The sequence below is a fragment of the Pseudomonas sp. Pseusp18 genome, assembly GCF_059506005.1.
In genome coordinates, this window is record NZ_CP169240.1 from 3,894,655 (window position 1) to 4,009,997 (window position 115,343).

The 115,343-nt window shown below is 59.3% G+C and carries 99 protein-coding genes and 1 pseudogene (1 of these 100 running past the window's edge); 52 read left to right on the plus strand and 48 right to left on the minus strand.

The genetic code is table 11. From position 1 onward, the window contains the following. Nucleotides 1-21: 21 nt before the first annotated feature. The 3 genes from ACEN9A_RS17430 to ACEN9A_RS17440 all read right to left on the minus strand — a co-directional run bounded on the left by ACEN9A_RS17430 (nt 22) and on the right by ACEN9A_RS17440 (nt 2,097). On the minus strand, nt 22-258 hold the full coding sequence (locus tag ACEN9A_RS17430; RefSeq protein ID WP_019648658.1) for a hypothetical protein: 237 nt from the start codon (nt 256-258) through the stop codon (nt 22-24). A gap of 61 nt (nt 259-319) precedes the next feature. Then, nucleotides 320-1,108, minus strand: coding sequence for a DeoR/GlpR family DNA-binding transcription regulator (locus tag ACEN9A_RS17435; protein ID WP_258668875.1), 789 nt, complete (start codon nt 1,106-1,108; stop codon nt 320-322). Nucleotides 1,109-1,203: 95 nt separating this feature from the next. Further along, complete coding sequence (locus ACEN9A_RS17440) at nt 1,204-2,097, minus strand: LysR family transcriptional regulator (RefSeq protein WP_258668878.1); 894 nt, start codon at nt 2,095-2,097, stop codon at nt 1,204-1,206. 85 nt (nt 2,098-2,182) lie between these two features. On the opposite strand from ACEN9A_RS17440, the gene ACEN9A_RS17445 reads away from it, so the two are divergent. From ACEN9A_RS17445 to argE, 5 genes are all read left to right on the plus strand, one after another. Continuing rightward, the gene (locus ACEN9A_RS17445) at nt 2,183-2,977 is read left to right on the plus strand and encodes an NAD(P)H-dependent oxidoreductase (RefSeq protein WP_258668880.1); all 795 of its coding nucleotides are present in this window, start codon (nt 2,183-2,185) and stop codon (nt 2,975-2,977) included. A gap of 686 nt (nt 2,978-3,663) precedes the next feature. Continuing rightward, a complete protein-coding gene (locus ACEN9A_RS17450) occupies nt 3,664-4,974 on the plus strand; it encodes a flavin-containing monooxygenase (RefSeq protein WP_258668881.1) in 1,311 nt (436 codons plus the stop codon). Nucleotides 4,975-4,998: 24 nt separating this feature from the next. Next, nucleotides 4,999-5,415 (plus strand): RidA family protein, encoded by a 417-nt coding sequence (locus ACEN9A_RS17455; protein WP_018930235.1) that lies wholly within the window; start codon nt 4,999-5,001, stop codon nt 5,413-5,415. A 93-nt stretch (nt 5,416-5,508) separates the two neighbouring features. Beyond that, nucleotides 5,509-6,186, plus strand: a complete 678-nt coding sequence (locus ACEN9A_RS17460) for a DUF1028 domain-containing protein (RefSeq protein WP_258668882.1) — start codon at nt 5,509-5,511, stop codon at nt 6,184-6,186. Then, the gene (argE, locus tag ACEN9A_RS17465) at nt 6,183-7,334 is read left to right on the plus strand and encodes an acetylornithine deacetylase (RefSeq protein ID WP_258668883.1); all 1,152 of its coding nucleotides are present in this window, start codon (nt 6,183-6,185) and stop codon (nt 7,332-7,334) included. The genes ACEN9A_RS17460 and argE overlap by 4 nt, the downstream gene beginning before the upstream one ends. A 15-nt stretch (nt 7,335-7,349) precedes the next feature. On the opposite strand, the gene ACEN9A_RS17470 is transcribed toward argE, so the two are convergent. Further along, entirely contained in the window at nt 7,350-8,261 is a 912-nt protein-coding gene (locus tag ACEN9A_RS17470; protein ID WP_019648652.1) for a LysR family transcriptional regulator, read from the minus strand. A gap of 460 nt (nt 8,262-8,721) precedes the next feature. Here ACEN9A_RS17470 and ACEN9A_RS17475 point away from each other — a divergent pair, with 460 nt between their 5' ends. Further along, complete coding sequence (locus tag ACEN9A_RS17475) at nt 8,722-10,137, plus strand: purine-cytosine permease family protein (protein ID WP_258668884.1); 1,416 nt, start codon at nt 8,722-8,724, stop codon at nt 10,135-10,137. A 100-nt stretch (nt 10,138-10,237) separates the two neighbouring features. Here the strand turns inward: ACEN9A_RS17475 and ACEN9A_RS17480 are convergent, their stop codons facing one another. Further along, complete coding sequence (locus ACEN9A_RS17480) at nt 10,238-10,660, minus strand: HD domain-containing protein (protein WP_258668885.1); 423 nt, start codon at nt 10,658-10,660, stop codon at nt 10,238-10,240. A 367-nt stretch (nt 10,661-11,027) separates the two neighbouring features. Here ACEN9A_RS17480 and ACEN9A_RS17485 point away from each other — a divergent pair. Both ACEN9A_RS17485 and ACEN9A_RS17490 read left to right on the plus strand, forming a co-directional pair. Next, nucleotides 11,028-12,113, plus strand: a pseudogene (locus tag ACEN9A_RS17485) (cache domain-containing protein); the annotation flags it as partial. 87 nt (nt 12,114-12,200) lie between these two features. Next, nucleotides 12,201-12,968, plus strand: coding sequence for a methyl-accepting chemotaxis protein (locus tag ACEN9A_RS17490; protein WP_408981127.1), 768 nt, complete (start codon nt 12,201-12,203; stop codon nt 12,966-12,968). Between the two features lie 114 nt (nt 12,969-13,082). Here the strand turns inward: ACEN9A_RS17490 and ACEN9A_RS17495 are convergent, their stop codons facing one another. Next, nucleotides 13,083-13,397, minus strand: a complete 315-nt coding sequence (locus ACEN9A_RS17495; RefSeq protein WP_258668889.1) for a hypothetical protein — start codon at nt 13,395-13,397, stop codon at nt 13,083-13,085. A 602-nt stretch (nt 13,398-13,999) separates the two neighbouring features. On the opposite strand from ACEN9A_RS17495, the gene ACEN9A_RS17500 reads away from it, so the two are divergent. After that, nucleotides 14,000-14,293 carry a fructose-bisphosphate aldolase gene (locus ACEN9A_RS17500; RefSeq protein ID WP_258668890.1) on the plus strand — a complete coding sequence of 98 codons (294 nt, stop codon included), beginning with the start codon at nt 14,000-14,002 and terminating at the stop codon, nt 14,291-14,293. Nucleotides 14,294-14,365: 72 nt separating this feature from the next. Here ACEN9A_RS17500 and ACEN9A_RS17505 read toward each other — a convergent pair whose 3' ends face one another. The 8 genes from ACEN9A_RS17505 to ACEN9A_RS17540 all read right to left on the minus strand — a co-directional run bounded on the left by ACEN9A_RS17505 (nt 14,366) and on the right by ACEN9A_RS17540 (nt 30,625). Beyond that, a complete protein-coding gene (locus ACEN9A_RS17505; RefSeq protein ID WP_258668891.1) occupies nt 14,366-16,126 on the minus strand; it encodes an isocyanide synthase family protein in 1,761 nt (586 codons plus the stop codon). 27 nt (nt 16,127-16,153) lie between these two features. After that, nucleotides 16,154-16,870 carry an HAD family hydrolase gene (locus tag ACEN9A_RS17510; protein WP_258668892.1) on the minus strand — a complete coding sequence of 239 codons (717 nt, stop codon included), beginning with the start codon at nt 16,868-16,870 and terminating at the stop codon, nt 16,154-16,156. Next, complete coding sequence (locus ACEN9A_RS17515) at nt 16,870-17,865, minus strand: isocyanide synthase family protein (RefSeq protein ID WP_019648646.1); 996 nt, start codon at nt 17,863-17,865, stop codon at nt 16,870-16,872. The genes ACEN9A_RS17510 and ACEN9A_RS17515 overlap by 1 nt, the downstream gene beginning before the upstream one ends. 310 nt (nt 17,866-18,175) lie before the next feature. Beyond that, the gene (locus ACEN9A_RS17520) at nt 18,176-18,820 is read right to left on the minus strand and encodes an amidase (protein ID WP_258668893.1); all 645 of its coding nucleotides are present in this window, start codon (nt 18,818-18,820) and stop codon (nt 18,176-18,178) included. Nucleotides 18,821-19,082: 262 nt separating this feature from the next. Continuing rightward, nucleotides 19,083-19,565, minus strand: coding sequence for a hypothetical protein (locus ACEN9A_RS17525; protein ID WP_258668895.1), 483 nt, complete (start codon nt 19,563-19,565; stop codon nt 19,083-19,085). Nucleotides 19,566-20,063: 498 nt separating this feature from the next. Beyond that, a complete protein-coding gene (locus ACEN9A_RS17530) occupies nt 20,064-20,336 on the minus strand; it encodes an immunity protein CdiI family protein (RefSeq protein WP_495688591.1) in 273 nt (90 codons plus the stop codon). 14 nt (nt 20,337-20,350) lie between these two features. Further along, on the minus strand, nt 20,351-28,894 hold the full coding sequence (locus tag ACEN9A_RS17535) for a two-partner secretion domain-containing protein (RefSeq protein WP_495688508.1): 8,544 nt from the start codon (nt 28,892-28,894) through the stop codon (nt 20,351-20,353). A gap of 24 nt (nt 28,895-28,918) precedes the next feature. After that, on the minus strand, nt 28,919-30,625 hold the full coding sequence (locus ACEN9A_RS17540; protein WP_258668897.1) for a ShlB/FhaC/HecB family hemolysin secretion/activation protein: 1,707 nt from the start codon (nt 30,623-30,625) through the stop codon (nt 28,919-28,921). A gap of 387 nt (nt 30,626-31,012) precedes the next feature. Between ACEN9A_RS17540 and ACEN9A_RS17545 the strand changes: the two genes are divergently transcribed. After that, nucleotides 31,013-32,830, plus strand: coding sequence for a di-heme-cytochrome C peroxidase (locus ACEN9A_RS17545; protein WP_258668898.1), 1,818 nt, complete (start codon nt 31,013-31,015; stop codon nt 32,828-32,830). A 115-nt stretch (nt 32,831-32,945) separates the two neighbouring features. On the opposite strand, the gene ACEN9A_RS17550 is transcribed toward ACEN9A_RS17545, so the two are convergent. The 4 genes from ACEN9A_RS17550 to ACEN9A_RS17565 all read right to left on the minus strand — a co-directional run bounded on the left by ACEN9A_RS17550 (nt 32,946) and on the right by ACEN9A_RS17565 (nt 38,259). Continuing rightward, entirely contained in the window at nt 32,946-33,494 is a 549-nt protein-coding gene (locus ACEN9A_RS17550; RefSeq protein ID WP_008011722.1) for a cupin domain-containing protein, read from the minus strand. A gap of 361 nt (nt 33,495-33,855) precedes the next feature. Further along, on the minus strand, nt 33,856-35,151 hold the full coding sequence (locus ACEN9A_RS17555) for an NAD(P)/FAD-dependent oxidoreductase (protein WP_019648644.1): 1,296 nt from the start codon (nt 35,149-35,151) through the stop codon (nt 33,856-33,858). A gap of 52 nt (nt 35,152-35,203) precedes the next feature. Continuing rightward, on the minus strand, nt 35,204-36,694 hold the full coding sequence (locus tag ACEN9A_RS17560) for an aldehyde dehydrogenase (protein WP_258668899.1): 1,491 nt from the start codon (nt 36,692-36,694) through the stop codon (nt 35,204-35,206). A gap of 188 nt (nt 36,695-36,882) precedes the next feature. Then, on the minus strand, nt 36,883-38,259 hold the full coding sequence (locus ACEN9A_RS17565) for a glutamine synthetase family protein (RefSeq protein WP_007938775.1): 1,377 nt from the start codon (nt 38,257-38,259) through the stop codon (nt 36,883-36,885). Nucleotides 38,260-38,538: 279 nt separating this feature from the next. Between ACEN9A_RS17565 and ACEN9A_RS17570 the strand changes: the two genes are divergently transcribed. From ACEN9A_RS17570 to ACEN9A_RS17590, 5 genes are all read left to right on the plus strand, one after another. After that, nucleotides 38,539-39,300, plus strand: coding sequence for a gamma-glutamyl-gamma-aminobutyrate hydrolase family protein (locus ACEN9A_RS17570; protein WP_019580263.1), 762 nt, complete (start codon nt 38,539-38,541; stop codon nt 39,298-39,300). Nucleotides 39,301-39,544: 244 nt separating this feature from the next. Beyond that, on the plus strand, nt 39,545-40,687 hold the full coding sequence (gene potA / locus ACEN9A_RS17575) for a polyamine ABC transporter ATP-binding protein (protein ID WP_018930104.1): 1,143 nt from the start codon (nt 39,545-39,547) through the stop codon (nt 40,685-40,687). 29 nt (nt 40,688-40,716) lie between these two features. Beyond that, nucleotides 40,717-41,598 (plus strand): ABC transporter permease subunit, encoded by an 882-nt coding sequence (locus ACEN9A_RS17580; protein WP_258674192.1) that lies wholly within the window; start codon nt 40,717-40,719, stop codon nt 41,596-41,598. Next, the gene (locus tag ACEN9A_RS17585) at nt 41,595-42,479 is read left to right on the plus strand and encodes an ABC transporter permease subunit (RefSeq protein ID WP_258668903.1); all 885 of its coding nucleotides are present in this window, start codon (nt 41,595-41,597) and stop codon (nt 42,477-42,479) included. The genes ACEN9A_RS17580 and ACEN9A_RS17585 overlap by 4 nt, the downstream gene beginning before the upstream one ends. A gap of 256 nt (nt 42,480-42,735) precedes the next feature. Further along, nucleotides 42,736-43,833, plus strand: coding sequence for a polyamine ABC transporter substrate-binding protein (locus ACEN9A_RS17590; protein ID WP_258668905.1), 1,098 nt, complete (start codon nt 42,736-42,738; stop codon nt 43,831-43,833). Nucleotides 43,834-44,108: 275 nt separating this feature from the next. On the opposite strand, the gene thpR is transcribed toward ACEN9A_RS17590, so the two are convergent. After that, nucleotides 44,109-44,648, minus strand: coding sequence for an RNA 2',3'-cyclic phosphodiesterase (thpR, locus tag ACEN9A_RS17595; protein WP_258668906.1), 540 nt, complete (start codon nt 44,646-44,648; stop codon nt 44,109-44,111). A 125-nt stretch (nt 44,649-44,773) separates the two neighbouring features. Between thpR and ACEN9A_RS17600 the strand changes: the two genes are divergently transcribed. Then, entirely contained in the window at nt 44,774-44,968 is a 195-nt protein-coding gene (locus ACEN9A_RS17600) for a hypothetical protein (RefSeq protein ID WP_018930099.1), read from the plus strand. Nucleotides 44,969-44,981: 13 nt separating this feature from the next. Here ACEN9A_RS17600 and ACEN9A_RS17605 read toward each other — a convergent pair whose 3' ends face one another. Then, entirely contained in the window at nt 44,982-45,335 is a 354-nt protein-coding gene (locus ACEN9A_RS17605; protein ID WP_018930098.1) for a DUF1428 domain-containing protein, read from the minus strand. Nucleotides 45,336-45,351: 16 nt separating this feature from the next. Then, the gene (locus ACEN9A_RS17610; protein ID WP_258668907.1) at nt 45,352-46,440 is read right to left on the minus strand and encodes a hypothetical protein; all 1,089 of its coding nucleotides are present in this window, start codon (nt 46,438-46,440) and stop codon (nt 45,352-45,354) included. A 281-nt stretch (nt 46,441-46,721) separates the two neighbouring features. Here ACEN9A_RS17610 and ACEN9A_RS17615 point away from each other — a divergent pair, with 281 nt between their 5' ends. Continuing rightward, a complete protein-coding gene (locus ACEN9A_RS17615) occupies nt 46,722-46,991 on the plus strand; it encodes a hypothetical protein (protein WP_258668908.1) in 270 nt (89 codons plus the stop codon). An 18-nt stretch (nt 46,992-47,009) separates the two neighbouring features. Here the strand turns inward: ACEN9A_RS17615 and ACEN9A_RS17620 are convergent, their stop codons facing one another. From ACEN9A_RS17620 to ACEN9A_RS17635, 4 genes are all read right to left on the minus strand, one after another. Continuing rightward, entirely contained in the window at nt 47,010-47,642 is a 633-nt protein-coding gene (locus ACEN9A_RS17620; RefSeq protein ID WP_064618500.1) for a Vgb family protein, read from the minus strand. 50 nt (nt 47,643-47,692) lie between these two features. Further along, a complete protein-coding gene (locus ACEN9A_RS17625; RefSeq protein ID WP_258668909.1) occupies nt 47,693-48,913 on the minus strand; it encodes a helix-turn-helix domain-containing protein in 1,221 nt (406 codons plus the stop codon). Nucleotides 48,914-49,191: 278 nt separating this feature from the next. Then, nucleotides 49,192-50,361 (minus strand): Gfo/Idh/MocA family protein, encoded by a 1,170-nt coding sequence (locus tag ACEN9A_RS17630; RefSeq protein ID WP_258668911.1) that lies wholly within the window; start codon nt 50,359-50,361, stop codon nt 49,192-49,194. 25 nt (nt 50,362-50,386) lie between these two features. After that, on the minus strand, nt 50,387-51,310 hold the full coding sequence (locus ACEN9A_RS17635) for a TIM barrel protein (protein WP_258668913.1): 924 nt from the start codon (nt 51,308-51,310) through the stop codon (nt 50,387-50,389). 138 nt (nt 51,311-51,448) lie between these two features. Between ACEN9A_RS17635 and ACEN9A_RS17640 the strand changes: the two genes are divergently transcribed. The 13 genes from ACEN9A_RS17640 (at nt 51,449) to ACEN9A_RS17700 (ending at nt 66,163) form a co-directional block, all read left to right on the plus strand. Then, nucleotides 51,449-52,522 (plus strand): LacI family DNA-binding transcriptional regulator, encoded by a 1,074-nt coding sequence (locus tag ACEN9A_RS17640; RefSeq protein ID WP_258668916.1) that lies wholly within the window; start codon nt 51,449-51,451, stop codon nt 52,520-52,522. Between the two features lie 56 nt (nt 52,523-52,578). After that, the gene (locus ACEN9A_RS17645) at nt 52,579-52,878 is read left to right on the plus strand and encodes a hypothetical protein (RefSeq protein WP_018930089.1); all 300 of its coding nucleotides are present in this window, start codon (nt 52,579-52,581) and stop codon (nt 52,876-52,878) included. Nucleotides 52,879-52,942: 64 nt separating this feature from the next. Next, complete coding sequence (locus tag ACEN9A_RS17650; protein WP_258668917.1) at nt 52,943-53,269, plus strand: hypothetical protein; 327 nt, start codon at nt 52,943-52,945, stop codon at nt 53,267-53,269. Nucleotides 53,270-53,439: 170 nt separating this feature from the next. Next, nucleotides 53,440-53,820 carry a RidA family protein gene (locus tag ACEN9A_RS17655; RefSeq protein WP_258668919.1) on the plus strand — a complete coding sequence of 127 codons (381 nt, stop codon included), beginning with the start codon at nt 53,440-53,442 and terminating at the stop codon, nt 53,818-53,820. Nucleotides 53,821-54,045: 225 nt separating this feature from the next. Further along, the gene (locus tag ACEN9A_RS17660) at nt 54,046-55,722 is read left to right on the plus strand and encodes an MFS transporter (protein WP_258668921.1); all 1,677 of its coding nucleotides are present in this window, start codon (nt 54,046-54,048) and stop codon (nt 55,720-55,722) included. Between the two features lie 437 nt (nt 55,723-56,159). Then, entirely contained in the window at nt 56,160-56,522 is a 363-nt protein-coding gene (locus ACEN9A_RS17665; protein WP_258668922.1) for a DUF6124 family protein, read from the plus strand. A 434-nt stretch (nt 56,523-56,956) separates the two neighbouring features. Further along, the gene (locus ACEN9A_RS17670) at nt 56,957-58,330 is read left to right on the plus strand and encodes a glutamine synthetase family protein (RefSeq protein ID WP_258668923.1); all 1,374 of its coding nucleotides are present in this window, start codon (nt 56,957-56,959) and stop codon (nt 58,328-58,330) included. Between the two features lie 7 nt (nt 58,331-58,337). Further along, entirely contained in the window at nt 58,338-59,729 is a 1,392-nt protein-coding gene (locus tag ACEN9A_RS17675; RefSeq protein ID WP_258668924.1) for an aldehyde dehydrogenase family protein, read from the plus strand. A gap of 3 nt (nt 59,730-59,732) precedes the next feature. Then, complete coding sequence (locus ACEN9A_RS17680) at nt 59,733-60,893, plus strand: iron-containing alcohol dehydrogenase (RefSeq protein WP_258668925.1); 1,161 nt, start codon at nt 59,733-59,735, stop codon at nt 60,891-60,893. 143 nt (nt 60,894-61,036) lie between these two features. Beyond that, on the plus strand, nt 61,037-62,602 hold the full coding sequence (locus tag ACEN9A_RS17685; RefSeq protein ID WP_258668926.1) for an amino acid permease: 1,566 nt from the start codon (nt 61,037-61,039) through the stop codon (nt 62,600-62,602). Nucleotides 62,603-62,765: 163 nt separating this feature from the next. Further along, nucleotides 62,766-63,860, plus strand: coding sequence for an alpha/beta hydrolase (locus tag ACEN9A_RS17690; RefSeq protein ID WP_258668927.1), 1,095 nt, complete (start codon nt 62,766-62,768; stop codon nt 63,858-63,860). A gap of 63 nt (nt 63,861-63,923) precedes the next feature. Further along, nucleotides 63,924-64,976, plus strand: a complete 1,053-nt coding sequence (locus tag ACEN9A_RS17695) for an alpha/beta hydrolase (RefSeq protein ID WP_258668929.1) — start codon at nt 63,924-63,926, stop codon at nt 64,974-64,976. 17 nt (nt 64,977-64,993) lie between these two features. After that, nucleotides 64,994-66,163: a (R)-mandelonitrile lyase gene (locus tag ACEN9A_RS17700; RefSeq protein ID WP_258668932.1), complete on the plus strand. Its 1,170-nt coding sequence runs from the start codon at nt 64,994-64,996 to the stop codon at nt 66,161-66,163. Between the two features lie 8 nt (nt 66,164-66,171). Here ACEN9A_RS17700 and ACEN9A_RS17705 read toward each other — a convergent pair whose 3' ends face one another. Beyond that, nucleotides 66,172-67,065, minus strand: a complete 894-nt coding sequence (locus tag ACEN9A_RS17705; protein ID WP_258668934.1) for a LysR family transcriptional regulator — start codon at nt 67,063-67,065, stop codon at nt 66,172-66,174. Nucleotides 67,066-67,145: 80 nt separating this feature from the next. On the opposite strand from ACEN9A_RS17705, the gene ACEN9A_RS17710 reads away from it, so the two are divergent. Next, entirely contained in the window at nt 67,146-67,982 is an 837-nt protein-coding gene (locus ACEN9A_RS17710; RefSeq protein WP_258668935.1) for an SDR family oxidoreductase, read from the plus strand. 64 nt (nt 67,983-68,046) lie between these two features. On the opposite strand, the gene ACEN9A_RS17715 is transcribed toward ACEN9A_RS17710, so the two are convergent. The 5 genes from ACEN9A_RS17715 to ACEN9A_RS17735 form a co-directional block, all read right to left on the minus strand. Then, nucleotides 68,047-68,835: a nucleotidyltransferase domain-containing protein gene (locus tag ACEN9A_RS17715; RefSeq protein WP_258668936.1), complete on the minus strand. Its 789-nt coding sequence runs from the start codon at nt 68,833-68,835 to the stop codon at nt 68,047-68,049. A 70-nt stretch (nt 68,836-68,905) separates the two neighbouring features. Further along, entirely contained in the window at nt 68,906-71,818 is a 2,913-nt protein-coding gene (locus tag ACEN9A_RS17720; RefSeq protein WP_258668937.1) for a bpX6 domain-containing protein, read from the minus strand. Continuing rightward, nucleotides 71,811-73,643: a hypothetical protein gene (locus ACEN9A_RS17725; protein ID WP_413387286.1), complete on the minus strand. Its 1,833-nt coding sequence runs from the start codon at nt 73,641-73,643 to the stop codon at nt 71,811-71,813. Before ACEN9A_RS17725 ends, ACEN9A_RS17720 begins: the two co-directional genes overlap by 8 nt. Then, entirely contained in the window at nt 73,643-74,077 is a 435-nt protein-coding gene (locus tag ACEN9A_RS17730; protein ID WP_258668940.1) for a bpX5 domain-containing protein, read from the minus strand. The genes ACEN9A_RS17725 and ACEN9A_RS17730 overlap by 1 nt, the downstream gene beginning before the upstream one ends. After that, nucleotides 74,074-75,195: an AAA family ATPase gene (locus ACEN9A_RS17735; protein ID WP_258668942.1), complete on the minus strand. Its 1,122-nt coding sequence runs from the start codon at nt 75,193-75,195 to the stop codon at nt 74,074-74,076. The genes ACEN9A_RS17730 and ACEN9A_RS17735 overlap by 4 nt, the downstream gene beginning before the upstream one ends. Before the next feature lie 298 nt (nt 75,196-75,493). On the opposite strand from ACEN9A_RS17735, the gene ACEN9A_RS17740 reads away from it, so the two are divergent. The 3 genes from ACEN9A_RS17740 to ACEN9A_RS17750 all read left to right on the plus strand — a co-directional run bounded on the left by ACEN9A_RS17740 (nt 75,494) and on the right by ACEN9A_RS17750 (nt 78,703). Continuing rightward, nucleotides 75,494-76,192, plus strand: coding sequence for a hypothetical protein (locus tag ACEN9A_RS17740; RefSeq protein ID WP_258668945.1), 699 nt, complete (start codon nt 75,494-75,496; stop codon nt 76,190-76,192). Between the two features lie 252 nt (nt 76,193-76,444). Further along, on the plus strand, nt 76,445-78,160 hold the full coding sequence (locus tag ACEN9A_RS17745) for an amidase (protein ID WP_258668947.1): 1,716 nt from the start codon (nt 76,445-76,447) through the stop codon (nt 78,158-78,160). 270 nt (nt 78,161-78,430) lie between these two features. Beyond that, nucleotides 78,431-78,703, plus strand: coding sequence for a DUF2790 domain-containing protein (locus tag ACEN9A_RS17750; RefSeq protein ID WP_258674193.1), 273 nt, complete (start codon nt 78,431-78,433; stop codon nt 78,701-78,703). A gap of 52 nt (nt 78,704-78,755) precedes the next feature. Here the strand turns inward: ACEN9A_RS17750 and ACEN9A_RS17755 are convergent, their stop codons facing one another. The 5 genes from ACEN9A_RS17755 to ACEN9A_RS17775 all read right to left on the minus strand — a co-directional run bounded on the left by ACEN9A_RS17755 (nt 78,756) and on the right by ACEN9A_RS17775 (nt 84,871). After that, complete coding sequence (locus tag ACEN9A_RS17755; protein ID WP_258668948.1) at nt 78,756-79,700, minus strand: LysR family transcriptional regulator; 945 nt, start codon at nt 79,698-79,700, stop codon at nt 78,756-78,758. A 67-nt stretch (nt 79,701-79,767) separates the two neighbouring features. Further along, nucleotides 79,768-80,718, minus strand: a complete 951-nt coding sequence (locus ACEN9A_RS17760; RefSeq protein WP_258668949.1) for an aldo/keto reductase — start codon at nt 80,716-80,718, stop codon at nt 79,768-79,770. Between the two features lie 31 nt (nt 80,719-80,749). After that, on the minus strand, nt 80,750-82,240 hold the full coding sequence (locus tag ACEN9A_RS17765; RefSeq protein WP_258668950.1) for an efflux transporter outer membrane subunit: 1,491 nt from the start codon (nt 82,238-82,240) through the stop codon (nt 80,750-80,752). 19 nt (nt 82,241-82,259) lie between these two features. After that, nucleotides 82,260-83,744: a DHA2 family efflux MFS transporter permease subunit gene (locus tag ACEN9A_RS17770; RefSeq protein ID WP_258668952.1), complete on the minus strand. Its 1,485-nt coding sequence runs from the start codon at nt 83,742-83,744 to the stop codon at nt 82,260-82,262. Then, complete coding sequence (locus ACEN9A_RS17775) at nt 83,744-84,871, minus strand: HlyD family secretion protein (RefSeq protein WP_018930073.1); 1,128 nt, start codon at nt 84,869-84,871, stop codon at nt 83,744-83,746. The genes ACEN9A_RS17770 and ACEN9A_RS17775 overlap by 1 nt, the downstream gene beginning before the upstream one ends. A 260-nt stretch (nt 84,872-85,131) precedes the next feature. Between ACEN9A_RS17775 and ACEN9A_RS17780 the strand changes: the two genes are divergently transcribed. After that, nucleotides 85,132-85,758: a TetR/AcrR family transcriptional regulator gene (locus tag ACEN9A_RS17780; protein WP_258668953.1), complete on the plus strand. Its 627-nt coding sequence runs from the start codon at nt 85,132-85,134 to the stop codon at nt 85,756-85,758. Between the two features lie 8 nt (nt 85,759-85,766). Further along, nucleotides 85,767-86,306, plus strand: coding sequence for a G/U mismatch-specific DNA glycosylase (mug, locus tag ACEN9A_RS17785; protein WP_258668955.1), 540 nt, complete (start codon nt 85,767-85,769; stop codon nt 86,304-86,306). Here mug and ACEN9A_RS17790 read toward each other — a convergent pair. Together ACEN9A_RS17790 and ACEN9A_RS17795 are read right to left on the minus strand one after the other, a co-directional pair. Beyond that, nucleotides 86,218-87,168: a bifunctional helix-turn-helix transcriptional regulator/GNAT family N-acetyltransferase gene (locus ACEN9A_RS17790; protein ID WP_258674194.1), complete on the minus strand. Its 951-nt coding sequence runs from the start codon at nt 87,166-87,168 to the stop codon at nt 86,218-86,220. The two genes, mug and ACEN9A_RS17790, sit on opposite strands and share 89 nt — an antisense overlap. Before the next feature lie 128 nt (nt 87,169-87,296). Continuing rightward, a complete protein-coding gene (locus ACEN9A_RS17795; protein ID WP_258668956.1) occupies nt 87,297-88,202 on the minus strand; it encodes a LysR family transcriptional regulator in 906 nt (301 codons plus the stop codon). A 109-nt stretch (nt 88,203-88,311) separates the two neighbouring features. On the opposite strand from ACEN9A_RS17795, the gene ACEN9A_RS17800 reads away from it, so the two are divergent. Together ACEN9A_RS17800 and ACEN9A_RS17805 are read left to right on the plus strand one after the other, a co-directional pair. After that, on the plus strand, nt 88,312-89,550 hold the full coding sequence (locus tag ACEN9A_RS17800; RefSeq protein ID WP_258668957.1) for an SGNH/GDSL hydrolase family protein: 1,239 nt from the start codon (nt 88,312-88,314) through the stop codon (nt 89,548-89,550). A 126-nt stretch (nt 89,551-89,676) separates the two neighbouring features. Then, the gene (locus ACEN9A_RS17805; RefSeq protein ID WP_408981093.1) at nt 89,677-91,218 is read left to right on the plus strand and encodes a sensor domain-containing diguanylate cyclase; all 1,542 of its coding nucleotides are present in this window, start codon (nt 89,677-89,679) and stop codon (nt 91,216-91,218) included. Between the two features lie 9 nt (nt 91,219-91,227). On the opposite strand, the gene ACEN9A_RS17810 is transcribed toward ACEN9A_RS17805, so the two are convergent. Genes ACEN9A_RS17810 through ACEN9A_RS17825 form a run of 4 tightly spaced genes read right to left on the minus strand, consistent with a single transcriptional unit; the run spans nt 91,228 to nt 94,804 of the window. Beyond that, nucleotides 91,228-92,073: a sugar phosphate isomerase/epimerase gene (locus ACEN9A_RS17810; RefSeq protein ID WP_258668958.1), complete on the minus strand. Its 846-nt coding sequence runs from the start codon at nt 92,071-92,073 to the stop codon at nt 91,228-91,230. Nucleotide 92,074: 1 nt separating this feature from the next. Next, nucleotides 92,075-93,316, minus strand: a complete 1,242-nt coding sequence (locus ACEN9A_RS17815; RefSeq protein WP_258668960.1) for an NAD(P)/FAD-dependent oxidoreductase — start codon at nt 93,314-93,316, stop codon at nt 92,075-92,077. 18 nt (nt 93,317-93,334) lie between these two features. Further along, the gene (locus ACEN9A_RS17820) at nt 93,335-93,655 is read right to left on the minus strand and encodes a MocE family 2Fe-2S type ferredoxin (RefSeq protein ID WP_019648621.1); all 321 of its coding nucleotides are present in this window, start codon (nt 93,653-93,655) and stop codon (nt 93,335-93,337) included. Nucleotides 93,656-93,691: 36 nt separating this feature from the next. Further along, entirely contained in the window at nt 93,692-94,804 is a 1,113-nt protein-coding gene (locus tag ACEN9A_RS17825; protein ID WP_258668962.1) for a fatty acid desaturase family protein, read from the minus strand. 183 nt (nt 94,805-94,987) lie between these two features. On the opposite strand from ACEN9A_RS17825, the gene ACEN9A_RS17830 reads away from it, so the two are divergent. Then, nucleotides 94,988-96,049 (plus strand): LacI family DNA-binding transcriptional regulator, encoded by a 1,062-nt coding sequence (locus ACEN9A_RS17830; RefSeq protein WP_258668964.1) that lies wholly within the window; start codon nt 94,988-94,990, stop codon nt 96,047-96,049. 177 nt (nt 96,050-96,226) lie between these two features. Here ACEN9A_RS17830 and ACEN9A_RS17835 read toward each other — a convergent pair whose 3' ends face one another. Continuing rightward, complete coding sequence (locus tag ACEN9A_RS17835) at nt 96,227-98,242, minus strand: sigma-54 interaction domain-containing protein (protein ID WP_258668968.1); 2,016 nt, start codon at nt 98,240-98,242, stop codon at nt 96,227-96,229. A gap of 194 nt (nt 98,243-98,436) precedes the next feature. On the opposite strand from ACEN9A_RS17835, the gene ACEN9A_RS17840 reads away from it, so the two are divergent. The 3 genes from ACEN9A_RS17840 (at nt 98,437) to ACEN9A_RS17850 (ending at nt 101,277) form a co-directional block, all read left to right on the plus strand. Next, a complete protein-coding gene (locus ACEN9A_RS17840) occupies nt 98,437-99,459 on the plus strand; it encodes a Gfo/Idh/MocA family oxidoreductase (protein ID WP_258668970.1) in 1,023 nt (340 codons plus the stop codon). Further along, nucleotides 99,456-100,244 carry a TIM barrel protein gene (locus ACEN9A_RS17845; RefSeq protein ID WP_258668972.1) on the plus strand — a complete coding sequence of 263 codons (789 nt, stop codon included), beginning with the start codon at nt 99,456-99,458 and terminating at the stop codon, nt 100,242-100,244. The genes ACEN9A_RS17840 and ACEN9A_RS17845 overlap by 4 nt, the downstream gene beginning before the upstream one ends. A 106-nt stretch (nt 100,245-100,350) precedes the next feature. Continuing rightward, the gene (locus ACEN9A_RS17850) at nt 100,351-101,277 is read left to right on the plus strand and encodes a sugar ABC transporter substrate-binding protein (protein WP_258668975.1); all 927 of its coding nucleotides are present in this window, start codon (nt 100,351-100,353) and stop codon (nt 101,275-101,277) included. An 84-nt stretch (nt 101,278-101,361) separates the two neighbouring features. Here the strand turns inward: ACEN9A_RS17850 and ACEN9A_RS17855 are convergent, their stop codons facing one another. Beyond that, complete coding sequence (locus tag ACEN9A_RS17855; protein WP_258668979.1) at nt 101,362-102,345, minus strand: GlxA family transcriptional regulator; 984 nt, start codon at nt 102,343-102,345, stop codon at nt 101,362-101,364. 164 nt (nt 102,346-102,509) lie between these two features. Next, complete coding sequence (locus ACEN9A_RS17860) at nt 102,510-102,962, minus strand: Lrp/AsnC family transcriptional regulator (RefSeq protein ID WP_019648613.1); 453 nt, start codon at nt 102,960-102,962, stop codon at nt 102,510-102,512. A gap of 189 nt (nt 102,963-103,151) precedes the next feature. On the opposite strand from ACEN9A_RS17860, the gene ACEN9A_RS17865 reads away from it, so the two are divergent. The 3 genes from ACEN9A_RS17865 to ACEN9A_RS17875 are packed head-to-tail and all read left to right on the plus strand — an operon-like array spanning nt 103,152 to nt 105,146. Further along, a complete protein-coding gene (locus ACEN9A_RS17865; RefSeq protein WP_019648612.1) occupies nt 103,152-103,769 on the plus strand; it encodes a LysE family translocator in 618 nt (205 codons plus the stop codon). Nucleotides 103,770-103,797: 28 nt separating this feature from the next. After that, complete coding sequence (panB, locus tag ACEN9A_RS17870) at nt 103,798-104,640, plus strand: 3-methyl-2-oxobutanoate hydroxymethyltransferase (RefSeq protein ID WP_258668981.1); 843 nt, start codon at nt 103,798-103,800, stop codon at nt 104,638-104,640. Nucleotides 104,641-104,660: 20 nt separating this feature from the next. Continuing rightward, complete coding sequence (locus ACEN9A_RS17875) at nt 104,661-105,146, plus strand: MaoC family dehydratase (RefSeq protein WP_258668983.1); 486 nt, start codon at nt 104,661-104,663, stop codon at nt 105,144-105,146. A gap of 68 nt (nt 105,147-105,214) precedes the next feature. On the opposite strand, the gene ACEN9A_RS17880 is transcribed toward ACEN9A_RS17875, so the two are convergent. After that, nucleotides 105,215-106,390, minus strand: a complete 1,176-nt coding sequence (locus tag ACEN9A_RS17880; protein ID WP_086944903.1) for a XylR family transcriptional regulator — start codon at nt 106,388-106,390, stop codon at nt 105,215-105,217. Nucleotides 106,391-106,565: 175 nt separating this feature from the next. Between ACEN9A_RS17880 and xylA the strand changes: the two genes are divergently transcribed. The 4 genes from xylA to ACEN9A_RS17900 all read left to right on the plus strand — a co-directional run bounded on the left by xylA (nt 106,566) and on the right by ACEN9A_RS17900 (nt 111,797). Beyond that, nucleotides 106,566-107,882, plus strand: a complete 1,317-nt coding sequence (gene xylA / locus ACEN9A_RS17885; RefSeq protein ID WP_258668986.1) for a xylose isomerase — start codon at nt 106,566-106,568, stop codon at nt 107,880-107,882. A 142-nt stretch (nt 107,883-108,024) separates the two neighbouring features. Then, on the plus strand, nt 108,025-109,026 hold the full coding sequence (xylF, locus tag ACEN9A_RS17890; protein ID WP_019648608.1) for a D-xylose ABC transporter substrate-binding protein: 1,002 nt from the start codon (nt 108,025-108,027) through the stop codon (nt 109,024-109,026). Between the two features lie 77 nt (nt 109,027-109,103). Then, nucleotides 109,104-110,660, plus strand: a complete 1,557-nt coding sequence (xylG, locus tag ACEN9A_RS17895) for a D-xylose ABC transporter ATP-binding protein (protein ID WP_258668991.1) — start codon at nt 109,104-109,106, stop codon at nt 110,658-110,660. After that, nucleotides 110,661-111,797 (plus strand): sugar ABC transporter permease, encoded by a 1,137-nt coding sequence (locus ACEN9A_RS17900; RefSeq protein WP_258668994.1) that lies wholly within the window; start codon nt 110,661-110,663, stop codon nt 111,795-111,797. It abuts the gene before it with no gap. Between the two features lie 265 nt (nt 111,798-112,062). Here ACEN9A_RS17900 and ACEN9A_RS17905 read toward each other — a convergent pair whose 3' ends face one another. After that, nucleotides 112,063-112,614 (minus strand): carboxymuconolactone decarboxylase family protein, encoded by a 552-nt coding sequence (locus ACEN9A_RS17905; protein ID WP_258668998.1) that lies wholly within the window; start codon nt 112,612-112,614, stop codon nt 112,063-112,065. 134 nt (nt 112,615-112,748) lie between these two features. Between ACEN9A_RS17905 and ACEN9A_RS17910 the strand changes: the two genes are divergently transcribed. Next, a complete protein-coding gene (locus ACEN9A_RS17910) occupies nt 112,749-113,027 on the plus strand; it encodes a winged helix-turn-helix transcriptional regulator (protein ID WP_258674196.1) in 279 nt (92 codons plus the stop codon). A 208-nt stretch (nt 113,028-113,235) separates the two neighbouring features. Next, nucleotides 113,236-114,204 (plus strand): LysR family transcriptional regulator, encoded by a 969-nt coding sequence (locus tag ACEN9A_RS17915; protein ID WP_008020168.1) that lies wholly within the window; start codon nt 113,236-113,238, stop codon nt 114,202-114,204. Nucleotides 114,205-114,224: 20 nt separating this feature from the next. Here ACEN9A_RS17915 and ACEN9A_RS17920 read toward each other — a convergent pair whose 3' ends face one another. Continuing rightward, nucleotides 114,225-114,686, minus strand: coding sequence for a RidA family protein (locus ACEN9A_RS17920; protein WP_258669004.1), 462 nt, complete (start codon nt 114,684-114,686; stop codon nt 114,225-114,227). A gap of 259 nt (nt 114,687-114,945) precedes the next feature. On the opposite strand from ACEN9A_RS17920, the gene ACEN9A_RS17925 reads away from it, so the two are divergent. Further along, nucleotides 114,946-115,343, plus strand: the 5' portion of a protein-coding gene (locus ACEN9A_RS17925; protein WP_008020170.1) for a hydrolase. 289 nt of this gene lie beyond the right edge of the window; 398 of the gene's 687 nt are visible here — the first part of the coding sequence; its start codon is at nt 114,946-114,948; the stop codon falls past the right edge of the window.

Sequence of the window (115,343 nt, forward strand, 5' to 3'; positions counted from 1 at the left end):
TGATTCCGTTATCACCGGGCCTTACAGCGTTCTCTGGCTGTTACCGATGGTTTTGGCTTTTTCGATGGCCCACTCCATCGCCGCTTCCATGTCCAGCAGATGCGGCGAGGGGTGTTTGTCCTCAACGATGGCCGAGCCATCCGGCCAATAGACCCCCATGAACATCTTCAGCGAACCGTCTCTCAATATCTCGGCTTTAACCTCAATCGTGCATCCGTTCGACAGCGTTTCCGAGTGGATCATGTGGCGCTCAGTCATGACTGCATTCCTCCCGTCGTTGCTATCAGCGTAACCCATGCAGCGCCGGGCGCGATGACGCTCAGGCGTCTGCCTGCACCACCTCGATCCCCAGTCTTTGATAATCCTCGAGATTGCCCGAGGCCACGTGGCGCTCGGTGATCAGCGTATGCACACGGGCACAAGGCGCAACCACGAAGGGCTCCACTGCCCCCAGTTTGTCCGCGGTGGTCACGGCAATCACATGGGAGGCGCTGGCGAGCATCGCCTGCTTCACCGGCACTTCATCGAAATGCAGCGAGCTGAGGCCGACTTCCGGATGAATGGCACAGACCCCGGTGAACACCAGGTCGGCCTTGATGCTCTCGATCAACCGCAGGGTTTCATGCCCGCTGGAAGACATCGTCGCAGGGTTGAGCTGACCACCGGCGACGATCACCGTGATGCCTTTGTATTCGGCCAACGTGATCGCGATCATCGGCGACGCGGTGACAGCGGTGATGACAATGTCAGCGGCTAGCGAGCGTGCGATCTGCAGCGTGGTGCTCCCGGAATCGAACATCACGATCTGGCCGTCTTTGACCCGGCGCGCGGCAAGTTGCGCCAACCGGGTTTTCACCTCATCGGTTTCGCTGACCCGGGTGAAGTAATCCTTGCCCGTGTCCTTGGGCCGTGGCAACGCCCCGCCGTGCACCCGCTGCACCAGCCCGGCACTGGCCAGCTCCGACAGGTCCCGGCGAATGGTGTCTTCGGACACGGCGAAATGCTGGCTCAGCTCGGAAGCCATGACCTTGCCATCACGTTCGAGGATCAGCAGGATTTTTTGGCGGCGAAGTTGGGGGAGCTCTGCGGAGGAATGCTCGGCGTGCATGGTTATGCCTGTTTTTGCGTGTTTGTGCGAGATTAGCCAAACACCTCAATGAACACAAGGCGCTCCCACAAGGGATTGTGTTTGATTGATACCCATCACAAGGCACTCACGATGAACTCACGCAACCATTGATGCCCAGGGTCGCGGTGACAGCGCTCGGGCCAGAGCATCGACATCTCGTAACCCGGGACTTCAAGCGGGGGCTCGACCATGGTCAAAGCGTGCGTATCGCGAACCAGGCGAGCTGGCAGCATCGCGACCATGTCGGTGCTCTCCACCACCGACGGGACAAACAGAAAATGGGGGAGCGAAAGCACCACTCGGCGCGTCATGCCCAGATGGGAAAGCGCCTGATCGGTGACACCCTGAAAGCCTCCGCCATCCCGGGATACGATGACGTGGTCGAGTTCGCAGAACTGCGCGAGTGTCGGTCGCTTTCTCAACAGCGGATGGCCGGCACGCCCCACCAACACATAGTGTTCGGTAAACAACGTTCGACGCCGTAAACCGAGGGGAGCATCCTCGGTGGTATGAAACGCCAGGTCGATTGCCCCCTGCTCCGCTTGTTTGGCCAGCTGTGACGGCATCAGGTCAAACACCGCCAAACGCGTGCCGGGTGCCGCCGAACGCAGCCCGGCCAACGCAGGCAAGACGATGGTCGACTCGCCGTAGTCCGACGCCATGACATTCCACGTCTGCCGTGCCTCGGCCGGGTTGAAAGGGCTGGCGGGCGACACCGCGCGCTCCAGGGCTTCCAGGGCCTGGCGCAACGGCTCGCGCAACCCATCCGCCCGAGCCGTGGGCCGCATGCCCCGTGGCCCCGGCAGTAACAGCGGATCGTTGAAAATATCCCTCAATTTAGCGAGATGAACGCTCACCGACGGTTGCGACAAATTCAGACGTTGCGCCGCACGGGTCACGTTGTGTTCCGAGAGCAGGACATCAAGCGTCAGCAGCAGGTTGATGTCCAGACGTCGCAGATTACTCATGACAATACCTGGCATATTGGTTATTCATTTCCAATATACCGGGTAAGGCCTGATTCTGCTGGCTTCTGACAACGGAGACCCAGCCATGAATGTTCTGCTCGTTTACGCCCATCCCGAACCCAAATCGTTAAACGGTTCGCTCAAGGACTTTGCCGTCAAACGCCTGGAAGCTGCCGGCCACCAGGTACAGGTTTCCGATTTGTATGCGATGGACTGGAAAGCCTCGCTGGACGCCGATGACAGTTTCGGCCGGCCTGCCGACGCACGGTTCGATCCGTCGCAAGACTCCAAGCGTGCCTTCAAAGAAGGCCGGCAACGCCAGGACATCGTTCTCGAACAGAAAAAACTGCTCTGGGCCGATACCGTCATCCTGCAGTTTCCGCTGTGGTGGTTCTCGATGCCGGCGATCCTCAAAGGCTGGGTGGAACGCGTCTATGCCTATGGTTTTGCCTATGGCGTAGGGGAACACTCCGATGCGCGTTGGGGCGACCGTTACGGGGAAGGCACGCTGGCGGGCAAACGGGCGATGTTGATCGTCACCACGGGTGGCTGGGAATCTCATTACAGCCCACGGGGCATCAACGGGCCGATCGACGATGTGCTATTCCCGATCCAGCACGGCGTACTGTTCTACCCCGGCTTCGACGTGCTGCCACCGTTCGTGATCTATCGGACCGGCCGAATGGATGAGGTGAGATTTTCAGCAACTTGTGAGGCGCTCGGCCAACGGCTGGATGACCTGTGGGAAACCGCGCCGATTGCTTTCCGGGCGCAAAATTCAGGGGCGTATGACATTCCGCAACTCACGTTACGCGATGAAGTTGCTGCGGATCAGTCGGGCTTTGCGGCTCACGTCAGTCAGGCGACACACTCGTTGTAGCAGCTTGCGAGGCTGCGTTCGCCGTAGCAGCTGTCGAGCTTGCGAGGCTGCGTTCGGCTGCGCAGCAGTCGTCAAACCAGAACTCGCGGTGTGTCAGGCAGACCGCGTCAGCCGGATTCACGACTGCTTCGCAGCCGAACGCAGCCTCGCAAGCTCGGCAGCTGCTACAGCAAACACGAAAAAGCCCGCACAAGGCGGGCTTTGGAAATCGATGTAGGTGGCCAGCGCTGGTCTCTGGCTTACAAGGTTTATCGGGCCTCTCACAGAACAGGATTTTTAGCTTTAGGCTGTTCTGCCTCACACGGCATAAGGGCTGGATCTCAGCGCGGAGATCTTTCTAACCGTGTACCCTTGGGAGCGCGCCCCACGCCTCCTCGCTATCCCTTTGCGCATCAGTCTGCGTCTTCACCTACAACCTCAGAATAGCAAACCATTCGAAGCCTGGGCCGGAGTTTTTAGACTAATTGTTTTCAAGGGGCATGATGGGTAAATGGAAAAATACTAACGCCGCGAGACGAACTTCCGAGCTGCCTCCAACACCGCCAGAAGATCGCAGACGCTAGATCGGTAATTTGTATTCAAATGCCAGCTTTATAATATTTTACCGATCCAGGGGTGATCCCTAGTCTTGACCCAAGAAATGGCAGGCCACAACCGACCTGATTCCAACTTCGATGGGTATAGAGATGACCACTGAAAAAACAAAAATAGATACGCTGATTGTGGGCGCCGGTCAGGCTGGCGTGGCCATGAGTGAACACCTGAGCAAACTCGGCGTGCCTCACCTGGTGCTCGAGCGCAGCCGCATCGCCGAGCGCTGGCGCACCGGCCGTTGGGATTCGCTGGTGGCCAACGGCCCGGCCTGGCACGATCGGTTTCCGGGCCTTGAGTTCGACGATCTCAGCCCTGACGGCTTTGCCCCGAAAGAGCGGGTGGCCGACTATTTCGAAGCCTACGCGAAGAAGTTCAACGCCCCCATCCGCACCGGCGTGGACGTGAAGAAAGTCGAGCGCAATGTCGGTCGTCCAGGCTTCACCATTGAAACCTCCGAAGGCGTGATCGAGGCCAACCGCGTAGTGGCCGCCACCGGACCTTTCCAGCGCCCGGTTATTCCGCCGATCGCGCCGAAAGATCAGCCATTCACCCAGATCCACTCCGCCGAATACCGCAACCCGCAGCAACTGCCAGAGGGCGCTGTGCTGGTGGTGGGCGCCGGCTCGTCCGGGGTGCAGATCGCCGATGAATTACAGAGTGCCGGCAAGCAGGTTTACCTCTCGGTGGGTGCGCACGATCGCCCTCCTCGCGCCTATCGCAACCGTGATTTCTGCTGGTGGCTGGGCGTGCTCGGCGAGTGGGATCAGGCCGCGATGAAACCCGGCCGGGAACACGTGACCATCGCGGTGAGCGGCGCGCATGGCGGCCGCACGGTGGACTTCCGTGGGCTGGCCCATCGCGGAATGACGCTGGTGGGTCTGACCCAATCGTTCAATGGCAGCGTGGCGACGTTCCAGCCCAACCTTGCCGACAACCTGGCACGCGGCGATGAGAACTATCTGGCGCTGCTCAATGCCGCCGACGCCTACGTCGAGCGCAATGGCCTGGACTTGCCGGAAGAACCTGAGGCGCGGCATACCTTCCCGGATCCGGATTGCGTCGCCAACCCGATTCTTGAACTCGACCTGGCCAAGGCTGGCGTGACTTCGATCATCTGGGCCACTGGCTTTGCCACGGATTACAGCTGGCTGAAGGTCGACGCTTTCGACGACAACGGCAAGCCGCAGCATCAGCGCGGAGTGTCGAGCGAGCCTGGGGTGTATTTCCTCGGCCTGCCGTGGCAATCGCGTCGCGGCTCTTCGTTCATCTGGGGTGTTTGGCACGACGCCAAGTACGTGGCTGATCAGATCGCCATCCAGCGCTCATACCACGACTACCGCGATGCCCTGCAACGCGAAGCTGAAACCGCCCCCCTCGCGCATAAAACCACCGTCAGCGCTTAACGAATAGTTCTTCAGGAGCCTCAGATGTCCACGCCAACCCATACCCGTATTCGCATGTTCAACACCAAGGAAACCTACCCGAACCAGAGCCTGGACAATGACCTGTGCCAAGCGGTGCGGGCCGGCAACACCGTTTATGTTCGCGGCCAGGTCGGCACCGATTTCGAAGGCAACCTGGTGGGCCTCGGCGACCCGCGTGCGCAAACCGAGCAAGCCATGCGCAACGTCAAACAGTTGCTGGAGGAAGCTGGCAGCGACCTCAGCCACATCGTCAAAACCACCACTTACCTGATTGACCCGCGTTACCGCGAGCCGGTTTATCGGGAAGTGGGCAAGTGGCTCAAAGGGGTGTTTCCGATTTCCACCGGGTTAGTGGTGTCGGCACTGGGGCAGCCGCAGTGGCTGATGGAGATTGATGTGATTGCGGTGATTCCTGAGTAAGCAGGTAGACCGAGTCGCGGCCAGCGGGGGCTTGCCCGCTATGGCGTCGAGACAGACAACCTATTTCTCCAAGCCCGAACAAGGAGCAAAACCATGACCTTCTCCATCGCCGCCCGTTGCCCCGAAACCGGTCAGTTCGGCATTGCAATCAGTTCCTCAAGCATCGCCGTCGGCGCCCGCTGCCCCTGGCTATTGCCCGGTGTCGGCGCGGTCTCCACACAAAATATCACCCTGCCATCCCTCGGCCCGGAAACCCTCGCCCTCATGGAACAAGGCCTCTCACCTGTCGAGGCTCTGGACAAGGCATTGACCCGCAACGGCTACAGCCAATACCGACAAATCACGGCGATCGACCACCTCGGTCGCACCGCGCATTTCAGCGGCTCAGAAACCCTGGGCAACCACAACGCCGTGTCTGGCGAGCAATGCGTGGCCGCCGGCAACATGCTCGCGGACCGAGCCGTGATCGAGGCCATGGTCGAGGCGTACGAACATGGCGAGGGCCAACTGACCGATCGCTTGCTCACCGCGATGAAAGCGGCGGTGGTCGCAGGCGGTGAAGCCGGGCCGGTGCATTCGGCTGCCGTTGTAGTGGTCGGCGAACTGACCTGGCCGATCATCAACCTGCGGGTCGATTGGGCTGATGAAGATCCGATAGGCAAATTGCAGCAGTTGTGGGACGCCTATCGCCCACAGGTCAAGGACTACATCGACCGCGCCCTCGCCCCCGATAAATCCCCTGGCTACGGTGTCGCCGGAGACGACCGATGAGCAACAGCCGCGATTTGCTTGAAGCCTTGGTGGCGTTCGACACCACCAGCCGCGAATCAAATCTGCAGCTGATCGAGTTCGTCCGCGACTACCTCGCCCGCTTCGATGTGCCTTGCGAGCTGGTCTACAACGACGAGCGCAGCAAGGCCAATCTGTTCGCCACCATCGGCCCGGCGGATCAGCCGGGCATCGTGTTGTCGGGGCACACCGATGTGGTGCCCGTCGACGGCCAGCCGTGGACGGTTGCGCCGTTCCAGCTCACCGAGCGCGACGGCAAGCTGTACGGTCGCGGCACCGCGGACATGAAAGGCTACATTGCCTGCGTACTCGCCCTGGTGCCGTCGCTGGTGAAGGCCTCGCTACGACTGCCGGTGCACATCGCGCTGTCCTACGATGAGGAAGTCGGCTGTCTCGGCGTTCGTTCGCTTTTGAAAGCCCTCGAACAGCGCCCGGTCAAACCGATGCTCTGCATCATCGGCGAACCGACCGAGCTCAAACCGGTGCTCGGCCACAAGGGCAAGCTGGCGATGCGCTGCGACATTCATGGCGAAGCCTGCCATTCGGCGTACGCGCCACTCGGGGTCAATGCGATTGAATACGCCGCCGAACTGATCGGCGAACTGGGGCGAATAGGTCAAAGGCTCAAGGCACCGGAACATCACGACGCCCGTTTCGATCCGCCGTTCAGCACCGTGCAAACCGGCGTCATCTCCGGCGGCAAGGCTTTGAACATCGTCCCCGCCGATTGCCGCTTCGACTTTGAAATCCGCGCCCTGCCCTCACAAGACCCTGGCCTCGTTGCGCAGGAATTGCAGACCTACGCCGAGCAACAAGTGCTACCGCGCATGCGCGCCGTGAGTGATCAGAGTGAAATCCGCTTCAGTGAGTTGTCGGCCTATCCCGGTTTGGCGACCGATGCGCACAGCAAAGCCGCTGAGCTGATCGCGGCTTTTTCCGGTTCTCGGGAGTTCGGTACGGTGGCGTTCGGCACCGAGGGCGGTCTGTTTGACGCGGCGGGTATTGCGACAGTGGTGTGCGGTCCGGGCAGCATGGATCAGGGTCATAAGCCGGACGAATTTGTCAGCCTCGAACAACTGAACGGCTGCGACCAAATGCTGCAACGGATGCTGTTATCAATCAGCCGCTGATGATTGGCCCGACGCTCAGGTATACAGTCGGGCCAGTTCTTCCTGGCAGTAATCCACGAATAGCTGTACCGGTTTGGTCAGCTGCGACCTTCTCAACCATGCCGCCGACAGACCCGAACCGGTCACGGTTTCGGCCAGCGGTATGCACACGACTTTCTGCCCGTCATAGGTGTATTCGGAAAACGGTTTGGTGACCAGAATCGAAAAACCAAAACCGCGCCCGACCATCCCTCGCACCATCTCGATCGAAGGTGAGCTGAACACGATGTGCGGCGTCAGCCCACGCTCTTCAAAAATGCTCACGAAGTAGGTCCGGCTCGGCACCACGTCCAGCAATATCATCGGCTCCAGCACCAGGTCATTCAGCGACACTTTCGCCTGTTGCGCGAAGCGGTGATCCGCCGGCAACAAGGCGTAGGGCTGTTGCGGCGGCATCAGCGGCACTGTCTCAATCGTGCTGTCCAGATCGTGTTCGAACAGCATCGCCAGGTCGATGCTGCCGGCGGTCAGTGCCTGCACCAGTTCCTGCTGCTCGCCATCGCGAATACGGATCTCCACACCTGGCCAACGCTCCTTGAAACCAGCGATCAAACGCGGCAGGTACAGCGGCGCCACCGTTTCAAAACAGCCAATATCGATTTGCCCCGCGACCACGTCGTTGTCCGCCAGCGCGTTCTGCTCAAACTCATGCGCGACCCGCAGCAGCTCCAGCGCCTTGCGATAAAACCGCGACCCGCTCGGCGTCAGCGAAACACCCTGGGCGTGATGCCGGATAAACAGCTGCACGCCAAAACTTTCTTCAAGGTGCTTGATCGCCGTCGACACCGACGGCTGCGCGATATAAAGCTTGCGCGAAGCCTCCGCCACGCTGCCGCAGTCGGCGGTGGTGACGAAATACTTGAGCTGTCGCAGGTTGTAAGCGGCCATGGGGACCTCCAGACACAACACATCAAAATCAAAAAACTTCCGCGGAACACAATTACTGTAAGAGCTGGCGAAGCCTGCGGGATCAGTCGATGCACAACTCTGTGGCGAGGGGGCTTGCCCCCGTTGGGTCGCGAAGCGGCCCCAAAACCTGCAACCATGGTGTATCAGGTGCACCGCATGCAGCGGTTTTACGACTGCTTCGCAGCCGAGCGGGGGCAAGCCCCCTCGCCACAGGTAACAAAACCAGGCATTACGGAGTATCCAAGGACGCTCAGGATCAAGGCTGAACATACCCGACACATCAAAACCCCGGGCATATATTTTTTAAGGTTTGAAGCAACAAACTTACTAATTTATCTATCCCGACGCATTGCACATCATCGCTCCAACAAGAAAAGCGTCGCTCGCGCGGCGCTCACCGAAGTACGTCCACGTACTCATCCTTGCCTTGGAGTTCACCATGTCCACCGCAGCAACACCCTCCGCTCCGCTCATCGAAAAACACACGATTGGATACGTCCCCCCGGAAGATCGCCACGGAAAGGTAAGAGACCTGTTCACCCTCTGGTTCGGCGGCAACATCGCGCCGCTACCCATCGTCACCGGCGCCCTCGGCGTGCAATTGTTCCAGCTGAACCTGGTGTGGGGCATCGTCGCCATTCTGGTCGGCCACCTGGTCGGCGGCGTGCTGATGGCCCTGCACTCGGCGCAAGGCCCGCAGATGGGCATTCCACAAATGATCCAGAGCCGCGCTCAGTTCGGCTCCCTCGGCGCCCTGCTGGTGGTGCTGATCGCCGGCATCATGTACATCGGCTTCTTCGCCTCCAACATCGTCCTCGCCGGCAAGTCCCTGCACGGCGTGGTCGACAGCGTGCCGGTGCCAGTGGGCATCGTCATCGGCGCGCTCGGGTCGGGCATCATCGGCATCATCGGCTATCGCTTCATCCACGTGCTCAACCGCATCGGCACCTGGGTGCTGGGCGTCGGCATTGTGCTGGGCTTCGGCTACATCCTCACCCACGTGCAAACCGCCGACTTCCTTACCCGCGGCAGCTTCAATATTTCCGGTTGGCTGGCCACCGTATCGTTGGCCGCGCTCTGGCAAATCGCCTTCGCCCCTTACGTGTCCGACTACTCGCGCTACCTGCCGGAAGACGTGCCCGTCGCCGCTACTTTCTGGACCACTTACCTCGGCTCGGCACTCGGCTCCAGCCTGTCGTTCATCTTCGGCGCCGTCGCAGTCCTCGCCACCCCCGTCGGCATGGACACCATGGACGCGGTCAAACTCGCCACCGGCTCCATCGGCCCACTGATGCTTGTGCTGTTCCTGCTCAGCGTCATCAGCCACAACGCCCTCAACCTCTATGGCGCCGTGCTGTCGCTGATCACCCTGGTGCAAACCTTCGCCTACCGCTGGATCCCCACCGCCAAGAGCCGCGCCATCCTCTCGGTCATCGTCCTCGCCGCCTGCTGCTTCGCCGCCGTCGGTGCATCAGCCGACTTCATCGGCCACTTCGTCGACATGGTGTTGGTGTTGCTCGTGGTGCTGGTGCCCTGGACCGCGATCAACCTGATCGACTTCTACGCCATTCACAAAGGTCAGTACGACATCGATTCGATCTTCCAGGTCGATGGCGGGATCTATGGCCGGTACAACCCGCAGGCGTTGTTGGCGTATGCGATCGGGATTGCGGTGCAGATTCCGTTCATGAACACGCCGCTGTATGTCGGGCCGATCTCGGCGCACATCAATGGGGCAGATTTGTCCTGGGTGGTGGGGTTGTTGGTGACTTCGCCGTTGTACTGGTGGTTGGCGAATCGTGACACGGCTTACAGACGTCGGCTGTCTACCGGAAAACTGGCCAACAGTCTGTAACCCTGTGGGATGAGGTTTGCCCGCGATGAGGCCTTCAAAAGCACCATCGCCGGCAAGCCGTTCTTGCTGTGGAACATCCGCAACGCGTTACCAACACCCGCTACGAACGCAACACCCCCATCGCCCGCCGATACTTCTCAACGCGCTCCAGATCCTCCCAGGACGGCTGGGCAATCCGCGACAAGTCGCTGTTCTCTTCCAGATCCGCCAGCTTCACCACCCGCCCGATCGGGTTCTGCGCCGCGCGCTCGACGAACGCCTCGTAGGACTCACCCGGCGCCTTGGTCACCGACGCAATCGCCGTCAGCACCGCTTCACTGAAACCTTCCTTGCGCAGATCGTCGAGGCCGATGCCGCAGTCCTCGACCACGTCATGTAACACCGCGACGATGCGCTCTTCCAGCGTGTTCACCCGCAGCATGACTTTCAGCGGATGCAGGATGTAAGGCGCCCCGCCCTTGTCCACCTGCCCCTCATGCGCCGCGGCGGCGATGGCAATGGCGCGCTCCAGTGTCTGACTCATGGGATTCTCCTCGGGTTAAATGCCGTAACGTCGCGGCCAGGATTTTGAAGTCTGCAAAATATGTAGGAATCTGCTCGTTGTGGCGAGGGAGCTTGCTCCCGGTGGGCTGCGAAGCGGCCCCAAACCCTGTTAGCCCATCTTGGTGAGCTGGTTTGAGCTGATCCAGAGCTCAGCTCACCAACGCTGAAGCACGAAGATAGAAGCCTCTTGCCCAGCCTTAAGATTGAGAACATTTTTTACTTTTTTTGTGCACGAATAAACCGTAAAGATTCCACCAAACCAGCCGAAAAAGACTAAACAGCAAATCGCCACTCATCCGTGTGATCCGGCTATTTGCACCGCACTTCCTCGGATGGTGATCGTCATAATGAAAATAAAAAACAAGCTCGTCCTTGCCTTTGTATTGGTCGCCTTCATTCCGGTGAGCCTGGTGGCGGTGATATCGGTGCTGAATATACGGGCTCAGGCGGTCGATCAGTTTCTCGATGGCAGCACCCGTGAAATACGCCAGATCGACGGCAATATGCGGCAGTTTTTCGACGGCACGCAGCAAAATGTCGATCAAATGGCCACCGACCCTGTATACACATCGATCGCAGGCCTAAAACACTATCAGGCCGCCGATGCCGCCAGCCTGCCTCTGCCACCGGCCGCCCGGCATGTCATTGATGCGTTCGCCCGTTATGGCGCGATGCACCCGGCCGCCGCCATCCTTTCCATCGGCCTGGAAGATGGCAGCTACGCGAAATGGCCGGACGACCCGCAGCTGTCGAACTACGACCCGCGTTTGCGCCCTTGGTACAAAGCCGCCATGGCTAGCCCCGGCAAAACGGTACGAACCCCCGCTTACTACTATGACAAGGACGCTGTGGCGCTGGTCGGCAGCGCCAGGGCACTGCTCGATGACGCTGGAAACGCCAAGGGTGTATTGGTCGTGAGCGTTTCGCTGAAAAACCTCACCGAACTGGTCAAAAGCATCAAGCTCGGCGAAAGCGGCTACGTGATGTTGATCGAGGACGGCACCGTGCTGGTCGACCCGCGTGACGCCGGGCACAGCTTCAAGCAGCTCAAGGACCTGGGCGAGCCCTACGCCAAACTGGCTGCCACCGCGCAGGGCTCCACCGAGGTGCAAATCAACGGGGTCAGGTACATGGCCAATGTCTGGACATCGCCCGGCCTTGGTTGGCGTTACGTTGGTTTGATCGAGTACAGCGAAGTCATGGCCGCGGCCACTCGCATGACCTACCTGACGGCGGTTATCGTGGTTGTGCTGGTGCTGTTCTTTGCGCTGCTCGCTGCGGCGTTCGCCAGGGTGATCGTCAAGCCTATCGGCCAGGTCAGCACCGGGTTGCAATCGATTGCCGAAGGCGAAGGTGATCTGCGCCGCGATCTCGAGGTGCAGGGCAAGGACGAAACTGCAGAACTGGCAGGCTGGTTCAACAAGTTTCTCGCCGCGATACGCCAGTTGATACAACGTATCGGCGCCGCATCGACCAACCTGCAGGATGCCTCGCGCGTCAACAGCGAGGTGGCCAATAACATGAATCAGGCGGCCGGTCGTCAGCGTGAAGCGGTGGAGTTGGTGTCCACGGCATTCAACGAAATGGTCGCTACCGCCAACGAAGTGGCCCGTTCGTGCAGCACCGCAGCCGACTCCGCCGAGAACGGACACCACCGTGTGGCCGAAGGCAAACAGCAGATCGAATTGACCACCCAGAACGTCAACCGCCTGGGTCGTCGCTTGACCGAGTCTTCCCAGGCCATGGTGGAGCTGGAAGAAGGCAGCCGCAGCATCAACCAGATTCTGGGCACCATCCGCGCCATCGCCGAGCAGACCAATCTGCTGGCACTGAACGCGGCGATCGAGGCCGCCAGGGCGGGTGACCAGGGCCGGGGTTTTGCCGTGGTCGCGGATGAGGTCCGAGCCCTGGCCAAGCGCACGTCCGACTCCACCGGGGAAATCGACCAGTTGCTCAACACGCTCGGCAGCAAGACCCAGGAAGTTTCGCAGAAGATGGAAAGTTGCCTGGACCTGTCGCGTGCCAGCGTGTCCTCGATCGAGAACGCACGTGACAGCTTTGAAGGCATCCAGTTGTCGGTCAATGAAATCCGGGATCAGAACCTGCAGATATCGGCAGCGGCGGAAGAACAGCACAGTGTGGCCGAAGAGATCAATCGACATATCCAGCAGATCTACGACGAAGCACGGCTGGTCGAAAGCCTGGCCAACTCCGCGCAAGAAGACTCAGGCCGGCTGTCGCACCTCTCGGATGAACTGAACGGGCTGGTGGGGCGTTTCAAGTCGTAGGGGTATTGTGGTTTGTAGTGGCCAACCGATGGGGACTCCGTTGGATGAGTGCCTTGATGGGTTTCAGCTGATAGTGGAAGAAAAGGTGACAGGTCTATTTATCAAATAGATCTGTCACCTTTTTTGGTCACCTTTTTTGAGAATCATTGACACCAGCGTCGCCTGATCGACGCCCGGATGACCATCCACCAGCTCAGCGACCCAGCCACAGCCGGACTTCTGCAAATGCAGACGCCACTCACCCGGCCAAGCCTCAAGCGCCGACACCGCCAACCACGCCGCCCCGCCCTGCTCGCAATGACCACCACCGATGGACTGTTCGAAACAAAAAGGCGCGTCCGGCCGGGAAAGGTCGATGTGGAAGAGGTAAATGTCCTGGGTTTTGTGCTGCGGCGTGGGAGCGTTGTTGCGGCTGCCGATTTCGATCATGGGCGCGTTCCATCCTTGATTTGCCATTGGCTTTCAGTCTACGACGGCGGCGGCGCTGAGCGGAAGCAAGCGACCTCACCGCCGAATATCCCGCGCCTGATCGTTCGATGAGCGCGCGGCCAGGATTTTGAAGTCTGCAAAACGTGTAGGAATCTGCCCTTTGTGGCGAGGGGGCTTGCCCCCGTTGGGCTGCGAAGCAGCCCCAAACCCTGCTAGCCCGTTTCCTCAGACACACCGCAACGCCCGGTTTTGCGGCGGCTGCGCCACCGAACGGGGGCAAGCCCCCTCGCCACAGTGACCGCGTGTGGTCCTACAGCCCGGTTGCGGCTACCAAAATCACTGCCTAGAGTGGGTCTGTCGCTGAGCGAATTCAGCGATAGGGTTTCGCAGCCCTGACGATACGTGTAGTAACCTTGCACCCCAAAACCAGCAACGGTCGCACAAACGCGCCCGTACTCCGTTTATGGTGGCTGTGTGTGGGAGATCTTCGGGTCTGCCGGGTTCCTCGTATCCTCGGTCTGCGAACCCGCACATAGCTACCACCCATTCGTTTCGCAGCGAACGGCAGTAGTTCTTCTTACAGATACGAGGAAGATTTACTTATGAGCACGAATACCCCGCTCCGCCACTACTCCCCAATGTCCCACTTCGCCACCGACCACCCCGTCCTCCTCATCGACGCCGACGCTCCGATACGCGAACTCCACAGTTGCCTCAGCGAACGCCTCAACGCCGTCCTCAAATACCTCAACCTCATGGCCTGCACCAGCCTCCCCGACTACGCCGAACACGACATCAACACCGTCACCAACATCGCCCGGATCATGGTTCAGGATGTGAGCGATGTGTTTCGGGTGATTGAGCAGCGTGGGTTTGATACGCCCAAGGGTCAGTGACTTAATTTCAGTCGTAGAAAAACCGCATTACTGCGGTTTTTCTGCTTCCTGCTCCGACTCTGACAACAACAATCAGTAAACCTGCACCCGCCACAACTCCCGCGACGAAGAACCCGCCGACATCGGCAGCCGCCCATGCAGCGTCCGATAGTTGTCGATCAGCACCAGATCACCCTCACTCCATTGATGAGCAATCAGACACTCCGGGTCATAAACCAGCGCATTGACCTGTTCCAGCAACGCCTGCTGAGCCTGCTCGTCATGGTCCTGCACAGACTGGCTCAAGGTCTGAAATGTCGAGTCGGTGCCCTCTTGGTAACGCAGGATGAGCTCGCCGCTGCGGGGGTGGTGATCCACCAGGCTGTACATGCGTGGCGAGCCGCCGAAGTAGGTCATTTTGGTGTAGTAGGTGATGTTCACGCCCAGCCATTGTCGGGCGACTTGCTGCCCGACCTTGCGCAGTACGTTGCGGCTGTCGACGATGGTGGTCTGGCCCTCGCCCGGCTGCGGCGCGGTCTTGCAGTACAGCATGAATTTGCTGGCGCAGAATTTCGGGTTGCGTTGAACTTGCGCATCGCTGTCGGGCAGCATGTTCAGGTCCCAGTGCAACGGTGTTTTCTCCAGCGAGTGCACCACGCCTTGGGGTTTGTCCGCAGGCTTGACCACGTGAACGGCACCGAAGGCCCATTCGTAGAGCGTGCCGAAACGTTCGCAGCTGCGAGCAAAGCTGTCCTGGTCATCGAAGCGGCAGCCTTTGAGGCAGACGAAACCGAAGGTTTCCACCAGTGCTTCCAGCAGGCCGGTGGAGAGTCGTTCGAAACCCAGCCCCAACGGGTCTCGCACCACCAGGCCAAACAGCGGAAGTTTTTGCAGTTCGTACTCGAAGCCTTGGGCCTGCGGGTTTTCTGTTTGATGGTAGAGCCATGGCCGCCCCTCATAGGTGATCAGCACATGGTGGTCCAGGTCGACCTGAGCACGGGTGCGAAGGGTCTGGCTGCCGTCGAGGTTGCACACCGGCACGGCGTGCCAGGGGCTGTACACACGCTTGAGTCCTTCGGCCAGGCCGAAGGTGAATTTGGGGCCGGCATTGCTGTATTGATGGACCGACAAGCGAATGTCATCGCCAAAGAAACGGTCCACTGCCGCGTTCAATGCCTGCCCGCGATACATCATTTGGTAGGCTTTGAAGTTGATTTGTTGCAGGTACTCGTCCTCGCTCTGCCCGTCTTCGCGGCACAGACGCAGGTCGTTGTAGAGGTGACTGCAGAGGTCGTCATGCGCCCGGCTGAGGGATTCATCGTCGCGGCTCTGCTCGATCAGTTCACCAAGGTTTTTCCACGGCAAACGGGCCTGCTTGATCAGGCTGGCGCGAACCGACTCGGCACTTTGGGCCTGGGGAAACAGGTCTTCCATGCTGACCCACTCAATCGTGTGGGTGGTGCACAGTTCACGCAACGCCCGGTTGTAGGCGGCGCGAACGTCGTCGGCCACGCCGACGATGTCATTGAAGGTCGTGCCGTCGCTGAGGATCGACACCACGCAGCCCGGTGCGTGCAACGCGGCAATGGCTTGGCCGAGTTGGTCGAGGCGCTCGATGGCCATGACCTCGCCGTAGTCCGGCAGCACGCCGAAGGTCTGGTCGCTGGCGTTTGGCGACTTGCAGGGAAAGCCTGGCAAAACCAGACGCACTGGCAGGCCCTGATCGAAGCAGTGCCCCAATCGAAGCGCCAGATGCGCCCTGCCTTGTGTGTCGAAACAATCATCCGTGCCTTTGAGCAGATAACCGGCCAGCAAATCGCTGACGGCAGCGATCCAGGCGTCTCTATGTTCCATAGAACAATTTCCTTGAGGGTGTGTGTATCAATAGGATTTGACGGTGTCGCCATGCTCGGTGAACGCATGCGCAGCCCCGCAGGCTTGCTGCAAAATGCGCAGCAATTCGGCCGGGTGTTCACAGCACAAGTTCGGGGCCTGGGCCTGCAAGTCTGGTGTCAGGCCATAGCCCCAAGTGACTGCCGCCGAATACATGCCTGCAGCACGGGCCGTTTGCAGATCGATCTCCGTGTCACCGACGAACAAGCAGCGTTGCGGATCAACCGACAACCGCCGGGCGGCTTCCCATGCCACCTCCGGTTGCGGTTTGAGCGACCTGCCTGCGCGATGTCCCAGAATTGGCCCGAAAGCATTCTGCGGCAGCAACGTTGTGGAAACCTGCAACGCCATTTCCTCGGCCTTGTTGGTCACGATAGCCAGCGGTAGCTGTAACTGTCGGCAGCCTTCGAGCAATTCCAAGACACCGCTGAATGGACGGGAAAATTGAACCAGGTTGTGCTGATAGAGCGCCACATAGCGCTGGTGCAAGGCGACCGCATCGACTATGCCAAACTGCGCGGCGACCCGCTCGCTCATCGCCGTGGTGCCGCCGCCGATATACCCCCGCACTGTTTCCGAGGTCAGCGCCGGGCAACCGTGTTCGAGCAGCACTTGGTTCAAGCACCAGGTGATGTCGGGCAAGGTGTCGACCAGAGTCCCGTCCAAATCGAAGAGTACGGCTTCGACCCGTAACCGAGACGTCATCATTGAGCACTGGCGTAATGACAAGGACGCCCCTTGCGGAACACCAGGCGGTGATAGCGCTCATCGACATTGCTGCGTTTTTCGAGCGTGACCACACCCCGTCGCTTGATGGCCACCGAATGCCAGGGCGTACGCCACAGGTCACTGGTTGGCACCAACCGGATACCGATCTTCGTCGAGACCGCCAGCTGCGGGTGAATCGACAGGCGCAGGCAATGCGGGTAACGCGCCTGTAACAGCGCACCCCAGGCTTCACTGCGCTGGATCACCCGCTGCGAGGCCGGCTTGGCGACCTTCTTCACTGCGTTGAGGCTCATGCCAGCGAATACTTTCAGTCCCGAGTAATCCTCGGAAAGAAAGCGATGGATGCCGCAGTACATCAACATCATGTGCGGATCATCCTTGAAGCGCTGCTGCAACAAGATCAATGACTGACCGTGCTCGATCATCATCTCTTCACGCATGGCGTCCAGACAATCCAGCTGAGGGTAGGCATCCCGGAGATCGAAATGGGCAAACGTACCGCGGTAGTGCTGCTCGGCGTAGTGCTGGATAGCGTCGGTGTAGGCCTTGACGTCGGAATCGGGAACATGCACCAAGTCAGAGAACACATAGCCATCGGAACAAATATGAATCAGCGCGCCCGGTGCGTAGATCTCCTGGATCTCTGTGCACAGGCGGTTTAACTCATCGATAGCATGATGTTCAGCAAGATCGGGCAGATGACTCAGGGTTTTCTTGCGGCTGGGCGATTTGCCGGGAAAGGCTGGCAAGACCATTTCAATCTTGCGACCGCTCTCGACCGCCTGCATGACCTTGGTCAGATGGGGTTCCAGCACCTGCGACGACAGTTCGTGATCCTGCCCCGGGGCGAGGCTACGACGGCGAAACAGACATTCGAGGATTTGCTCGGCAATGTTCATGTGTGGGGTGTTCTGATGCTCGTGCACCAGCTGACCGCACACCTGTTGAGCAACGGTGTTTGAACCTTGCATAGACAATCCTTTGTGTTGTGAACAACGGCCATCTTTTGGCCATCAGCAGATATCCCTTACCTGCGGGCGGCTAAATTCCTACAAGTTGTGAGGGCTGTCAATCGTGGCAATCCGGAATATTACGGCACCAAAATCACCGAAAAACCCTCACACAGGCTCATGCAACGTCCAGGCTGGCAAGGCCATACTGCGGCCACACAAGTGTGCCTGGTCCTGATTCCATTGCGCTCTCCTGAAAAACAGATCGGAAGGTGTGAACCTTGTTCAGGATGGGACACCGCCCCCTTTTCTCGTTAGCCTGACAATCTGGTCAGTGCCGACCACAGTTAGAATCAGCGGGAGGCTCAAAATTGAGTACGTTCGACAATGGACGACTAGATTTCCCGGACGGGACCACCTCATACACACTAAACGCACATATTGCCTGTCCGTTACCCTCAGCGGCGGGCCGATAAACAAGGCCGATATCGGCTTCATAGCTCTTGTTTTCTTCAAAGACAAAAAGCCGCGTGGCTTCGGGGCAGGTCTGATACGTACTGCCGTAACTACCGGCGAAAAGCTTCAAACGCTCCAACAAAAAAGGTTTGCCCGCAGGGACAAGGTATTCAGGGGCCATCTCGGTGTAGGCCCCCTCAGCCATTCTCGTCGCCCCCAGATACTCCGGCATTTTCGGTGCGAAGCGCGCAACCATATTCAGTTGCTGTGGCACGAGAGGCATCTGTGGGTAGTTCACGCTAGGCTGATGCTCACCGAAAAAACGACCCGCCTTCGCCAACACCTTGGTATCCGCGCTACACCCCGTGTATGCATTGCCACGCACATAACCATTGGTAATCACCCGAAGCTTCGCCGTCGGAACGTCCGACGCGGGTTCGATGTAGGGTTCCAGTGGTTTGATGCTGCAGGCGGTGAGTAGAGAGAAGGCGGTGATGAGTGTTTTTTTCTTGATATCCATATACTGACTCTTGCACAGCTCTGATGAATGGCAAAGTGCCCCGCCTACAACTCCAGACTTAAACTCTCCGAATCATTACTGCCTCTGATTCTAACTGGAAAAATACCACATCCTCCAACAATCCCATCCATACCCGGAAGACTCAAACTCTTAAAGCTCACCTAGGCACCGAAGAGTTAATACTTATCCCCCTCAAAAAATTGGGCAGATTTATTTTCTGACCACAGCACAAAGTCAAACAAATAATCCCTCCCTAACCCTCTCACGCCTGCTTAATAACTTGAAAAAAAGTAACAACAGGACCGTAGTCCTGATCAGAATTGGAGACTTCAACAGAAAACAACCTCTCCGGAAACTTATCCTTTAAAACCAAACGCCAAGATAATGCGACAATTTCGCACAACTGCTCAAAGACAGCATCATCCACCTTATCAGTACAGCCTGCAAAAACATCATATAGATGAGTGTGATTCAACATTCTCTCGACCGCACTAATATCACCATCAAAATTCTTCACCCAAGATAAAAAAACATCAGCATCATACTTATTTTCTAGAATAACAGCTTCACCCACGACGACAAAATCAGGAAATAATAGCCGACAAAACAACAATGAATCCTCAGGACTACACATATCACTCACGTAAGAAAATATATCAATGCCACTTTTATCCGCCCACTGGGATCGCCATAGCTCATACTTATTCAAACCACTAAACGGCTTAACTGTATTGATCTTTATCATGAAATTTCATCCAACGTAGCAGGTCTTGGTGGGGATTTCGTTGAGGGAGACTGAACTCTGACCGTCCCGTCCGGCAACGAACGAGAAATCGGGGACAGACCACGATTAAATTGAAGGAGCATTATCCAGCCCCTCGATAAATGTGGTCTGTCCCCGCTTTCGCTCCCCAAGTATTAAAGTTCTGCCACCCTCTAGCCTCTTGGATAGCTGGCGTCAATGGCTCATCAAATCCACGAACGCTAGCTTTAACATCGATCCCTGCCTCTCTGGCTGCGGCGATTCGAGTGTTATCCATGCTAGTCAGCTTGCCATCAGGCATTTTAACAACGTCAACTGGATCACCTTTCCAACCATTAGTCCGCATGCTTTGGACTAAATCGTCGTATGTGTAATTTGTACCCGTTACTCGGCCAGCTTTATTGAATGAGACGCTATTTTGCGAGAACCGAATATCATCAACCGCATGAGGTGTGACACTATCTGCCTCTTTTGCACCAACTAAATTTTAAGAGACACAGAAAATTCTGGCCCGAGCTCACCCCTCAAACTTATAACTAATCGCTCCCCCTCCAACTTAAACTCACGCTCCAACTCCTCACTCTTGAACCCGGAGTTCGGCGGATAATCAACATCCAGTGTTTCATCATAAATGGCGGCCCACTTTAACAGACGCTCCTGAAGCTCTTTAGAGATCGGAAGCTCACAAGGAGCCATGTCCCCATATTCGCCGGGGGACATATTCCAAATCGGATAACACTGATAATCCGCCATTAATTTTATACATTTCACTTAACGCTCCCCCTTGGATTTGCACCGACAACGAAGCCGTTATCACCAACAGTCACAGCTATTCGCTGCGTCTGACCGTTAATATTTAACTCATAAATCGGGCGCCCAACTCCAGAGCCTTGATAACCAACGAGCTTACCCTCAGAAACCGCCCTCATCACTACTCCCGGAATCTGAGCCTCTGACACACCCATCTGAGCGAATTGGCTACCATGCTCCTCAATGATGTGCTGCAACCCAGCTTTTGAGTTTCCGGTCTCTAGGAATACAACTTTCCCGCTAGAACTGCGAGTCGTTGCGATGACATTCTCTGGGGTAAATTTCACACCATTAGCAGTTAACTCATCAAGCAAGGATGTGTTCAACGTGCCTTTTGCAAACCAAGAACCGGCCCTCCCGAGTATAGCTGCTAATCCTAAACCGGTTAGCTCCCCGGCCACGAACTGGCCCCACGCCTTGACAAACTCATTCGCAGGCTGGACACCATCAAAGCCCTGCCCTTCAACGAGTGCTCGTTGTACTTGGGCAATGTCTTCAGGTGACGCTCCCTGGCTTTGCATGTATTCGGCGAGAGAGCTTGCCGCTTGTGCATACTCAGTCAAACCTGGCGGCAAGTGCATATCAAAATTGTACTTCGTAGCGTTATCCGCCACCCAAGCCCCAGTTTGCAAAGCATCTGCGTCTCCCCCTTGCGTCGACGCCGCTAACACCCCCACGATCTGCGACGCCATCGAGAGCAGATCAGGATTACCACCGACCAATTTATTCAGGTCGACGATGAGCGCTTCATTCGCACCCGCCGCCAAGGCTCCGGTTGCAAAATCACCACCTGTTACCTCTGAGAGCAGCCCACCCACCATGGCATGAATGACGACTTTAGTTGCAGAACCATCGTCAAACACGCCTTTGGTGTAATCGCCCACGGCGTTGAAGCTGGCTGCCGCCAATGTGTTGAACAAGGCAGTTTTCAACACATCACTAACGTTGACGTCTTCCCCCAGCGCCTTGCCCAGCAACGCGGACGTCCCGCCTTGCAACACCTGATTAACGCCAAACCGCCCAATCCCTTCCAGGCTGCTGAGGTCTACCTTGCCTGTAATCGTTGTTTTCAGAATGTCTTTAAAAAACCCAGCTGTTACACCAGCCGTCACACCCGAAATCACATACCCTTTGAGCGCTTCCGAGGACGTCACGTCCTGGAACACCGCTCCAAGATTCCCACCATTGTTGATAAAGCTGGTGGCCGCATTCGTTGCCGCACCAGAAGCCACTGCAGCAAGGCCTGCGGCTCCGATGGTCCCCATACCGGCAAAAGCACTCAGTGCCGCAGGGCCGACAAAAGCCGCCATGACGATCGCAATGATCATCTGAGAAGCAGGCCCAAGCCCCGAGGTTTCATACTTGAACGACTCGTGGATTTCCTTGACCAACTTCCAGTCCACATCGCCCCGTGCTTCGGCTTGCTTCAGCCAGGCCAGTTGCGGGTCGGCTTTGACCATCGCATCAATGGTCTGACTGACGCTTTGCTGATTCACCTCTTTGAGGTCGATTCGCAGACCTTCCACCGCCTTGATCGTGATGTTGCCTTTGGCAATCATCTGGGTCTGGCGCAATGTCTCGTCGGTGTTGCCCTTGCCTTTCGAGGACATCCACGCGGCGTTGCTATCGCTCTTGATATGGCTCTCGTCATGCAGATCCTTCACCGCTTCGAAGACAATCGCACCGCCGCTGTCGAGCGTGATGTTATTGGCACTTTCAAGCGAGGCCGCCTGATAGCGCTGATCGCCGCGGCTGGACAACGTCAGGTCGCCGCCGGACTTGATTTTGGTGCCCACATGGACGAGGTCGGTGACCTCATCGCGCTGGGTTTTCAGGCTGCCGAAGCTGCCCTTTTTCTTCATGTCGTACAGCGAGTAATCACTGTCCTGCGCGGCCAGCAGTTGCAGGTCGCCGTCGGCGTGCAGGTAGGCTTCTTTGCCGGCGCTGATGTCGCTGGCGATCAGGGTCATGTCCTTGCCGGACTTGAGGGTGAGTTTGCCGCCGGCCTCCAGCGTGGTGCCGATCTGGCTGACGTGGTCTTCCTGGCGGGTTTCCTTTTTGTCCTTGAAGTAGCTGTGTTGTTCGTCGGCGGCGGTGGCGAACAGCAGGTCGCCCTTGGCGTCGATCGTCACGTCGCCCTTGGCGTCGAGCTTGCTCGCCACCACGGTCACGTCGCCGCCGGAGTTGACCGTCAGGCTACCGCCCGCGCTGACGCTGGCACCGTGCTGGGTGAGGCTTGAGTCAAGGAAGTCGGTACGGCTTTCGGACTTGCGCTCTTCCACGGCGGTGATGCTGACGTCGCGCTTGGCATCGATGGTCATGTCGCCACCGCTTTTCAGCACACCGCCGCTATTGAGGACGTCGCGCCCGGCGTTGATCACCAGTTTGTTCGCGGCCTCGATGCGGGCGGCGCTGTCCACGAAGTCACGCGCATGGCTGTAGTCGCCGACGCTGCTGTCGTGGGAGGTCACCGTGCGCTCGTTGACGACGTCGCCGTTCGTGGCCTTGAGCGTCACGTCCCGCCCGGCAATGATCCCCCCCGCCTTGTTGGTTAAATTATTTGTGGCGAGCAAGTTCAACCGTTCCCCCGCCACCACCAACCCGCTGCTCACCAAATCTTTCTTGGCCGTCGCATCCAGGTTCTGGCTGGCGCGCAGGGTGCCGGCGTTGTGCAGGTCCTTGTCGGCGATCAGGGTCACGTCGTGGCCCTGGATCAGCGCGCCGTTGGCCGCCAGGCGGTTGTTAGCGTTGGCCAGGTACAGCACCGGCACCAGGACTTTTTCGCCGTTCACTTCGTGTTCTTCGAGCCAGACGATGTCGTGGGTCAGGGCCGCGACTTGCTGTGAAGTGAGGGTTACGCCGAGGCTGAGGTTCAACGCGTCCTTACTGGCGATGGCGTTGTTCATCAGGTACTTGTAGAGCGCTTCGTCCGAGGTCTGGCCGTCGATGAAGCGTTGACCGGTGCGGGCGAGCACGGCTTGCTGGACCAGTTTCTGCTCGTAGAGCCCATCACCCAGGCGCTTGGCGCTCTGGTCGGGTTTGTAGCCCAGGCCGGACAGCAGGTAGTCCGAACTCATGAATTGCTTGAGGTCGGTGAGGACCGGGTTGGTTTCGATCAGGTATTTGTGCGGCTGGGATTTGCCGGCGTTGCTTGGCAGACCTTGGACGCGGTTGAGGGTGACCGGCGCACTGGTGGACGAGGTGACGCCGGCGCCGGTGAGGGTCCAGCTTTGTGGGCCGGTGGCGGTCGGGTTGGTGCTGCCTTCCTGGCTCAGACGGAATAGGCCGTTCTGGCTGCTGGGCAGGCTGAAGCCGGGAAGCGTGAGCGGGTTGACTTGCTGCTGGGCCAGGTCGGGAGCAAGTTGCTGGTTGATCTGGATCGGCGTCGAGTAGCCACTGCCTACTCCCGTGTCAGCCTTGGTATGACCTGCCGCCACATAGGCATAGAACGGGCGAACCACGCTGTTGTTGATGTTCTGGGTGGCATTGAGGGTGACATTTGCGCCGGCCTGGATGATGGCATCCAGGGACTCACCGTTGATGGTGCGACTGCTGGTTGGCAGTGTTTCGCCCATCCAGGCCAGAAAGTTGCTCAAGTCCTGTTCGACAGTGGCCGAAGGGGTCGGATTGTTTCGTTGGGTGAAGAGGTCAGCCATGTTGATGGCCGAAGCGGTTTCGTTGACCCAGCTCACGAATCGCCGGGTGGTTTCGATGTCCTGCTCTTGCACACCCTTGTTGTTGATCGTCGACGCCGTGATCGTTAAATTCCCGGCAGCCGTAACGTTGCTGCTGATGTTGTTCACTTCGCCGGCGTTAATCGTCAGGTTCGCGCCGCTGTTGATCGAGGCGGCTTCAGAATGAAGCGTGACCTTCAGGCGATCGGTTTCTGCAATTTCCCAAAGAGCGTTGATGCGGCCACCGCCACGGTCATCACACCCATACGAGATCAGTGCGCATGACAATTGAGTGATGGTCGCGACACTTTTCTCATGCTCGGTGTACTGCAACACATCCATGACGTTGTTAACCGTCGTGGCCGCGATCGTCAGGTCGCCGGTACTCTCAATCCCTCCAGACCTGTTATCCAGCAGATCAGCCTTGGTCTTGTTTTTGTCCCTGGCGATGAGCGTACTGCCCAGGCTGTAGACCTGCCCGTAGCGGTTAGTGAAGCTGGGGCTCAGGAGCTGCATGTCTGCGCCACTGAAGATCAAGCCGCGGTCGTTGAGCAACGCGCCTGTGGTCAACGTCAGGTTCTTGCCGGCGCCCACGGTGCCGGTGTTGTTTACGCTGCCGGCCGTCAGGGTCAGGTCGGCAGCCGATGTCAGGCGACCGGCGTTGCTGAGCTGTCCACCCACGGAAATGGTTGTGTTGCCGCCACCGGCGAGGCTCGATGCTGCATTGAGGTTCAGTTGTGCAGCGCTGAGGCCAAACGTTCCCAGGCTGCTGACCCGGCCATTGCCCGAGTACGTGCCACCGAGCGTCAGGCTCAGGCTGTCGTCACTCGCGATCAAGCCATCGTTATTCCAGTTACCGCCGCTACCGGTCAGTGTGCTGACCGCCAGCAACTGACCGCTGGCCGTCTGGTTGAGGCTGTTGATATTGACGGTCAGGCGATCAGCCTGGATCACGCTGCTGTTGGTCCAGCTGGCGGCGGCCAGAGTCAGGCCACCACGGGTGACGAAGTTGCCGCCAGCGCTGCCCAGTTGACCGGTGGCGATGTCGAAAAGGCCGGTGCCGACGTGCAGCACGTTGCCGCCGACGTTCAACAGACCACCGGCGCCGAGGCTCAGGTCATTGTTGGCGGATTCCACACGGCCGTTGCGGTTGTCGAACAGGCCCCCGATGGCGAACGCGGTTTTACCATTGGCGCCTAGCGCGCGCAGCTGACCGGTCTGGTTGTCGAGGCTGGCGGCGGTGATGGTCAGCGTGCTTTCACTTTCGATGATGCCCAAGCGGTTGTTCAATGCGCCGCGCAGGCTCAGGTCGATCTGTTGCCCGCCGATCTGCCCGTCGTTGTCGCCGCTGTTGTCGAAGTTATTGCCGGTGACGCTGACCCGGCCCTTGGCGTAGAGACCGCCATTGCGGTTGTCGAAGTTGCCGTTGGTACCGGTGTCGACGATGGCATCACCGGTTTGCGCAGTGATCCGCCCGCCGTAGTTGTCGAGGCCGGCCAATGCCTTGAGGTTCAGGCTCTGGGCCTGAATGATCCCGCCCTGACGGTTGTTGTTCAGGTCATAGCCGTTGCGCAGTACACCGGTGATCTGGCTGCTGAAGGCGCCTTGCAGACTGGAGAGCACACCGCCGCGGCTGTCGAGGCTGGCGGCGGTGATGTCGAGGTTGCCGCCCTTGGCGACGATGCGCCCGCTCTGGTTATCGATGGCGCCGCTGGTTTTCACCGTCAAGTCGCCCTGGCTTTGCAGGGTGCCCTTGGCGTTATCGAGGCTGGCGGCATTGAGCGTCAGGCCGGCGTTACTGCTGAAGATCTGACCGTTGGCGCTGTTCTGTACGACGCCACTGGCCGTGATCGTCAACAATTCACTGGCCGCGACAGTGCCGCCATTGCGGTTATCGAGGCCACCGGTCAACAGGCTCAGCAAACCCTGGCTGGCCAACTGGCCGCCCTGGTTGTCGACCTGCACCGCGCGCTGAATCACCAGCGGGCCATTGCTCGCCAGTTTGCCGCTGGTATTGGTCAGGGTGCCGAGCAGATCGAGGGTGATCGCGCCCTTGCCCGCCAAGGTACCGGCGCTATTGTTCAGATCGGTGCCGGTGAAGCTGATGTCCTGCTGGGCATTGATGGTTGCATTGGCGTTGCTGAGGGTTTGGGCCTGAATATCCAGAGCGGCGCCGCTGTCGATCAAACCGCCCTGGGCGTTATTCAGTGTTCCGGCAATGACGAAGGTTTGCGCACCGGCACTGGAAAGAATGCCGTTGTCGCTGTTGTCGAGGCTGGCCGCCGTGACCTTCAACGTGCCGTTACTGACCAGAGCACCGGCGTTGCTGTTACGCACAGCGCCGGTGAGGTCCACCAGCACGTCACCGTCGCGGCTCGACAAGGTGCCTTGATTGCGGTTGTCGAGGCTGCCGCCCAGAAGGCTCAGGCTTTGCCAGCCGGAAATCAGACCATTGAGGTTAGTGGTGGCATCGGCGGTGAGGTCCAGTTGCTGACGGCTGATGAGTTTGCCGTCGCTGTTGTCCAGGTTACGGCCCGTCAGCATGTAACTTTGGCTGCTGGAGAGTTCACCGCCACGGTTGTTCAAGTCCCGCAGGTTGCGGATGCTCAGTTGACCGGTGGTGGTGATCAGGCCATTGGCGTTGTTCAGGTCACCCATGGCGCCGCTGAAGTCGATGGCAATGGCGCTGCCGAGCAACGAGCCGCCGTTCTGGTTGTTCAAACTCGCCGTGTTGATGTTCAGGTTTTGGGTAGCGTTGATCAGTCCTTGATCCTGATTGTCGAGCTGGCCGTTAACCCTGAGTTCGAGGCCGGCGCGACTGGTCAGGGTGCCGCCGTTGTTGTTCAGGCTACCGGCCTGTACATCGACGCTTGCCGCCGCGATCAAGCCTTTGATGTTGGTCAGCGCCTGCTGCACGCGCAGGGTCACGGCCTGATTGCCGAGCAGTTTGCCGTTGCTGTTGTCGAGGCTGTCGGCCGCCAGCGTGAACGCCTGGGCACTGGATATTTCGCCGTTGCGGTTGTTCACCTGGGCGAGGTTTTTCAGCACCAGTGCCGGGGCATTGATCAAACCGTTCTGGTTATTCAGCTCGCCGTGATTCAGGTCCAGGGTCAGCGACGTGCCGCTGGTGAGTTGCCCGCCATCGTGTTGGTCGAGGCTGCTGACACTGACCGTCAGGGCCTGGTTGCTGGCGATCTGGCCCTTGCTGCTGTTATCGACCGTGCCAGCGTTGAGGCTCAAGCTGTCGAGGCTGGTCAGTTTGCCGCCCTGATTGTTCACCGCCCCCGTGGCGGTGATGCTCAAAGCCTGACCGGCGTTCACCAGCCCTGCCACGTTATCCAGAGTGCCCATGCGCAGCGTCGCGGTGGCCAGGCTCGAGAGTTCGCCAGTGCGGTTGTTCAGGTGGCCGAGGGTGGCGCTGAGATTACCGGTACTGGTGATCAGACCGTTGCTGTTGAGGACCTGATTAGCCGTGAGATTGAGATTGCCGCTGCTCAACACCCGGCCATTGTTCTGGTTGTCCAAAGTCCCGACGGTGATGTTGGCGGTTTGCGCAGCGCTCAACGTGCCGCCCTGATTGTTCAGGGTCTGACTGGTATTGACCGTCAGGTTGCGGCTGGCCACCACGCTCTTGCCGGTGTTGTTGAAGTTCTGCGCATTCAGGTTCACATCGCCATTGGCATTACGACTGGTATCAGCGTTGACCCCGGCTTCGATGATGCCGTTGTTGGTCAGCACACCACCGGCCGTCAGCGCGATGCTGTCCCGCGCGGCAAGGGTTTGCTGGTTGCTCAGGTTGCCTTGGGTTTGCACGTTGACGACGGTGCCGGCGTAGACCGGGCCACGCGCATCGAGGCTGGCGGCTTTGACGTTCACGGCCCCCGCCGCAGAAGTCTGCGCCAGGCTGAGATGGCCGTTGGCGTCGAGCTGGATATCACCACCGCTGGCGGCCAGGTTGCCGTCGAGTTTCACCCCGACCCCGGCTTCGGTGCCCACCAGTTTGATCGCCCCGGCGTACATGCCGCCCAACGCGGAAGAGTCGATCGCCAGTTGTGGTTTGGCGCTGCCGTCATCGGCACGGGCGGTGGCGTTGAGGCTGTCGGCGTTGACGTCGTTGCGACCAGCAATGATGGTCAGGTTTTTCGCCTGAATCTCGGCGTTGATCTTCGCGCTGCGGGTGATGATTTCGAAGCGATCGACGTTGTTGGCGTTCAGCCCGGCGCCGTCGATGGTGACGCTGCCCTGATCGACCTGGAAGCGATCGAGACGACCGTTGTCCAGCACCGGTTTGCCGGTGGTCAGGGTCACGCGCGGGGTGTTGATGAAGCCGCAGCCGTTGCAGCTGATGCCGTAGGGGTTGGCGACGATGACCCGCGCCGACTGACCCGCCACTTCGGTGTAGCCGCGCAACTGGCTGGGACTGCCGCCGACCACTTCGTTGAGGATGGTTTGCGCCGCGATCCCGTTGGTCAGGTTCGGGTTGCCGACGATGATCCCGCCCAACTGGGTGGCGCCGGTCTGGTTGGCGACGTTGTTGAGGATGACGCCCTGGGTGCCGACGTTGTAATCGTGAAACTGGTTATGCGACAGACCCGTGCCGTTGGGCGTGGCGATCTGGACGATCGGCACGCCATTGCCCGCCTGGCCGAGGCTGGTGCCGGGCGTGGCCACCACGATCCCGTCGGCCTGGGCCCACATCGGCTGCCAGAACATGACGTTGGCCAACAGGAACGCCAACCCGCGCTTGGGCATGCCCCAGAAGTGCTCGCGGTTTTTGACCGCAGCCGAGGGCTGGTTAGCGAGGAAGGCGTAATGGCGAACGTCCATGTCAGTGTTCTCGAAGAGGCGTATTTAGAGGAAGAAATCCACGCGGAAATAGATCGGCGCTTCGCGCTCGGTCAGCACGTCAGGGCGTTCCAGGGAATGGGCAAAAGTCACGCTGGCGGCCACATGCTGACCCCGGGCAAACAGCTCCACGGAGTCGCTGGACATGCGCCCGTGCTGATCGCCGTTGTAGCGGTCGCCACGGATCACGCCCTGGTCGTAACCCAGGCTGGTGCCGTACTCGGCGAACACCGGGCGCAGCCATTCCAGGGTTACCGGACGGCTCCAGCGCAGGTCGTTGCGCCAGTAGCCGCCGCTGTCACCGGACAAGGACTGGTCCTTGTAACCGCGAATCGACGACTGCCCGCCAAGGCTGGTGCGCTGCGGGCTGAACAGCACGTCTTCACTGCGCTGGCCGGTCATCAGGCTGCTGAAACTGAAGGACTCGCCCCACAGCTTGAACGGCTGCAGATAACTCGCAGTGGCGGTGTATTTGCGGTAACGCGCGTTCGGCTCGCCGGGGCCCGGATCACCGTTACCCTGGACGTCGAACGCGCCGATGCCTTGTTGCATGCCCAGGTCGAGGTTGACGAAGGCACTGCCGACCCGCCGACCGTGGTTGATGCCGAACTGCGCTTCGCTGATGCGGTTGCTGCTCAGCTTGAGCTTGCTGTCTTCGATGAAGTTGTTGGTGCGCAGGTACGAGAGACCGGTGCTGAGGGAGGTCTTGCTCAGGGCGTCGCGATGGATCACCCGCTCGGCGCGCAACTGATGGTTTTCGCTGTCGCCGGTCTGCTTGAAGTTGAAACCGTTGGCCTGGGCTTGCGAGCGGTACTCGCTCTGGCTGTAGGTGTAACTGAAGTTCCACCAGCCCCACGGCACGCTGTAATTGAGCATCGCGTTGTTGGAGGTGTGCTGGTGATCGCTCATCGCATCGTGACCGCCGCGCAGCATCAACTGATCGGCCAGGCCCAGCGGGCTGTCCCAATCGAACGTCGTGCCCCACTGCTGCTCGCCGGTGCTGCGCTGGCCGTCGTTACTGCGCGACAACCCGACACGCCACGGCTTCTGCGGGGTGTTCTTGACCAGCACCTCGCTGCCACCGACGTTCTTGCCCGGCGACAACTCCATCTGCGCCTGATTCGACGGCAAGCGGTTGAGCTGATCCACCATCTGCTCGATTTCCCGCAGATTGACCAGCTCCCCGCTCTTGCCGGGAAAAGCCATGGCCAGTTCACGGTCCGACAGCTGGCTGCCCTCCGCGCCCTTCAACCCTTCGAGCCGGCCCTCGACCACCAGCACCTTCAAATGCCCGGCGGACAAATCCTGCTGCGGCAAGTAGGCCCGGCTGGTGACCAGGCCTTTCTCGATGTACAGATCGGTGATGACTTTCAGCAACTCGTTGAGCTGTGTAACGCCCAGGCACTGGCCGATGTAAGGCTTGAGCAGGTGATTTTTCTCGCCGTCCGAAAGACTGTCGGCGCCTTTGAGCTCGATGTCCTTGATGGGGAAACAACGGGCGTCGGCCGGGGCCGTCGGAGGCGCGGGTTTGGCTGCCTTGCCGGGTAATTCCTTGAGCTCCTCGAGACGCCGACGCTGCTCGTCGAGCAAGCGATCCTGACGTTCGCGGATCAGATCGGTTTCACCGGGGGTGGGGGCGGCGTGAGCAAGATTCAGCGGAGAAAGGCACAGCAAAGCCAGGCACAACCTCGCCACGAGGGCGGGTGGGTACATGTTCGATCCCTCGAATGGAGACTGATAGCACAATAGTGGCGCGATATTAGATGGCCACTATTTTGACGTCAATGAACGGATTCATTCGAGGAGGTTAAGGGATGACTTGTAATGGCTAAATCGGGCGCTTCCGACGAGAGCGCAGGACGTTTCCTGATGTGGTGTAGAAAAATGCTCACAACACCAAGGCGCTGTAGTCCGCAGAGAAAAAGCGGAGTGCCAAACGGCAAGGTCTTTTTTACGTAATGAACAACCCGGGCTCTGTCCGGGTACGGGGCATGGAACAAAATTAAAGAGCTATATTTTTTGTGGCTACACTCATGGCTGGTAGCTATTGGCTACCAACGTGATGGGTCTCAACAGGAATTACAAATAGAAGGGAATCTGATGAACAAGTTAAAAGCCCCCCCGTTTGCCTGCGCTGCATTGTTGTTTTTCGGCGCTCATTCAATGGCTCAGGCTGCCGACATTCTGGATCAGGGATGGAGTGACACCACCCAGTCCAATTGGCTTGAACTTTCACAAGGATCGAGAATTCTCCCTCTCTCCTGGGCGCTTGCATTGGAAGAGCCTGGTTCAGAGGAGAAGTTCATGAGTGACAAAACGATCTCCGCCTACGGTTACACGCCTTATCGTCCGTCTTATAACGGTAAGCGCTTTACGTTGCCGATGGGTTTCGTTTTGGATGATAGCCACGACAGCAAGCTGTCTTTCACTAAACTCCGCTGGTTTTTTGGACAAGGGTCGAGAGAGCCGTGGGTGGGGATGAACTGTTCTGCTTGTCACACGGCTCAGATCAAATTTGAAGAGCAGAATCTTGTGATCCATGGCGGGCCAACGAACGCCGACTTTCAAAATTTCTTTAAATATTTTAGAGAGGCCTTAAGCAAAACGGCTTCCGATCCTGAAAAATTTGAGCGCTTTGCAAAGAGTGTCCTGGGTGATGACCTGTCGAAAGGGAATCGCCAACGGTTGAAAAAATCCCTGGATAGCTTGAATGCGTTTTATGCCCAAAACGAGACATTGAATGCCACAGATCTGCAATATGGCCCAGGTCGCCTTGATGCAGTGGGCCACATTCTCAACAAAATCAGTCAAGTCACCCAAGCGAAACCGCCTACCCCTAACCCCTCTGATGCGCCGGTGAGTTATCCATTTCTCTGGAATACGCCTCAACACAACGTTCTCCAATGGAACGGAATGGTCAGTAAAGCAAAACTCTTCTCGTTCACGGGCGAAGGCCTCGATGTCGGAGGTCTGGGGCGTAATGCAGGAGAGGCCATCGGTGTGTTCGCCGACATTCGCCCGGTTAAAGAATCCGCGGCCAAGGCAGGGTTTGTCTCCAGTGTGAACGTGAAAAATCTGGATGTTCTAGAACGTTCTCTTTATACCCTGAAGCCTCCGCGGTGGCCTGGGCAGTTGCCAAAAGACCTCACGCCTGGCGCCAAATTATTTACGGAAAATTGTGCCGGCTGCCATGCCCCCCTTGATAGAAACAATCTCGCCACGCCCATCAAAGCGGTCATGATTCCAATCTCCGCGAATGACAATTTCAATGCCCAGAGCCCAAAAGACTCGACCATTGGCACGGATCCCTGGATGGCGTGCAATGCCTATCAATTTAAAGCGGATTCTGGAGTGTTGGCGGGTTATTCCAAAGTCGATAAATCAGGACCCATCAAGTCAAATGACCTTCTCTACAACATGCTGGGTGTGACCGTCCTGGAGACATTACTGGGTAAAGGGCGCGATGTCGCCGAACTGGCTTTCGATGGATTGCTTGGAATAGATACCAAACCTCAAAAAGTCCCTGGCTTCAAGGAGCGTGCCTTGTTCAGTCGTTTGGATGAGAAAGCACTACGGCTATACAACTGCTACCGTGCCAGTTCAACCGTTCCTCTTCTCGCCTATAAAGCAAGACCCCTCACCGGCATCTGGGCCACAGCTCCCTATTTGCATAACGGCTCTGTACCGAGCCTGAATGACCTTCTGCTGCCACCCCATCAGCGCCCGTCGAGTTTTTACACAGGGACCAATGAGTTCGATAACAAACGGGTTGGATTCAAGACCGAGAAATCGGACAAGAACTGGTTTCTTTTCGACACCAAGCTTGATGGCAATAGCAACGCCGGGCATGACTATGGCGTGGGCAGCCTCAGTGATGTCCAAAGGTCACAACTTCTCGACTACTTGAAGTCACTTTGAACGGCGTCGCAGACGCTCTCACTTGAGGTATGGAGTGGTAATTGCTGGTAGGGGCGACCGAAAGTATTGGTCGCCCCGCCGGAGGCCTGTACAGATTTAATGTTTGCTTCAGGTATCAGAAGTTAGCCGGGGTGTTGGCGCTGATGATTTCTGCCTCATCCGCCCCAATATTGCGAAACCGATGCGGCAACGTCGTCGGGAAGTAATATCCATCCCCGGCATTCAACACACTAATCTGCCCATCCACCGTCAACTCAACCGTGCCGCGAGTTACGAGCCCACACTCCTCCCCCTCAGCATGCACAATCGGCTCTTCCCCCGAACTCGCCCCAGGCGCGTATTGCTCGCGCAACAGCCGCATCTGCCGACTCGGCACCGAAGCGCCAATCAGCAACAACCGCAGCCCATGACGCCCGAGGTCCGGCTGTTCATTGGCGCGAAACACATACTGATGCTCGCGTGGCGGTTGGTCGAAGGTGAAGAAGTCCGCCAAAGACATGGGGATGCCTTCGAGCAGTTTTTTGAGGGAGCTGACGGAGGGACTGACGCGATTCTGTTCGATCAGGGAGATGGTGGCATTGGTGACGCCGCTACGCCGGGCCAGCTCGCGCTGGGACAGTTTGTAGCTTTCGCGTACTAATTTGAGTCGTGAGCCCGTGTCCATGACAGCCTTATGTGAGAACTACTTAAGGGGTAATGGGGGTGGGTGGCGGGCGACTGGTGGCCGCGGATTACGCCGTTTCCCGTCCCGGAACCGTGGAAGGCGGGTATTAAATCACGTTTGTGGGTGTTGCTCAGCAGGTTCGATAAACGGCTGGCAAAAAAGCTGTCGGCTTCTGATGTCAGTCAGTTCTGGTGTCGAAACTGTGGCGAGGGGGCTTGCCCCCTCGGCCACGAAGGTTTGTCCCGCATGGATTGCATCAATGGCAAAAAGCGGGGCCGCTTCGCGCCCCAGCGGGAGCAAGCTCCCTCGCCACAGGGGTGATGCGTAGCCTTGGCCGGCGGAGACCGCCGGCAGGTTCAACCTAGATGCCGAAGCGGTCTCGCAAGGCGTAATACGCCGCGCCCATGGCGGTGAGTGGGGCCTGGAAGGTGCGGCCGCCGAGCATCGGCATGTGTGGCAGGGAGGCGAAGGCGTCGAAGCGTTCGGCGTCGCCGCGGATCATTTCCGAGATCAGTTTGCCGGCCAGGTGCGAGCAAGTGACACCGTGGCCGCTGTAGCCTTGCATGTAGTAGGCGTTTTTCTCGATGCGGCCGAATTGCGGCATACGGGACATGGTCAGCAGGAAATTGCCGGTCCAGCGGTAGTCGATTTTCACGTCCTTGAGTTGCGGGAAGGTCTTGAGGATTTTCGGGCGGATCAGTTGTTCGATGTCGTCCGGCTCGCGGGCGCCGTAGACCACGCCGCCGCCGTACAGCAGGCGGTTGTCGGCGGTGAGGCGGTAGTAGTCGAGCAGGTAATTGCAGTCTTCGACGCAGTAGTTATTGGTGATCAGGCTGCGGGCGACCTTCTCCGACAACGGCTCGGTGACGACGATTTGCGAACCGCAAGGCATGCTTTTGCGGGTCACGCGGTTGTCGAGGTCTTGTGGTAGGTAGGCGTTGCCGGCGATCAGCAGGTACTTGGCCCGCACCACGCCTTTGGCGGTGCGCACGGTGATTGGCTCGCCGTAGGAGATGTCCACGGCGGCGGATTGTTCGTAGATTTTGCCGCCCAGGCGAATGATCGCGGCGGCTTCGCCGAGGGCCAGGTTCAGCGGGTGGATGTGGCCGCCCTGCATGTCCAGCAGTCCGCCGACGTAGTTGTCGCAACCGACTTCGCGCTGGATGTCCGAGGCGTCGAGCATTTTCAGGTTGTTGTTGCCGTAGCGTTCCCAGTTACGCTTCTGCTCGGCCAGGCCATTGAGCTGCTTCTTGTTCAGCGCTGCGAAGATGCCGCCAGGGCGGTAGTCGCATTTGATGTCGTATTCCTTGATGCGCGAACGGATGATGTCGGCGCCTTCAAAGATCATGCTGCCGAGCACTTCGGCGGTTTTGTCGCCGTAGCGCTCTTCGATCACATCGACGTCGCGGCTGTAGGAGTTGACCAGTTGGCCGCCGTTGCGACCGCTGGCGCCGAAGCCGACTTTGGCGGCTTCCAGTACCGTTACGCTGTAGCCCGCTTCGCTGAGGAACAGCGCCGAGGACAGACCGGTGTAGCCAGCGCCGATCACGCAGACGTCGCATTCCACCAGCTCTTCAAGAACCGGGTAATCGCCAGTCTGGTTGCGGGTTGCGGCGTAGTAGCTGTTTACATGATTTTGTGTAGAGCTGTGTTTCATACATTTCTCCGAGGGCCGCCGACATGCGCCGGCGACCGCCGCTGTAAAGGTGTCAGAGCTTGATCCAGGTCGCTTTGAGTTCGGTGTATTTGTCGAACGCGTGCAGCGATTTGTCCCGACCGTTACCCGACTGCTTGAACCCACCGAACGGCGCGGTCATGTCGCCGCCGTCGTACTGGTTGACCCAGACACTGCCGGCGCGCAAGCCGCGAGCGAAGGTGTGCGCCTTGCTGAGGTTGCTGGTCCAGACGCCGGCGGCGAGGCCGAAGATGCTGTCGTTGGCGATCTGCAGCGCTTCTTCAGCGGTGTCAAAGGTGATCAGCGACAGCACCGGACCGAAGATTTCTTCCCGGGCGATGGTCATGGCATTGGTCACGCCGTCGAAAATCGCTGGCTCCACGTACAGGCCTCCGGTGCCTTCAAGGGTGCGATTGCCGCCAGCAATCAGTTGCGCGCCCTGGTCTTTGCCGACCTGGATGTAGCGCAGCACATTGTCCAATTGGCGCTGATCGACGACGGCGCCGACGGTGGTTTCAGGGTCGAGCGCATGCCCCGGTTTCCAGGCTTGCAGCGCTTCCACCAGCAACGGAATGAACTGCTCGCGAATCGAGCGCTCCACCAGCAGGCGCGAGCCGGCGGTGCAGACTTCGCCCTGGTTGAAGGCAATCGCACTGGCCGCTGCCCGAGCCGCTGCGCGCAAGTCCGGCGCGTCGGCGAACACCACGTTCGGGCTCTTGCCGCCCGCCTCGAGCCAGACGCGTTTCATGTTGCTTTGCCCGGCGTAGATCATCAGTTGCTTGGCAATCGCGGTGGAGCCAGTGAAGGCCAGCACGTCGACGTCCATGTGCAACGCCAACGCCTTGCCGACGGTGTGACCGAAGCCCGGCAACACGTTGAACACGCCCTTGGGAATGCCGGCGTCGAGGGCCAGTTGCGCGATGCGGATCGCCGTCAGTGGTGATTTTTCCGAAGGCTTGAGGATGAACGAGTTGCCCGCCGCCAGGGCCGGAGCAAACTTCCAGCTGGCCATGATCAGCGGGAAGTTCCACGGCACGATCGCGGCGACCACGCCTGCCGGTTCGCGGGTGATCAGGCCCAATTGGTCGTGCGGTGTAGCGGCAACTTCGTCGTAGATTTTGTCGATGGCTTCGGCGCTCCAGCGGATCGCGTTGGCGGCCGCTGGAATGTCGATGGCCATGGAATCGCTGATCGGTTTACCCATGTCGAGGGTTTCCAGCAGCGCCAGCTCTTCCCGGTTGGCCAGGATCAAGTCCGCGAAGCGAATCAAGATGCGCTTGCGTTCTGCGGGCTCCAACCGCGCCCAGATGCCGGATTCAAATGCACGGCGCGCGACGGCAACTGCCGCATTGGCGTCGGCTTCGTCGGTGCTGGCGATGTTCGCCAGAAAGCGGCCGTCGACCGGGCTGATGCATTCGAAGGTGTCGCCACTGAGTGCCGGGCAGTATTGGCCGTCGATGAATGCGCGGCCTTCTAGTGTCAAGGACTGGAAGCGTTGCTCCCAGTCGCTGCGAGTGTTTGTCATGGTTGTGACTCTACGCAGAGAAATAAGTGATCGTGTTAACCGATGGGCAAGCGATGAGTAACCTGTGGCGAGGGAGCTTGCTCCCGCTGGACTGCGCAGCAGTCCCCTTCTTTTCAGGTAGAAGGAGGGGTCGCTTCGCGACCCAGCGGGAGCAAGCTCCCTCGCCACAGGTTTAGTGTCAGCCCCCGTTAAACCGTATGCAGATACCAGTTGTACTCAAGGTCTGAAATGGAGTTCTCGAACTCGGCCAGCTCGCTTTCCTTGCACGCCACGAACACGTCGATGTAGAGCGGGTCGATGTAGCGCGCCATGACTTCGCTGTCGTCCAGTTCGCGCAATGCATCGCGCAGGTTGTTCGGCAGGCTTTGCTCGTTCTGCTCGTAGCTATTGCCTTCCACCGGGGCGCCCGGCTCGATTTCGTTGGTCAGGCCGTGGTGAATGCCAGCCAATACCGAGGCCATCAGCAGGTACGGGTTGGCATCGGCGCCGGCGACACGATGCTCGATGCGCACGGCATCCGCCGAACCGGTGGGTACGCGCACCGCCACGGTACGGTTATCGATGCCCCAGCTTGGCGAGTTCGGTACGTAGAACTGCGCGCCGAAACGACGGTACGAGTTGACGTTCGGGCAGAGGAACGCCATCTGCGCGGGCAGGGTCTCGAGCACACCGCCGATCGCATGTCGCAGCGCGGCGTTCTGCTCGGGATCCTCGCTGGCGAAGATGTTGTTGCCTTGTTTGTCGAGAATCGAAATGTGCACGTGCAAACCGTTGCCCGCCTGACCCGGATATGGCTTGGCCATAAACGTGGTGTCCATCTCGTGGTCGTAGGCGATGTTCTTCACCAGACGCTTGAGCAGCACCGCGTAGTCGCAAGCCTTTATAGGGTCGGATACGTGATGCAGGTTGACTTCGAACTGCGCCGGGGCGCTTTCCTTGACGATGGCGTCAGCCGGGATGCCCTGCTCTTTCGCGCCTTCGAGAATGTCTTGCAGGCAGTCGACGTATTCGTCCAGATCGTCGATCAGGTACACCTGCGTCGAGTGCGGACGCTTGCCCGACACCGGCGAGCGTGGCGACTGCGGACGACCGTTCACGTTGTCCTGGTCGATCAGGTAGAACTCCAGTTCGAACGCCGCGCAAATGGTCAGACCCATGTCATCGAACTTGCTTACCACCTGACGCAGCACTTCGCGCGGGTCGGCGAAGAACGGCTGGCCTTCGAGCTCGTGCATGGTCATCAGCAACTGCGCGGTCGGACGCTTCTGCCAAGGCTCGATGCTGAGGGTATCGGCGATGGGATAGCAGATGCGATCCGAGTCGCCAATGTCCAGACCCAGGCCGGTGCTTTCCACCGTCGAGCCATTGATATCCAGAGCAAATAGAGAGGCCGGCAGGTTGATGCCTTTTTCGTAGACCTTGTGGAGACTGGTGCGCTCGATGCGCTTGCCGCGCACCACGCCGTTCATATCCGCAATCAGAAGGTCGACGTACAAAACCTCAGGATGTTGCTTAAGGAATGCGTTTGCTTCGTTGAGTTGAACGGCACGCAGAGGGACCGACATGATGCACCTATTAGCTGTTAATTATTATGTTCACTTCACTTGCGAGAGCCAGTCAACCCGAACGGCAAAGTGAAGTCAATAGCGAACACCTGGCCTTTCAGCCTTTATTTTCTGGCCATTTTTGGGCACCAGAGTGCCAGATCAGGCTTGCGCACCGCGTAGATCCTCAGCACCGGACGATCGGCGTTTAGAATTTTTTACATGAGAGTTGTTAATTAAAATCAACAAGGCTAAGCTCCGGAAAAGCTCGTTCAAGTGTGAAACTTCGAGGTGATAAAAATGGCATTCAAGCCATTGATCGGCGTTACTGCGTGCGTCAAACAGATTGGCCTGCACCCCTACCACGTCAGCGGCGACAAGTACTTGCGTGCTGTCAGCGTCGCGGCTTTGGGGCTGCCCGTGGTCATTCCCTCCCTAGGCGATCTGACCGAAACCGATGCGCTGCTCGCGCAGCTCGACGGTCTGTTGCTGACCGGCTCGCCGTCGAATGTGGAGCCCTTCCACTATCAAGGCCCGGCCAGCGCTCCCGGTACGGATCACGATCCGCAACGGGACGCCACCACCCTCCCCTTATTACGCGCAGCGATTGCCGCCGGTGTTCCGGTGCTCGGCATCTGCCGGGGCTTTCAGGAAATGAACGTGGCATTCGGCGGCAGCCTGCATCAGAAGGTGCACGAACTGCCCGGCATGCTCGATCACCGGGAAGCGGACAGTCCGGATTTGGCGGTGCAATACGCACCGGCCCATGCAGTGAATGTGCAACCGGGCGGCGTGTTCGAAGCACTGGACCTGCCGCAGGTATTCCAGGTCAATTCGATTCACAGCCAGGGCATCGACCGACTCGCACCCGGCCTGCGCGCTGAGGCGATCGCGCCGGACGGTTTGATCGAGGCGATCTCCGTCGAGCACAGCAAAACCTTCGCCGTCGGTGTGCAGTGGCACCCGGAATGGCAGGTGCTTTCGAATCCCCCTTACTTGAGTATTTTCCAGGCGTTTGGCGAGGCGTGCCGACAACGGGCGGCGCTGCGCAATACGCGCTGACTTCAGACATTACCAATCGATTGACTGCCCCCGTGAGTCTGGCGGGCGTGCCTTTGCGCGCCGGTGGCTCACGTAATAGATGAACCGCAATAACAACAAGTACGACCAGGCAGCCAGGACGGCGGTGCCGAATAAGCCCGAGCGGTAAGCGTTGAATTCAATGGCATCGCCCGGCCCGGGTTTGCAATCCACTCTTAAGTCAGGCCGTGTTGGCCCGACGACTGAAACCTGTTGGGAGTTTCATATGGCAAACGCCTCCAGCATCTACAGGAAGGCTCTTGATGGTCACCAGGCACCGAAAAAGGTGCTGGTGAAAGTCGACCGCGTCACCAAGAAATTCGACGAAACCACCGCCGTGGACGATGTGTCCCTGGAGATCCATCAGGGCGAAATCTTCGCCTTGCTCGGTGGCTCCGGCTCGGGCAAATCGACGCTGCTGCGCATGCTCGCCGGCTTCGAGCGCCCGACCGAAGGGCGGATTCTGCTCGACGGGGTCGACATCACTGACATGCCGCCCTACGAACGGCCGATCAACATGATGTTCCAGTCCTATGCGCTGTTCCCGCACATGACGGTGGCGCAGAACATCGCCTTCGGCCTCAAGCAGGACCGTTTGCCCGCCAGCGAAATCGACGCCCGTGTCGAAGAAATGCTGCGCCTGGTGCACATGACCCAATACGCCAAACGCAAGCCGCATCAGTTGTCCGGCGGTCAGCGTCAGCGTGTGGCACTGGCGCGTTCGTTGGCCAAGCGACCGAAGCTGTTGCTGCTCGATGAACCGATGGGCGCACTGGATAAAAAGCTGCGCTCACAGATGCAACTGGAACTGGTGGAAATCATCGAGCGCGTCGGCGTGACCTGCGTGATGGTGACCCACGATCAGGAAGAAGCCATGACCATGGCCGAGCGCATCGCGATCATGCACCTGGGCTGGATCGCCCAGATCGGCAGCCCGGTCGACATCTATGAAGCACCGGTCAGCCGCATGGTCTGCGAGTTCATCGGCAACGTGAACGCCTTCGACGGCACCGTTGTGGAAGACCTGGAAGGTCACGCGATCATCCACAGCCCGGACCTTGCGCAGAAGATTTACGTCGGCCACGGCGTGAGTACCTCGGTGCAGGACAAGTCGATCACCTACGCCATCCGCCCGGAAAAAATGCTGGTCAGCACCCTCAAGCCCGAGACCCGCTACAACTGGTCCGAAGGCAAGGTGCATGACATCGCCTACCTCGGTGGCCACTCGGTGTTTTATGTGGAGCTGCCCGGCGGCAAGATCGTCCAGTCGTTCATGGCCAACGCCGAACGCCGTGGCGCACGACCGACCTGGGACGATCAGGTCTACGTGTGGTGGGAAGACGACAGCGGCGTGGTACTGCGCTCATGAGAACCTTCAATCAGCAGTTCCTGCGCCTGGTGCCCAGTGGCCGCAAAATGGTCATCGGCATTCCATTCCTGTGGCTGTGCCTGTTTTTCCTGCTGCCGTTCTTCCTGGTGATGAAGATCAGCTTCTCGGAAGCAGCCCTGGCTATTCCGCCCTACTCCGAGATTTATACCTTCGCCGAACAGAAATTCCAGCTGCTGCTGAACCTCGGCAACTACTCGCTGCTGACCGCAGATGAGTTGTACATCTCGGCTTACTTCGGCTCGTTGAAGGTCGCGTTTTTAAGCACGCTGATGTGCCTGGTGATCGGTTTCCCGATGGCTTATGCGATCACCAAGGCCAGCAAGGAAGCGCAAAACGTCTTGCTGCTGTTGATCATGATGCCGACCTGGACCGCGATCCTGATCCGCGTGTATGCGTGGATGGGCATCCTCAGCAACAACGGTTTGCTCAACGCGTTCCTGATGTGGACCGGGCTCACGTCGCAACCGATCGAGATCCTCAACACCAACACCGCCGTGTACATCGGGGTGGTTTACGCGTACCTGCCGTTCATGGTGCTGCCGCTGTACGCCAACCTGGTGAAGCACGATGGCAGCCTGCTGGAAGCCGCGTCGGACCTGGGTTCGAGCAACTTCAACAACTTCTGGAAAATCACGGTGCCGCTGGCTAAGAACGGGATCATCGCCGGCTGCATGCTGGTGTTCATTCCGGTGGTGGGTGAGTTCGTGATTCCGGAACTGTTGGGTGGCCCGGAAACCCTGATGATCGGCCGCGTGCTGTGGCAGGAGTTCTTCAACAACCGCGACTGGCCGGTGGCGTCCGCCCTGGCGGTGGTGATGCTGGCGATCCTGATTGTGCCGATTCTGCTGTTCAACCGTAGCCAGGCCAAAGAGATGGAGGGACGGGGATGAACCGTTTCGGATTTTCACGATTGATGCTGGTGCTCGGCCTGTCGTTTATCTACCTGCCGATGCTGATTCTGGTGATCTACTCGTTCAACGCCTCGAAACTGGTGACGGTGTGGGGCGGCTGGTCGGTGAAATGGTACGTCGGCCTGCTCGACAACACGCAACTGATGGGCTCGGTGGTGCGCTCGCTGGAAATCGCCTGCTACACCGCGATTGCGGCGGTGGCGCTCGGCACATTGGCGGCGTTCGTGCTGACCCGCGTCACCCGCTTCAAGGGCCGTACGCTGTTCGGCGGCCTGGTGACGGCGCCGCTGGTGATGCCGGAAGTGATCACCGGTCTGTCGCTGTTGCTGCTGTTCGTGGCCATGGCGCAGATGATCGGCTGGCCGCAGGAACGCGGCATCGTCACCATCTGGATCGCTCACACCACGTTCTGCGCAGCGTATGTGGCGGTGGTGGTATCGGCGCGCTTGCGTGAGCTGGACTTGTCGATCGAAGAAGCCGCCATGGACCTCGGCGCACGGCCGCTCAAGGTGTTCTTCCTGATCACCATTCCAATGATCGCGCCGTCACTGGCGGCCGGCGGCATGATGTCGTTTGCCTTGTCGCTGGATGATTTGGTGTTGGCGAGCTTTGTGTCGGGGCCAGGCTCCACGACCCTGCCGATGGAAGTGTTCTCGGCGGTGCGCCTGGGCGTGAAGCCTGAGATCAATGCCGTGGCCAGTCTGATTCTGCTGGCGGTGTCGATCGTCACGTTCATGGTCTGGTATTTCAGCCGCAGGGCCGAAGCCACCCGCAAACGAGCGATTCAGGAAGCGATGGACCAGACTGCGAGCGAGTCCTGGCAACAACCGAAAAAGCAAATGGCAGAAGCAACGGCTTAGCGCCACTGTCAAGTGAGCACTGACCTGTGGCGAGCGAGCTTGTTGTGGCGAGGGGGCTTGCCCCCGTTCGGCTGCGAAGCAGTCGTAAACCAGCGAATTCAGTGTGCCTGATACACCTCGTTTACAGGTTTGGGGGCCGCTTCGCGGCCCAACGGGGGCAAGCCCCCTCGCCACGGCAAGCTCCCCTCGCCACTGGCTTTGTGTTCACCGCATTTTTGCTTTATGTGATTTGAATAAAAAGAATGGAGTTGTACCGATGAAAATGTTTGGCAGGACTCTGCTGACACTGTCCTTATTGGGCGCAATGACCGCTGGCGCCCAGGCCAATGACAAGGTTCTGCGCGTCTACAACTGGTCGGATTACATCGCCCCGGACACCGTCAAGAAGTTCGAGGACGAGACCGGTATCCGCGTGACCTACGATGTGTTCGACAGTAACGAAACCCTTGAGGCACGGCTGCTGGCGGGAAAATCGGGCTATGACATCGTGGTGCCGTCCAACAGTTTCCTGGCCAAGCAGATCAAGGCTGGGGTCTATCAGGAACTCGACAAGTCAAAACTGCCGAACTGGAAAAACCTCAACCCGGTGCTGCTGAAAAATGCTTCGGCCAGCGACCCGGATAACAGCCACGCCTTCCCGTACATGTGGGGTTCGATCGGCATCGGCTACAACCCGGCCAAGGTCAAGGAAGTGCTCGGCACCAATGCGCCGGTGAATTCCTGGGACTTGCTGTTCAAACCGGAAAACGCCGCCAAGCTCAAGGCTTGTGGCATCAGCTTCCTTGATTCGCCGACGGAAATGCTTCCGGCTGCCCTGCACTATCTGGGCTACCCGGTGAACTCCCGGGACAAGGCGCAAATCGCCGAAGCCGAAGCGCTGTTCATGAAGATCCGGCCGTCGGTGGCCTACTTTCATTCGTCGAAATACATCTCCGACCTGGCCAACGGCAACATCTGCGTCGCCGTCGGTTACTCCGGCGACGTGCTGCAAGCCAAGGCCCGCGCCCAGGAAGCCGGCGACAAGGTCAAGATCGAGTACAGCATCCCGAAAGAAGGCGCCGGCAGTTTTTACGACATGGTCGCCATTCCCCGGGATGCCGCCAACGTCGACAACGCCTACCTGTTCATGAACTTCCTGATGCGCCCGGACATCATCGCCGAAGTCACCAACAGCATCGGCTACAGCAACGCCAACGCAGCGGCCACGCCGTTGGTGGATGAAGCGATCCGCGACGACCCGGGGTCGTATCCGCCGCAAGCGGTGATGGCGACGTTGTATGCCATTCCTGACATGCCGATTGCCACCCAGCGGATCATGACTCGGGGCTGGACGCGGGTGAAGTTGGGGAAATAACCCACACACCGGCACCGCAAATCTGCCCTGCCTTTGTAGGAGCTGCCGAAGGCTGCGATCTTTTGATCTTGATCTTTTCGAGACCGCTGAAAATCAAACGATCGCAGCCTTCGGCAGCTCCTACGGGGGGGGGGCGAATTCATTCGCGAAAGCGATCCTTTTCCGTTCACGCAGCGCCTTACCACCGCTGCACTCCTCTCTGATGAACGGCCTCACCTGGCTTCGTCGGTTAAGGTGAGTTTCGGGCGCCCTCGGGCGCCTTTTTTTGTGTTCGTTTAGGCAGAGACCAGTGGCCACTCGGCCAGCGCTATGTATCGGCCTTTATGGGACTCGAACAGGCTGAAGCGATCGGCGCGCAGGTAAAACTCGGGCGGCGTCGCGGATTCGGGGACCGGTGCCCGGTAGTCGCGCATCAAGGTCAAATGCGGGCGGAATTCCCGATGGGTGTCTTCAAAACCGAACGGCAGCATGGCCTGCTCCAGCGCATACACCAGGCGTAGCAACTCCGGTGCCGCCTGCGCGGGCGCCAGCAGCAACACCCCGGAGCGACGCCAGACGTCCAGCCGATCCAGCACCACCGTCAACGGCACGCCGGACGTGCGGATATTGGCGGCGGCCTTGCAGATACCCGCTATTTGCGCCATGCCCACCGTGCCGAGAAACAGCAGGGTCAGATGAAAGTTTTCCGCCGGCACCGGGCGCCCGACGTTGAGCCCCAGTGCGCTGCGCCATTGGGCGATGGCCCGGCGTTGTTCGGGGGCGCAGTTCAGGGCGAAAAACAGCCGTTTGAACGGCTCGCGGGTTTCATCGCTCATGTCGGGCACCTCAATGCTCGGGGACCCTCTGATTTTACAAAGGGATACCACGTCAGCAAGTGCATTTCTGGCACCTGTCGGTATGCGCGTTATAGTTGAAGCAACCGAATCGGCGGGAGGACGCCATGCGTCAGGTCATCAGCAAAGAGCCGTGGTGGGCCGTGCCACCGAAGCCCGGCCAGGATGAGTCCGAGCTGGAATGGGGCTGGCTGGTTCATTACAACGAAGGCGAGCCGCGCTTCGAGTTCATCAAGGAGCGGCCGTCGGACAGCGAAATTCGCAATCGTAAAAGCTGCAGGATCACCCCGACGCCGGAGTGATCCTGCCGCCTCTTCAGGCTTTGACGAGCATTTCGAAACCGCCAAAAATCGCCCGCTGGCCGTCGAACGGCATCGGATTGACGTCTGGTTGCATCCGCGGATCGCTCATCAGTTTCGCCATACCGGCGTCACGGGTGGCCTTGTCCGGCCAGACGATCCAGGAAAACACCACGGTCTCGTCTTCCTTGAGTTTGACCGCCATGGGAAACGACGTCACTTTGCCATCAGGCACGTCGTCGCCCCAGCATTCAGCGAGGCTGAGCGCGCCGTTTTCCTTGAAAATTGCGGCGGCGGACTCCGCGTGTTTCTTGAACTTTTCGCGGTTGGCCTTGGGTACTGCTGCGACGAAGCCATCAACGTAAGCCATGATCGTTCTCCTCGGGTTATGGGTTGATCTGCTGGGTAGTCGATCCAGCGTGGCTCCAATCGACAGATCCCGCACCCAAGCCGACCGACGGTTCGACGGGCTGTGCAAGAGGTTGTGCAACGGGCTGGGCCAGGCTGCCTTCGATTTGCCCGGCCATGTACAGCGTTCCGGCCATGACACCGGTGGTAGGGTTTTGCACCAGCTTCAGCCACGCCTTGTCGAATGAGTCGCCCAGGCTGCTGCGGATCAGCGCCTCGCTATCGGGTCGGTCGTTGGCTTGAATAACCGCACGCACCCCCGCCACTCCCAGGGAAATCACCGCCCCGGCCAGTTTCCCCGCTGCTGCCGCCACGGCACCGGCCGCGCCTCGTGGGGCCATTTCGGCTTCCATCCGCTTACTTGCGCGTTTGGCCACCGGCGTCATGCCGGCGTCCGTCGAGGCAATACCCTTCTCACCGCCTGCCGCGTGGATCTTGTCGATCAACGCCGCGTAGGCCGGCAATTTAGTCAGAGGTTCACTGTGCACCACCTGATACAGCGACGCGTCACGGGCGGGCGGTGGGCCCAGCGAAATCGCCGGAATTTTGCGGATACGCTCATTGAGCTGCGCCATTGGCACGCCATGACGCTGGGAGATGACCTGAAGTTGCTGGCCGAGAGCTTGCACGTAAAACGCCGTCGCCTGCCCGAGGATCTCGTCGGGATCGATCTCCACCGCTACCGGGTCCAGCACTTTCTGGTGATATTGTTCCAACAGATAGGCCGCCAGGCGTTTGGCCGAGGCATCTTGTTCGCCCCCGGCGTTGATGGTGTACCAGCTGACCTTTAACGACAGCCATTCCTGGGTCCAGTAGCTGCTGAACCACGGGATGAAGACTTCTTCGGTCTGTTCGTAAACCCGCGTGCGCCAATGTTCCATGGACCCGCGGGCGTATACCCTGGCCTGTTCGGTGGCCTGCTGCGAAGCCGCGACAATTTCCTGGTCCACCTGCTGCCAGGTGCTCTGGGAAACTACCACCGGCGCCACGGCTATCGGGGCACGCGCAGACGTGACGCATCCCGCCAGTACCACCAACACAGCGACGATCAGCGAACGCAGGTTCAAGATCGCAGTGTCCTACAGTCTGCGTCGAACGGAGCGTTCGACGCGTAAAAGCATGTTGATTTGAGTATAGATCGGGGCCGGGGGCCGTCCGTCAGGAAGCGTGGTTGCGCCCTGAAAAAAGCCTTCGCGAGCAGGCTCGCGAAGAGGCCCGCAAGACCACCGAAGAACGCCACCATCATCCACGTTGATACTCACCATCGCCGCGAATGCCTTCCGCAAAAAAACCGCCTGGTGCAGCATCAACTCATTACCACGTAAACCCCGCATCGGAGGGGCCCATCATGATTTATCCCGTCAGCCTTGCGTTCAGCTTTCCGGTGTTCGGCAGCAACTACTATTCGCAACAGGTCGTCTCTCGCAAAGCCGTCGCGCTGGTGTTCGACAAGCAATTCGAAACCTTGCTGATGCCAGCGGCCACCCACCACTTCAGTAACGAAGTGGTCGGGCTCAACGATCAGTTCCGCTTTTTGAATGATGTGCTGGTTGAGCATCTGCTGGAGACCGAGATGACTCAGCGTCCGTCACGCTCGGCGCAAGCGTTCACCTTCTGACAGGCTGGGTGCAGCCTGTCATTCAGGCCGGCGCACAGCCCTCACCTTCCCGCTGTTGCCACCGCCGCAGAAAAACCGGTCGTGTCCATCAAACTCAAGCCCCGACACGCCGACGCCAGCCGGCATCTGGACGCTCTCCAACACCTCGCCCGTGGCCGGATCGACTCGTCGCAGCTCGCTCTCGTCACCTTCCCAGGTGCCGTGCCACAGATCGCCCTCGACCCAGGTCACCCCGGTGACGAAGCGGTTGGATTCGAGGGTGCGCAGCACCGCTCCGGTCTGGGGGTCGACCTGATGGATCTTGCGCTCGCGATACTCACCGACCCAGAGCGTGCCTTCGGCCCACGCCAGCCCGGAGTCACCACCGCCACCGGGCGCGGGGATGGTGGAGAGCACGCGGCCAGTCTGCGGGTCGATTTTCTGGATGCGATCCTCGGCGATCTGAAACAGGTGCTGGCCGTCGAAAGCGGTGCCCGCGTGGGCGGCGACATCGATCGATTTCAGGGTTTTGCCGCTGGCCGGGTCCAGGGCGTTGAGTTTGTCGCCGGAGGCAAACCAAACACGTTGACCGTCATGGGTGACGCCATGCACGTGGTCGATGCCCGGAAAAGGCCCGTATTCGCGGATGATTTCAGCCGTTGAATGTTTCATCTCTTGCTCCTCGTTTACTGACTGCGTTCACTGGGTTTGTGAAGAGGATGCTAATCACTGGGCAGCAACGCCGTGAGTAACAATCCCGTCGCGAATCCGGGTACCGGCGGGAACATCCAGCGACGAGCCCGGCCATGACCGAACGACTGCACCTTGCCGGTCGCCGCCAGCGTGTCGAGGGCTCGTTGCACGGTGCGCTGACTGGCGCCGAGCGCCAACGCCAGGGCCGAACTCGACCACGACTCGCCGTCAGCGAGAAAGGCGAGCAGCGTCGCATGCTGCTCTTCGACAGGCCGCGCCAGCACCACGACGTCAGGCGCAAGCCGTGGCACCAGCGCAAACCCTCGCGGGGTCGCGACCACGTCGGCGATCAGGTGCAGCGCCCCGCGCAGCCGCCCGAGTTCGACGCGCAATCGCGCACGATGGGACTCATCCGCGTGCTTCATCCGAAAGGCTCGCGCAATCAGCGTTTCCCTCGGCACGTCGGCGGGCCATGCTTCGCCCAGCGCCCGGGCGAGCGCAAACAGCACCGGACGCCGGGCGAGTGAAACCTCCGAGCCTGCGTCGCGCACCACATATCGACAAGCGTCCACCACCAGCGTGGGGGATGCCAATAACGCTTCAATCTCATCGAGCAACAGCGACCGCTCCTGGCCACCGATAATCAGCCGTGCCGCCGGTGTGTCGAGGATGCGCGAGGCGCTTTCGACCTCAGCGATCAGTGCCGGGATGCCCGCGTGCTGCGCGGCATGCCCGGCCCATTCAAGTGCCGCGCGCGCCGCTTTCGTTTGCAGACGACGCATCGCGATGCCCGCCAGAACCAGTTCGTAAGCGGCCCTCGACGCGGGCAGTAATGGCGTGGGATCGAGTTCGGCGAGACGTTGCTCGGCCTCGTCGAGATGCCCGATCAGCAGCAAGCGGCGAATCTCGAGATAGCGTGCATGGGCGGCGTTGACCCAATCGCCGTGTGCCTGAAGCGTCGCCCGCGCGGCATCGAGCGCCTTCACCGGCCAGTTCAGGTCACGGGAGGCGAGCGCGATCTCGGCCTCGGCGACGACACACCGCGCGCGGGCCAAGGCCTCCTTCGCACCGAACGCCCGCGCGGCACTTCGCACCAGCGCCTTCGCCCGCACAAGGTCACCCAGTTGCGCCATCGCGATGCCTCGAAGGGCGAGCGCGGGCGCATCGTCACGCAAGGCGATGCGGTTCAGCGCGCCGAGCGGATCACCCGCCGCGAGCGCACGCGCTGCTGCGGTGATCAGCGAGTCCATGTGAATCGCGCCACCTGTCACCCCCTACGTCCGATGTCCGCTGATCAGTCTATCTCACGACTGCTCAGCCGCACGCCGATCTGCCAGGGGTACCGCTCACTCTCTGTAGCAGCTGCCGAGCCTGCGAGGCTGCGTTCGGCGGCGAAGCCGTCGCAAACCCTGTATACAAGGTTTTCCTGACACACCGCGATATCTGATTTCACGACTGCTACGCAGCCGAACGCAGCCGAACGCAGCCTCGCAGGCTCGGCAGCTGCTACTGAGAGTGCGTCCGTTACTCAGTAATCGACCCACACCCCACCCAGGTCCGCAGAATGGACGCAGCGCTCGACCCAGCGCACGCCTTCGACACCGGCATTGATGTCTGGATAACGCAGCGTTGCCAGTTGCTCATGATCACCACGGTTGGCGGCGTCCATGGCCAGGGCGAAACGGTAATAGAGGTTGGCCCATGCATCGAACAGCCCTTCCGGGTGCCCGGCACCGATCCGGTCATCAAGCAACGCATGGGGATGCAGATAGCCCATCCCGCGCTCCAACACCTGGGCGGGTTTGCCCTGGACTTCGAATGACAACTGGTTCGGCCGCTCGTCCCACCATTCAAGGCTGGCCCTGGAGCCGATCACGCGAATCTTCTGGCCATGCATGGAGCCGGCGTTCACCGCGCTCGACCACACACTGCCCATGGCCCCGCCTTCGTATTCCATCAGTGTGTAGGCGTTGTCCTCCAGCGGCGCGCGGCTTTTGACAAAGCTTTGACAGGTGCACAAAAGCCGTTTGATCTTGAGCTCGGGCAGCATGACTTCCGACAGGTACAGTGGGTGAGTGCCGACGTCGCCCAGCACATAACTGGGGCCGGCGAGGCGCGGATCGACTCGCCATTTGGTCGCCTCGCTCTGCGCCTCGACCGCCTCACAGTGGAAGCCATGGGCAAACTGCATGTGCACCATGCGCACCTCACCCAGCTCGCCACGGGCGATCATTTCCCGCGCTTGCTCGATCAACTGGTGCCCGGCGTAGCCGTAGGTCACCCCCACCACCCGGTTTCGCGACAACGCGATTTCGCGCAGGGTTTGCGCTTGCTCAAGGGTGAAGCACAGCGGTTTTTCACAGACCACATGCAGCCCAGCTTCCAGAGCGGCCTTGGTGATTTCAAAGTGAGTGCCATTGGGCGTCGCCACGGATATGGCCTGGATGCCATCCGCCCGCCCCGCTTCCCCTTCAATCAGGCTGCGATAGTCGGCATAACACCGCTCGGGGTCGACACCCAGTTGCACACCAAAGTCCCGACCGCGTTGCGGGTCCAGGTCGAAGGCGCCGGCCACCAGTGCAAACGACTGGTCACGCAGGGCCGCCGAACGATGGATGTAGCCGATCTGACTGTCACGCCCGCCGCCCACCATCGCCCAGCGGATTGGTTGAGGAATTCGCTTGCTGCCATTGATCATCGAAAAGTCCTTCGCATGAGAGAAATCAGAAACCCGCCCGGGACAGGTAGGCTCGGCTGGCAGCCACGTCGCGCAGACTGCCGTGGGCGTTACGTGGATCACGTTCTTGCTCGACCGTGATGTAACCCTGGTAACCGATCTCGGTGATCAGCTCGCGCAAGGCGCCGTAGTCGATGACACCCTGGCCGATCGGGCACATCACGCCTCTTGCGCACGCAGCGAAGAAGGTGATGTGTTCGCCCAGCACTTGATCGAACACGGCTTGATCGATGTCTTTGAAATGCAGGTAATCCACGCGGTCCGCGTACTGGCGCAGGGTCTGCACCGGGTCCATACCGGCGTAATACAGATGGCCGGTGTCCAGACACAGGCCAGCCACTTCGTAGGGGATGTCTTCGACCAGTCGGGCCAGCTCATCGGCGAACTCGATGTAGCCCCCGGCGTGCGGATGAATCACCGTGCGCACACCGAATTCCGTCCACGCCAACTCGGCGATGGCGCGGATATGGGCCATCATGCCCCGCCAGGCATCGGGCGCCAGGCGCGGTGCGCGGTCAGAGTGGCCAGCGGCGTAGTCACGCTCCTCATGCCCCCAATCGATAACCACCAGACACGGCATGGCGAAACGTTGCCCCGGCTCCAGTGAAATCGCCGGCAACTGCTTGAGCAATGCGCAGATATTGCGGGTTTGATTCAGCAGGCTGGACAGGTTGGCGGGGTCGACCAGATTGTCGAATATCGTACCGGCCACCACGTGCAGGCCGTGTTCGACCAGCACCGAACCCACCGCGTCGGCGTCCAGTGGCAGGTAACCGTATGGCCCCAATTCGATGCCGCGATACCCCGCTTGCGCCGCTTCGCCAAGAACCTGTTGCCACGCCGGCAGATGAGGATTGTTGACGTCGTCGACGCCCCAGCAACAAGGCGCGGTGGAGATGTGGAGGGTCATGTCAGGCTCCGGAAATTATTGTTATGGGTAGCGATGTTTCGCTGGAAGAAATCCTAAGGTGGGCAGATGCACGGCTGCTATAGTCCCTGAGCGATACCTGTCAAAACCCGTCAAAAGTTTCAGATAGGCTTTCATTTCATGTCAGAACATTCTTTGTCAGAAGCCGGCAACCCGCTCGGTCGTCGTGCAACCATGGAAGACGTGGCCTTGGCCGCCGGGGTGAGCCTGTCCACCGTGGACCGGGTGATGAATCTGCGGGCCAATGTGCGCGCCGATACCGCGCAACGCATTGCCGAGGCCGCCGCCCGACTGGGCTTCTACGGGCGTAATGTGATCGAACAACGAGTGCTGCAGCAGCGCCCGACCGTGCGCTTGGGGTTTCTGCTGCAAAAGCGTGGAGTGGCGTTTTATCAAGGGCTGGCCAAGGCCCTGGCCGAGGCGGCGACGGCCAGTGTGCGGGCCCAGGTTCGGGTGATGATCCACTACATCGACGACCTGGCCCCGGCCGCCACCGCAGAACGCATCCTCAAGTTGCAGGGCGAAGTCGATGCCCTGGGCGTGGTGGCCGCCGACCATCCGGCCGTGCGCGAGGCCATGGCGCAATTGCGAGCGGCCGGTATTCCTGTGGTCGCCCTGGTGTCCGAGCTGAGCGCCTCGGCCGGCGCCGGTTATGTCGGCGTCGACAACCGTGCCATGGGCCGCACCGCCGGCTGGTTCATCAAGCACTTGGCAGCGCAACCGGGGCCAGTGGCCGTGATGGTCGGCACCCAGCGCTTTCAGTGCCAGGAACTGTGTGAAATGAGTTTTCGCTCCTTCCTGTCGGAACAACCCCAGGACTGGGAATTGCTGGCTACGCGCCTGACTCTGGAGGACGAGGAATTCGCCTATGCCGGCACGCTCGACCTGCTCACCAGCCAACCCGACCTTGTCGGCCTGTATGTGGCAGGTGGCGGTATCGAGGGGGTCATCAACGCCTTGCGCGAACTGAAAGCCCAGCACATCGCGCTACCCGTCGTGGTGTGCCACGACCTGACCCCCATCACCCGGGCAGCCCTGCGTGACGGCATCGTTCAAGCCGTGCTGTCACACCCTGTCGAGGCGCTGGCGCAAATGGCGGTCAGGGCCATGGTGAATGCCGTGATAGATCCAGCGTCGGACAGCGCAGCGAAGTTCATGCTTTCGTTGCAGATTGATGTGGCTGAAAGTGTTTAGTGGTCGGCAGCAGGCCTAGAACATTCCGAGGTGCTTTGTCAGGAGAAAAACAAAAAATGAGCATGACAAAAAACAGCATTATTTCGGCAATAAAAATTATTATCATATTCACCACCCTGATAAGCGGATCGTATGCAGTTGTCATCCCGGCATTTGCACCCACCTATAAGACCTACTACATTCTAGTCATCGGAATCGCCACCTCTGCATTGCTTGGAGGTTTTATCGGCTATAAAGCCCTGGCAGATGAAATACGCCTCATCAAAATCGGCTTTGGTCTTTGCTATGCCACAGTCACAGCTATTTTTGTATTAGCACTTTCACTATTTATAATTTTAAACACTCGTGGAGCATGACTTGGAGCCATGCGCTATTTACCAGGCGACCGTGTTTATTGAAGCAATAAGATGAGCGTGCATCATGAGCGACTCAGATGAAATCGTTCGTAAATTTGCCTTACAGAGAATTGCGAGTCTCTTCAACATTTCCGTGGAACTTCTTAATGAAGAAGACGTATTTGGGGAAGATTTGAAAGCCACCCGTTCTTCCGGTCTATTCAGGAGAAATGAATATGATGCAATTGAAGGTGACATTCTTGATGTGTGCGACAGAGAGACGTTCAAGACTATAAGTTCTGGCAACCTGACCATTTACACGGTCGGCGATTACTGTGATCACATGGTTCGCTGTTATAAGCGCAAACCAAAAGATGTTATTGCGACATTGAAAATCACTTCGCCCAGCTAACTACGTTGGGCGGCAGGCATGCCGTAGGGAGCACCCGCCTGCTTGCCTTCCGAGTTTTCGAGCTGATTCACTAACGGCCCAACGATGAGGCTGTAAACTGGCCGCGCAAAAAAGGCGCTGCATCATTGAATACCCCGGCGCCCCTTCACCCCCACAAACAAGAGATCCCCATGGCAAACCACGACATCACGTTCCTCCCCGATCCCGACGCGGAATCCATCTCCTCCGACGTCGCCGGTTTCGGCGGCCTGCTGGTCTCCACTCAAATTCCTACCCGCGCCGACGGCAGCCTGGAGCTGGGCGACATCACCCTGCAAAGCGAGTGCACTCTGCAGGCGCTCAAGGTCGCGCTGGAGAACGCCGGCAGTTCCATGGACCGGGTGCTGCATCTGACTATCTACCTCACCGACATGGCCGACCGCGCCGCGTTCAACGAGGTCTACAAGCGTTTCTTCGCCAAACCCTGGCCGGTTCGCGCCGCTGTTGGCGTGGCCGCGTTGGCGGTCGAAGGCATGCGCGTGGAAGTCACCGCGATGGCGGCCAAGGGCTAAATCCGCGAACGTGCCCGGTGGGAGTGGCCATCGCCGGGCACGTTGGCGAGTGGATATCTGCGCGAAGCCGATTATGCTTCAAGAAACCATGCAGCAATGCGAGGCCGTCAGCCTGTTTCCATTATTCGTGCAATTGGTAATCCGACGACATCAGCCCTAGGGCCTGGGTGCGGCAAAATTGATGAGGTACTCCGGCCTTCAACAAGAGCAAGACGGAGAAGACTCATGGCCGCGATTGACACTACAGCCACGGGCAGCACGCCCAACCGAGGGATCACCAAGGAGGAACGCAAGGTTATTTTCGCCTCGTCCCTGGGCACCGTGTTCGAGTGGTATGACTTCTATCTTTACGGCTCCCTCGCGGCGATCATCGCCAAGCACTTCTTCGCGGGCGTCAATGAAACAACCTCCTTCATCTTTGCGCTGCTCGCGTTCGCCGCGGGTTTCGCCGTGCGGCCCTTCGGCGCCATCGTGTTCGGCCGACTGGGCGACATGATCGGGCGCAAGCACACCTTTCTCATCACCATTGTGATCATGGGTGTCTCCACCGCCGTCGTGGGTTTTCTGCCCGGCTACGAGACCATCGGCGTGGCGGCACCGGTCATCCTGATCAGCCTGCGCCTGATGCAAGGTCTGGCCCTGGGTGGTGAGTATGGTGGCGCGGCGACTTACGTGGCCGAGCATGCGCCCAAAGGCAAGCGTGGCTACTTCACTTCGTGGATCCAGACCACCGCGACCCTCGGCCTGTTTCTGTCGTTGCTGGTGATCCTCGCCTGCCGCACCCTCCTCGGCACCGAAGCCTTCGAGGCCTGGGGCTGGCGGATTCCCTTCCTGGTGTCGATCCTGCTGCTGATCGTCTCGGTCTACATTCGCTTGCAACTCGCCGAGTCGCCGGTGTTCAAGAAGATGAAAGAAGAAGGCAAGTCTTCCAAGGCACCGCTGACCGAATCCTTCGCCCGCTGGGACAACCTCAAGATTGTGATCATGGCTTTGCTCGGCGGCACGGCTGGCCAGGCCGTCGTCTGGTACACCGGGCAGTTCTACGCGCTGTTCTTCCTGCTGCAGACGCTGAAGATTGACCCGCAGACCGCCAACTTTTTGATTGCCGGCTCGCTGCTGATCGGCACGCCGTTCTTCATCCTGTTCGGCAGCCTGTCCGACCGCATCGGCCGCAAGGGCATCATCATGGCCGGGTGCATCCTCGCAGCCGTGACCTACTTCCCGATCTTCCATGCGTTGACCGAGTTCGGTAACCCCGACGTGTTTGCCGCGCAGGCGAAGAATCCGGTCACGGTGGTCGCCGATCCCGGCCAGTGCTCGTTCCAGTTCGACCCGGTGGGCAAGGCCAAATTCACCAGTTCCTGTGACCTCGCCAAGACTGTGCTGGCGAAGAAGGCCATCCCCTACAAAAACGAGAAAGCCGCGCCTGGCGCCGTCGCGCAGGTGCGCATCGGTGACAAGGTCATCCCGAGTTTCGAAGGCACCGGCATGCCGGCCGCTGACTTCAAGACCCACAATGATGCCTTCGTCGCCACCCTCGGCACCGCCCTCAAGGACGCCGGCTACCCCGAGAAGGCCGACCCGGCCAAGACCAACTACCCGATGGTGCTGCTGCTCCTGACCATCCTGGTGATCTACGTGACCATGGTCTACGGCCCGATCGCTGCCTGGCTGGTGGAGCTATTCCCGGCGCGCATCCGCTACACCTCGATGTCGCTGCCCTACCACATCGGCAATGGCTGGTTCGGCGGCTTTCTGCCCACGGTGGCGTTCGCCATGGTCGCGGCCACGGGTGATATCTACTACGGGCTGTGGTACCCGATCGTCATCGCCGTGATGACGGCCATTCTCGGCACTTTCTTCCTGCCGGAAACCAAGGATCGGGAGATTCATCACACGTAAGCGTTCAGGGTCGAGCAGCGATGGATTTGCACCCCACGCAATAAAAACGCCCCGTCAGTCCGTTTCTGACGGGGCGAATCACCGCCTACACCGACGGTGTTTAAGCTGCCTGTTTAAAGACACCCGGTGTTACTTCATCAAGGCTACAACGCCTTGCGTCGTTGCCTACGACTACGCCAGAATCCGCCGGCTTGTGCGCTTTGGGCTCGGGTTTTATCGTTTCCCGGTCACTGAAAAACAGTGATCGGGTTTGGTAGCCCGTTCGTATCACGGCGCACGGCGTCACCTATTATGGTGGCCATGCGCGGGGCCCTTTCGAGGGCGCCGGGTTCCTGATACGACCGGTCTACCAACCCGCGTATGGCCATCACCCTAATTCGTTTGGTAGCGAACGTGATGGCTCCCATTTAAATAAACTCGTATCAGGAGTTTCATCCATGTTCAAACCTACGCCCAATCCGCCGGTCACAGACCCAACGTCCCCCTACGAATCCCCCGACTCAAAAAAATTCCACGAAGCCGCCGAGCGTGCCCTCGACCACTACCTCAACCCGGCCGCTCAGATCATGGCCTCCACCAACGAACCCGAACCCATGTACTTGGCCAACCCGAAGTACAACACCGAAGCCCTGCTGGCCAACGCCAGTGAAACACTCGGCTCGGCCACCGAAATGCTCAACAATTTCGCGGCGCTGCTGGAGACCTCACATCGCAAAACCCTGCTGGGCATTGCGCAAGTGGTCATGCTCGGTGAACTGGCGGTGAACCAGGCACTGGATCACGTCGAACCGAAGGAATAACTAACGCAACCGGTGGCGAGGGGATTTGCTCCTCGCCACACCAGATTGGGGAAGCGATCTGTAGCAGCTGGCGAAGCCTGCGTTCGGCTGCGCAGCAGTCGTGAATCCGGCAGACGCGGCCTGCCTGACGTACCGAAATGTCTGGTTTGACGACTGCTTCGCAGCCGAACGCAGCCTCGCAAGCTCGACAGCTGCTACAGCCAAACGCAGCCTTCGGCAGCTGCTACAAAGAACGCGTCGCGACTGAAATTGCCTAAGTGAACAGCATGAATCATCAAGCCCCGCTCACCAAAACTTGCGCACACCACCAGTAGGCTAAGCTTTCAACAGCTCATTGCTCACGATGCTCGCGTCTGCAGGTTTTGGTTTTTTCTGGAGAGCGTCTGCAACAGCTATTTCAGACAGGTCCAGATCATTCATGCAGGACTGACGCGATGACCGAGCCCCTTCTCAGTTTCGAAGCACTTAAACGCGCCGCTGCCGCCGGCGAGATCGATACCGTGCTGGTGTGCATGGTCGATATGCAGGGGCGATTGGTCGGCAAGCGTTTCCAGGTCGAATTTTTCATCGACAGCGGCCACGAAGAAACCCACTGCTGCAATTACCTGCTGGCCGACGACATCGACATGGAGCCGGTGCCGGGATACGCCGCTGCCAGTTGGAGCAAAGGCTATGGCGACTTTGTGCTCAAACCCGATATGTCCACCTTGCGTCGCGTGCCATGGCTGGAATGCACGGCGCTGGTGCTCTGCGATGTGCTCGATCATCACCATAGAAAAGACCTGCCCCACAGCCCGCGAGCGATCCTGAAAAAACAGGTCGAGCGCCTGCGCGAGCGCGGCTATACCGGCATGTTTGCCTCTGAGCTGGAGTTCTATCTGTTCGATGAGAGCTATGAGGCGATCCACGAGCGCAACTATCACCAGCCGAAGACCGCCGGCCATTACATTGAGGATTACAACATCCTACAGACCACCCGCGAAGAACCGGTGCTGCGGGCGATTCGCAAACACCTGCAGGCATCCGGTATTCCCGTGGAAAACTCCAAGGGCGAATGGGGGCCGGGCCAGGAAGAGATCAACATCCGTTATGCCGACGCCATGACCATGGCCGACCACCACGTCATCATCAAGCACGCCTGCAAAGAGATCGCGCAACTGCAAGGCAAGGCGATCACGTTCATGGCCAAGTGGCGCTATGACGCCGCCGGTTCCAGCAGCCATATCCACAATTCGCTGTGGGACAAGAACGGCAAGAAGTCGCTGTTCTTCGATCCCAAGGCCGAATTCGGCATGTCGAAGCTGATGCGCTCGTGGGTGGCCGGGCAGCTCAAATACGCCAACGACGTCACCTGTTTTCTTGCGCCCTACATCAATTCGTACAAGCGCTTTCAGGCCGGCACCTTCGCGCCGACGCGGGCGGTCTGGAGCCGGGACAATCGCACCGCAGGCTTTCGGTTGTGCGCCGAAGGCAGCAAGGCCATCCGCATCGAATGCCGCATCGGCGGTGCCGACCTAAACCCCTATCTGGCCTTCGCCGCGTTGATCGCCGCAGGCCTGGCCGGTATCGACGAGAAGCTTGAACTCGCACCGCCGTTCGAGGGCGATGCCTACGTCGATGAGCATTTGCCTGAAGTGTCGAAGACCCTGCGCGAGGCCTGCGCCGCCCTCAAGGCGTCGAGCATGTTGCGCGAGGCGTTCGGCGATGAAGTGATCGACCACTACGTACACACCGCCGAATGGGAGCAGAAAGAGTACGACCGGCGGATAACCGACTGGGAACTGCAGCGCGGCTTCGAGCGCTATTGAGCACGCCATGACTGAGACCGTTCAACTCATCTCCCCGGTCGATGGCCGGGTCTATGCCGAACGCCGCCGTGCCGATGCGGTACAGATCGAGCAAGCCCTGACGGCGGCCGAAACCGCCCAGGCGCAATGGAAACGCCGACCACTGAGCGAACGCGCCGCGTTTTGCAGCGCTGCCGTGGACGCGATGCTGGCGATGAAGGATGAGATCGTGCCGGAACTGGCCTGGCAAATGGGTCGCCCGGTACGCTTCGGTGCCGGTGAGCTGCGCGGCTTCGAAGAACGTGCCCGGCACATGATTGCCATTGCGCCTGAAGCGTTGGCAGCGTTGGAACCCGCGCCTGTCGCGGGTTTTCAGCGCTATATCAAACGCGAGCCGCTGGGTACGGTACTGGTCGTCGCACCATGGAATTACCCCTACCTGACGGCGGTGAATACGATCATCCCGGCGCTGATGGCGGGCAACAGCGTGATCCTCAAACACGCCACGCAAACGCTGCTGGTCGGGGAGCGTTTCGCCGAAGCCTTTCGTCGCGCCCAGCTGCCCGAAGGGCTGTTCCATAACCTGCTGCTCAGTCATGTCTATGCGGCGGCGATCATTACCTCTGGACGGGTGCAGCAGGTAAACTTCACCGGTTCTGTCAGCGGCGGCGAGGCCATGGAACACGCAGCCGTTGGAGGTTTCCTCGGCGTGGGGCTGGAGCTTGGCGGCAAAGACCCGGCCTATGTCCGTGCAGACGCAAACCTTGAGCATGCGGTGGAAAACCTGGTGGACGGCAGCTTCTTCAACTCCGGGCAGAGCTGCTGCGCCGTCGAACGTATTTATGTCGATGAAAAAATCTACCCGGCCTTTGTCGAGCGCTTCGCTGCCCTGACCCGCCAATACGTGCTGGGCAACCCGCTGGACGAAGCCACCACCCTCGGGCCGCTGGTCACACCGAGCGCCGCAGAGTTCGTTCGCAAGCAGATCGCCGATGCGCTGGCACACGGGGCCAGGGCGCTGATCGATCCAAAGGACTTTGCCGCCGACACGCCGGGCAGCGCCTACCTCGCGCCGCAGGTGTTGGTGGACGTCACCCATCAAATGGCGGTGATGCGCGAGGAAAGCTTCGGCCCGGTGGTGGGCATCATGCCGGTGGCCAGCGACGACGAAGCCATCGCCTTGATGAACGACAGCGAGTTCGGGCTCAGCGCCTCGATCTGGACGCAAGACCTGACCGCCGCCGAACGCATCGGCAACGAGATCGCCACCGGCACCGTGTTCATGAACCGCTGCGATTACCTGGACCCGGCCCTGGCCTGGACCGGGGTGAAGAACAGCGGGCGCGGCGTAACGCTGTCGCGCCTGGGCTATGAGCACCTGACCCGAGCCAAATCCTTCCACTTGCGCCACGAGATCTGAGCCATGAGCCTGACCGCGAACTGGAACTACCCCACGAGCATCCGCTTCGGTGTCGGCCGCATCGCCGAGCTGGCCGAGGTCTGTCGCAGCCAAGGTATCCAGCGACCGTTGCTGGTCACCGACAGCGGCCTGGCACGTGCGCCGATCACCACAGCGGCGCTGGAATCCTTGCGCGCCGCCGGCTTCGGTGTCGCGCTGTTCTGCGACCTCAAACCCAATCCGGTTGAAGCTAACCTCGCGGGTGGGCTCGACGCCTGGCGCGACGGCAACCATGACGGCATGGTGGCGTTCGGCGGTGGCAGTGGCCTGGACATGGGCAAGCTCATCGCGTTCATGAGCGGCCAGACCCGACCGGTGTGGGATTTCGAAGACATCGGCGACTACTGGACACGCGCCGACGAAAGCAGCATCGCCCCGATCATCGCGGTGCCGACCACTGCGGGCACTGGTTCCGAAGTGGGTCGTGCGGCGGTGATCATCGACGAGCGCACACACACCAAACGCATCATTTTCCACCCGAAGATGATGCCGCGTGTAGTCATCAGCGACCCCGCCCTCACCGTCGGCATGCCGGCCAAGGTCACCGCCGGCACCGGCATGGACGCGTTTTCCCATTGCCTGGAATCGTACTGCGCCCCCGGTTTTCATCCCATGGCCGAAGGTATCGCGGTGGAAGGCATGCGCCTGGTGGCCAATGCCCTGGTGCGGGCGGTACACACCCCTTCCGACCTCGACGCGCGCGCGCAAATGCTCGCGGCTGCGGCGATGGGCGCCACCGCGTTCCAGAAAGGCCTGGGAGGAATGCACGCCCTCTCGCATCCGGTGGGCGCCCTGTACGACACCCACCACGGCATGACCAATGCCACCTTCATGCCCTATGTACTGAAGTTCAATCGCCCGGCCATCGAGGAGCGCATCACCCGTCTGGCGGCGTACCTGCGCCTGCCCTCCCCGGGCTTCGACAGCTTTATGGCCTTTGTCCTCAAGCTGCGCAAGGACATTGGCGTGCCGCATACGCTGGTGGAGCTGGGGGTGGATGATCAGCAAGCCGACCTGATTGCCGACATGGCGATTGTCGACCCCTGCGCCGGCGGTAATCCGCTGCCATTGACACGAAATGGCGCGGCAGAAATATTCGAAGCGGCTTATCACGGCCGTCTTTAGAACGGTCGTCCATCTATGGCCACGGGGCATGGATTGGTTTTATCCATTAGACGCAGGAGCAGTACGACAGGGGGTTGAAGACAGTCCCATTCGGCAACGCACTACGCGGATGGATGTGTATCAAACCTGACAAGGCACACATTATGAGTCCTGTAAGCCAACCCGGCGCCACTGCGCCACAAGACGACGACCTCAAGGTGTTGCACAGCATGGGCTATGCCCAGCAACTCTCGCGACGCATGGGTGTTTTCTCCAACTTCGCCATTTCCTTTTCGATCATCTGCATCCTCTCGGGTGGCATCAACTCGCTGGCACAGGGCACCTCGGGTGCAGGCGGCGCGGCCATCGGTATCGGCTGGCCACTGGGCTGCCTGATCTCCGGGGTTTTCGCCTTGGCCATGGCGCAGATTTCCTCGGCCTACCCCACCGCCGGCGGCCTCTATCACTGGGGCTCGATTCTCGGTAACCGCTTCACCGGCTGGTTGACGGCCTGGTTCAATCTGTTGGGGCTGATCACGGTGCTCGGTGCGATCAACGTCGGCACTTATTACTTCTTTTTCGGCGCCTTCGGACCGGCCCTGGGCATGCAAGACACGATCCCCACACGGATCGTTTTCCTGGCGATCCTGACCGGCATCCAGGCCTTGTGTAATCACTTCGGCATCGGCCTGACCGCCAAGCTCACCGACTTCTCGGGCTATCTGATCTTTGCCACGGCAACCGCGTTGACCATCGTCTGCCTGATCGCCGCCCCCAGCTATGAATTCGTCCGGTTGGTGACTTTCAGCAACTACTCCGGCGCGGCCGGCGGCGCTGTCTGGCCACAGGTGTCGAACGGCTGGATTTTCATGCTCGGCCTGCTCTTGCCGATCTACACCATCACCGGCTATGACGCCTCCGCTCATACGTCTGAAGAGACCCACAAGGCGGCCGTGTCGGTGCCGATCGGGATGGTCTCGTCGGTGGCCTGGTCGTTGCTGTTCGGCTGGATCATGCTCTGCTCGTTTGTACTGATGTTGCCGAACATGGATGAAGCGGCGAAGCAGGGTTGGAATGTGTTCTTCTGGGCGATGGACACCCAGGTGAACCCGGCGATCAAAATGGCGCTTTACGTGGCGATTTTCATCTCGCAGTTCCTCTGCGGGCTGGCGACCGTGACCTCGGTCTCACGCATGATCTTCGCGTTCTCCCGCGACGGCGGCCTGCCCTTCTCCAAAGCACTGGCCACGGTCTCGCCGAGCCATCGCAGCCCGGTGGCGGCGATCTGGACCGGTGCCACCCTTGCGGTGCTGTTCGTCTGGGGATCGTCGCTGGTGTCGATCGGAGAAACACCGGTGTACACGATCGTGGTTTCCTGCACGGTGATCTTCCTGTTCTTCTCGTTCATCATTCCCATCGTGCTGGGCCTGTTTACCTACGGGACCTCGAAGTGGCCGCACATGGGACCGTGGAATATGGGGCGCGCGCTGTACTCGTTGTTCGCCATCCTCTCGGTCCTCTCAATGGTGCTGATCTTCGTCATCGGCATCCAGCCGCCGAACGATTGGGCGTTGTACATCACCATCGGTTTTCTGATTCTGACGGCAATCATCTGGTTCAGCTTCGAAAAACGACGCTTCCAGGGCCCGCCCGTGGGCGAGATGATCATCAAGCGCCAGGCAGAAATCGCCGCGGCTGAGGAGGCGTTGAATAAACAGGCTGGGAGCTGAGCCCGACAGCCCCAAAAAAAGCGGGGTGCTGAGCACCTCGCTTTTTTTTGGTACACACCACACTTATGTGATTTTGATATCAGTCCTATACGATTAGCACCATTTATCAATCAATAGCCCAAGGGTAAGTTGCTGCTCTGCGATTTCAAATCGAGAGCCATCCATGACCCCAGACATCCTCCGCAAATGCATGCCCGCAGCAGCTCGGGCGGGCACCCTTTGTTTCGCTCTGTGCACCGGTGCGGTCGCTGGTGCGGATGATCGCAGCCCGCTGGTCATCAAGGATCAGGGAAGCCTGATTGCCGGCGGTGGGCTGATCGCTCAGCCGGGCGTTTTCGATCCCTACCACCCCATGAAACCCGACGGCCAGAGTTATCACGGCGACCATGTGTATGCGTTCTACCAGGTCCCGGTTGACGCTCGCCCGCTGCCAATTGTCATGTGGCACGGCGCCGGACAGTCCGCGAAGTCTTGGGAGACCACGGCCGATGGACGTGAAGGGTTCCAGAACATCTTTCTGCGTCGCCGCTTCGCAACGTATCTGATCGACCAGCCACGGCGTGGCGATGCGGGCCGCAGCCTGGTTGAAACGACAATCAAACCGGTTGCCGACGAGCAGATGTGGTTCAACCAGTTCCGCATCGGTCTGTGGCCCGACACTTTCGAGGGCAGCCAGTTTCCGCATGGGCAGGAAGCGCAGGAGCAATTCTTCCGTTCGATGACGCCCAACACCGGCCCCTACGACATTGAGGTCGTGTCCGATGGCGTATCTGCCCTGCTGGATAAAACCGGCCCCGCCATCCTGTTCACCCACTCGCAAGGTGGCGGGCCCGGTTGGCTGACGGCGATCAAGAGCCATAACGTGCGGGCCATCGTGGCGTTCGAACCGGGCAGCAGCTTCGTGTTTCCAGAGGGAGAGGTTCCCGCGCCGATTCCCAGCGCGTTCGACACACTCATCGCCCATGTCGTATCGACGACGCAGTTCGAAGCGCTGACCCGCATCCCCATCGTCATCTTCTATGGCGACAACATCCCCGCCAAACCGGTTCGTTTACCGGCACAAGACAGCTGGCGCGCCCGGCTCGAGATGGCACGCCTGTGGCGCGATACGGTGAATCGCCATGGCGGTGACGTAACGCTCATCCATTTGCCGGAGATCGGGATCAAGGGCAATAGCCACTTCCCGTTCTCGGACCTCAACAACGTCGAGATCGCGGATCTGGTTTCGAAATTCCTTGCAGAGAAACATCTGGATTGACTACGAGCACGGCGATGGCTGCCGTGCCCTTCAGAAACAGGAAACAGCAGGAGTACTCATACGATGCGAACAACGATAAAGGCCACCCTCCTCGCCGCCATGGTCGGGATTTCGGCAGCCGAGGTTGAGGCCGCGGACTACAAGCAGAATCCTTTCACGTTGACCTACGGCGGCGCGATTACCAAGAACGAACCGGGCAAGGTCAACATTCACCCGGTCACGTACACGCTCAACGGCCTGGACATTGCCGCCAACGTTTACACCCCCGCGAACTATGACTCGGGGAAAAAATACCACGCTGTCGTCGTGGCGCATCCCAATGGCGGGGTGAAGGAACAGGTCGCCGGTCTGTATGCCCAGCGATTGGCGGAACAGGGTTACATCACGATCGCTGCGGATGCGGCGTATCAAGGGGCCAGTGGCGGTCAGCCGCGCAACGTCGACAAACCCGCCTACCGCATCGAGGACATCCATGGCATGGCGGACTTCATCGCCCGCTATCCAGGCGTCGACAGTGCGCATCTGGGCTTGCTCGGCATCTGCGGTGGTGGCGGCTACTCGCTGGCCGCGGCGAAAACCGACAAGCGATTCAAGTCGATTGCAACGGTGAGCATGTTCAACTCCGGACGGGTTCGTCGCAATGGCTACAACGATTCGCAACTGGACACTGTCCAGCAACGTCTGGAGCAGGCTTCCGCTGCCCGAGCCCAGGAAGCGGCTGGCGGGGAAATTCTCTATGCCGGGGATGCCAACCTGACGGATGAGCAGATCGCCAAATTGCCGTTCGATCTGTATCGCCAGGGTTACGAGTATTACTGGAAGACGCATGCGCATCCCAACTCGACCTTCAAGTACACCATGAGCAGCTTGCTGGACTTGATGCGCTTCGACGCCACCGACCAGATTGAACTGATCCGGCAGCCGCTGCTGATGATCGCCGGCAGCAAGGCTGACAGCCTGTACATGACCGAGGATGCGTTCGCCAAGGCTACCGGCACGAAGGACAAGGCGTTGTTCAAGATCGATGGCGCAACCCACATCGAAACCTATTGGGTGCCCGCGTATGTGGACGCGGCAATGGGCAAGTTGACTGCGTTTTACGCCAGAACACTCTGACCTGAGGACCCGTCATCATGAACAAAACCCTTTTCGGGATCGCAGTGTGCGCCGCGACGCCCTTCGCCAGCGCGGCCAGCCAACCGGACACTGCCGGCGAATCCTTGGCCGCCCAGCAGATCATCCGCGCCGGCACACAGGCTTCGGCAACGGGACCGGCGGATTACTTCTCCGGGCGGGTGCGCGTCGATCCGTTGTTTCCCGCCAGCGGCGAAATCAATGCATCCGGCGCCTATGTCACCTTCGAGCCGGGCGCGCGCTCGGCCTGGCACACCCATCCCGCAGGACAGCGATTGGTAGTGGTTTCCGGCGTGGGGCTGACACAGGAATGGGGCAAGCCCGTACAGGAAATCCATCCGGGCGACGTGATCGTCTGCCCTCCGGGCGTCAAGCATTGGCATGGTGCTGCACCGACGAGCGCCATGACCCATTTGGCCGTAACCGGCGTGGTGGATGGTAAAAGCGTGCAATGGCTGGAGAAAGTCACCGATGACCCATCCAATGCGCAAAGTCCGGTGAAGCCGCAAGCAATGTCCGCCGAACTACCCGTTTCCGAGGTGCTGTCCGCCAGGCAGCAGTCCATCCCGTTGATTGCGGCGTTCATGGCCACGAGCAACATGCCCAGACTCAATGCCGCCTTGAACCAAGGGCTTGACGCGGGCCTGACCGTCAACGAGGCGAAGGAAATCCTGGTGCAACTCTATGCCTACGTCGGCTTTCCGCGCAGCCTCAACGCCATCGGCGAGCTGATGAAGGTGCTGGAGGAACGCAAACAACGCGGCATCCACGATGCCCCGGGACACGAGCCCGCTGGGGTGATTCCCAGCGGCGATGAATTGCTGGCGGTGGGCAAGGCTAACCAGACGCGCATTGCGGGCGCGCCCGTCCAGGGCCCGCTGTTCGACTTCGCCCCCGTTATCAACCAGTACCTGCAGGCGCATTTGTTCGGCGACATTTTCGAGCGCGATAACCTGGACTGGCAAAGTCGCGAGCTGGCCACCGTCGGAGCACTGGCCGCCACGCCCGGCGCGGAGCCGCAACTGCGCTCGCACATGGCCGCCAGCATGAGGGTCGGCCTGAGCGCTGCGCAATTGCGTCAGCTGATCCAGGTGCTGGCCGATCACGGCGATGCCGATGCCGCCCAGCGTGCCCGCGAGGCGTTGGCTAGAACCGCCGGACAGCCATGAGTCAGGAATCAACCCGCGTAGCGCAGGGCATCTCGCAACAACGTAAAGGCGGGAGAACTCTGGCGACGGCTTGGATAGTAGAGGTGGTACCCCGAAAACGGTTCGCACCAGTCCGCCAGTACGCGAATCAACCGCCCCTGCGCGACATGTGTCTGCACCAGGTCTTCCGGCATGTAGGCCAGCCCCAGCCCCTTGAGAGCGGCATCCAGGCGCATGGCGATGTTGTTGAACACCAGTTGACCCTCGACGCGCACTTTCAGTGCTTGCCCCTTCTTCTCGAACTCCCAGGAGAAGATGCCGCCGTAAGTCGGCATGCGCAGGTTGATGCAGTTGTGCTGCATCAGATCGCTCGGGACTTTTGGCCTCGGGTGACGGGAGAAATACTCCGGGGAGCCGACAACCGCCATCCGCATGTCGGGGCCGATGCGCACCGCGATCATGTCCTTGGCGACCTGCTCACCCAGGCGGACACCGGCATCGAAGCCTTCCGCCACGATGTCGGTCAGGCCGTAGTCCACAATGATCTCAATGTTGAGATCGGGATTGTCGGGCAGCAGCTTCGCGAGCACCGGTTGCAGGATCGTGATCGCGGAATGCTCGCCGGCCGTGATACGCAGTTTGCCTGCCGGCTTGTCGCGGAACTCGCTGAGCAGTGCCAACTCGCTGTTGATTTCTTCGAACCTGGGAGCGATTACCTGCAGCAGATGTTCACCCGCTTCCGTGGGGGAAACGCTTCGAGTGGTGCGCGCAAGCAACCTGACGCCCAGTCGTTCCTCCAGCTGACGCATGGCCCGGCTCAACGCGGGCTGCGACATGCCGAGCCTGGCTGCAGCGCGGGTAAAGCTGCGCTCCTGTGCCACGGCCGCGAAGATCGCGAGTTGGTCGTAGCTTTCAGTGGTCATTTATACGCCCTGGTTATGAACCCGCGACGATTATGCCATCAACCGGTTTAGTCCATTTCAACCTGATGAGAGATAGACCCATGAAAAATCTTACGAAGGTGACTGTCGTTATTGGTGCCGGCTCAATCGGTCAGGCCATTGCCCGTAGAGTCAGTGCCGGTAAGCACGTTGTGCTGGCGGATCTGCGGCAGGAGAACGCCGACGCGGCGGCAAAGGTCTTGTTTGAGGCAGGGTTCGAAGTCACCACAGCCATCGTAGACGTCTCTTCTCGTGAATCGGTGCAGGCGCTGGTGCAGACCGCGACGGCCATTGGCGATATCACCGGTGTCATCCACGCCGCGGGGGTTTCACCCTCTCAAGCGCCGGCGGCCACCATTTTGCGAGTTGATTTATATGGCACGGCAGTCGTGCTTGAGGAGTTCGGCAACGTCATCGCCGAAGGCGGCTCCGCGATCGTGATCGCCTCACAATCCGGCCACCGCTTACCCGCGTTGAGCGCCGAACAAAACAAAGCGCTGGCAACCACCCCGGCGGACGACTTGCTCGCGCTTCCAATGCTGCAAGCCGATCAAGTCACCGATCCGTTGAACGCCTACCAGATCTCCAAGCGTGGCAACTCGTTGCGAGTCATGGCTGAAGCGGTGCGCTGGGGTAAACGCGGCGCGCGGGTCAATACGATCAGCCCCGGCATCATCTTTACACCTCTGGCGCGGGACGAATTGAGCGGCCCACGCGGTGAGGGCTACCGACGCATGATCGAACTGAGCGCGGCAGGACGCGGCGGCACACCGGATGAGGTGGGTGCCGTGGGCGCGCTGCTGATGGGGCCTGAGGGCACGTTCATTACCGGCAGCGATTTTCTGATGGATGGCGGCGTCACGGCGGCTTACTGGTACGGCGATTTGGCTCCCGAGTGACAGGGGTGAAGCACTGGGCCGCTCCCCCGTCCGAAACCTGATTCTGGTGCCCGGGCTGTCCGACTCATCCCCACGTTTCTTTCAGCACAGAACGAAACAGTTCGGAAAGTAACGGCTCTACCTCTTTGCGCTCGCTACGGGTCGGCTTGATGGTTTCAAGTCGATACAGCTCACGCTCAATGAATTGCTGGATGGGTATGATCTGGGGCGATAGCCCCATCTCTGGAGACGCGCGTTTGATCGCGAGCAAGTCATCGATGGCTTGCTGGAGTTCGGGCTCTCCTTCGATGACGCCACGTAGTTTGTCAAACTCGATGGGAGCTGGCGTCTCAAACTGCTCCAGCCACCGCACCGATAACAAGGGACGCAGTACGTAAAAATACTTTTTCAGCGGTACTTGGGAGGCCTGCAAATACCCCCTGTAGTTGGTTTTGGCCATGCTGCGATAATGGTAGATGCCACTCTCGACCGAGTACACCTGCGGCAGTAACTCCTTGACCCGCTCGTGAAAAGATCCTGAGTGCTCGTAAATGATGGTGGACTGTATCCACTCCACAAAGCCTGGATTGGACTTCCAGAATAGCCTCAGTGCCTTGCGCAGATCCCAACCATTGATGTCCATGTCGTCAATGATCGGATACTCAATGACGTCGCGCTGTTCCTCAAGGCCGACCGAGAGATACCACTCAGGTTTATTTACATAAATGAATCGTGCGTCGTAGTCACTATTGGGAGAGGCAAATCCCCAAGCGCGACTACCTGATTCAACGGCTAAAAGCACTTTCGCTTCATGCTCGTCCTCAGCACGGCGAAGACGACCTCGAACCTCTTCCTGAACAGCCATAGAAACCATGAACTATCTCTAACCAGATGATATTTGGATTGCACGCTACTCATACGGGGGTGGACTGTCCAGTGACGGGTCAGTTGAGGGACATGTTGCACTGGCAAGCATCATCGACATTGATGTGGCTCAGCCTGCCCTGGTGGTCGAACAGCAACCAGTCGGCGCCCAGGCATCGTGCTTGCACATCGTGCAGCGGCCATTGCAGCGCAGCGCAGAGGCGGTCACTGCTGCGGTAGATGAATTGCCAGCGGGTGTCCTGGTCGGAGACGACATAGCCAATCAACAGCCAGTGGTCGCACAGAAACAGACGTACCGGATCCTCATAGGCCAACCCTTCAACACAGTCGAACAAACGGTAGCCCTTGCGATTGCCGCTCTGCTCCAGCACAAGAATGGGGTCGTCCTCTCTCTCGGGCTTGATCCGGAATTCAGCGACCTCGCTGGATGCGCTGAACAGCTGGAAGCCATCCTCGTGAATCCTCGCCGGCGTCGGCTCACGACTGACCAGCCGGCGATCAGGCAGGCGATAGTGCCAAAGCTGGCTGCCATGCTGAGGGTCAGACAACCATAGGTACTCACCTTGCGAATCGTCCTTCAAACTCAGAATCCGACCGGGCAAATCACTGACATGCCACAGAGTTTCAAACCCGCGGTCAACGTCAACCACTCGCAACTGATGCCCGCGGCCGATAGTCCACGCCGTACCATCGAATGACTTGGCGAACACATCCAGCATCAGCACGCCCAGATCCGTCGCGGTGCGGTTGACCAGGTCCAGTTTGCTGATTCGCCACACGTCGTCGCGTCGGGACAGAACCAGCGCCATCTGCCGGCTATGGGCCAGGACGATCGACTGCGCAGGCACCGGGAAATGAAAGAGCGTCTTGCCAGTTGCGTCGATGACCACTGCCCCAGCCTCACCCAGGGCCAGCAAGTACCGTGCATCTTCCAGCGGCACCGCATCGAAAATGGCCCGACTGCCCATCGCTGGCGCCGACCATTCAAGAGTCGTGACGACGTCGTCAAGGGACCGCACGGCGGGACGCACCAGCGACTGGCTCGGCAGGTCGGCTTGCAGCAGTTTGTCCTTGCTCATTTTGACCAGCGCTTGCAGCTGATTCTGGGTCAACCGCCCGTGGCCACAGGCCTGATCGGCAATGATGGCGTGTACCGTGGCGCGGGTGAGCCAAGCCAATGCACCGGCCTGCGTCTTGTGCTGCAACAATGCTTCGGCCAAGGCGGCGCGCTCTATGAAGCGCTGGGGGTCGTCCCGTAGCTGCTCGACCCAAGTCCCGTAGGCCACCAGGGTATCGGGCAATAAAATCGCCCGTTTGACCAGCGCACCGATGGCCAGACGTCCGCCGGCGGCTTCGGCATTGAGCAACCATTGCGCGGCCCGCTCGCGCTCGGCAGGCAGGCTCCAGATCACATCCACGGCTTGCAGCCAGAGCCCCTTGCCGGTCAAGGCTTCGGCCCATTCCAGACGCAAACGGTCGGCGCTCTCTGGCCACTTCTCCTGAAGCATCACCACCGCGTCACCAAAGGCATTGTCACGACGGGCCACCAGCAACGCACGCTGCCAGTTGTCTGCCAGGCACAGCAGACGCACGATCATCGCTGCGGGCATGTCCCACGCCAGGGCAAGGTCAGCTGCTTGCTGGTGACGGCCGTGTTTTTCCAGATAATCGAGGGATTCCTGGCGCACCTTGAGCAATTCGGCCAGAACAAACACCGCCTCTTCGATACGGCCCTCGCGGTCCAGGCGTTCGAACGTCTGTCGGTAGATTTGCTTGAGTCGGGCTTCCAGACCTTCCTCGAACATTATCGAGCGACTGGGTCCCAAGTGCTGATTGATCGTCAGTTCCTGACGCCGTTGTGGTGTACCGAACGCCTGTTCACCGCTGCTTTGCTCGCTGCCCAGCGGAATGGCGTGGCGCAGGGCTTCTTCCAGGTCACCGCTCTCGAACATCTCCAACATGCGACGCATGTACGCGGCCTGATGCTTGCCATACAGCGCGGACAGGCGTGAATGGAGGGTCAGACGCGTCAACCAGCGACGCCAGGCGGCAGGCTTGTGTTTGACCGGTGTGGCACGCGGTGCGAGCGGCGGCTGGGCCGGAGTTCGTGGTGCCGCACGTTGCCCAGACGTTGCGCCAGGCAAGACGTTGCGTACGCCCATCAATAACATCGTAATCAGCACCGCGCTGATCAACGTCCCCAGTAGCACAGTGTTGACATCAAACGACACAGCCGTTTCCGGACTCGGAGGCTGCGTGTGCACACCTTGTTTTCTGTCGTGGGAGCCCATCCAGAACACAGCCGCCAACAATACAACGCTGACGCCGAGTTTGAACCACGGCATTGATGAGTCTTCAGTATTCTTCCAGCCACTGTCCTTTGGAGTGCTGGTTTGACGGGGTATGGTTTTTGGCGCATTGCGCTGGCGTTCCAGCAGCGCCTGCATCACCCCTTCCCGCTCAGGGCTGACCGGCCGCAGCTTACCGCCAAGGATCTCCCGAACATCGGATGACACAGCCAGAGGTTCAAGCACCGGCTCCGGCAGTGTGCTGTGACAGTCATAGGTGTCCAACAAGGTGTAACCGCTGACGTCGATCCACTGCCCCGGTGAAAGCGGCGTGGCATCGCGCAGTTGCAAGGCGCTGACATGGCTGCCACGTACCAGCCAGACATCGGCTGCGGGCAAGCTGCGCATCTCCTGCGGGGCCAGCAGCGCGGAGCACAAGGCACGGCCCTGACGGATCAGCGGCCACCCGAGCAGCGCTTCGCACTGAACCGATACTGGCTGGCGAAAGCGCAGCAAGTCGCCGTCGGCGAAACGGTAGACGCTGGCGCCGGTTTGCCACTGGTTGAGGATCAATCGTGCGCGCTCGCCCTCGTTATAGCGCTCGCATGTAAACCACAACCCTTCAATCTGCTGATGGCCGGTCAGCACCGGACGGCGAATCAATGCTGCGGCATGTTCAAGCATTGGCGCCTTCCTTGAGTTTTTCCGGTATCTCATTACAAAACACTTGCAGGCGCTGGGTGCGCAGAGGAACCGAGTACACCAGCAACTCTCGGGCGCTGGTCAAGGCCGCGACCAGACCACTGAGGGGGCAGAAGCTGACCTTAGTCATGGCATGGGACGTCGTAAACAATACCTCCTGTTCCCCGTCGCAATACAGGGCGATAGATTGCTGATTGGGACTGAGCAATACCAGGCAATAGTGATCATCACCCTCTTGCAGCAGTAAACCCAGGCCCTTCCAGCCTCCGGCCAGATCAATTCGTTCCATCTGCACCGGGCAATCAGTGGCCGAGATGACCCGCCAGGTCTCGCGGCCATTCTCGACAGAGAGCAACGCACAGCCACCGAAAGAACCGCGCCACCGTGAACTGGCGGCAAACAGCACCTGGCTTACACCTTCGGCGACGCCAATCACATGGGCGGGCGATACGGTTCCGTAGGCGTCGACCGAATGGGCATACAACCGACCGCCATCATTGCGCACATAAGCCACCCTTTCCTTGGTGACCTTGGCCAGACCCACCACCCCGTCCGTCAAGCGGTGGGTTTGCCCGGTCTTCGGTCGTGCGGGAGACCTACCGGTTTCCACCGCCCAAAATGCCAGGTGACCTTGGGTATCCAGCAGAAACAGACGACCTGTCGTGCTGTTGCGCAACCAGGCCACGGGCTGGAACGTGCCCGTGCCGGGCGGGAGTTTCAACTCTTTGGGGTCTGGCTTATCAACGGCTTTCAGCCCAGGCATATTCCAGAATGACAGTTGCCACTGATCGCTCAACACCGCGCCAAGCGTGCTGTGCATGAAAGTGACGGTCAGTGGAACCTGTCCCGCCTTCCAGAGGTGGCGGCGAATCTCCAGCGGCTTTTTCTGATTGGCTGCCGGCAGCTTGATCACCACCATGCCTTGCTCGTCGAGCATTTTCATCGCGACATGAGTGCCCGCGCTGGCAATCACTGGCAGCAAGGTCAGGGAGACACGCGGCACACTGCCTTTAAGCGGTGGAGCGACCACCACCTCACCGTCAAACTGGCCTTTAAGCAACTGCAAGGCCAAACGCTCGTCAGGCATCGGCAGCGATACACGGCGGGTGGTCGTGACCTGCAACTCAAAGGACAGGCTCTGCCCGTCAAGACTGCGATGCACCTGAACCCGGTGAGTGCAGGACTGGTTGTCAGTCTTGGGTAAACGCTGACCAACAATCCAGCACTCCCCGACATTGGGTTGCTGCTCGGCCAGCCAGACGCGCCAGGCCTGCCAGTGTTCCTCGCCAACCACCTCATAGGTGCGGGCGTTGAGCAGGCACTTGAGTTGCGCCGAGGTGTCGAGCTCATGGAGCCGAGGCACGCTTTGCAGGATGCCCCAGCGCAACTCGGCCCCGGCCTCCTGGGCGCGCCGCGCAAGCAACATCAATAAAGCGAGGTGAACCAGGCGAGCTGCGCCCAATTGCAAGGGGCCGGCATCCAGCAAGACGACAATCAAGCGGTTCGCCTGATGGGCGCGATATTGCGGAGCGAGGAACATGTGCTCGCCCACCGCCGCCCGGCGCATGAACTCGTCGGGCACTTCGTCGGCCAGCAACCATTCGCTGGACAACAGTCGCTCATAGGGGCCATGGCGTTGCAGATCGCCCAGGCCATCGGGCTCGGGAACACCACCCTGTTGCAGCCCGCGTAATGGACCCAGCATCGGGTTGAGACGGCCCAACAGGTCGGCGAACAGCGGCAATTGCTCGGGGACAAACCATTCCAGCCATTGCCGCCAGGGGTGCAGGGATTCGGGCAACTGCATCAGCGCTCCGCCCAATAGGCAGCGATTCGCTGCAGATGCTGCGCAGTCACTGGAAGTTGTCGATCAAGGGGAATCACCGCCGGCGGGTCGCGCCACAGCAACAATGGTGAGCGTGAAAACCCCGTCGACAACGCCTGCCCCACCAGATCAGTCGGTACATCGGGCTCCCAACTGGTGGGCAGCCATAACCCTGGTGCACGTTCATCCGTTGCGGCGTATTCCACACCGTCAACCCAGGGCAGATCGCTGGCAGCACCCGACACCACCATCGCGTCGCGATTGGCGGTGACTTGCAGGCGCGTTCCCTGTTCTGCGGGTATCAGCAGCAACCGTGCATGCAGGCGCCGGGCGGCATCGCCCCAGGCCACAGCGGCCTGCGGTTCGGCAGGCGCTAGCCGAGGCCGCCAGGCCCAGCCCTTTGCTGAGACACTCATACAGTGGGCGTCAACAGACGGGTCATTTGCCCACGCACTTCCTGCAACCGCGCCGGCATGGTCTGGCTATTGAAGTTGGCGTCGATCTCCCGCAGCAGACCTTCCAGTAAGGGGCTGGCTGGCGGTTCGGTACGAGTCAGGTACTCCTCGGCCGTTTCCAGCAGACGATTGAGCCGCGACATTGGCTGCAAGGTCGCCTCCTCCACGGCACTGAACAAATGGCTGTTGCTGGACTGTGCAAAGATTTCACGCAGCACCTCGCGGCCATGCTGCTGGGTTTCTTTGGTCGGTAATACATACAACAGCGGCCACAGATCCGCGTCGCTGGCTTCAAGACGCCCACCAAGCAAGGCGGCAGCAGCGATCAGCCGTTGGGATTTGACAATGCGTCGATCCGACAACTGGATACCGGCCTCCCGCAGACGGCGAATGGCCTGGGCCAATGAGGGACGAACCAGAGTAAGGTCAACCTGTTTCAAAGCCTGACCGAGGGTGTCTAGCTGACTCAAGCCGAGCAACTGCTGAACCGGCCGTTGCTCGGACTGCCATCCCCCCGCCAACATTGCTTCCAGCTGATTATCCGGCACCGACTCGACAAACAGGTGCAATAGGAATCGATCACCGAATGCCGCCAGGGCTTCGTCGTCCGGTAGACCATTGGCCGCCCCGACGCAGACCCGCAGCGGGCACTGGATCTGAGTATGACCTCGACGGAAGCGTCGTTCGTTAAGCACCCCCAGCAGCGTGTTGAGGATTGCCGTAGACCCCAGGAAAACTTCGTCGAGAAACACGATATCGGCTTCCGGAAGCATGCCGCTGACATCGGTTTCCACCGTACCTTCACGCAACTTTTTCAGGTCTACCGCGCCGAACAGTTCAGAAGGTTCGGTAAAACGACCCAGCAAGTATTCGAAGTAGCGCCCCCCCATCGATTGTGCAACTCGCCGCACCACCGCACTTTTGGCTGTACCCGGCGGACCGATCACCAAAATGTGCTCCTGGGCAACCGCGGCCAGAACAATCAGCTCAGCCAACTGCTCGCGCCCCACCAAGCCTTCAGTGGCGACACGAACGGCCTGGCGAATTTGCGCAGCGGCGCTCTGCAATGCAGCAATCATGGGCATCTTCCCTGGAACAAGAGCCGTGCATGTTGCCTGACTGAAACACTCTGTCACAAGTCAACCGGAGACAGGTGCAGCAATTTTTCAGCGTTTTCCATGCGGGCGTCCTTCGTTTGCATAAACAACACCTGCGATGATCTGCTCTGAAGGTTGACTTGGGTCGATAGTGCCCATTGGTGACCGGCAGCTTTCAGGCCCAAAACCCGCCATTGCTGAATAAGAGCGACCCGTTATTATCCAATGGCCAAGAATCCAATGGTCGAGTGACGGGGCTTAACAACAGATGCTTTCACAGATGAAAACCTACTGCCCATTGTTCTGGTCCGAGGATCTTGGCGTTGATTACAGCGCTCCGGTAATCAACCTGAAAGACATTTTGCCAACAGTGGGCAAAAACACATTCGCGTTCTTTGATAACACGGACAGTTTACTGCCCGGCGACACCATACTGCTCATTTGGTTCCCTCCCGCTTCCAACCTGAATGGCTGGAGTGACCAACCTTCAGAAATTGCACTAAGCCACCTCTTGAATGCGAACGTAGTCGGCGCGGCTCAAGCGTCAGAGCCGCCAGTAGAAGCCACGCATCCTCATTATGGAAAGCGCAAGTATGAACTCGACATCCTTTCCAGCGAGCGATTTCTGACGGTACTTCAAGCTCTTCAGGAAGACGCAACGTCCTGGCATTTGTCAACGATTGGAAGTGCACAAGGACCTTTCCTGGCGTGGGATGAAGTGAGTTGGTGTGGGAGTGCCGTTGTTGAAGGGTTCACCTATCTAACGGCGAGTACCCCGCACGAAGTCCATATGGAATTGATCGTCGAGATGGCTAACGAAGAGATAATCGGGCTTTTCTCGGTTCACATTGACCCAGGTGGCACCTTCTACGAATTTGGCAGGAGACGACTGACATGGTCGGAACTACGGGCAATCAAACAGGCACTCAACATTGCGCGCCCGCTTCATGATTCACAGGCCGCTTATCTTGCAACCTGACCAGCAGATTGAAGTAGACGGATCGGCTATCGGCCCCCAAGCGCTCAACCATCAACTCTGCCCCGCAGGACAGCATCAAGGCTCCATGAAAGAAGCGGACTTCAGTTATCCTTCTCACCGGTGAGCAATATTCGAGGCGCTGATAATGACCTGCGTACACGTTGTAAAAGTTGGGGTGACGAGTGTTGGTGAACGCCATTCGAGTACCCGTTTTGAGAGAAGTGATGTCCTTACCGGGCCGGTGGTAACAGCATGATCGAGGTGACCGAGGTTTCCATTGCCGAGCTGCGTGCCGCGCTCGAATCCGGCCGGACCACGGCGGTTGAGCTTGTGCAGGCTTATCTCGCCCGGATCGACGCCTACGACGGCGCCGATACGCCCACCGCCCTCAACGCGGTGGTGGTGCGCAACCCCGATGCGCTCAACGAAGCGCAGGCGTCCGATGCTCGTCGGGCCAGGGGCGAGACGCTGGGGCCGCTCGATGGCATCCCCTACACGGCCAAGGACAGTTATCTGGTGAAGGGGCTGACCGCCGCCTCTGGAAGTCCCGCCTTCGCTAACCTGATCGCTCATCGCGATGCGTTCACCATCGAACGGCTTCGCGCCGCCGGGGCGATCTGCCTGGGCAAGACCAATATGCCGCCGATGGCCAATGGCGGCATGCAGCGCGGGGTGTATGGCCGTGCGGAGAGTCCGTACAACGCCGACTACCTCACCGCCCCTTTCGCTTCGGGCTCATCGAACGGCGCCGGTACGGCAACCGCCGCCAGTTTTTCGGCATTTGGCCTGGCAGAAGAAACCTGGTCGAGCGGACGTGGCCCTGCTTCAAACAATGGCTTGTGTGCTTATACGCCTTCGCGCGGGGTGATCTCGGTGCGCGGCAACTGGCCGTTGACGCCGACCATGGACGTGGTGGTGCCGTTTGCCCGGACAATGGCGGACTTGCTCGAAGTGCTCGATGTGGTGGTGGCCGATGATCCCGACACACGCGGTGATCTGTGGCGGATGCAACCTTGGGTGCCAATTCCGAGTGTCGCTTCGGTGCGCCCCGCTTCCTACGGATCGCTGGCCGCGAAAAGCGATGCGCTCAAAGGAAAGCGCTTCGGCGTGCCTCGCATGTACATCAACGCCGATCCCGACGCGGGCACCAGCGATGCGCCTGGCATCGGTGGGCCGACGGGCCAGCGCATCAACACCCGCCCTTCCGTGATCGGGCTCTGGGAGCAGGCGCGCAAGGCACTCGAAGCGGCCGGTGCTGAAGTGCTCGAGGTCGATTTCCCGCTGGTTTCCAATTGCGAGGGCGATCGTCCTGGCGCGCCGACGGTGTTTAACCGGGGCCTGGTATCCAAAGAGTTCCTGCACCATGAGTTGTGGGATCTGACGGCTTGGGCGTTCGATGATTTTCTGCGAGCCAACGGCGATCCAAAACTCAATCGCCTGATCGACGTGAACGGGCCGCTGATTTTCCCCCACGACCCGGGGACGCTGCCCAACCGCGAGGGCGATCTTGCCGCGGGCATGGACGAGTACGTGCGGATGGCCGAACGCGGTATTACGCCGTGGGATCAGATCGACACGCTGCCGGATGGATTGCGCGGGCTGGAACAGACCCGTCGAATCGATCTGGAGGAATGGATGGATCGGCTGGGGCTCGACGCGGTGATTTTCCCGACGGTAGCCGACGTTGGGCCGGCGAATGCCGATGTCGATCCGGCGTCTGCCGATATCGCGTGGAGTAACGGGGTATGGGTTGCCAACGGCAATCTCGCCATCCGCCACCTGGGCGTCCCAACGGTCACGGTGCCGATGGGTGTCATGCCGGATATCGGCATGCCCGTCGGGCTGACATTTGCCGGTCGCGCCTATGACGATTCAACGCTGCTTCGCCTGGCTTCGGCGTTCGAGTCGACGGGGACGAAACGCTTGATCCCACCGCGCACCCCACCCTTGTCGGGTAGCCAAAAATAGAAAGATCGCAGGTTCCTGCAGAGGTTGAGTACACCCGTACCCATGCCCTGTAGGAGCCTGCGATCTTTGGGCCATTCATGCGAATTCCGGCAACAGTGTTTGTCCAGTCGGCTGCTATTTGAAAGAAGTTCAAACACCTAACATCGTCTCTACCCAGTGAGCAAATGGAGTAAGTATCCACTCGCTCACGAGGTAGCAACTCGCAAATCCGATATGACCTTTACGATCATCTCGGACGCAGAGTCAACCTAGGACGATACGGTGAATAAAATGAAAATTTTAAAGATTGCGGTGCTTCTGGCACTTGCCGGTATAGGCGCACACGCCTTTGCAGACGATGGCCATTCAACTAACGCGACCAGTAAAGCACCTGTTGAGATCTACACGTACGAAACGAAGCTCGACATTAAGAAAGTCATTTACCTCTCAGAGATTCCGGACGAGTGCAAACCGGTTCCGGTGCAAATGACCTATGAAGACTCTCACAATCAACGGCATGTCATGCAATATCAAGTGATGGGCACTGGATGTTCAAACGGTTGAGTACCGTGCGGACGATGGAGGGTCGACACTCCATGCCTGCGGTGCAACCCACTCAATAACTGATATTTTTTCCCGAACCTACGATTTTTTCATCGGATGCCAACATGCCCGGGATGTGATGTTTAAGAAACTCCACCCAAGTCTTTGTCTTCGCATCCACGAATTTTCGTGATGGGTAGATTGCAAATAGATTCAACTCTTCAAGCCGATACTCCGGCAGCACGCGCACTAACGTGCCGGCCCTGAGGCCATTGACCGCAGAAGCAATCGGCTGAATACCGATGCCCATCCCGTTTGTTATCGCGACAGTCATTCCATCAGCCGTATTGATATGAAAAGGAGACAATGGGACGTTGATTGACTCCGCACCTTCAGGCCCCTCAAATGCCCAGTGTTCAACCGGCATTACCGTATTAACAATCCTCAAGCAATCATGTGTACCAAGAGAACCCGGAGAGTCCGGGATTCCGCGTTTCTTCAGATAAGCTGGCGAGGCGCAGAGAATGCTGTAAGTGATGCCAAGCCGCTGAGCGACAAACCCCGAATCGGGCAGATCCCGCGCTAAAACAATCGACATGTCATACCCTTCCTCGAGCAAGTCAGGTAGCCGATTGGTCAGCGTCAAATCAAACATGACCGAGGGATGAGTCTCTCTGTATTTGGCAATGGCATCGATCACGTAGTGATTACCGATGGCTGACATGGCGTGAATTTTCAGCCTGCCCACGGGCCGGGTGTGAGCGGTTCCCGCTTCCTCCTCGGCTTCACGTACCTCATCCAGAATTTTCTCGCATCGTTGCAAGTAGCGCACACCCGCTTCGGTCAACGCCAGGCGTCGGGTGGTGCGGTTAATCAGGCGGGTTTGAAGCCTGGCCTCCAGACTGGAAACGGCTTTGGAGACGTTGGTTGTCGTGGTGTCCAATAGCTCGGCTGCCGCCGTAAAACTGCCGCTCTGAGCAACAGCCATGAAAAACCGCATGGTTTGGAAAACGTCCATCGTTTTCACCTCAAGGGCGTGGATAACAGAGGGCGGCCTTACAGAAGACCGCCCTCCTCGTCGTGTGTCACTTCTTCCGTGGAATAAATCCAGGCACACCGGTTTCCACGACCGAGTTGAATCGTACCCTGGTCGTAATATCTTCCTTGATCTCAAGCATCGCCCTATGCGGCAGGGTGGAAATATCCAGGTTTTCCTTGATATGACTTGGTGTAGCGGACGTGGTCAAAAAAGCAACGCCCCGCTGTACAGACCAGGCCAATGCCACTTGAGCCGGAGTCTTCTGCAAGCGCTTGGCGATCCCTGTAATCACCGATTCCTCCAACACTTTCGGCTCCATGCCATGGCCCAGTGGCGCGAACGCCAGAAGGACGATTCCATGCTGTTTGCAGAACTCAAGCAGTTCCCATTCCGGCAGATAAGGGTGGGACTCGACCTGCACCACGGCAGGTTTGATCCGGGCCACTGCCACAATCTCTTTTAACGTTTCCAGCGTGATATCAGACAAGCCGATCGACTTGCAGCGGCCTTCATCCACCAGGCGTTCGAGTGCTCTCCAGGTCTCGATCAGTGTCACGCCGGAGTCGTAGATGACGCGACCCTGTTCGTCTCTCGAGTCCTGATTCTCACCGGGTTGAAAGGCAAACGGCGTATGGATCAGGTAGCAGTCGATAGAGTCCACTTGGAGGCGGCGGCAGCTGGCCTCGAAGGCAGGTTTGACTCGCTCGGGACGATGGTTGGTGTTCCACAGTTTAGTGGTAATGAACACGTCCTCCCGGCGGATCTTGCCCGCCTCCAGCACCTCTTTGATCGCAACGCCGACACTCTCCTCATTGCGATAGCGCTCTGCGCAGTCGAAATGGCGAAAGCCCGCTTCCAAGGCGTCCTTGACCGCTTGTGTGGTGACGCTGAGATCACTGAACAGCGTGCCGAACCCAACGGCCGGCATCTCACCTGAACCGTGGTTCAGCGCAAACCGGGTATCGCGAAGTGCATCGTGAAAAGCTTCGTAAGACATCTCTTGACTCCAATGCTCGGGGCCGTAGCCGTTATTGATACGAAGGGTTCTGTGCTTCGCGACTGGCAATCCGTTGCTCAAACGCGCCGACGGAATTACCGCCGAGGGCTACATACAGTTGCACCGTGTCGAGATACTGCGCGGTCTTCACCCGGATTTGCCCCAGCAACGCTTGCTCGTAGGCACGTTCCGCTTCCAGCACCTGGAGAATGCTGTTCTCGCCTTGCGCGTAGGCTTGCTGGTTCAACCGAAAACTGGTTTCTGCAGCGCGTAACGCGTCTTCCTGCGCCTGGTTTTGCTCGGCGTCATGGTTGATCGCCTGCAACGAGTCCGCGACCTGGCCGAACGACTGAATGACCGTCTGCTGATAGCCGGCGAGCGTCGCCTTGTAGCCGTCGACGGCAGCCTGACGTTCAGCCTTGAGCGTTCCGCCGTCGAAGATCGGCCCCGCCAACCCTGCAGCCAAACCCCAGAGCGCGGCACCGCCATTGCCGGAAGCGGCCTGTACCAGCGAGGCGGACAGCGTTACATGGGGATAGAGGTTCGCAGTCGCGACACCGACTGCCGCGCTGGCCATGTGCAGTTCCGCCTCTGCTTGCAGGACGTCCGGTCGGCCGTGTGCCAGTTCCGAAGGCACACTCACCGGCACGTTGGCCGGCAATACGAATTCGGCAAAATCGAAGTCCGGCGCGATCCAGTCGCCAGGGCCTTTACCGGTGAGAATCGACAGCGCATGGCGCGCGGCATCACGCTGCTGAGCGAGGGGCGGCAACAGTGTGCGGTCCTGGGCGAGCCGGGTCTCGGCCAGCGAAACGTCGATCTGCGTGGTGACGCCGCTGGCATGTGCCCTGCGCACCAGGTCGAGGTTCTTGGCGTCATTGGCAAGCAGCTTTTCGACGGCTGCCATCTGCGCGTTCGCAGACGCCACCAACAATGCCTGGCTGGCGACATTCCCCGTCAGGGTCAGGTACGCCGCTTCGTATCGATGCTTCTGAAGATCGGTAAACGCTTGCTGCTGCTCGACCCGCCGCTTGTTGCCGCCAAACGCATCAAGGTCGAAACCGACCCGCGACCCGATCGCGTAGAAATTGGAGATCGAAGGCTCTTTAGCGTTGTGTACCCGCTGACGCCCCGCCTGGGCGCCAAAATCGACCTGCGGATAAAGCGCACCCTCCGCCGCCGCGACGGACGACGCCGCTTGCCGGATCGTTGCATCCGCCGCCACGAGCTCAAGATTGCCCTCGATGGCGCGACGCACAACCTGGTCGAGCTTCTGCGAATGGAAGGCCGTCCACCAGTCGCCGCTGACCTTTTGGCCAAGGTTGATGTGTTGCCCGCCAGGCTGGTTGCCGCCCTGGCCGAGACGCTGCTCGGCCTGTTGGTCGTAGTGCTGCGACAGGCTCGGTGGCTGCATTTGATAGTCGGGGCCGACGGTGCAGGCCGTCAGGAACGCAAGAACCGACACCGCACCGAACGTGGTGTTGAACGTCTGTCTGTTGATGAAGCGCGCATTGGATTTCATTGGGCAAACTCCACGAAAACTAGTTGGTCGGAACGGGCTTGCGAAGAAAGACAACCAGTGGACTGACCACCAGCATCGCCACCATCAACAGCTTGAATTGGTCGATCACCGCGATGAAAGCCGCCTGGCCGGTGATCATTTCGTTGAGCCCCGCCAGTGCTTGCAGGGACATCGGCGCGGCATGCGCAGCGGCGCGATAAGGCGTCAGATGGCTGACCAGTGCCAGGTGCATCGCTTGCGTATTGTTGAAGAAGAAAATCTGCACAATCGCAACACCGAAGGTGCTTCCGTAAACACGCGACAGATTGAAAAAACCGGTGCCTTCCGGGCGTAACTTGGGGTCGAGTGTGCTGAACGCGATCTTGGTGAGCGACGGCATCAAGATGCCGATGCCAATCCCCTGGATCGCCCCGGCAATCGCCACCGGCGACCAGTCCATCAACGGCGAATAACCGAGCATCAGCCAGTTGGCGTAAATCACCACGGCCACGCCAATCGCCACGAACAACCGACGGTCGAAACGCTCGGGAACACGACCCATCAGCAGGAATGCCCCTACCAGCCCCACACCGCGCGGTATCGTCAGCGAACCTGTCGCATCGGGTGGGTAGCCGAGGATCTCGTCCAGCATCGGCGACGTCAGTGCCATGGTCGACAACAGCACGAAACCCACGGCGAAAAAGATAATCGTCGACAGTACGAAGTTGCGGTCCTTGAACAGACGCTTGTTGAGGAAATGCACCTTCTTGCTCAACAGATGCACGGCGAACAGGTACACCCCCAACGCGCAGCCCGCCGCCTCCAGCCAGATTTCGGTCGAGGTAAACCAGTCCAGGCGTTCGCCGCGGTCGAGCAACATTTGCAGGCTGATCAACGCCAGCGTGAAGCTACCGAAGCCGAAGAAATCGAACGACGGAAGTTGCTCGGCCTTCTTCTCGGCAAGCAAAAGCGCCATCACCAGGAAGATGAATGCCGACAACGGAAGGCTGATGTAGAAGATCGGCCGCCAGCCAAAATGCTCGCTGACCCAACCACCGATGCTCGGGCCGCTGACGATTCCGAAGAGCACGATTGCCGTCCATGTCGCGCCAAATTTCGCACGCTTCTCCAGTGGCAACGTCTCCATTGAAATCGCCATCGACAGCGGCGCCAGCACGCCACTCGCCAGGCCTTGGATAATTCGCGCACCGACGAACTCCAGCGGAGTCGTCGCAACCGTTGCGAGCAGCAAGCCAAGAACGAAGAAGGCCAGCGCGGCCTGATAAACCCGCTTCAAGCCATAACGCTCGGCCAGCCACTGCGCTACCGGCATAGTGATTGCGCTCGCCGCGAGGTACGAGGTGAATACCCAGCCTGCCTGGTCGTCGGTCATCGACAGGCTGCCTTGGATAAACCTGAGTACCGCATTCGGCAACGGCAGGTTCGCCGACTGCATATAGGTCGCGAGCAGCGCGGCGAACCTCAATGTTCCCGCACCTTGAGGCCCGATAGAATTGGCGTTCATCAGAAGTTACCTGCGGTTAACAGCGCCTTGAGCGGATGCCACCACGGCGTGTGATACCCGGTATCGACCTTGACCGTGGCGCTGGTGCCCGAAAAAAGCGGAAACGCAGGGTCGGCCTCGTCGAGTTCAAGGCGCACCGGTACCCGCTGGACAACCTTGACCCAGTTGCCGGTGGCATTTTCAGGCGGCAGCAAGGCGAAGTCCGATCCGGCACCGGGGCTCATGCTGGTCACGTGGGCTTTGAAAACGTGATCGGGATAGGTGTCGATGCTGATGGTTGCTTCCTGGCCTGGACGCATGTGGGTCACCTGCGTTTCGCGGAAGTTGGCCTCGACCCAAATCTGCCGATCGGACAGCAGCGCAAAAGCCGGTGCACCGTTGCTGACATAGTTGCCAACCTGCAAATCGTCGACCTTGGCCACGATGCCATCGTCTGGCGCATACACCGTCGTGTACGAGAGGTAGAGTTGCGCCTCGTCCAGTTGCGCCCTCGCCTCACGAACCGTCGGGTGGTTATCGGCTTCGATATCTGGATTACCGTTCAACGCGACAACCGTGCTGGCGATCTGTTGCTCGATCGAGGCGATGCGTTGCCGGGCCACTTTAAGGTCGGTGTCGGCGCGCTCGTAAATCGCCCGCGAGACAAACTCGGTAGCGACCAGCGCTTTTTTGCGGGCAAACTCGCGCTGATCGAAATCAGCCGACTCTTTGGCCGATTGCAGTTCAGCCTGCTGCTGCCGGTAACCGGCCTTGAGCCCATCGATGCGCAGCCGCGCCACGCTCAGCTGTGCTTGCGCACGGTCAACTGCGATCTGAAACGGTTTGGGGTCGATCCGAAACAGCATCTGGCCTTTGTGAACCGGTTGGTTGTCCTCGACAGCGATTTCGACGACTTGTCCGGAAATACGCGCGTTGATCGACGCCTTCGCCACTCGGGCGTAGGCGTTATCGGTCGAAATGAACGCCTCGCCTGCTTGATAGCGGGCATAGCCCAGCGCGGCGAAGAGCACCGGCAAACCGACAATCAACAAGGGCCGAAATTTCTGCTTGAACGGTTTTTTGATGGGCGCGTCAGGCCTTGCGTGCTCGAAGGTCTGCGTAGCCGGGATGTCGAACTGTTTAGTCATGATCGAATACACCTTTAACCGGGAAATCGGGCCAGCACCTGCGAGAATCGCCTGCGGCCCTGATGGCAAAAATTGCTGTGAGAAAGCAAACCCGTGCACGGTCAGGGAGGATCGCTCCGCCGCACCGGTTTCGTCGCCGCAACACCCAGTTCGAGCTCAGCTACAACAAACCTGACGTTCAGGAACTTCTGGTTCCTTAATTTTGTGCGATGGTGTAAGAATATAGAGCAGCCCATCCCCACACAAGGATTTTGTACGACATGGCACAAAAAAAGATTACAGAGGGCAAAGGCCGAGGCCGCCCCCGCGCATATGACCCGCAGACAGCGCTGCAACAGGCGCTTGGGGTTTTCTGGAACACCGGATATTCCGGCGCTTCCCTGGACAGCATCGCCACTGCGGCCGGCATGAATCGCCCAAGCCTCTATGCGGCATTCGGTGACAAGCACGCGCTCTACATCAAGGCGCTTGAACAGTATTGGGAGTCTGCCTCCGCTGCCATGCAGGAAGCGCTTACGGACAAAGACCTGACTTTGGAGCAGGCGCTAATGGGCTTCTATGAGGGACAGTTGTCGATCTACTTCTCGGGCGAGGGGCAACCGCGTGGCTGCTTTGCGATCGGCACGGCGACGACCGAAGCCGTCGAGGATTCTGCAATACGAGAGGTTCTTGCGGACCGGCTCAGCCGGCTCGATGCCGATCTCGAAACGCGTCTGCGCGCGGCAGTCAGCGCCGGTGAGTTGAAAGACGATGTCGACCCAGCCGCCCTCGCCGTACTCGCGTCATCCCTGTTGCATAGCATTTCGATACGGGCGCGGGCGGGCAAATCCCGCGCGGAATTGACGGAGCTTGCCCGCAATGCGGTCAACGTGATTTGTGGTGTGTGAGGTGTAGGGTGGGTGAAGGACTCGAAGACATTCTCACCGAACGGCTTGCGGTGATTTTTTGTGGCATTAATCCGGGCGTGACTGCCGCCGCCCAGGGCCATCATTTTGCGGGTCGAGGCAATCGCTTCTGGCGCACACTCCATCTCGCCGGTTTTACGCCTACAGAGGTGCGCCCGGAAAACGACCGGATGATCTTGCAATATCAATGTGGATTAACCGCAGTGGTTGAACGGCCTACAGCGCGAGCCGATCAGCTATCCGTGCATGAGTTCACCGCTGCCGCCGCGGATTTTGAACAAAAGATCGCACGCTATGCGCCACGCTTTGTGGCGTTTCTCGGCAAAGCTGCGTACAGCGCGTTGTCCGGTCAACGGGAAATTGCGTGGGGGCTTCAGTCAAAAACTTTTGGTGATACCTCGGTCTGGGTCCTGCCCAATCCCAGCGGGCGAAATCGCGCATTCACGCAAGATCAATTGGTGGATGCGTATCGCCAACTCCATTTAGCGGCCCAGCAACCGGGCCAGGTCGAACAAAACACTGTTCGATAACCGTTGCGCCCCACTGCTGGCCCTCCTGCTCCTGTTCCAACTTGAAGCCAAAGTCTTCATACAGTTTGCGAGCCACATCCAGGCCTTTGAATGTCCACAACCGCGTCGCGCAAAAGCCCTGTTCGTCACAGAATTTCATGGCTTCAGCCAGCAAGCGTTTGCCTGCGCCCTTGCCTCGCGCCGAGTCATCCAGAATGAAACAGCGCAGAATCGCTTCGCCGCCCTCGCCTTCACCGTCGATCGCGATGGAACCGACAATTCGCTCGCCATCCAGAGCCACCCAGACTTCGTTGCGTGGATTGTGCAAACGCCCCATCAACTCCGCCATGGCCGATGCAACCAGGCTTTCGAACGGCTGGCCGAAATTCGAATGCCGTGCGTAGTAGTCGGCATGCATTTGCACCATGCGGCCGATGATTCCGGGCCGGTAGCCCCGAGCGATATCCAGCTGCGCGGGGGGCTGCGGCGCTGTACCGAGTCGATGGGCTTGCAGGGCACCGGCATAGTTGGCGATGCCCTCACTCACCGCTTGTTGTTGCTCATTCGTCAGATAAACCAAGGCAGCGTCCACCTGTTGCCTGGCGAACGAATCAATGGCTCGCAGGGTTTTCTTGCCCTGCACCGTGAGTCGCAGCTTCTTGGAGCGCGCATCCTCCTCGTGTGGAATTTCTTCGATCTCACCGGCCTCAATGAGCTTACGCACCATCCGGCTCACGGTGGATTTTTCCAGGCCGAGAAGCTCCACAAGCTCTCCCGCCGTCAGCGAACCACGATCCCCAATCTCCACGATCGTGTGAACAAACGAAGGCGAATAGTCCGTTGCCGCCAGCGTGGTTTGCATGAACCCCAACTCGCGCACCATGAGACGCGACGCCGAGCGGACTTGGTTAATCAGGTCTGATTGGGAATGGGTCACGGGGAGCACCTCGAACAAAATGTGTATTTAGTTGTATAGCACAACCAAATACCCGTCAAATCAAGAGTGCTCCATCAAGACATGAAACCAGGCAACTGCCCTACCCGTTCGGCCAGATACTGCATCAATAAACGCGTGCGCAGTGGGCGGTAGCGGCGTTCGGGATAGATCAGAAAAGCGTCGTTCGGTGGGCCGCTCCAGTCGGGCAGCACCCGGATCAACTGCCCGCTTTCAAGCAGGTCGCTGACCAGCCAGGCCGGCGTGATACACAGCCCCGCGCCCTGCAGAAGACCGTCGCGAATGGCCAATGAGCTGTTGGTTCGATAGCGCCCCTGAGTCGTGACACTGACCTGCTCACCATGGGGGCCGTTGAGCTCCAGACGGTCGCCCGCGGTCAACCACGCAAAACGCAGGAAGTTGTGTTCGCTCAAGTCCGCCGGGCTTTTCAATGGGGAATGGTTGCGCAGGTATTCCGGTGCGGCCACCAGATAGCGCGGTGAAGTCGCTATGCGTCGGGCAACGGCATTCGGCGGCAGGCTGCCCCCCAGGCGCAGGGCCAGGTCGACGTTTTCCTCAGTGAGATCGACGAAACGATCATTGAGGATCAGCTCCACTTCAATGGCCGGGTACTGCGCCATGAACGACAACAGCAACGCATTCAACCGCAACACACCGAGGCTGACCGGAACGTTGACGCGCAGAAAACCTTCGGGGCGTTCGGTCAGACCACGCACATCCGCAACGGCCTCGCCGTACTCTTCCAGCACGCCTTTGGCACGCTCGTAGAAACGCTTTCCCTGTTCGGTAGGCGTCAACCCGGTGGTGCCACGAATCAGCAGACGGGCTCCCAATTGCTTTTCCAGGGCAGCAACCAGTTTGCTGACGGTGGGCTGAGTGCTGCCTAACTCACGCGCGGCAGATGACAGGCTTCCGAGCTCAATGGCGCGGACAAAACAGTGCATCGCTTTAAGACTGTCCATGGGCATTCGATTCTGGAATGAGCTGTATGCAGTTCCTCCTTCTACCACACGCATTTTGAATAGACCAATCTGGCCTCCTTGAATCATTACCGCCCAAGGAGATACCTGGATGAAAGCCTTTCACTCGAGAATACCGTTGCCTCTCGCCTTGACTGCCCTGCTTGCCGCAAGCCCTGTCATGGCGGCGGAAAATTGGGTCACCACCTGGATGGCCAGCCCTCAACCCACCTGGGGCAACGAACTGCCGCTGCCCACGCGAATTCCTGAAGCGCTGACCGACAGCACCCTTCACCAGAGGGTGCGCATCAGCAGCGGCGGAAGCCGGGTGCGGGTGGTGGTTTCCAACGAATATGGCAAGCAACCGCTGGTCATCGGTGCCGCGCGTATCGCCTTCGTTGAGGGCGTCGATCAGATTCGCGCAGGCTCCGGGCACACGCTGAAGTTCAGTGATCAGGAACAGGTCACCCTCGCCGCGGGTGAAACGCGGATCAGTGATCCGATAGATCTGGCAGTGCCGGCGCTCAGTGAGCTTGCGATCTCTCTTTATCTGCCGCAGCACACGCCGTTGACGACCTTCCACTGGGATGGCAAACAAACCGCATTTATCACCCCTGGCAAACATGTCGACGCTCAGCGACTGGAAGGCAGCGAGCGGGTGGAGGCGCGGCTGTTTCTCAGCGACATCCTGGTGGATGCACCGGTCGACACCCGTGCCTTGGTGGTGCTCGGCGACTCGATTACCGATGGCAATGGCTCGACCCTGGACAGCAATCGACGCTGGCCGGACTTCCTCGCTCAACGCTTGGCCGCGCAGAGGCTCGCGGTGCTCAACGCTGGGATATCCGGGGCTCGCCTGCTCGAAGATGGCATGGGTGTCAGTGCACTGGCGCGTTTCAAGCGCGATGTGCTGGGCAAGCCCGGAGTAAAAACGGTGATTGTGATGCTCGGCATCAATGACATCAGTTGGCCGGGCTCCTCCTTCGCTCCGAACGAACGCCTGCCAGCCAAGGAACAGTTGATTGCGGGCTATCGGCAACTGATCGATCAAGCGCGCCTGAACAACATTCGCATCATTGGAACAACCCTGATGCCGGTCGAAGGCGCCCTGGATGGAACGAGCGTGAAGAATTATCACAGCGCCGAGAAAGAACAACTGCGCCAGGCCATTAATGACTGGATACGTAGCAGCCACGCATTCGATGCCGTGATCGACTTCGATCTAATGACCCGCGACCCTGAACACCCAAGTCGCTTACTGCCGACTATCGACTCCGGCGACCACTTGCATCCCGGCGATGCCGGCAACAAGGCGATGGCCGAGGATATCGACCTGAAAACGCTGATCTAGTCGTTTGAAACAAAACGCGAAAAACCATATGGAGCTTGAATTGCCCCAAGTTCGAGAATTGCATGAACTGTTGGCACCTGCGCAGTTCAACAGATAATGTAGTAGAAATTCATCCTAGGGGGTTTTGTGGAAAGCCGCTCCGAAGACAATACCCGCCACTCCCCTTTGCAGCCGAGAAGACTGCCGGCAACAGCGATCTCCGTCGTGTTCATGGCTTTAGTCACCCTCTCGATACTGAGTATTTACTGGCTTCAAGCCGCCCAAAGTAAAGCCTATGAACTCTCGCAAGCAAAACTGGTGTCAGGCAATTTGACGTGGTCGATGGCCCAACAAGCGACTGACACGTTTGATGAAGCCAACCTGATCCTGGATGAACTGATCGACAGAATAAAAGACAACCCAAGTGCCCAACAGCTCGATAAAACGCAAAAACTGCTTAAGCGCAGAGTCTTTACCACCGAGCAGTTGCACGGCCTTTTTTACTATGATGAAAACGGCAACTGGGTCCTGACTTCGTTCGATTCGAAACCTGAAGCCCCCAATAATGCCGATCGTGACTACTTCATCTTTCACAAAAACAACGTAACCCTGTCGCCTAGAATCGGCCGGGCCATACGCAGCCGCACGACCGGCGAATGGATTATTCCGTTCTCCCGACGAGTCAACGATAGCGAAGGCCATTTTAAGGGTGTCGCGCTGGCCACGATCAAAATGGCCTACTTTGATAAGTTCTTCTCAACGTTCTCCATTGACCGCAAAGGCGCAATTTTCCTGGCCCTTCCCGACGGAACGATAATCGCCAGGCGGCCTTTTGCTGAAGAGTTCATCGGTGCGTCGCTAGCCAAAGGGGAAATATTTTCCATCTATTTACCCAAGTCTCCGGCTGATACCGTCATGATCAAATCGATTATCGACGGCGTTGATCGACTCTTCGGCTACAGGCTTCTTCAAAAATATCCATTGGTCGTCGCTGCCGCCAATTCACGGGAAGCCATTTTTGCCGAGTGGAAAACCGGAACAATCAAGATGGCATTGATGATTGGCGCAGTGCTGCTGGTCAACCTTCTTGTCGGCCTCTTGCTCATCAAGAAAATACGTTACGGCGTCTCGGTAGAAAATCATTTGAAGCAGACCCGGGCAGCCCTGGAAAAACTGGTATTACAGGATGCGCTCACCGGACTTGCAAACCGACGCCACCTCGAAAACAGCTTGCAGCAGGAATGGCTTCGCGCGGTAAGACATCACTCTCAGATCAGTTTGATAATGCTCGATATTGATTATTTCAAAAGCTTCAATGATCAATACGGGCATATTGCCGGCGACCATTGCATCGCTTCCGTTGCGCAGGCAATCGCGCAATGCATTCACAGGCCATCCGATTTAGCCGCGCGGTACGGTGGCGAAGAGTTTGCGGTATTACTACCTGATACAGATGCCGAAGGTGCCTACTCCATTGCCGAAGACATCAGGCTCGCGGTGCTGAACCTTGCTATTGCACACGATGGCAACCTGGCCAAGAGTGTGACCGTCAGTTTAGGGGTTTATACCTGCGTGCCGGAGGCTGCCGAATATAAGCACCTGCTGACACAGGCGGACTCGGCACTGTACCTGGCGAAACGCTCAGGCCGGAATCAGACCGCCTGTTTGTCTTTGATCGAGGCCGGATAAGGCTTTAAGTCAGGATGCGCAAGACCGTTCCCGGCAGTCATCCCAGACCTCGCGCATCAATTCCTTCAACATCAACGCCTCGACCCAGCGGTCGGTGATGTCGCGTCCGTCGGCCCCCGTGATGGCATAGGGTGGCGGGCCGAGTTCACAGGTGAAGGACAGGCTGGCGGGTGTGTCCGGTCGGGCCAGCCAGTCCTCGATCCCATAGCGCCACCAGCCCAGGAAACGCTCCAGCCAGGGTCGATGCTGGGCAAAACTCAGAGGCACCTGGACCTGTTCGCTGTTGGCGACACGACCATGAAAACCCCAACTATTGCGCAGGATGGTCTGGATCTGTTCGTCGTCCTCGGCCGCAGCCGGCTCTGGCAGTTCGCGGCCCACGACATAGTGGGACAAGTCGGCCAACAGTTTGAGATCGGGCATTTGCGCGAGAATGTCGAGGGTGAACAACAGATCACTGGTGAGGCGATAACGGTGGGTTTCCAGCAGGATCGGAAAGTCCACCTGCTCTGCCAGTCGCTGCCACCCCTCGATCAACTTGATGGCTTGCGCCAGCGTGCGTGGCCGGACGTCGGCTTGCAGCGTGAGATGGTGGCAGCCGTAGCGGGACGCGACGTCGATCGCTGCCGCCAGATCATCCACGGTGCGGGGGAACACCTGTCCTTCGATTTGCAGGCCCTGCGCCTTGGCGGCTGCATGCAGGCGTGCGGCATGGTTCGCCACCCAGAAATGGTCGGTGATTCCGTCGAAACCGGCGGCGACGATTTTCTCCAGTTGCGCTTCCAGCGCAAGCTCGCATTGGCCACGGTGATCTTGCATGGCCCAAAGGGACTGGAAGACCAGGAATTCGCGCATGTCAGTTCCTCAGCAGTTGTTTAAGCGATACCTCGGCGTCGGCCAGAGCCTCTACCGAGAGGGGGTTATGCGAAGCGATCAGTCGTTCGCACAGCTTGATGTCCTTGGCGACGCTATTGCCCTGGCCCCAGCCGCAAGCACCTTGCAAACGCTGCTCGGCATCGAGGTAGAACAGCAGGAAACCGCCGCCCGGGGTTGTCCGGCTTACCGTGGGTTCCGTGTTTGCAATCACGCCTACGGTCTGTAATCCCCAGTCGTATTGATCGGACCAGAAACCGGGAACGACCTCGAAAGGCAACTCGCCGCCCAACAGATTCAGGGCGGCGTGGCGGCCCTGGGTTTCGGCGTTGCGCCAGGTTTCCTGACGCTGGAACCCCCCTTGTGGGTGCAGCCGAAATTCACAGACATCCCCCGCCGCAAAGATGTCCGGCGCGCTGGTGCGCAGTTGCGCATCGACACGGATGCCCTGGCCGACCTCAAGCCCGGCGGCCATGGCCAACTCAGTGTTGGGCTGCATGCCGATGCCCACCACCACCAGGTCACAGGGCAGCAGTTGGCCATCGACCAGTTGCACCGATTCAACATGAGTAGTGCCCTGCACCGCCTCGATCGCCACGTTGAGTCGGACATCCACACCCTGGCTGCGATGCAGTTCCAACAGAACGCTGGACAACCGTTCCGGCAACACCCGCCCCGCCAGACGCGGCCCGGCTTCGAGCAAGGTCACCGTACAACCCAAGGCTCGGGCGGTGGCTGCGACTTCGAGGCCGATGAAGCCGCCGCCGATGATCACCAGTCGGGTGTCGGGCCGCAACGAATTGCGCAGTGTCAGCGCCTCGTCATGGCTACGCAGATAAAGCACATTGCGCAGATGCTCGGGCACACAAGCAAGCCTGCGCGAGCGCCCTCCCGTCGCCAGCAACAATCGGGCGTAATGCAACCAGCTGCCGTCGGCCAATTGCAGACGATGCTGGTGCGGGTCCAGGCCTTTTACCGGGTTGCCGGCCAGGTGTTCGATGTCCAGTTCAGCGAGCCGAGCGCTATCGCACAGGCTGTAGCCCGCCAGATCGACCGTGCCCTGCAGCAACCCTTTGGACAGCGGCGGACGTTCATAGGGCGGGTGAAACTCGTCACCTATCAGGATCAGGCGACCGCTATAACCTTCGTCGCGCAGGGTCAGGGCCGCGCGGCCACCGGCATGCCCGGCGCCAACAATGACCAGTGGAGCATTGGCAGGACTCATGGCACAGACTCCGTGCAGTTAAACCGTGATGGCGAGCAACACACGCCCCGCCTCGACCCGGACTTCATAGGTCTTGAGGTTGACGCACACCGGTGCGCCGAGGGCTTTGCCGGAGCGGTAGTCGAAACGCCCGTTGTGCTTGGGGCACTCGATGACGTGCTCCATCACCAGGCCATCGGCGAGGTGAATGGACTCGTGGGTGCACAGGCCCGCCGTGGCGAAAAACTCGCTGTCGGCGGAGCGGTAGACGGCATAGGTGTGCGGGCCATGATCGAAACGAATGACATCTTCTTCGTTGATATCGCCCACGGCACATACATCGATCCATTGATCGGTCATGGCATTTTCTCTGGTAGTGGTACAGACAGGAGGGTGTCAGGCCGGCGTTACTTCAGGTTCTGCCTGGACGGTGGCGGCCGATGCTGCGCGTTGTGGCAAAGGACGACAGACGAAGTAGCTCGGGTCTTTGCGCTGTTTCCAGATAGTCGGGATGATTTCCTTGAAGGCCTCGGACAGGCTGCCGTAAGGCGGCGGGCAGTCGCGGCGGATCTCTTCGTGAAGCTGCGCCAGCGCATGAAAAGGCACCATCGGATACATGTGATGTTCCAGGTGATAGTTCATGTCGAGGTACATGAAGCGCAGCAGTCGGTTCATGTAAATCGTGCGGCAGTTGCTGCGGTGATCGAGTACGTCTTCCGCCAGGCCGACATGCTGCGAAAGGCCGAACAGGTAGGACAACCAACCGCCATAGAGGGTCGGCAGACCGATAAACATCAGCGGCAACCAGCTCTGCAGAAAAAGCGCCGTGCCCACGGTAAGCCCATAGATGACCAGCCAGACGCGTGCGTCTCGCGCCACTTTGGGCCATTCGGATTCGGGGATGAAGGTCTGCTCTTCTTCACCCATACGCCCGACTGCATGCCGGCAAACTGACCCCATCGTCTTCAACGCGTAAGGCATTCTGAACAGACTCAGCACCATCATGATCAGACTCGGTGGACGCGGCTCGACGATTTCCGGATCGCGACCGACGATAATGGTGTCGGTGTGATGCCGTGCATGGCTCCAGCGCCAGACCTGGGGTTCGAACATGAACATGAAGCTCGACAGCTGGTAGACCGCATCATTCATCCAGCGGGTCTTGAACGCCGTACCGTGACCCGTTTCGTGCCAACGGGCATTGGACGCCGTGCCGTAGAGCAGCCCATAGACGAAGAAGAACGGAACACAGGCCCAGGAGCCCCAGAACCAGTAGCCACCGAAGCCGGTGACGACCATCGCCGACAGCCAGATGGCGGTATCACGCAGGGCCGGGCCATCGCGACGCTGCATCAATTCTTTCATGCGTTTGCGGGAGATGGGCGATTGGTACCACGTTGCCGATACCAAACCTTTTTGCGCCGCTCGGGCGGCTTCGGGACCGGTCAATCGATAATCCCTTGGCACGGGTTTATCGGTTTTTTCAAAGGCTGCGTTGTGTTCGGGCATTTTATTGTTCTCCGCAAGCTTGATGGTTTTAAGCACTTGCTTTCGATGCGGGATGGCATCGCTGGAGAAAATATAGAGAGCGCACAAACCACCCTCAATCCCTTGAATACATTCCCTATCAAGCTATCATCCAGGCCCATTGCAGCTTGATAGTTTTCTATCAAAGCGACTCAAGGGCCCACCATGAACAACAAAAAACGCCCCACCATCGCCACCGTTGCCGAGCACGCTCGCTTGAGTGTCGCCACCGTGGACCGGGTGCTCAATGCCCGGGCTCCGGTCAACCCGGCCACCGCCGAGCAGGTGTTCCAGGCCGCCGAAGCCGTCGGTTATTTCGCCGCCCGGCTGATCGGCCAGCGCATTCGCGAACGTCGTCCCAGCTATCGATTCGGCATCCTGTTGCTCGGTACCGCCCAGGCGTTCTATGCCAACGTTGCCACCGCCATCACCGAGGCAGCGCAGCGTCAGGCCGGCGCCAATCTGAGCTGCCAGTTCGAATACGTCTTCGATCGCACACCCAGCGCGATCATTGCCCAGATCGAACAACTGGCCGTGCAGTGTGATGGCCTGGCGGTGGTCAGCTTCGCTCACCCGCAGATCAATGCCGCCATCGCGCAGATCAGAGCGGCGGGCGTACCGGTGATCGCCCTGCTGTCCGACATCCACGAGGCGGCAGAAGAACCTTACATCGGTCAGGATAATCATGAGGTCGGGCGCACCATGGGTTGGCTGCTGGCTCACACCTGCGGTGCACGCAAAGGCAGCGTCGGCGTATTGCTCGGCGGCCATCGTTTTCTTGGTCATCAGGCTCGGGTCGAGGGGCTGCGCAGTTACCTGGCGGAGCGCGCACCGGGGTTGCGGCTACTCGAAGCGGTGATCAACCTGGACAACTGCGATGTCACCGAAGAGGCGACGCTGGAACTCATCGCCCGCCATGCCGATTTGCGGGGGCTGTGCGTGGTCGGCGGTGGCGGCGACGGCATCATCCGGGCCCTGTCACAGCTACCAAAACGGCCGTCGCTGTGTTGCATCCTGCAGGAGTCGACCGAGCTGTCGCGACAAGCCCTGGATCAAGGGTTGATCGACCTGGTCATCGACTCACAGCCGCGTTTGCTGGCGGCCGCGCTGATCGACTTGCTGGTCGAGTTGCAGACCACGCCGGACTTCGATCCGCTCCGGCATCGGGTGCATATTCCGTTGCAGATCATTACCTCAGAGAACGCTAGAAGCTGCGTTCGCTGGTAGCAGCTGTCGAGCCTGCGAGGCTGCGTTCGGCTGCGCAGCAGTCGTGAATCCAGCTGACGCGGTATGCCTGACACACCGCGAGTTCTGGTTTTACGACTGCTGCGCAGCCGAACGCAGCCTCGCAAGCTCGGCAGCTGCTACAGATCGCATTACGGCTTAAGTGAACAGCATTACCCATCAGAGGTCGGTGCTCGCACGAAAAGCATCGGCGCTCAGCCCGAACCGATTCATCTTGTTGTACAGCCCGCCACGAGAAACGTTCAGTTGCCGGGCGGCCAGGCGGATGTTGCCTCGGGCATCCTTGAGGGCGGCGATGATCGCGTTCATTTCATGGGTGCCAAGGTCCAGCGCAGCCCGGAGTTCGGGCACACTTCCCGGCACCGATGGCCGCAGCCTTTGCTTGATTTCAAGTGGCAGATCACCCGGCTGGATCATCTCGGTCATCGCCAGATTGGTTGCGCGCTCGATGGTGTTTTCAAGCTCCCGAACATTACCCGGCCAGCTGTAGGCCGAAAGAATATCCAGCGCCTCTGGCGAGATGCCCTGCACCGATTTGCGCAATGACCGCGCGCAACGACCGAGAAAATATCGCGCCAGCAAGGGCACATCTTCCCGGCGCATCCGCAGCGGCGGAACCGTCAGGTTCAGGACGTTGAGCCGGTAGTAAAGATCCTCACGGAAAGCGCCATCGGCCACCGCCTGGCTCAGGTTGCGGTGGGTGGCGGCGATGATGCGCACATCCACCTGCTGCGATTTTTTCGCCCCCACGCGCGTCACCTCGCCTTCCTGCAAGACCCGTAGCAGACTGACCTGGGCATCGAAAGACATGTCGCCGATTTCGTCGAGGAAGATCGTGCCGCCATCGGCCAATTCGAACTTCCCGGCAGATCCGCCGCGAGCCGATCCGGTGAAGGCGCCCTCGACATGACCAAACAGTTCGCTTTGCACCAGATCGCGCGGAATGGCTCCGCAATTGACCGCCACGAAAGGACCGTCGCAACGCTCGCTGGCGTTATGGATCGCCTGGGCGAACAGCTCCTTGCCGGTACCGCTCTCACCCAGAATCAGCGTGGTCGATTCACTGCGACTGGCGATCCGTCCCAGGTGCAAGGCGTCTTGTATCGCTCGCGAATTACCTTGAATGGTCTCGAAGGTGTAGCTGGCTTGAGTGCCGATGACCCGGCGCGTAATTTCGCGGATGCGCCGGTTCTCACGCAACGAAACGATCCGCCCACCCTGCTCCAATGGGCATACCGACACCAGACACGCCAACTGACTGCGATCATGGAGCTCAAACGTACAATCCAGATCCCGTAGACCTTCCCCGCCGCGCAGTAATATTTCATCGGTCAGTTCGCTTTGCCCCAGACGCTGGAACGGGCTGCCGAGCAGATCCTGGCCCACGCGGAACAATTGCCGGGCATAACGGTTGAGCGCCTTGATGCAGCCCTGCTCATCCAGCACCACGAGTCCCTCGTTGAGCACTTCAAGCACGGTTTGCTGTTCTTCTAGCAGGGCTTGCAGCGCCATCTGCCGCGAGACCGCTTCGGCCGCGGCCTGGACGGTGCCCAGCGTATGAAAATGAAACCAGCCCGGCTCAGCGGTCAGGGTCAGCATGGCGAGCGTCCTGCCCTGCGCATCCCTGATCGGCGCGGCGGCGCAGTGCATGCGCCGTCGACGCAAGCCGCTGGCGAAGTTTTCCTCGGCCAGCACATACACCAATCGGTCCTCGGCAAGCGCCAGCCCCGTGCAGTTGGTGCCCTGCACCGACTCCAGCAACCGGCTGCCCACCGGCGTGAGGTCCAGGCCGCAGAAGTACAGGGTCGTGCCTTGAGCATCGGTCAGGTTGATATGGCCCCTGGGGTTGTAGGCCAGCAATCCCCCCATGACCTGCGCTGCCGCTGCAATCAACGTGCGATTGGCCGCCAGCGTCGCGGCCAGAACCGCAGGAGCAACAAATCGATATTCGCCATCCTCAGGATCGAGGCCCATGCCGACGCTGCGCCGCCAGGAATCCCAAATCACCGGCCTGACCCCGGCAGGTCGATCGGTACGCCCGTTCAGACACGCCAGCCAGGCCTGTTCCAGCGCGGCGATCGAGCCTTCGTTCAACGACGCAGGGCCGAGAGCGGTGATGTAATCGAGGTCTTGCGCGCTGAAGGCTGTTACCTGTGGGTTGACCATCATCGACATCCGCTTCCATGTTCATGTTTTAGACATGTCAGTGTAGACATGTCCTGAGAATGAACACTTCTTTCAAAAAGTATTGATTTACCCCTTAAATATCAATGACTTAAATACTGGCACAGCACTTGCTCAAAGGGTTATGCCAGCCGAGGACATTCCTGCGGCCGAGTCACTGAACAACAATAAAAGGGAGTCAATTCATGAGTACGTCCAAGATCATCCGCCTGGGCCTCATCGGCGCCGGCCGCATGGGCAGCTTTCACGGTCAGACGGCCGCCCGGCACATTCCCGGTGCCTGCCTGGCCGCCATCGCCGACCCGACACCCGGCCAGGCCGCTCGGTTGGCGGCAGAGTTGGGTGTGCAGAAGGTCTATACCGATCCACAGCAACTGCTCGATGACCCGGAAATTGACGGCGTCCTGATCGCCGCCCCGGCCCGCAGCCATGCCGAACTGGTAATCAGCGCGGCACGGGCCGGCAAAGGGGTGTTCTGTGAAAAACCCATGGCCATCACCCTGGACGAGGCCGACCGCGCCATCGCCGCAGCCACCGATGCCCGCGTGCCGCTGCAGGTTGGCTTCAATCGTCGTTTTGCCAAAAGCTTCCGCACCGCCCATCTGGACGTGGTCGCCGGCCGTATCGGTACGCCGCAACTGCTGCGCTCGCTGACTCGCGACCCGGCACTGAACAATCCCGCCGCTTCGCCGCAGTGGGTGATTTTTCTCGAAACCCTGATCCATGACTTCGATACCCTGCGCTACCTCAATCCCGGCACCGAAGCGGTCGAGGTTTATGTCATGGCCGATGCGCTGATTGCACCGGACTACAAGAGCAAAGGGTTTCTAGACACCGCCGTGGTCACGATCCGTTTCGACAACGGCGCCATCGCCACGGCCGAGGCCAATTTCCAGGCCGTTTATGGCTACGATGTTCGAGGGGAAGTGTTCGGCAGCGCCGGCATGCTGACCATGGGCAGCGTCAATGACTCAGACCTGCTGCGCTACTTGGCTAATGGCATCCAGGCCGACACCCAACGCATGGACACCGACCTGTTGCGGGATGCCTATGTGGCCGAGCTCAATCACTTTGTCGACTGCCTGCGCACCGGTGAAAAACCACTGGCCAGCGGTGAAGATGCCCGAGCGGCACTGGCCATTGCCCGCGCGTGTATCGAGTCCGTCCAACAGGGCAAAGCAGTGCGCGTGCAAGGAGCCCGTTCATGAGTTTCATCCCGTTCAAACTGGCGATCAGTGCCGAGATGGTGTTCCTCGACCTGCCGTTCACCGAACGCGTCAAACGGATTCACGCGCTGGGTTTCAGCGCCGAAATTTGGGACTGGACCCAGAAAGACATCCCGGCTCTGGTCGCCACCGGCGCTGACTTCACCTCGATGACCGGCTACATCTCAGGCAACCTGACCGACGCCGAAGGCATCCAGCATCTGCTCGACAGCGCACGGGAATCGCTGGCCGTCGCCGCCCAACTGAATTGCCCTAGCCTCAACCTGCATGGCACCGGCCTGGGCGATAAAGGCTTGCCGGTCAAACCCATGGCCCACACCACCGGACGCATGTGGTTGAGCGCCTGCAAGACCTTGGAAAAAATCGCTCGCCTGGGCGAAGACGCGGGCCGAGTGTTCTTGCTGGAAAACCTCAATACCGAAGTGGACCACCCCGGCACGCCCTTCGCTCGCGCCGACGATACCCTGGCGCTGATCGAGGCCGTGGGTAGCCCGCATTTGAAGATGAACCTGGACCTCTATCACGCCCAGATCGGCGAAGGAAACCTGATCGAACTGATCCAGCGCGCCGGCAGCGCCATCGGCGAAATCCAGGTGGCCGATGTCCCCGGTCGCATGGAGCCCGGCACCGGTGAAATCCATTATCCGACCATTGCCAAGGCCTTGTTCCGCATGGGATACACCGGGGTCGTCGGGCTCGAGGGCTGGGCCAGCGGTGACAGCGAAGTGGCACTTGAGCGTTTTCGGCAAGCCTTCACGCTGGATTGAATGCCGCTCTCTTTGTAGCAGCTGTCGAGCTTGCGAGGCTGCTGCTACGGGTCGCATTACGGCTTAACTGACTGGCTCATCTCATAACAACAAAAGGAAAACCATCATGCGTCGCTGCACACTATTCTTTGCCACGCTGTTATTACTCGTCAGCCAATGGGCCGCCGCCGACTATCGCATCGGCGTCAGCATTGCCAGGGTTGACGACAACTTCATGACCTATGTGCGCAGCGGCCTGGAAAATGCCGCCAGGAAGGAGAACGTCCAGATCCAGTTCGAGGATGCCCAGGGTGATGTGGTTCGCCAGCTCAATCAGATTCAGGGCTTTCTCGGTCAAAAGGTGGATGCCGTCATCGTCCTGCCCGTGGACACCGCCGCCACCGCCAACATGACCCGCGCCGCTGTCGAGGCGAAGATTCCGCTGGTCTACGTCAACCGCCACCCGGACGAACGCGTGCTGCCCAAAGGCGTGGTCACGGTGGCGTCCAATGACATCGAGGCCGGGCAACTGCAAATGCGCTACCTGGCCGACAAGCTGGGGGGCAAAGGCAACATCGCGATCATCATGGGCGACCTGGCACAGAACTCCACGCACGACCGCACCGAAGGGGTCAAACAGGTGCTCAAGGACTACCCCGGGATCAGAATCATCGAACAGCAAAGTGCCGAGTGGCAGCGCAACAAAGGCATGGACCTGACCAGCAACTGGCTGTTGGCTGGCACTGGCTTCGACGCCATCGTCGCCAACAACGACGAGATGGCCATCGGCGCGGCCATGGCACTGCAGCAAGCCGGCAAAGCCAAGGGCGAAATTGCGATTGTCGGCATCGATGGCCTGCCCGACGGCCTGGCGGCGATCAAGCGCGGGATGCTGGTCGCCTCCGTCTTTCAAGACCCCAAGGCCCAGGCGACCAGCGCGGTACAAGCGGCCATCAAGATGATCAAGGGCGAGCCGGTCGAAGCGGATGTCTGGGTACCCTTTCAGCTGATCACGCCGGATCAAGTGGCGATGTTTGAGCAGCATTACAAATAGCGTCAAAAGCCGATCGATGGCTGCCCTGCGGGACGGGGCAGCAATCGGGCCGGAAGTCAGGTGCGCAGAGGTGAAGGAAAGCCTTTATTTAACGAGCCGCTTTTCCTTGGAAGGTCTGTACCCGAAGTACGAGCTATAGCACTTGCTGAAATGGCTCGGCGACACGAAGCCACAAGCCACCAACACGTCGACCTGGGACAGTTCGGTGTGCTGGAGCAGTCGCCGTGCTTCGGTGATCCGCAGTTCCATGTAATACCGCTGCGGCGTTGTACCGAGTTGCTCCTTGAACAAGCGTTCCAGTTGCCGTCGGGAACGGCCGGCATAGGCCGCCAGTTGCTCCAGCTCCAGAGGCTCTTCGAGGTTGGCGTCCATCAGCTTGACCACCTCGCGCAAGGGCGCGCTCACACAGATATTTTCGGCCGGTTTGATGCGCCGATAGCGAGACTCCTCGAACGCCAGAATGTCCTCGATCCCCTCGACGAGGGCTTTATCGTGCAGGCCCTTGATCCAGTCCAGCGCCATATGAAATGCACCCGAGGGGCTGGACGCGGTGAGGCGGTCGCGATCAATGACATAGGGTTCACTGGTGACTTGCGTCGCCTTGGAGATTTCCGCGAGTGCGGGGCGATGTTCGGGGTGAATGGCGCAACGATACCCATCGAGCAAACCTGCGCTGCCCAGAAACCATGCGCCATTCCACAACCCGGCCAGGCAGATACCCTGGTTCGCCGCCATTCGCAACAGGCTGATGAACTCATCATCAGCCTTGAGCTCTGTCCTGTAGCCGCCACAAATCACCAGCAGATCCAAGTCGTGAATGGCTGAAGCATCCAGACGTGCATCCGGCCGGATGACCAGGCCCAGATCGCTGATGACCTCGCCGTCGTTCAAGCCGAACGTTCGCGAAGAGAACAGCCTGGGTCGTAGAAGATTCGCGGTGACAATGGTGTCCAGTGCCTGGGTGAACGCAGGCAGCGAGAAATGCTCGAGCAGCACAAAGCCTGCCCGGGTCATTCGAGCAAGCTCATCAGGGTTTTCATTCAGATAGCGGAGATTTTTCCCCTTCATGCCTCCGCTGAATTGACGTCGTTCGATCAATGTTCGACCCACTCGGTTACTGCGTAGATAAAGCCTAATGCTAACTGTAGAAGCGCAAAAAGCCCTAGCACCATTATGCGACCGATCAAGCCAGTTGAAAGCCGATCCGGCACCACCCAACAGACAGGTTCAAATCACAGAGGAAGGGAACGGTCCTGAATGACCCGTTTCATCACCAGGGTGGATGTCAGGCGCTGGACGTTGGGCAGCGTGGAGAGGCGTTCATCATAAAGCTGCTGGAAAGCCGGCAGATCCCGGGTGACGACGTGGAGCAAGTAATCGGGCTCTCCAAAAAGCCTTTGCGCCTCCACGATCTGGGGTATCTCCTGAAGCGCGACCTCGAATGCTTCAACCGCCCGGTGATCGCCCTCGCGAAGCGTCGCAAACACCATTGCCGAAAAGTTAAGGCCAAGTGCACTGGGGGCGAGTTGTGCGCGATAGCCCAGGATCACGCCTGATTCTTCCAGAGCACGCACTCGACGATGGCAGGGGGACAGGCTGAGACCGACCCGCTCTGCCAATTCAGTCACCGACAGGCGCCCGTCGGCCTGAAGCTCGGCAAGAATTTTCAGATCAATTCGGTCCATATAGAAGAATCTCCCTCAAACCAGTATCTGCGTTGGAATAATAGGGAAAATATTCTAGCCGGTTTCAATTATTCTTTTTCGCGAACTTTAGCGCTGTTGGTCGTCCGCACTTGGAAACAAGTCGGTCGCCCCTCCCTGTCTGCGAGATAGAGAAATGCAAAAAACCGTTGAAATCAGAAGGTGGCGATCATGACCCCTAGTGTTTTCGCTGCTTTCTGGGCCGTGTCGTTTTTGTTCGTGATTACACCGGGGGCAGATTGGGCGTATGCCATATCGGCGGGGTTATTCGGGCGTGTGGTGATGCCCGCCGTGGCCGGGCTGCTGATCGGGCATTTGGTTGCCACGCTGGTCGTGGCGGCCGGCGTCGGCGGACTTGTTGCGAGCAACCCCGTTGCCCTTTCAGTGCTCACTGTAGGCGGGGCTGCGTATCTGCTTTGGCTGGGCATCAACATGCTCCTGCATCCTTCGGTTCCTCGCGCGGGGCAAACCCAGCAATCCGGCTCCTGGGCGCGCTGGACCTTTAAAGGGGTTTGCGTGAGCGGCCTCAACCCCAAGGTCTTTCTGCTGTTCCTGGCGTTACTGCCTCAATTCACTGACCCGACGGCCTCCTGGCCGGTGCCGATGCAGATCATCGCGTTAGGCCTGCTCCATGCGTTCAGTTGTGGCGTGGTTTATTTGCTGGTGGGGTTCGGCTCTCGAGTCGTGTTGCAGGCACGTCCCGTTGCGGCTCAAGTGGTCAGTCGGCTCTCGGGAGCGATCATGATCATCATCGCGGTGCTGTTGTTGATCGAGCAGATCTTGCGCTGACCGTTATTTCATCTCGGAGGAAAAGATAATGAGTGAAACGCTCTCGCCTTATGGCAACAACGAAGTGTCGAATATGCAAGCACGCATCCGGATTCCTCATCTGCAACAGATGAAAGTACGTGGCCGGAAGTGGGCGATGCTGACCGCTTACGACATGTACACAGCCACGATTTTCGAAGAAGCCGGCATTCCTGTTCTGCTGGTGGGCGACTCGGCATCCAACAACGTCTACGGCCATGAATCCACGCTCCCAGTCACGGTTGACGAGCTGATTCCACTGGTACGCGCCGTCACCCGATCAACCCGCAGGCCGTTGGTGATTGCCGATCTGCCCTTCGGCTCCTACCAGGCTTCGGCCGAGCAGTGTTTCCACACCGCCGTGCGTTTCATGAAGGAAGGCGGCGCCCATGCGGTGAAAATCGAGGGAGACATCGAGATGCTGCCGCAGGTCGAGAAACTCACGCGCTCGGGAATTCCAGTGATGGCTCACATCGGCTTTACCCCGCAAGCCGAACATCAACTGGGCGGCTACCGTGTTCAAGGGCGAGGTGACGATGCGCAGCGACTGATCGACAGTGCCCGAGCCTTCGAGGCTGCCGGCGCCTTCGCGCTGCTCATTGAAATGGTGCCCGCAGAGGTCGCTGCACAGATCACCGCCGCCGTCGCCATTCCTACCGTCGGCATCGGTGCCGGCAACGGTTGTGACGCTCAAGTATTGGTGTGGCAGGACATGGCGGGATTGCGCACCGGACCTCTGCCCAGGTTCGTCAAACAATACGCCGACCTGCGAGGCGTGCTGCTCGGTGCCGCCCGCGACTTCGCCGGCGATGTGCAAGCAGGCGACTTTCCAGGGACCGAGCATTCTTTTTAGTCGAAGGAGAAAGCGCTTTAATGAAAAGCTTCAGACAGCGTGCAGCCGAAGGGCTCCAGACAGGCGATAGCTTCACCCTCTCCCGCCGCTTCTCGCAGGAAGACATCCAGCGCTTTGCGCAGATCTCCCGCGACTACAATCCAGTGCATTTCGATACGCATTTCGCGCAAGCGCGACACTTCAAGGCACCGGTCTCCCATGGCTTGCTGACGGCCAGCCTGATGACTGAAATCGGCGGCCAGATTGGCTGGCTGGCCTCGGCGATGACGTTCCACTTCAAGCACCCCGTTTATCCTGGGGACACCGTCACCTGCCATTGGCTCATCAAGGACGTGGATGAAAAAGGTCGTGCGACGGCGGTTATCACGATGACCAACGAGGACGGTATTACTGTGCTGGAGGGAGTAACCAGCGGTGTTTTGCCTGGCCCGAGGGAGCGGGAAATCATGAGGCAGATGCTGGCCGAGGGTGATCCTACAAACGCGGTGGTGCGTTCTGATGGATGATTGCCATGGGTTGTGGATTCAACCGGTCGATGCACCACACAACAATCGACCAATTGCACCCAGCATCGCTATCTCGCGCCCTGCTGGTATTCACGGGGCGTACATCCAAACTCGCGACGAAACACCGTGTGTAGATATTGTGCGGATTTGAAACCGCAATTACGGGCAACGTCCGCAATCGCTGTGTCGGTATTTTCCAGCCCGCTGGTGGCCGCCGCCAGTTTGAAGCGCAGAATCTCGTCGTGCACGCTGCAGCCTCGCACAGTGCGAAAGTGCGACTCCAGCGATGAGCGCGACACGCCGACATAAGCCGCCACCTGCGCCGTCTTGATGCCCTGGCAGGCATATTGGCGGATAAACAGCAGCGCTTGCATGACGTAGGGGTTGCCCAAAGGTTGGTGCAAACTCGACACCTGCACGTTGATCGCATCAGGTGGGATCAGGATGTGCGTGCCCGTGGACGGCTTGCCGTGCAGCATCTGATGCAGTAGTTGCGCGGCGGTGCGGCCCATGGTTTCGGTGCCCTGGATGACCGAGCTCAGGGGGACCCGGGTCAGGCTGCGTGTCAGGGGGTCGTTGTCGATGCCGATCAACGCCACCTGCTCCGGTACGGCGATTCCGGCGGTCAGGCAGGCTTGCAGCAACTGCCGGGCGCGGGCGTCACTGACGGCGATGATGCCAATGGGCTTGGGCAGGCTTTGGAGCCAGGCGATCAATTGTTCGACGGCGCTGTCCCAGAGCGGTGCGCTGGTACCCATGCCGCGATAGACCTCGGCGTGCAAGCCGTCACGTTGCATCAGTCGTCGAAAGGATTTTTCCCGCTCCTGAGCCCAACGATTCGCCTGCGCTTCAGGCAGGCTGAAGCAGGCAAAACGCTGCAGCCCTGCCTCGATCAAGTGCGTGTAAGCCAGTGTGATCAGTGCGTTATTGTCGGTAGCGACGTACGGGATCCCTTTGGGATAGGCCCGTTCATCCTGATAAGAACCACCCACCGCCACCACGGGCAGCTTGATGTCGGCCAACGCCTCACCAATCAGCGGATCGTCGAAGTCGGCAATGATTCCGTCACCTTGCCAGCGCTCGATCCCTTTCAACCGGCAGAGAAAATCCTCTTCCAGGAACAGGTCCCAGGACGCGCGGGTGCTGCTCAGGTAGTTGCCGATGCCGCTGATGATGCCGCGGTCATAGATCTTGCTCCCGTTGAACAACAGTGCGATGCGGTGAACAGGCGGTACGGTTTTCATTGTTTTCAGGCTTGTTCCGGGCCCCTTGTCACGGAGGCGGTTTGCACAGACTAGGCGTGCAGACGGCGAATCTCAATACGCAAAATCGCACCCGCTGTTGGTGATTTTCATAATCAGCAGGCACGGGGCCGTTGTTAGTATCGAGACACGCCCAAGAACAACAAGGACATTGCCAATGCCGTACTTCCCCGATGTCGACCGGATCCGCTACGAAGGCCCTGCCAGCGATTCTCCCCTCGCCTTCCGTCACTACGACGCCGACAAAATCATCCTCGGCAAACCCATGCGCGAACACCTGCGCATGGCCGCCTGTTACTGGCACACCTTCGTCTGGCCGGGTTCGGATGTGTTCGGTGCAGGTACTTTCAAGCGCCCGTGGCAACACGCCGGCGACCCGATGGAGCTGGCCATTGGCAAGGCGGCAGCCGCGTTCGAGTTCTTCTCCAAATTAGGTATCGACTATTACTGCTTCCATGACACGGATGTCGCCCCGGAAGGCAATTCGCTGAAGGAGTACCGCAACCACTTCGCGCAAATGATTGATCACCTGGAGCGACACCAGGAAGAAACCGGGATCAAGCTGCTGTGGGGAACTGCCAACTGCTTCAGCAACCCGCGCTTTGCCGCAGGCGCCGCCAGCAACCCGGACCCTGAAGTGTTCGCCTGCGCTGCTGCCCAGGTATTCAGCGCCATGAACGCGACCCAACGCCTGAAAGGGTCCAACTACGTGTTGTGGGGCGGTCGCGAAGGCTACGAAACCCTGCTCAACACCGACTTGAAACGTGAACGCGAACAACTGGGCCGCTTCATGCGCATGGTGGTCGAGCACAAGCACAAGATCGGTTTCAAAGGCGACCTGCTGATCGAACCCAAGCCGCAGGAGCCGACCAAGCACCAATACGATTACGACAGCGCCACCGTGTTTGGCTTTCTCCAGCAGTTCGGCCTGGAAAAGGAAATCAAGGTCAACATCGAGGCCAACCACGCGACCCTGGCCGGTCATAGCTTTCATCACGAGATTGCGACGGCCGTCTCGCTGGGGATTTTCGGCAGCATCGACGCCAACCGCGGTGATCCGCAAAACGGCTGGGACACCGATCAATTCCCCAACAGCGTCGAAGAAATGACCCTGGTCACCTATGAAATTCTCAAGGCCGGCGGGTTCAAGAATGGCGGGTTCAACTTCGACTCCAAGGTTCGCCGCCAGAGCCTCGATGAAATCGATCTGTTCCATGGTCACGTCGGCGCAATGGACGTCCTCGCCCAATCCCTGGAGCGGGCAGCCGCCATGGTGCAGAACGACCAGCTTCAGCTGTTCAAGGATCAACGCTACGCCGGCTGGCAGCAGCCGTTCGGGCAGGCGGTGCTGGCGGGTGAGTTCAACCTCCAGTCATTGGCCGAACACGCTTTCGCCAACGAGCTGAATCCGCAGGCCGTCAGCGGCAGGCAGGAGATGCTCGAAAACGTCGTCAACCGGTTTATCTATCGCTGATCGCCAACGGTGACTGCGGGCGCTGTGACATTTGCGCGACAAATCTGTAGTCCGTTGCGTCTGCCGATTCTCTACAGTTCTCCCAGCCCGATACTCATCGTCAGGCCGTGTCTTTCAAACAAAAATAAAAGGACGCACCACCATGAAGAACGTAAAACGCGCGCTATTTGCCAGCGCCCTGGCTCTGCTGTCGCTGCCGGTGATGGCCGATGCTGCCCATCCGAAAATCGGTTTCTCCATTGATGATCTGCGGTTGGAACGCTGGTCACGTGACCGCGATTACTTCGTTGCGGCGGCGGAGAAAATGGACGCCAAGGTCTTCGTACAGTCGGCCGATGCCAACGAGCAAAAGCAGATTTCGCAAATCGAAAACCTCATTTCCCGTGGCGTCGATGTGATCGTCATCGTGCCGTTCAACGCCACGGTCCTGACCAATGCAGTGGCCGAAGCGAAGAAAGCCGGAATCAAGGTCGTGTCCTATGACCGTCTGATACTCAACGCGGATATCGACGCCTACATTTCCTTCGATAACGAAAAGGTCGGCGAGATGCAGGCCAGCGGCGTGCTGCACGCAGCGCCCAAGGGCAATTACTTCCTGCTCGGTGGTGCGCCCACCGACAACAACGCAAAAGTCCTGCGCGAAGGTCAGATGAAAGTGCTGCAACCGGCCATCGACAAAGGTGATATCAAGATCGTCGGCCAACAATGGGTGAAGGAATGGAACCCTACCGAAGCGCTGAGCATTGTTGAAAACGCCTTGACCCGTAACGCCAACAAAATCGATGGAATCGTCGCCTCCAACGACGCCACGGCAGGCGGCGCCATCCAGGCCCTGGCCGCTCAGCAACTGGCCGGCAAGGTGCCGATTTCGGGGCAGGACGCGGACCTCGCAGCGGTCAAGCGAGTGATCGCTGGCACTCAAACCATGACCGTGTACAAGCCGCTGAAACTCATCGCCTCCGAAGCCGCCAAGCTCTCGGTGCAACTGGCGCGTAACGAGAAACCCGCCTACAGCTCGCAGTACGACAACGGCAGCAAAAAAGTCGACACCATCCTGCTCACTCCGACTCCGTTGACCAAGGACAACATCGACCTGCTGGAACAGGACGGGTTCTACACCAAGGCGCAGATTGCCGGAAAGTGATCATCACTCCGTAATGCCCCCGCAGGAGCTCGCTCCTGCGGGACCAGCCTCGTACGTGCCGCTTATGAGTCTCTGCCATGTCCGACTATCTGCTGCAAATGAACGGTATCGTCAAAACCTTCGACGGTGTCAAAGCGCTCAATGGCATCGACATCAAGGTCAAGCCGGGTGAGTGCGTCGGGCTGTGCGGCGAGAATGGCGCCGGCAAGTCCACGCTGATGAAGATCCTTTCCGCGGTGTACCCCCATGGCACCTGGGACGGTGAAATCCTCTGGGACGGTCAACCGCTCAAGGCGCAATCGATCAGCGAAACGGAAGCCGCCGGTATCGTCATCATTCACCAGGAGCTGACGCTGGTTCCCGACCTGTCGGTGGCCGAGAACATTTTCATGGGCCATGAACTGACGCTGCCTGGTGGGCGGATGAATTACCCGGCGATGATCCACCGCGCCGAAGCCCTGATGCGTGAACTGAAAGTGCCGGACATGAACGTATCGCTGCCTGTTTCGCAGTACGGCGGCGGCTATCAGCAACTGGTGGAAATCGCCAAGGCACTGAACAAGCGCGCGCGCCTGCTAATCCTCGACGAGCCTTCATCGGCCCTGACCCGTTCGGAAATCGAAGTGTTGCTGGACATCATCCGCGACCTCAAGGCCAAGGGTGTTGCCTGTGTCTACATCTCCCACAAGCTCGATGAAGTGGCCGCTGTGTGCGACACCATTTCGGTGATCCGCGACGGCAAACACATCGCCACGACCGCCATGGCGGACATGGATATTCCACAGATCATCACCCAGATGGTCGGACGGGAAATGAGCAACCTCTACCCCACCGAGCCACACGACATTGGCGAGGTGATTTTCGAAGCCCGCCACATCACCTGCTACGACGTCGACAACCCCAGGCGCAAACGGGTCGACGATATTTCGTTCAGCCTCAAACGCGGGGAAATCCTCGGCATCGCCGGGCTGGTCGGTGCAGGCCGCACCGAACTGGTGACCGCGCTGTTCGGCGCCTACCCCGGTCGCCACGAAGGCGAAGTCTGGCTGGATGGCCAACTCATCGACACCCGCACGCCGCTCAAATCAATCCGTGCCGGCCTGTGCCTGGTGCCCGAGGACCGCAAGCGCCAGGGCATCATTCCAGACCTGGGAGTCGGCCAGAACATCACCCTGGCCGTGCTGGACAGTTACTCGAAGCTGACCCGCATCGATGCCGAAGCCGAACTGGGCTGCATCGATCGAGAAATTTCGCGCCTGCACCTCAAGACCGCGAGCCCGTTCCTGCCGATCACCAGTCTGTCCGGCGGCAATCAACAAAAAGCCGTATTGGCGAAGATGCTGCTGACCAAACCCCGGGTGCTGATTCTCGATGAGCCCACCCGAGGTGTGGATGTCGGCGCCAAGTACGAGATCTACAAGTTGATGGGCGCGCTGGCGGCCGAAGGCGTGTCGATCATCATGGTGTCTTCGGAGCTGGCCGAAGTGCTCGGCGTTTCCGACCGCGTACTGGTGATCGGCGAAGGCCGGTTGCAGGGCGACTTCATCAACCATGAACTCACTCAGGAACAGGTGCTCGCCGCCGCACTCAGCCAGCCTGACAGGCATAACAATAAAGATCGGAAATCCGCGTAAATGAATCAGGTCAAACAACTCTTCACCCGCTACAAGATGCTCGCGCTGGTGTTTGCCGTGGCGTTTATCTGGCTGTTCTTCAGCTGGCAGACCGAGGGCGGATTCCTGACACCACGCAACCTCTCCAATCTGCTGCGCCAGATGTCCATTACCGGGATTCTCGCCTGCGGTATGGTGCTGGTCATCATCAGCGGCGAGATCGATTTGTCGGTCGGCTCATTGCTGGGCCTGCTCGGTGGCGTCGCGGCGATTCTCGACGTTATCTACCACATACCGCTGCTGGCGAACCTGAGCCTTGTCGTCCTGTGCGGACTGCTGATCGGCCTCGCCAACGGCTACATGGCCGCCTACCTGCGCATTCCGTCTTTCATCGTGGGGCTGGGGGGTATGCTGGCTTTCCGAGGCATTTTGCTGGGGATTACCGGCGGCACGACCATCGCCCCGGTGTCGCCGGAGTTCGTCTACATTGGCCAGGGTTATTTGCCACACACGATCGGCACGGGCCTGGGCGTTCTGCTGTTCGCACTGACGTTGTTCCTGACCTGGAAACAACGGCGCAATCGCGCCCTTCACGGCCTGGCGGCACATTCACTGGTGCGTGACGTCGTACGCGTGCTGCTGATCGGCGCGGTGCTGGCCGGCTTCGTCCAGACCCTCAACAGCTATGACGGCATTCCCGTGCCGGTCCTGCTTCTGCTGATCCTGCTGGGCGGGTTCAGCTACGTGACCAGTCAGACCGTCTTCGGCCGACGCGTCTATTCCGTGGGCAGCAACATGGAGGCCACGCGCCTGTCCGGTATCAACGTACAGGCCGTGAAGCTGTGGATTTTCGGGATCATGGGCGTGATGTGCGCGCTCGCCGGCGTGGTCAACACCGCGCGTCTTGCCGCCGGTTCACCCTCGGCCGGCAGCATGGACGAACTCGACGCCATCGCCGCCTGCTTCATCGGCGGCACCTCCATGCGCGGTGGCTCCGGTACTGTCTACGGCGCCCTCCTCGGCGCGCTGGTCATCACCAGCCTGGACAACGGCATGTCCATGCTCGACGTCGACAGTTATTGGCAGATGATCGTCAAGGGCAGCATTCTGGTGTTGGCCGTGTGGGTAGATGTGAGCACCCGGACCGGACGACGGTGATCCGCTGCGGATGAAGTCATTCACGACCGTCTGCTTCTGGCGAGATGCCAGTCGTGACGGTCGTAACGCACAGTCACCGATGAGAGTCAGTAGCCGGCAGATTTGGGTTGAAGGCTTCCTCTTGCGACGGGCAGCGGCCATTAGCTGCCTGTCGAAACCGGCTGATATCGACTAGACAACCACCACAATGCAAGCGGACACCGGGTGACGCTGCGCCAATGATCAGCACTAGCGCCGTTCCCAGATGACTCGGATCCAGGCTCCGTCAGCTTTGAAACTGGCTGAATCGGGCGGCCATTGCCTCCAACGGCAACTTGAGGCCATTGGCAATGTACGAGACGGTACGGTAGAAGCCTGCGAGCATCAGGACTTCTAGAATCTGATTGCTGTCGAAGTGCTCACGCAGCTTGGCAAACTCCTCGTCGGTAAGCGTCGCGCGGTCATGCAGTGCATCTACTGTCTCCATCAATGCAATCTCGTCGTCTTGCCATTTATCGCACTGGAGCGGGTATTCCAGTGTGCCTGCGATCTGCTCCTTGCTAAGCCCGGCGGCCTGAGAAAACCCAAGAATATGGACGCCCCATTCGTACTCGCAGCCGGTACGGGCACAAGTCCTATCAATAACCAGCTCCCGTTGGCGGAGTGTGAGCAATTCCCCGTCGAGCAACGAACCACCACGAAACTTACGCCAAGCGCGCTCACTACTCGCGATGGTGGTGAAGAGGACGAGAGGAGGGACATTCGGCCCAAGTAGTCGATCAAAGAACGCTTGAAGCTCATCGGGGTATGGCTTTTCCAGCGGGGTGATTCGAGACATCGTGTATCCTCCATGCTATCGAATGTGTAGCGAAAACCGATAATCGCTACTGAATTAATAGCAAGGCAAGGTCAATTCGCATGGTCAATGAGCAGCAATTCGCAGTGTCAATAAGCAGCAAAAAGCGTCCAATCATGGCGCTACTCGACCTTCTTGGGCGGCGGTGGGCAATGCGGATACTGTGGGAGCTTCGCGACGGGGCGCTGAGTTCCAGGGCCTTAAGGAGTGCGGCTGGGGAGATTTCACCGACGGTCTTGCAAGCCAGAATCCATGAATTGCGTGAAGCAGGCCTTATCTGCCTAGATAAGGATGGCTACTCCCTCAGCAAGTTAGGGAGAGAGCTAAATGACGTTTTTATTCCTCTCTTCCGTTTCGCCGAAAGATGGGCGGGCGCCAAGCACAGCCGAGAATAGGTACATACAGCGCGCCGGGCCTCTTCGGGCCAGAAACCGTTCTTGCCGAGTGATTGCTTCGGGTCGATTTCAGTCAGTCACGACCGGCAGAAAACGACCCATGGCAGCCAGTCGGCATAACAGTTTTCAACCAATCGCCGGAACAATGTGGCTGCTTCACCCAACCCCTTCTCGTATCATCAGCACCTTTGCATCTGGAACGAACTGTGTGAAATCGCCAACTGGAAAAGCTCCGGCTGCCCCTGACGGGACGAAGTGGGACGTAGGTGAGGCTGTCAATCAGCTCTCGTGGGACGACTTGCGCATCATCAAGACGCTCAGTGATTGCGGCAATCGTTCGGCTACGGCCAAGAAGCTTGGCATCAATGTATCCACCGTTTCGCGCCGAGTTGCTCAAGTTGAGCGAACGCTCGGCATCGCGCTGTTCGATCACCGCAAATCAGGGTATCTGCTCACCGCCGAAGGTGCTGAATTGCGAGCACTCGCCGAGCGAGTGGAGCTGGATATCGTCAGCGTCACGCGGCGTGTTTCACGTTCAGGCCAAGGCCCCCTCGGGAAACTTCGAATTACCACCAGCGACTCGCTGCTGCTGTACTTCTTCACCCCCATCATCGCGGACTTCAAGGCCCTGAACGAGGGGATCTCCATCGAGGTGCTGGTGGGCAATGAAACCCTTAGCCTCGCCCGGGATGAATCGGATATCGCGATTCGAGCGACGAGAAAACCTGCAGAAAGCCTGGTGGGTCGTAAACTGGCGAACATTGCCTGGGCACCTTACTGCTGTGCCAAGCAGATGACTGCCTTGCCCCTTTTCGAAGAGGGCCAGGCATGGGTGTCATACTCCTCAGCGCTCTGCGGTTTGAAGGCGACAAGCTATGTCGAAAGCAGAGTCGCTGCTGAGCGCATAGCGTACCGCACCGATTCTGTTGCAGCAGCAAGCGCTGCAATCGCGGCGGGTCTGGGATTTGGATTCCTTCCCTGCATGTTGGGCGACATAACCCCAGGGTTGGTACGCGCCGGCCCGGTGGTGCCAGAGCTTCAGGATGAGTTGTGGCTGCTGACTCACCAGGACATTCGAAAATCGTGGCGAGTCAAAGCATTCATGACCTTCTGCGCCGCTGCCGTGGCCAGTCAAAAGCCCTTGGTCGAGGGGCAATTGATACTCCCGGTCACCTAAATCGAGACCGGGAGTGCAGCTCAGATGTCTCGGGCGCCAATCACGGCCTTGCACACGATCTCAATCAGCTGCGGACGCTGGGCAAGTCTCGACACCCCAATGATATTGCTCGCGCACTGAGGCCGCTCAGTGCCATAGGCCGCCTTGCGCACTTTGCCGACCACCGCGAACGCAGCGTCCATGTCCAGCACATAAAGCGTTTCCTCGACAACATCTTGCATAGTTGCGCCATACAAGGCGAGCAGCTTCGAAATGTTGTCGTAAGAGACCCGCATCTGCTCTCCCATCGAAGAGAAATCACTGGGCTTACCGTCGGCGTTCAGCGGCGCCGGGGCTACCAGATTACCTGCCTCGTCATGGTTGAATTGACCTGATACGTAGATCTCGTTTCCTACCCGCCGTGCCTGCGGATAGCCATACGCCTCCTCCCAGGAAACGCCCCAGTAGGCGGTCTGCTTGTTGAACGGTTGTGAAGCTGTCATTGCATTCTCCTGCACATGAGGGACCGGCTTGATCCGAATGGGTAGGCGAATGCTAGCAGCGCGATCGCGCATTTTATGGCTCATAAATGAGCCGACAGGAGCGCAAAAATGCGCCACCGAAAGGCGCCTTGTTTCGTTATCTTTTGCTCGTCCTCAAGCAATGACGCTGAGGAGCGCACTCGTAGCTACGGTAATGCCTGCAAAGTGCGGGCCCCGAGACTTGTGCGATTGAACATCATCAAGCCGAAAGGAAACAAAAATGAGCAATCCTAAAACTGAAGTCCTGACTCCGCTGAATAGCCAACTGATCTTCATCGATCAGCAGCCACAGATGGCCTTCGGCGTTCAGAGCATTGACCGGCAAACGCTGAAAAACAATACCGTTGCCTTGGCCAAGGCAGCGAAGATTTTTAATGTCCCCACCACCTTCACCACGGTTGAGACAGAAAGCTTCTCAGGTCACACCTACCCCGAGCTACTCGCTGTGTTCCCGGACGCCCCGCTGCTGGAGCGCACCTCCATGAATTCCTGGGATGATCAGAAGGTACGCGACGCACTCAAGAGAAATGGTCGCAACAAGATCATCGTCTCCGGCTTGTGGACCGAGGTATGCAATGCCACCTTCGCCCTGTCGGCAATGAACGATGCCGGCTATGA

Excerpts from the sequence above, each read along its gene's own strand:
- ACEN9A_RS17430 (WP_019648658.1), bottom strand. The coding sequence starts at position 258 with ATGACTGAGCGCCACATGATCCACTCGGAAACGCTGTCGAACGGATGC.
- ACEN9A_RS17435 (WP_258668875.1), bottom strand. The coding sequence starts at position 1,108 with ATGCACGCCGAGCATTCCTCCGCAGAGCTCCCCCAACTTCGCCGCCAA.
- ACEN9A_RS17440 (WP_258668878.1), bottom strand. The coding sequence starts at position 2,097 with ATGAGTAATCTGCGACGTCTGGACATCAACCTGCTGCTGACGCTTGAT.
- ACEN9A_RS17445 (WP_258668880.1), top strand. The coding sequence starts at position 2,183 with ATGAATGTTCTGCTCGTTTACGCCCATCCCGAACCCAAATCGTTAAAC.
- ACEN9A_RS17450 (WP_258668881.1), top strand. The coding sequence starts at position 3,664 with ATGACCACTGAAAAAACAAAAATAGATACGCTGATTGTGGGCGCCGGT.
- ACEN9A_RS17455 (WP_018930235.1), top strand. The coding sequence starts at position 4,999 with ATGTCCACGCCAACCCATACCCGTATTCGCATGTTCAACACCAAGGAA.
- ACEN9A_RS17460 (WP_258668882.1), top strand. The coding sequence starts at position 5,509 with ATGACCTTCTCCATCGCCGCCCGTTGCCCCGAAACCGGTCAGTTCGGC.
- argE (WP_258668883.1), top strand. The coding sequence starts at position 6,183 with ATGAGCAACAGCCGCGATTTGCTTGAAGCCTTGGTGGCGTTCGACACC.
- ACEN9A_RS17470 (WP_019648652.1), bottom strand. The coding sequence starts at position 8,261 with ATGGCCGCTTACAACCTGCGACAGCTCAAGTATTTCGTCACCACCGCC.
- ACEN9A_RS17475 (WP_258668884.1), top strand. The coding sequence starts at position 8,722 with ATGTCCACCGCAGCAACACCCTCCGCTCCGCTCATCGAAAAACACACG.
- ACEN9A_RS17480 (WP_258668885.1), bottom strand. The coding sequence starts at position 10,660 with ATGAGTCAGACACTGGAGCGCGCCATTGCCATCGCCGCCGCGGCGCAT.
- ACEN9A_RS17490 (WP_408981127.1), top strand. The coding sequence starts at position 12,201 with ATGAATCAGGCGGCCGGTCGTCAGCGTGAAGCGGTGGAGTTGGTGTCC.
- ACEN9A_RS17495 (WP_258668889.1), bottom strand. The coding sequence starts at position 13,397 with ATGATCGAAATCGGCAGCCGCAACAACGCTCCCACGCCGCAGCACAAA.
- ACEN9A_RS17500 (WP_258668890.1), top strand. The coding sequence starts at position 14,000 with ATGAGCACGAATACCCCGCTCCGCCACTACTCCCCAATGTCCCACTTC.
- ACEN9A_RS17505 (WP_258668891.1), bottom strand. The coding sequence starts at position 16,126 with ATGGAACATAGAGACGCCTGGATCGCTGCCGTCAGCGATTTGCTGGCC.
- ACEN9A_RS17510 (WP_258668892.1), bottom strand. The coding sequence starts at position 16,870 with ATGACGTCTCGGTTACGGGTCGAAGCCGTACTCTTCGATTTGGACGGG.
- ACEN9A_RS17515 (WP_019648646.1), bottom strand. The coding sequence starts at position 17,865 with ATGCAAGGTTCAAACACCGTTGCTCAACAGGTGTGCGGTCAGCTGGTG.
- ACEN9A_RS17520 (WP_258668893.1), bottom strand. The coding sequence starts at position 18,820 with ATGGATATCAAGAAAAAAACACTCATCACCGCCTTCTCTCTACTCACC.
- ACEN9A_RS17525 (WP_258668895.1), bottom strand. The coding sequence starts at position 19,565 with ATGATAAAGATCAATACAGTTAAGCCGTTTAGTGGTTTGAATAAGTAT.
- ACEN9A_RS17530 (WP_495688591.1), bottom strand. The coding sequence starts at position 20,336 with ATGGCGGATTATCAGTGTTATCCGATTTGGAATATGTCCCCCGGCGAA.
- ACEN9A_RS17535 (WP_495688508.1), bottom strand. The coding sequence starts at position 28,894 with ATGGACGTTCGCCATTACGCCTTCCTCGCTAACCAGCCCTCGGCTGCG.
- ACEN9A_RS17540 (WP_258668897.1), bottom strand. The coding sequence starts at position 30,625 with ATGTACCCACCCGCCCTCGTGGCGAGGTTGTGCCTGGCTTTGCTGTGC.
- ACEN9A_RS17545 (WP_258668898.1), top strand. The coding sequence starts at position 31,013 with ATGAACAAGTTAAAAGCCCCCCCGTTTGCCTGCGCTGCATTGTTGTTT.
- ACEN9A_RS17550 (WP_008011722.1), bottom strand. The coding sequence starts at position 33,494 with ATGGACACGGGCTCACGACTCAAATTAGTACGCGAAAGCTACAAACTG.
- ACEN9A_RS17555 (WP_019648644.1), bottom strand. The coding sequence starts at position 35,151 with ATGAAACACAGCTCTACACAAAATCATGTAAACAGCTACTACGCCGCA.
- ACEN9A_RS17560 (WP_258668899.1), bottom strand. The coding sequence starts at position 36,694 with ATGACAAACACTCGCAGCGACTGGGAGCAACGCTTCCAGTCCTTGACA.
- ACEN9A_RS17565 (WP_007938775.1), bottom strand. The coding sequence starts at position 38,259 with ATGTCGGTCCCTCTGCGTGCCGTTCAACTCAACGAAGCAAACGCATTC.
- ACEN9A_RS17570 (WP_019580263.1), top strand. The coding sequence starts at position 38,539 with ATGGCATTCAAGCCATTGATCGGCGTTACTGCGTGCGTCAAACAGATT.
- potA (WP_018930104.1), top strand. The coding sequence starts at position 39,545 with ATGGCAAACGCCTCCAGCATCTACAGGAAGGCTCTTGATGGTCACCAG.
- ACEN9A_RS17585 (WP_258668903.1), top strand. The coding sequence starts at position 41,595 with ATGAACCGTTTCGGATTTTCACGATTGATGCTGGTGCTCGGCCTGTCG.
- ACEN9A_RS17590 (WP_258668905.1), top strand. The coding sequence starts at position 42,736 with ATGAAAATGTTTGGCAGGACTCTGCTGACACTGTCCTTATTGGGCGCA.
- thpR (WP_258668906.1), bottom strand. The coding sequence starts at position 44,648 with ATGAGCGATGAAACCCGCGAGCCGTTCAAACGGCTGTTTTTCGCCCTG.
- ACEN9A_RS17600 (WP_018930099.1), top strand. The coding sequence starts at position 44,774 with ATGCGTCAGGTCATCAGCAAAGAGCCGTGGTGGGCCGTGCCACCGAAG.
- ACEN9A_RS17605 (WP_018930098.1), bottom strand. The coding sequence starts at position 45,335 with ATGGCTTACGTTGATGGCTTCGTCGCAGCAGTACCCAAGGCCAACCGC.
- ACEN9A_RS17615 (WP_258668908.1), top strand. The coding sequence starts at position 46,722 with ATGATTTATCCCGTCAGCCTTGCGTTCAGCTTTCCGGTGTTCGGCAGC.
- ACEN9A_RS17620 (WP_064618500.1), bottom strand. The coding sequence starts at position 47,642 with ATGAAACATTCAACGGCTGAAATCATCCGCGAATACGGGCCTTTTCCG.
- ACEN9A_RS17625 (WP_258668909.1), bottom strand. The coding sequence starts at position 48,913 with ATGGACTCGCTGATCACCGCAGCAGCGCGTGCGCTCGCGGCGGGTGAT.
- ACEN9A_RS17630 (WP_258668911.1), bottom strand. The coding sequence starts at position 50,361 with ATGATCAATGGCAGCAAGCGAATTCCTCAACCAATCCGCTGGGCGATG.
- ACEN9A_RS17635 (WP_258668913.1), bottom strand. The coding sequence starts at position 51,310 with ATGACCCTCCACATCTCCACCGCGCCTTGTTGCTGGGGCGTCGACGAC.
- ACEN9A_RS17640 (WP_258668916.1), top strand. The coding sequence starts at position 51,449 with ATGTCAGAACATTCTTTGTCAGAAGCCGGCAACCCGCTCGGTCGTCGT.
- ACEN9A_RS17645 (WP_018930089.1), top strand. The coding sequence starts at position 52,579 with ATGAGCATGACAAAAAACAGCATTATTTCGGCAATAAAAATTATTATC.
- ACEN9A_RS17650 (WP_258668917.1), top strand. The coding sequence starts at position 52,943 with ATGAGCGACTCAGATGAAATCGTTCGTAAATTTGCCTTACAGAGAATT.
- ACEN9A_RS17655 (WP_258668919.1), top strand. The coding sequence starts at position 53,440 with ATGGCAAACCACGACATCACGTTCCTCCCCGATCCCGACGCGGAATCC.
- ACEN9A_RS17660 (WP_258668921.1), top strand. The coding sequence starts at position 54,046 with ATGGCCGCGATTGACACTACAGCCACGGGCAGCACGCCCAACCGAGGG.
- ACEN9A_RS17665 (WP_258668922.1), top strand. The coding sequence starts at position 56,160 with ATGTTCAAACCTACGCCCAATCCGCCGGTCACAGACCCAACGTCCCCC.
- ACEN9A_RS17670 (WP_258668923.1), top strand. The coding sequence starts at position 56,957 with ATGACCGAGCCCCTTCTCAGTTTCGAAGCACTTAAACGCGCCGCTGCC.
- ACEN9A_RS17675 (WP_258668924.1), top strand. The coding sequence starts at position 58,338 with ATGACTGAGACCGTTCAACTCATCTCCCCGGTCGATGGCCGGGTCTAT.
- ACEN9A_RS17680 (WP_258668925.1), top strand. The coding sequence starts at position 59,733 with ATGAGCCTGACCGCGAACTGGAACTACCCCACGAGCATCCGCTTCGGT.
- ACEN9A_RS17685 (WP_258668926.1), top strand. The coding sequence starts at position 61,037 with ATGAGTCCTGTAAGCCAACCCGGCGCCACTGCGCCACAAGACGACGAC.
- ACEN9A_RS17690 (WP_258668927.1), top strand. The coding sequence starts at position 62,766 with ATGACCCCAGACATCCTCCGCAAATGCATGCCCGCAGCAGCTCGGGCG.
- ACEN9A_RS17695 (WP_258668929.1), top strand. The coding sequence starts at position 63,924 with ATGCGAACAACGATAAAGGCCACCCTCCTCGCCGCCATGGTCGGGATT.
- ACEN9A_RS17700 (WP_258668932.1), top strand. The coding sequence starts at position 64,994 with ATGAACAAAACCCTTTTCGGGATCGCAGTGTGCGCCGCGACGCCCTTC.
- ACEN9A_RS17705 (WP_258668934.1), bottom strand. The coding sequence starts at position 67,065 with ATGACCACTGAAAGCTACGACCAACTCGCGATCTTCGCGGCCGTGGCA.
- ACEN9A_RS17710 (WP_258668935.1), top strand. The coding sequence starts at position 67,146 with ATGAAAAATCTTACGAAGGTGACTGTCGTTATTGGTGCCGGCTCAATC.
- ACEN9A_RS17715 (WP_258668936.1), bottom strand. The coding sequence starts at position 68,835 with ATGGTTTCTATGGCTGTTCAGGAAGAGGTTCGAGGTCGTCTTCGCCGT.
- ACEN9A_RS17720 (WP_258668937.1), bottom strand. The coding sequence starts at position 71,818 with ATGCTTGAACATGCCGCAGCATTGATTCGCCGTCCGGTGCTGACCGGC.
- ACEN9A_RS17725 (WP_413387286.1), bottom strand. The coding sequence starts at position 73,643 with ATGCAGTTGCCCGAATCCCTGCACCCCTGGCGGCAATGGCTGGAATGG.
- ACEN9A_RS17730 (WP_258668940.1), bottom strand. The coding sequence starts at position 74,077 with ATGAGTGTCTCAGCAAAGGGCTGGGCCTGGCGGCCTCGGCTAGCGCCT.
- ACEN9A_RS17735 (WP_258668942.1), bottom strand. The coding sequence starts at position 75,195 with ATGATTGCTGCATTGCAGAGCGCCGCTGCGCAAATTCGCCAGGCCGTT.
- ACEN9A_RS17740 (WP_258668945.1), top strand. The coding sequence starts at position 75,494 with ATGAAAACCTACTGCCCATTGTTCTGGTCCGAGGATCTTGGCGTTGAT.
- ACEN9A_RS17745 (WP_258668947.1), top strand. The coding sequence starts at position 76,445 with ATGATCGAGGTGACCGAGGTTTCCATTGCCGAGCTGCGTGCCGCGCTC.
- ACEN9A_RS17750 (WP_258674193.1), top strand. The coding sequence starts at position 78,431 with ATGAAAATTTTAAAGATTGCGGTGCTTCTGGCACTTGCCGGTATAGGC.
- ACEN9A_RS17755 (WP_258668948.1), bottom strand. The coding sequence starts at position 79,700 with ATGGACGTTTTCCAAACCATGCGGTTTTTCATGGCTGTTGCTCAGAGC.
- ACEN9A_RS17760 (WP_258668949.1), bottom strand. The coding sequence starts at position 80,718 with ATGTCTTACGAAGCTTTTCACGATGCACTTCGCGATACCCGGTTTGCG.
- ACEN9A_RS17765 (WP_258668950.1), bottom strand. The coding sequence starts at position 82,240 with ATGAAATCCAATGCGCGCTTCATCAACAGACAGACGTTCAACACCACG.
- ACEN9A_RS17770 (WP_258668952.1), bottom strand. The coding sequence starts at position 83,744 with ATGAACGCCAATTCTATCGGGCCTCAAGGTGCGGGAACATTGAGGTTC.
- ACEN9A_RS17775 (WP_018930073.1), bottom strand. The coding sequence starts at position 84,871 with ATGACTAAACAGTTCGACATCCCGGCTACGCAGACCTTCGAGCACGCA.
- ACEN9A_RS17780 (WP_258668953.1), top strand. The coding sequence starts at position 85,132 with ATGGCACAAAAAAAGATTACAGAGGGCAAAGGCCGAGGCCGCCCCCGC.
- ACEN9A_RS17790 (WP_258674194.1), bottom strand. The coding sequence starts at position 87,168 with ATGGTGCGCGAGTTGGGGTTCATGCAAACCACGCTGGCGGCAACGGAC.
- ACEN9A_RS17795 (WP_258668956.1), bottom strand. The coding sequence starts at position 88,202 with ATGGACAGTCTTAAAGCGATGCACTGTTTTGTCCGCGCCATTGAGCTC.
- ACEN9A_RS17800 (WP_258668957.1), top strand. The coding sequence starts at position 88,312 with ATGAAAGCCTTTCACTCGAGAATACCGTTGCCTCTCGCCTTGACTGCC.
- ACEN9A_RS17810 (WP_258668958.1), bottom strand. The coding sequence starts at position 92,073 with ATGCGCGAATTCCTGGTCTTCCAGTCCCTTTGGGCCATGCAAGATCAC.
- ACEN9A_RS17815 (WP_258668960.1), bottom strand. The coding sequence starts at position 93,316 with ATGAGTCCTGCCAATGCTCCACTGGTCATTGTTGGCGCCGGGCATGCC.
- ACEN9A_RS17820 (WP_019648621.1), bottom strand. The coding sequence starts at position 93,655 with ATGACCGATCAATGGATCGATGTATGTGCCGTGGGCGATATCAACGAA.
- ACEN9A_RS17825 (WP_258668962.1), bottom strand. The coding sequence starts at position 94,804 with ATGCCCGAACACAACGCAGCCTTTGAAAAAACCGATAAACCCGTGCCA.
- ACEN9A_RS17830 (WP_258668964.1), top strand. The coding sequence starts at position 94,988 with ATGAACAACAAAAAACGCCCCACCATCGCCACCGTTGCCGAGCACGCT.
- ACEN9A_RS17835 (WP_258668968.1), bottom strand. The coding sequence starts at position 98,242 with ATGTCGATGATGGTCAACCCACAGGTAACAGCCTTCAGCGCGCAAGAC.
- ACEN9A_RS17840 (WP_258668970.1), top strand. The coding sequence starts at position 98,437 with ATGAGTACGTCCAAGATCATCCGCCTGGGCCTCATCGGCGCCGGCCGC.
- ACEN9A_RS17845 (WP_258668972.1), top strand. The coding sequence starts at position 99,456 with ATGAGTTTCATCCCGTTCAAACTGGCGATCAGTGCCGAGATGGTGTTC.
- ACEN9A_RS17850 (WP_258668975.1), top strand. The coding sequence starts at position 100,351 with ATGCGTCGCTGCACACTATTCTTTGCCACGCTGTTATTACTCGTCAGC.
- ACEN9A_RS17855 (WP_258668979.1), bottom strand. The coding sequence starts at position 102,345 with ATGAAGGGGAAAAATCTCCGCTATCTGAATGAAAACCCTGATGAGCTT.
- ACEN9A_RS17860 (WP_019648613.1), bottom strand. The coding sequence starts at position 102,962 with ATGGACCGAATTGATCTGAAAATTCTTGCCGAGCTTCAGGCCGACGGG.
- ACEN9A_RS17865 (WP_019648612.1), top strand. The coding sequence starts at position 103,152 with ATGACCCCTAGTGTTTTCGCTGCTTTCTGGGCCGTGTCGTTTTTGTTC.
- panB (WP_258668981.1), top strand. The coding sequence starts at position 103,798 with ATGAGTGAAACGCTCTCGCCTTATGGCAACAACGAAGTGTCGAATATG.
- ACEN9A_RS17875 (WP_258668983.1), top strand. The coding sequence starts at position 104,661 with ATGAAAAGCTTCAGACAGCGTGCAGCCGAAGGGCTCCAGACAGGCGAT.
- ACEN9A_RS17880 (WP_086944903.1), bottom strand. The coding sequence starts at position 106,390 with ATGAAAACCGTACCGCCTGTTCACCGCATCGCACTGTTGTTCAACGGG.
- xylA (WP_258668986.1), top strand. The coding sequence starts at position 106,566 with ATGCCGTACTTCCCCGATGTCGACCGGATCCGCTACGAAGGCCCTGCC.
- xylF (WP_019648608.1), top strand. The coding sequence starts at position 108,025 with ATGAAGAACGTAAAACGCGCGCTATTTGCCAGCGCCCTGGCTCTGCTG.
- xylG (WP_258668991.1), top strand. The coding sequence starts at position 109,104 with ATGTCCGACTATCTGCTGCAAATGAACGGTATCGTCAAAACCTTCGAC.
- ACEN9A_RS17900 (WP_258668994.1), top strand. The coding sequence starts at position 110,661 with ATGAATCAGGTCAAACAACTCTTCACCCGCTACAAGATGCTCGCGCTG.
- ACEN9A_RS17905 (WP_258668998.1), bottom strand. The coding sequence starts at position 112,614 with ATGTCTCGAATCACCCCGCTGGAAAAGCCATACCCCGATGAGCTTCAA.
- ACEN9A_RS17910 (WP_258674196.1), top strand. The coding sequence starts at position 112,749 with ATGGCGCTACTCGACCTTCTTGGGCGGCGGTGGGCAATGCGGATACTG.
- ACEN9A_RS17920 (WP_258669004.1), bottom strand. The coding sequence starts at position 114,686 with ATGACAGCTTCACAACCGTTCAACAAGCAGACCGCCTACTGGGGCGTT.